99 protein-coding genes and 5 pseudogenes (2 of these 104 only partly in view) are annotated in these 115,343 nt (G+C 63.3%); 67 read left to right on the top strand and 37 right to left on the bottom strand.

Annotated elements, in window-relative coordinates:
* The 6 genes from BXE_RS27360 to BXE_RS27335 all read left to right on the top strand — a co-directional run.
* Window positions 1-530, top strand: the end of a protein-coding gene (locus BXE_RS27360; protein WP_148223010.1) for an ABC transporter substrate-binding protein. Its footprint begins 1,084 nt before the window's first position; 530 of the gene's 1,614 nt are visible here — the last part of the coding sequence; its start codon lies beyond the left edge, outside the window; it ends in the stop codon at window positions 528-530.
* A gap of 249 nt (window positions 531-779) precedes the next feature.
* Complete coding sequence (locus BXE_RS27355) at window positions 780-1,955, top strand: porin (protein WP_011491372.1); 1,176 nt, start codon at window positions 780-782, stop codon at window positions 1,953-1,955.
* A 146-nt stretch (window positions 1,956-2,101) separates the two neighbouring features.
* Window positions 2,102-3,856 (top strand): hypothetical protein, encoded by a 1,755-nt coding sequence (locus BXE_RS27350; RefSeq protein ID WP_148223009.1) that lies wholly within the window; start codon window positions 2,102-2,104, stop codon window positions 3,854-3,856.
* Between the two features lie 89 nt (window positions 3,857-3,945).
* Entirely contained in the window at window positions 3,946-4,686 is a 741-nt protein-coding gene (locus BXE_RS27345; protein WP_148223008.1) for a hypothetical protein, read from the top strand.
* A 39-nt stretch (window positions 4,687-4,725) separates the two neighbouring features.
* Window positions 4,726-5,139, top strand: coding sequence for a carboxymuconolactone decarboxylase family protein (locus BXE_RS27340; protein WP_011491369.1), 414 nt, complete (start codon window positions 4,726-4,728; stop codon window positions 5,137-5,139).
* On the top strand, window positions 5,139-5,732 hold the full coding sequence (locus BXE_RS27335; protein ID WP_011491368.1) for an amino acid synthesis family protein: 594 nt from the start codon (window positions 5,139-5,141) through the stop codon (window positions 5,730-5,732). The genes BXE_RS27340 and BXE_RS27335 overlap by 1 nt, the downstream gene beginning before the upstream one ends.
* 8 nt (window positions 5,733-5,740) lie before the next feature.
* On the opposite strand, the gene BXE_RS27330 is transcribed toward BXE_RS27335, so the two are convergent.
* Both BXE_RS27330 and BXE_RS27325 read right to left on the bottom strand, forming a co-directional pair.
* On the bottom strand, window positions 5,741-6,460 hold the full coding sequence (locus BXE_RS27330) for a GntR family transcriptional regulator (RefSeq protein WP_011491367.1): 720 nt from the start codon (window positions 6,458-6,460) through the stop codon (window positions 5,741-5,743).
* 111 nt (window positions 6,461-6,571) lie between these two features.
* Window positions 6,572-7,357: an alpha/beta fold hydrolase gene (locus tag BXE_RS27325; RefSeq protein ID WP_040124860.1), complete on the bottom strand. Its 786-nt coding sequence runs from the start codon at window positions 7,355-7,357 to the stop codon at window positions 6,572-6,574.
* Window positions 7,358-7,445: 88 nt separating this feature from the next.
* Here BXE_RS27325 and BXE_RS27320 point away from each other — a divergent pair, with 88 nt between their 5' ends.
* The 12 genes from BXE_RS27320 to BXE_RS27265 all read left to right on the top strand — a co-directional run bounded on the left by BXE_RS27320 (window position 7,446) and on the right by BXE_RS27265 (window position 19,494).
* Window positions 7,446-8,426, top strand: coding sequence for an aldo/keto reductase (locus BXE_RS27320; RefSeq protein ID WP_011491365.1), 981 nt, complete (start codon window positions 7,446-7,448; stop codon window positions 8,424-8,426).
* Between the two features lie 43 nt (window positions 8,427-8,469).
* Window positions 8,470-9,954 carry an aldehyde dehydrogenase gene (locus BXE_RS27315; RefSeq protein WP_011491364.1) on the top strand — a complete coding sequence of 495 codons (1,485 nt, stop codon included), beginning with the start codon at window positions 8,470-8,472 and terminating at the stop codon, window positions 9,952-9,954.
* 43 nt (window positions 9,955-9,997) lie between these two features.
* Window positions 9,998-10,936, top strand: a complete 939-nt coding sequence (locus BXE_RS27310) for an ABC transporter permease (protein WP_011491363.1) — start codon at window positions 9,998-10,000, stop codon at window positions 10,934-10,936.
* Between the two features lie 8 nt (window positions 10,937-10,944).
* Window positions 10,945-11,733, top strand: a complete 789-nt coding sequence (locus tag BXE_RS27305; RefSeq protein ID WP_011491362.1) for an ABC transporter permease — start codon at window positions 10,945-10,947, stop codon at window positions 11,731-11,733.
* Window positions 11,730-12,779, top strand: coding sequence for an ABC transporter ATP-binding protein (locus BXE_RS27300; protein ID WP_011491361.1), 1,050 nt, complete (start codon window positions 11,730-11,732; stop codon window positions 12,777-12,779). The genes BXE_RS27305 and BXE_RS27300 overlap by 4 nt, the downstream gene beginning before the upstream one ends.
* Entirely contained in the window at window positions 12,776-13,756 is a 981-nt protein-coding gene (locus tag BXE_RS27295) for an ABC transporter ATP-binding protein (RefSeq protein WP_011491360.1), read from the top strand. The genes BXE_RS27300 and BXE_RS27295 overlap by 4 nt, the downstream gene beginning before the upstream one ends.
* 25 nt (window positions 13,757-13,781) lie before the next feature.
* Window positions 13,782-14,024: a hypothetical protein gene (locus BXE_RS27290; RefSeq protein ID WP_011491359.1), complete on the top strand. Its 243-nt coding sequence runs from the start codon at window positions 13,782-13,784 to the stop codon at window positions 14,022-14,024.
* A gap of 64 nt (window positions 14,025-14,088) precedes the next feature.
* Window positions 14,089-15,558 (top strand): NAD-dependent succinate-semialdehyde dehydrogenase, encoded by a 1,470-nt coding sequence (locus BXE_RS27285; RefSeq protein WP_040125423.1) that lies wholly within the window; start codon window positions 14,089-14,091, stop codon window positions 15,556-15,558.
* 37 nt (window positions 15,559-15,595) lie between these two features.
* Window positions 15,596-16,381, top strand: a complete 786-nt coding sequence (locus tag BXE_RS27280; RefSeq protein WP_011491357.1) for a class II aldolase/adducin family protein — start codon at window positions 15,596-15,598, stop codon at window positions 16,379-16,381.
* Between the two features lie 95 nt (window positions 16,382-16,476).
* On the top strand, window positions 16,477-17,763 hold the full coding sequence (gene gabT, locus BXE_RS27275; protein ID WP_407668633.1) for a 4-aminobutyrate--2-oxoglutarate transaminase: 1,287 nt from the start codon (window positions 16,477-16,479) through the stop codon (window positions 17,761-17,763).
* A gap of 354 nt (window positions 17,764-18,117) precedes the next feature.
* Window positions 18,118-18,792, top strand: a complete 675-nt coding sequence (locus BXE_RS27270) for an NAD(P)-dependent oxidoreductase (protein WP_322787399.1) — start codon at window positions 18,118-18,120, stop codon at window positions 18,790-18,792.
* Window positions 18,793-19,164: 372 nt separating this feature from the next.
* Entirely contained in the window at window positions 19,165-19,494 is a 330-nt protein-coding gene (locus BXE_RS27265; RefSeq protein ID WP_322787400.1) for a hypothetical protein, read from the top strand.
* A 147-nt stretch (window positions 19,495-19,641) separates the two neighbouring features.
* On the opposite strand, the pseudogene BXE_RS27260 reads toward BXE_RS27265, so the two are convergent.
* Window positions 19,642-20,432 (bottom strand): annotated as a pseudogene (locus tag BXE_RS27260) (DNA adenine methylase).
* 15 nt (window positions 20,433-20,447) lie between these two features.
* Window positions 20,448-21,133: pseudogene (locus BXE_RS27255) on the bottom strand (relaxase/mobilization nuclease domain-containing protein); the annotation flags it as partial.
* Window positions 21,134-22,421: 1,288 nt separating this feature from the next.
* On the opposite strand from BXE_RS27255, the gene BXE_RS27250 reads away from it, so the two are divergent.
* Complete coding sequence (locus BXE_RS27250) at window positions 22,422-23,981, top strand: ABC1 kinase family protein (protein ID WP_011491351.1); 1,560 nt, start codon at window positions 22,422-22,424, stop codon at window positions 23,979-23,981.
* Window positions 23,982-24,138: 157 nt separating this feature from the next.
* Window positions 24,139-25,014 (top strand): DMT family transporter, encoded by an 876-nt coding sequence (locus tag BXE_RS27245; RefSeq protein ID WP_040125427.1) that lies wholly within the window; start codon window positions 24,139-24,141, stop codon window positions 25,012-25,014.
* Between the two features lie 50 nt (window positions 25,015-25,064).
* Here BXE_RS27245 and BXE_RS27240 read toward each other — a convergent pair whose 3' ends face one another.
* Entirely contained in the window at window positions 25,065-26,063 is a 999-nt protein-coding gene (locus tag BXE_RS27240) for a L,D-transpeptidase (protein ID WP_011491349.1), read from the bottom strand.
* 439 nt (window positions 26,064-26,502) lie between these two features.
* On the opposite strand from BXE_RS27240, the gene nadE reads away from it, so the two are divergent.
* A complete protein-coding gene (nadE, locus tag BXE_RS27235) occupies window positions 26,503-27,363 on the top strand; it encodes an ammonia-dependent NAD(+) synthetase (protein ID WP_011491348.1) in 861 nt (286 codons plus the stop codon).
* Window positions 27,364-27,480: 117 nt separating this feature from the next.
* Here the strand turns inward: nadE and BXE_RS27230 are convergent, their stop codons facing one another.
* The 6 genes from BXE_RS27230 to BXE_RS27210 form a co-directional block, all read right to left on the bottom strand.
* Entirely contained in the window at window positions 27,481-27,747 is a 267-nt protein-coding gene (locus tag BXE_RS27230) for a hypothetical protein (protein WP_011491347.1), read from the bottom strand.
* Between the two features lie 5 nt (window positions 27,748-27,752).
* The gene (locus tag BXE_RS46670; RefSeq protein ID WP_167540887.1) at window positions 27,753-27,911 is read right to left on the bottom strand and encodes a hypothetical protein; all 159 of its coding nucleotides are present in this window, start codon (window positions 27,909-27,911) and stop codon (window positions 27,753-27,755) included.
* A 280-nt stretch (window positions 27,912-28,191) separates the two neighbouring features.
* On the bottom strand, window positions 28,192-28,542 hold the full coding sequence (locus BXE_RS27225) for a hypothetical protein (protein WP_011491346.1): 351 nt from the start codon (window positions 28,540-28,542) through the stop codon (window positions 28,192-28,194).
* 112 nt (window positions 28,543-28,654) lie between these two features.
* Complete coding sequence (locus BXE_RS27220; RefSeq protein WP_011491345.1) at window positions 28,655-29,314, bottom strand: hypothetical protein; 660 nt, start codon at window positions 29,312-29,314, stop codon at window positions 28,655-28,657.
* 267 nt (window positions 29,315-29,581) lie between these two features.
* Window positions 29,582-31,237, bottom strand: coding sequence for a S10 family peptidase (locus tag BXE_RS27215; protein ID WP_011491344.1), 1,656 nt, complete (start codon window positions 31,235-31,237; stop codon window positions 29,582-29,584).
* Between the two features lie 95 nt (window positions 31,238-31,332).
* The gene (locus BXE_RS27210) at window positions 31,333-32,892 is read right to left on the bottom strand and encodes a S53 family peptidase (RefSeq protein ID WP_011491343.1); all 1,560 of its coding nucleotides are present in this window, start codon (window positions 32,890-32,892) and stop codon (window positions 31,333-31,335) included.
* A 303-nt stretch (window positions 32,893-33,195) separates the two neighbouring features.
* Between BXE_RS27210 and BXE_RS27205 the strand changes: the two genes are divergently transcribed.
* On the top strand, window positions 33,196-33,705 hold the full coding sequence (locus BXE_RS27205; protein ID WP_011491342.1) for a DUF1993 domain-containing protein: 510 nt from the start codon (window positions 33,196-33,198) through the stop codon (window positions 33,703-33,705).
* A gap of 113 nt (window positions 33,706-33,818) precedes the next feature.
* Here BXE_RS27205 and BXE_RS27200 read toward each other — a convergent pair whose 3' ends face one another.
* Window positions 33,819-34,139: a YnfA family protein gene (locus tag BXE_RS27200; protein WP_011491341.1), complete on the bottom strand. Its 321-nt coding sequence runs from the start codon at window positions 34,137-34,139 to the stop codon at window positions 33,819-33,821.
* A 135-nt stretch (window positions 34,140-34,274) separates the two neighbouring features.
* Between BXE_RS27200 and BXE_RS27195 the strand changes: the two genes are divergently transcribed.
* Complete coding sequence (locus tag BXE_RS27195; protein ID WP_040124866.1) at window positions 34,275-34,448, top strand: DUF1289 domain-containing protein; 174 nt, start codon at window positions 34,275-34,277, stop codon at window positions 34,446-34,448.
* Window positions 34,449-34,539: 91 nt separating this feature from the next.
* On the opposite strand, the gene BXE_RS27190 is transcribed toward BXE_RS27195, so the two are convergent.
* Complete coding sequence (locus BXE_RS27190) at window positions 34,540-35,181, bottom strand: LysE family translocator (protein ID WP_011491339.1); 642 nt, start codon at window positions 35,179-35,181, stop codon at window positions 34,540-34,542.
* A 156-nt stretch (window positions 35,182-35,337) separates the two neighbouring features.
* Between BXE_RS27190 and BXE_RS27185 the strand changes: the two genes are divergently transcribed.
* Together BXE_RS27185 and BXE_RS27180 are read left to right on the top strand one after the other, a co-directional pair.
* A complete protein-coding gene (locus BXE_RS27185; RefSeq protein ID WP_011491338.1) occupies window positions 35,338-35,805 on the top strand; it encodes an Lrp/AsnC family transcriptional regulator in 468 nt (155 codons plus the stop codon).
* A gap of 66 nt (window positions 35,806-35,871) precedes the next feature.
* Complete coding sequence (locus BXE_RS27180) at window positions 35,872-36,105, top strand: hypothetical protein (protein WP_011491337.1); 234 nt, start codon at window positions 35,872-35,874, stop codon at window positions 36,103-36,105.
* A 202-nt stretch (window positions 36,106-36,307) separates the two neighbouring features.
* Here BXE_RS27180 and BXE_RS27175 read toward each other — a convergent pair whose 3' ends face one another.
* Together BXE_RS27175 and BXE_RS27170 are read right to left on the bottom strand one after the other, a co-directional pair.
* Window positions 36,308-36,784, bottom strand: a complete 477-nt coding sequence (locus tag BXE_RS27175) for an OsmC family protein (RefSeq protein ID WP_011491336.1) — start codon at window positions 36,782-36,784, stop codon at window positions 36,308-36,310.
* Window positions 36,785-36,873: 89 nt separating this feature from the next.
* Window positions 36,874-37,191, bottom strand: a complete 318-nt coding sequence (locus BXE_RS27170; RefSeq protein WP_011491335.1) for a hypothetical protein — start codon at window positions 37,189-37,191, stop codon at window positions 36,874-36,876.
* Between the two features lie 262 nt (window positions 37,192-37,453).
* Here BXE_RS27170 and BXE_RS27165 point away from each other — a divergent pair, with 262 nt between their 5' ends.
* The 4 genes from BXE_RS27165 (at window position 37,454) to BXE_RS27150 (ending at window position 44,386) form a co-directional block, all read left to right on the top strand.
* On the top strand, window positions 37,454-39,460 hold the full coding sequence (locus BXE_RS27165) for a bifunctional DedA family/phosphatase PAP2 family protein (protein ID WP_040125432.1): 2,007 nt from the start codon (window positions 37,454-37,456) through the stop codon (window positions 39,458-39,460).
* 343 nt (window positions 39,461-39,803) lie between these two features.
* The gene (locus BXE_RS27160; protein WP_011491333.1) at window positions 39,804-40,352 is read left to right on the top strand and encodes a membrane protein; all 549 of its coding nucleotides are present in this window, start codon (window positions 39,804-39,806) and stop codon (window positions 40,350-40,352) included.
* A gap of 231 nt (window positions 40,353-40,583) precedes the next feature.
* Window positions 40,584-41,810 carry a hypothetical protein gene (locus BXE_RS27155; RefSeq protein WP_011491332.1) on the top strand — a complete coding sequence of 409 codons (1,227 nt, stop codon included), beginning with the start codon at window positions 40,584-40,586 and terminating at the stop codon, window positions 41,808-41,810.
* 17 nt (window positions 41,811-41,827) lie between these two features.
* Window positions 41,828-44,386 (top strand): ATP-binding response regulator, encoded by a 2,559-nt coding sequence (locus tag BXE_RS27150; protein ID WP_011491331.1) that lies wholly within the window; start codon window positions 41,828-41,830, stop codon window positions 44,384-44,386.
* Window positions 44,387-44,398: 12 nt separating this feature from the next.
* Here the strand turns inward: BXE_RS27150 and BXE_RS27145 are convergent, their stop codons facing one another.
* The gene (locus tag BXE_RS27145) at window positions 44,399-45,565 is read right to left on the bottom strand and encodes a hybrid sensor histidine kinase/response regulator (RefSeq protein WP_011491330.1); all 1,167 of its coding nucleotides are present in this window, start codon (window positions 45,563-45,565) and stop codon (window positions 44,399-44,401) included.
* A gap of 460 nt (window positions 45,566-46,025) precedes the next feature.
* On the opposite strand from BXE_RS27145, the gene BXE_RS27140 reads away from it, so the two are divergent.
* From BXE_RS27140 to BXE_RS27125, 4 genes are read left to right on the top strand one after another with little or no spacing between them, the layout of a single operon-like run.
* Window positions 46,026-47,366, top strand: coding sequence for an efflux RND transporter periplasmic adaptor subunit (locus BXE_RS27140; RefSeq protein WP_011491329.1), 1,341 nt, complete (start codon window positions 46,026-46,028; stop codon window positions 47,364-47,366).
* 15 nt (window positions 47,367-47,381) lie between these two features.
* Window positions 47,382-50,507, top strand: a complete 3,126-nt coding sequence (locus tag BXE_RS27135; protein WP_011491328.1) for an efflux RND transporter permease subunit — start codon at window positions 47,382-47,384, stop codon at window positions 50,505-50,507.
* Window positions 50,504-53,824, top strand: coding sequence for an efflux RND transporter permease subunit (locus BXE_RS27130; RefSeq protein WP_011491327.1), 3,321 nt, complete (start codon window positions 50,504-50,506; stop codon window positions 53,822-53,824). The genes BXE_RS27135 and BXE_RS27130 overlap by 4 nt, the downstream gene beginning before the upstream one ends.
* Window positions 53,821-55,317: an efflux transporter outer membrane subunit gene (locus BXE_RS27125; protein WP_040125436.1), complete on the top strand. Its 1,497-nt coding sequence runs from the start codon at window positions 53,821-53,823 to the stop codon at window positions 55,315-55,317. The genes BXE_RS27130 and BXE_RS27125 overlap by 4 nt, the downstream gene beginning before the upstream one ends.
* Here the strand turns inward: BXE_RS27125 and BXE_RS27120 are convergent.
* Window positions 55,314-55,790, bottom strand: coding sequence for a low affinity iron permease family protein (locus BXE_RS27120; RefSeq protein ID WP_011491325.1), 477 nt, complete (start codon window positions 55,788-55,790; stop codon window positions 55,314-55,316). The two genes, BXE_RS27125 and BXE_RS27120, sit on opposite strands and share 4 nt — an antisense overlap.
* 404 nt (window positions 55,791-56,194) lie before the next feature.
* On the opposite strand from BXE_RS27120, the gene BXE_RS27115 reads away from it, so the two are divergent.
* On the top strand, window positions 56,195-57,904 hold the full coding sequence (locus BXE_RS27115) for a hybrid sensor histidine kinase/response regulator (protein ID WP_011491324.1): 1,710 nt from the start codon (window positions 56,195-56,197) through the stop codon (window positions 57,902-57,904).
* A 26-nt stretch (window positions 57,905-57,930) separates the two neighbouring features.
* Here the strand turns inward: BXE_RS27115 and BXE_RS27110 are convergent, their stop codons facing one another.
* Window positions 57,931-58,338: a universal stress protein gene (locus BXE_RS27110; RefSeq protein WP_407668632.1), complete on the bottom strand. Its 408-nt coding sequence runs from the start codon at window positions 58,336-58,338 to the stop codon at window positions 57,931-57,933.
* Between the two features lie 383 nt (window positions 58,339-58,721).
* On the opposite strand from BXE_RS27110, the gene BXE_RS27100 reads away from it, so the two are divergent.
* From BXE_RS27100 to BXE_RS27085, 4 genes are all read left to right on the top strand, one after another.
* Window positions 58,722-60,305 (top strand): hypothetical protein, encoded by a 1,584-nt coding sequence (locus BXE_RS27100; protein ID WP_011491322.1) that lies wholly within the window; start codon window positions 58,722-58,724, stop codon window positions 60,303-60,305.
* 246 nt (window positions 60,306-60,551) lie between these two features.
* Window positions 60,552-61,244: a GntR family transcriptional regulator gene (locus BXE_RS27095; RefSeq protein ID WP_011491321.1), complete on the top strand. Its 693-nt coding sequence runs from the start codon at window positions 60,552-60,554 to the stop codon at window positions 61,242-61,244.
* Between the two features lie 237 nt (window positions 61,245-61,481).
* The gene (locus tag BXE_RS27090; RefSeq protein WP_011491320.1) at window positions 61,482-61,784 is read left to right on the top strand and encodes an ArsR/SmtB family transcription factor; all 303 of its coding nucleotides are present in this window, start codon (window positions 61,482-61,484) and stop codon (window positions 61,782-61,784) included.
* A gap of 86 nt (window positions 61,785-61,870) precedes the next feature.
* Window positions 61,871-62,932 (top strand): alkene reductase, encoded by a 1,062-nt coding sequence (locus tag BXE_RS27085; RefSeq protein WP_011491319.1) that lies wholly within the window; start codon window positions 61,871-61,873, stop codon window positions 62,930-62,932.
* Between the two features lie 220 nt (window positions 62,933-63,152).
* Here BXE_RS27085 and BXE_RS27080 read toward each other — a convergent pair whose 3' ends face one another.
* The gene (locus tag BXE_RS27080) at window positions 63,153-63,674 is read right to left on the bottom strand and encodes a GNAT family N-acetyltransferase (protein WP_011491318.1); all 522 of its coding nucleotides are present in this window, start codon (window positions 63,672-63,674) and stop codon (window positions 63,153-63,155) included.
* Window positions 63,675-63,863: 189 nt separating this feature from the next.
* On the opposite strand from BXE_RS27080, the gene BXE_RS27075 reads away from it, so the two are divergent.
* The 3 genes from BXE_RS27075 (at window position 63,864) to BXE_RS27065 (ending at window position 66,300) form a co-directional block, all read left to right on the top strand.
* The gene (locus BXE_RS27075; RefSeq protein ID WP_011491317.1) at window positions 63,864-64,316 is read left to right on the top strand and encodes a MarR family winged helix-turn-helix transcriptional regulator; all 453 of its coding nucleotides are present in this window, start codon (window positions 63,864-63,866) and stop codon (window positions 64,314-64,316) included.
* Between the two features lie 15 nt (window positions 64,317-64,331).
* Window positions 64,332-64,895: an isochorismatase family protein gene (locus BXE_RS27070; RefSeq protein ID WP_011491316.1), complete on the top strand. Its 564-nt coding sequence runs from the start codon at window positions 64,332-64,334 to the stop codon at window positions 64,893-64,895.
* A 64-nt stretch (window positions 64,896-64,959) separates the two neighbouring features.
* Window positions 64,960-66,300 (top strand): MFS transporter, encoded by a 1,341-nt coding sequence (locus BXE_RS27065; RefSeq protein WP_011491315.1) that lies wholly within the window; start codon window positions 64,960-64,962, stop codon window positions 66,298-66,300.
* An 82-nt stretch (window positions 66,301-66,382) separates the two neighbouring features.
* On the opposite strand, the gene BXE_RS27060 is transcribed toward BXE_RS27065, so the two are convergent.
* Both BXE_RS27060 and BXE_RS27055 read right to left on the bottom strand, forming a co-directional pair.
* Window positions 66,383-67,906: a CoA-acylating methylmalonate-semialdehyde dehydrogenase gene (locus tag BXE_RS27060; RefSeq protein WP_011491314.1), complete on the bottom strand. Its 1,524-nt coding sequence runs from the start codon at window positions 67,904-67,906 to the stop codon at window positions 66,383-66,385.
* Window positions 67,907-68,155: 249 nt separating this feature from the next.
* Window positions 68,156-69,244: a hypothetical protein gene (locus BXE_RS27055; protein ID WP_040124874.1), complete on the bottom strand. Its 1,089-nt coding sequence runs from the start codon at window positions 69,242-69,244 to the stop codon at window positions 68,156-68,158.
* 202 nt (window positions 69,245-69,446) lie between these two features.
* Here BXE_RS27055 and BXE_RS27050 point away from each other — a divergent pair, with 202 nt between their 5' ends.
* The 3 genes from BXE_RS27050 (at window position 69,447) to BXE_RS27040 (ending at window position 72,316) form a co-directional block, all read left to right on the top strand.
* Window positions 69,447-70,352: a LysR family transcriptional regulator gene (locus BXE_RS27050; protein ID WP_011491313.1), complete on the top strand. Its 906-nt coding sequence runs from the start codon at window positions 69,447-69,449 to the stop codon at window positions 70,350-70,352.
* 131 nt (window positions 70,353-70,483) lie between these two features.
* Complete coding sequence (locus BXE_RS27045) at window positions 70,484-71,155, top strand: HAD family hydrolase (RefSeq protein WP_011491312.1); 672 nt, start codon at window positions 70,484-70,486, stop codon at window positions 71,153-71,155.
* A 21-nt stretch (window positions 71,156-71,176) separates the two neighbouring features.
* Window positions 71,177-72,316, top strand: a complete 1,140-nt coding sequence (locus BXE_RS27040; RefSeq protein ID WP_011491311.1) for a DSD1 family PLP-dependent enzyme — start codon at window positions 71,177-71,179, stop codon at window positions 72,314-72,316.
* A 27-nt stretch (window positions 72,317-72,343) separates the two neighbouring features.
* On the opposite strand, the gene hpaR is transcribed toward BXE_RS27040, so the two are convergent.
* Window positions 72,344-72,751 carry a homoprotocatechuate degradation operon regulator HpaR gene (gene hpaR / locus BXE_RS27035; protein ID WP_040124876.1) on the bottom strand — a complete coding sequence of 136 codons (408 nt, stop codon included), beginning with the start codon at window positions 72,749-72,751 and terminating at the stop codon, window positions 72,344-72,346.
* Window positions 72,752-72,931: 180 nt separating this feature from the next.
* Between hpaR and BXE_RS27030 the strand changes: the two genes are divergently transcribed.
* From BXE_RS27030 to hpaI, 7 genes are all read left to right on the top strand, one after another.
* Window positions 72,932-73,705: a fumarylacetoacetate hydrolase family protein gene (locus BXE_RS27030; RefSeq protein ID WP_011491309.1), complete on the top strand. Its 774-nt coding sequence runs from the start codon at window positions 72,932-72,934 to the stop codon at window positions 73,703-73,705.
* Window positions 73,702-74,460 carry a fumarylacetoacetate hydrolase family protein gene (locus tag BXE_RS27025; protein ID WP_011491308.1) on the top strand — a complete coding sequence of 253 codons (759 nt, stop codon included), beginning with the start codon at window positions 73,702-73,704 and terminating at the stop codon, window positions 74,458-74,460. Before BXE_RS27030 ends, BXE_RS27025 begins: the two co-directional genes overlap by 4 nt.
* A 29-nt stretch (window positions 74,461-74,489) precedes the next feature.
* Entirely contained in the window at window positions 74,490-75,947 is a 1,458-nt protein-coding gene (gene hpaE / locus BXE_RS27020; protein WP_011491307.1) for a 5-carboxymethyl-2-hydroxymuconate semialdehyde dehydrogenase, read from the top strand.
* A gap of 106 nt (window positions 75,948-76,053) precedes the next feature.
* On the top strand, window positions 76,054-76,917 hold the full coding sequence (hpaD, locus tag BXE_RS27015; RefSeq protein WP_011491306.1) for a 3,4-dihydroxyphenylacetate 2,3-dioxygenase: 864 nt from the start codon (window positions 76,054-76,056) through the stop codon (window positions 76,915-76,917).
* 21 nt (window positions 76,918-76,938) lie between these two features.
* Entirely contained in the window at window positions 76,939-77,352 is a 414-nt protein-coding gene (locus tag BXE_RS27010; protein WP_011491305.1) for a 5-carboxymethyl-2-hydroxymuconate Delta-isomerase, read from the top strand.
* Between the two features lie 20 nt (window positions 77,353-77,372).
* The gene (gene hpaH / locus BXE_RS27005) at window positions 77,373-78,176 is read left to right on the top strand and encodes a 2-oxo-hept-4-ene-1,7-dioate hydratase (protein WP_011491304.1); all 804 of its coding nucleotides are present in this window, start codon (window positions 77,373-77,375) and stop codon (window positions 78,174-78,176) included.
* Between the two features lie 10 nt (window positions 78,177-78,186).
* Window positions 78,187-78,990, top strand: coding sequence for a 4-hydroxy-2-oxoheptanedioate aldolase (gene hpaI, locus BXE_RS27000; protein WP_011491303.1), 804 nt, complete (start codon window positions 78,187-78,189; stop codon window positions 78,988-78,990).
* 56 nt (window positions 78,991-79,046) lie between these two features.
* On the opposite strand, the gene BXE_RS26995 is transcribed toward hpaI, so the two are convergent.
* On the bottom strand, window positions 79,047-81,380 hold the full coding sequence (locus tag BXE_RS26995; RefSeq protein WP_040124879.1) for a bifunctional diguanylate cyclase/phosphodiesterase: 2,334 nt from the start codon (window positions 81,378-81,380) through the stop codon (window positions 79,047-79,049).
* Window positions 81,381-81,500: 120 nt separating this feature from the next.
* Entirely contained in the window at window positions 81,501-82,646 is a 1,146-nt protein-coding gene (locus BXE_RS26990; protein WP_011491301.1) for a GGDEF domain-containing protein, read from the bottom strand.
* 547 nt (window positions 82,647-83,193) lie between these two features.
* Here BXE_RS26990 and bcsD point away from each other — a divergent pair.
* The 7 genes from bcsD to BXE_RS26955 all read left to right on the top strand — a co-directional run bounded on the left by bcsD (window position 83,194) and on the right by BXE_RS26955 (window position 96,146).
* Window positions 83,194-83,649 (top strand): cellulose biosynthesis protein BcsD, encoded by a 456-nt coding sequence (gene bcsD / locus BXE_RS26985; RefSeq protein ID WP_011491300.1) that lies wholly within the window; start codon window positions 83,194-83,196, stop codon window positions 83,647-83,649.
* A gap of 166 nt (window positions 83,650-83,815) precedes the next feature.
* The gene (bcsP, locus tag BXE_RS26980; RefSeq protein ID WP_011491299.1) at window positions 83,816-84,664 is read left to right on the top strand and encodes a cellulose biosynthesis protein BcsP; all 849 of its coding nucleotides are present in this window, start codon (window positions 83,816-83,818) and stop codon (window positions 84,662-84,664) included.
* The gene (gene bcsQ, locus BXE_RS26975) at window positions 84,661-85,449 is read left to right on the top strand and encodes a cellulose biosynthesis protein BcsQ (RefSeq protein WP_011491298.1); all 789 of its coding nucleotides are present in this window, start codon (window positions 84,661-84,663) and stop codon (window positions 85,447-85,449) included. Before bcsP ends, bcsQ begins: the two co-directional genes overlap by 4 nt.
* Window positions 85,446-87,650, top strand: coding sequence for a UDP-forming cellulose synthase catalytic subunit (bcsA, locus tag BXE_RS26970; RefSeq protein WP_011491297.1), 2,205 nt, complete (start codon window positions 85,446-85,448; stop codon window positions 87,648-87,650). Before bcsQ ends, bcsA begins: the two co-directional genes overlap by 4 nt.
* A gap of 3 nt (window positions 87,651-87,653) precedes the next feature.
* Window positions 87,654-90,197: a cellulose biosynthesis cyclic di-GMP-binding regulatory protein BcsB gene (gene bcsB, locus BXE_RS26965; protein ID WP_011491296.1), complete on the top strand. Its 2,544-nt coding sequence runs from the start codon at window positions 87,654-87,656 to the stop codon at window positions 90,195-90,197.
* A 10-nt stretch (window positions 90,198-90,207) separates the two neighbouring features.
* Window positions 90,208-91,389 carry a cellulose synthase complex periplasmic endoglucanase BcsZ gene (gene bcsZ / locus BXE_RS26960; RefSeq protein ID WP_011491295.1) on the top strand — a complete coding sequence of 394 codons (1,182 nt, stop codon included), beginning with the start codon at window positions 90,208-90,210 and terminating at the stop codon, window positions 91,387-91,389.
* Window positions 91,380-96,146 (top strand): cellulose biosynthesis protein BcsC, encoded by a 4,767-nt coding sequence (locus tag BXE_RS26955; protein WP_011491294.1) that lies wholly within the window; start codon window positions 91,380-91,382, stop codon window positions 96,144-96,146. Before bcsZ ends, BXE_RS26955 begins: the two co-directional genes overlap by 10 nt.
* A gap of 66 nt (window positions 96,147-96,212) precedes the next feature.
* On the opposite strand, the gene BXE_RS26950 is transcribed toward BXE_RS26955, so the two are convergent.
* Window positions 96,213-97,445 (bottom strand): DUF2252 domain-containing protein, encoded by a 1,233-nt coding sequence (locus tag BXE_RS26950; RefSeq protein WP_011491293.1) that lies wholly within the window; start codon window positions 97,443-97,445, stop codon window positions 96,213-96,215.
* 252 nt (window positions 97,446-97,697) lie between these two features.
* On the opposite strand from BXE_RS26950, the gene BXE_RS26945 reads away from it, so the two are divergent.
* Window positions 97,698-98,618, top strand: a complete 921-nt coding sequence (locus BXE_RS26945) for a DUF72 domain-containing protein (protein WP_011491292.1) — start codon at window positions 97,698-97,700, stop codon at window positions 98,616-98,618.
* Window positions 98,619-98,695: 77 nt separating this feature from the next.
* On the opposite strand, the gene hutG is transcribed toward BXE_RS26945, so the two are convergent.
* The 5 genes and pseudogenes from hutG to BXE_RS26920 all read right to left on the bottom strand — a co-directional run bounded on the left by hutG (window position 98,696) and on the right by BXE_RS26920 (window position 102,708).
* Window positions 98,696-99,664 (bottom strand): formimidoylglutamase, encoded by a 969-nt coding sequence (gene hutG / locus BXE_RS26940; protein ID WP_011491291.1) that lies wholly within the window; start codon window positions 99,662-99,664, stop codon window positions 98,696-98,698.
* Window positions 99,661-100,436 (bottom strand): annotated as a pseudogene (locus BXE_RS26935) (amino acid ABC transporter ATP-binding protein). The gene hutG and the pseudogene BXE_RS26935 overlap by 4 nt, the downstream one beginning before the upstream one ends.
* A complete protein-coding gene (locus tag BXE_RS26930; RefSeq protein WP_011491290.1) occupies window positions 100,433-101,101 on the bottom strand; it encodes an amino acid ABC transporter permease in 669 nt (222 codons plus the stop codon). Before BXE_RS26930 ends, BXE_RS26935 begins: the two are co-directional and overlap by 4 nt.
* Before the next feature lie 17 nt (window positions 101,102-101,118).
* Window positions 101,119-101,874: a transporter substrate-binding domain-containing protein gene (locus BXE_RS26925; RefSeq protein WP_011491289.1), complete on the bottom strand. Its 756-nt coding sequence runs from the start codon at window positions 101,872-101,874 to the stop codon at window positions 101,119-101,121.
* 84 nt (window positions 101,875-101,958) lie between these two features.
* Window positions 101,959-102,708 (bottom strand): IclR family transcriptional regulator, encoded by a 750-nt coding sequence (locus BXE_RS26920; RefSeq protein WP_011491288.1) that lies wholly within the window; start codon window positions 102,706-102,708, stop codon window positions 101,959-101,961.
* Between the two features lie 274 nt (window positions 102,709-102,982).
* Here BXE_RS26920 and BXE_RS44555 point away from each other — a divergent pair.
* Window positions 102,983-103,195, top strand: a pseudogene (locus BXE_RS44555) (GNAT family N-acetyltransferase; N-acetyltransferase); the annotation flags it as partial.
* 112 nt (window positions 103,196-103,307) lie between these two features.
* Window positions 103,308-103,868 (top strand): annotated as a pseudogene (locus tag BXE_RS26915) (GNAT family N-acetyltransferase).
* Between the two features lie 433 nt (window positions 103,869-104,301).
* Here BXE_RS26915 and BXE_RS26910 read toward each other — a convergent pair.
* Window positions 104,302-105,699 carry an RNA-directed DNA polymerase gene (locus BXE_RS26910; RefSeq protein WP_011491286.1) on the bottom strand — a complete coding sequence of 466 codons (1,398 nt, stop codon included), beginning with the start codon at window positions 105,697-105,699 and terminating at the stop codon, window positions 104,302-104,304.
* 1 nt (window position 105,700) lies between these two features.
* Window positions 105,701-106,330, bottom strand: coding sequence for an SLATT domain-containing protein (locus tag BXE_RS26905; protein ID WP_011491285.1), 630 nt, complete (start codon window positions 106,328-106,330; stop codon window positions 105,701-105,703).
* Between the two features lie 670 nt (window positions 106,331-107,000).
* Here BXE_RS26905 and BXE_RS26900 point away from each other — a divergent pair.
* The 3 genes from BXE_RS26900 to BXE_RS26890 all read left to right on the top strand — a co-directional run bounded on the left by BXE_RS26900 (window position 107,001) and on the right by BXE_RS26890 (window position 108,434).
* Window positions 107,001-107,831, top strand: a complete 831-nt coding sequence (locus tag BXE_RS26900) for a phosphatase PAP2 family protein (RefSeq protein WP_233518970.1) — start codon at window positions 107,001-107,003, stop codon at window positions 107,829-107,831.
* 38 nt (window positions 107,832-107,869) lie between these two features.
* A complete protein-coding gene (locus BXE_RS26895) occupies window positions 107,870-108,091 on the top strand; it encodes a hypothetical protein (RefSeq protein ID WP_148223006.1) in 222 nt (73 codons plus the stop codon).
* A 76-nt stretch (window positions 108,092-108,167) separates the two neighbouring features.
* A complete protein-coding gene (locus tag BXE_RS26890) occupies window positions 108,168-108,434 on the top strand; it encodes a hypothetical protein (RefSeq protein ID WP_040124883.1) in 267 nt (88 codons plus the stop codon).
* Between the two features lie 100 nt (window positions 108,435-108,534).
* On the opposite strand, the gene BXE_RS26885 is transcribed toward BXE_RS26890, so the two are convergent.
* The 3 genes from BXE_RS26885 to BXE_RS26875 all read right to left on the bottom strand — a co-directional run bounded on the left by BXE_RS26885 (window position 108,535) and on the right by BXE_RS26875 (window position 111,019).
* Window positions 108,535-109,890: an ATP-binding protein gene (locus tag BXE_RS26885; RefSeq protein WP_011491281.1), complete on the bottom strand. Its 1,356-nt coding sequence runs from the start codon at window positions 109,888-109,890 to the stop codon at window positions 108,535-108,537.
* A complete protein-coding gene (locus BXE_RS26880) occupies window positions 109,890-110,600 on the bottom strand; it encodes a response regulator (protein WP_011491280.1) in 711 nt (236 codons plus the stop codon). The genes BXE_RS26885 and BXE_RS26880 overlap by 1 nt, the downstream gene beginning before the upstream one ends.
* A 101-nt stretch (window positions 110,601-110,701) precedes the next feature.
* Window positions 110,702-111,019: a hypothetical protein gene (locus BXE_RS26875; RefSeq protein ID WP_011491279.1), complete on the bottom strand. Its 318-nt coding sequence runs from the start codon at window positions 111,017-111,019 to the stop codon at window positions 110,702-110,704.
* A gap of 417 nt (window positions 111,020-111,436) precedes the next feature.
* Here BXE_RS26875 and BXE_RS26870 point away from each other — a divergent pair, with 417 nt between their 5' ends.
* Entirely contained in the window at window positions 111,437-111,682 is a 246-nt protein-coding gene (locus BXE_RS26870) for a hypothetical protein (RefSeq protein WP_011491278.1), read from the top strand.
* 49 nt (window positions 111,683-111,731) lie between these two features.
* Here the strand turns inward: BXE_RS26870 and BXE_RS26865 are convergent, their stop codons facing one another.
* The gene (locus BXE_RS26865) at window positions 111,732-112,982 is read right to left on the bottom strand and encodes an arsenic transporter (RefSeq protein ID WP_040125438.1); all 1,251 of its coding nucleotides are present in this window, start codon (window positions 112,980-112,982) and stop codon (window positions 111,732-111,734) included.
* A gap of 136 nt (window positions 112,983-113,118) precedes the next feature.
* A complete protein-coding gene (locus BXE_RS26860; protein ID WP_011491276.1) occupies window positions 113,119-114,135 on the bottom strand; it encodes a sensor domain-containing diguanylate cyclase in 1,017 nt (338 codons plus the stop codon).
* A 220-nt stretch (window positions 114,136-114,355) separates the two neighbouring features.
* Here BXE_RS26860 and BXE_RS26855 point away from each other — a divergent pair, with 220 nt between their 5' ends.
* Together BXE_RS26855 and BXE_RS26850 are read left to right on the top strand one after the other, a co-directional pair.
* The gene (locus BXE_RS26855; protein WP_011491275.1) at window positions 114,356-114,910 is read left to right on the top strand and encodes a cytochrome b; all 555 of its coding nucleotides are present in this window, start codon (window positions 114,356-114,358) and stop codon (window positions 114,908-114,910) included.
* Window positions 114,911-115,074: 164 nt separating this feature from the next.
* Window positions 115,075-115,343, top strand: partial view of a YceI family protein gene (locus tag BXE_RS26850; RefSeq protein ID WP_011491274.1) — the beginning only. Its footprint extends 307 nt past the window's final position; the window shows 269 of its 576 coding nt (coding positions 1-269); it begins with the start codon at window positions 115,075-115,077; the stop codon falls past the right edge of the window.

The following is a 115,343-nucleotide window of genomic DNA, read 5'->3' as shown; positions in this document are numbered from 1 at the left end:
ATCCGTACGATCCCGCCAAAGCCAAAGCGCTACTGGCACAGGCCGGCGTAACCAATCTGAGCGTCGGACTGTCTACGCCGCAGATCATGCTTCTGCAGCAGATAAACCAACTGGTGCAGGAGCAGTTGAAAGCGGTCGGGATCACCGTCCGACTGGACCCGATCGCACAGAGCGACTGGTATCCACGGGTTTCACAAGGATTGGTCAACTTCACCCCTATGCGTTGGGCACAGCGCCCCGATCCTGATGGCCTCTTTCCGTTGTTGTTCGGCAGCACAGGCGCCCAGAACAGCACGAAATACAAGAATCCGGAAGTCGACAGATTGCTGGAAGTCGCGCGCAACTCGGCAGACCAGTCTGAACGGAAAGCCGCGTACGGTCAGATCGAAGCGATCGTGACGCGTGATCTCCCTTACGTACCGCTCTTTTTCTCGCTCGAATATGCCGCGATGCGTACCAACGTTCACAACCACGTCTGGTTACCCGACGAGATACCGCGGTTCCGGAACATGTGGAAATCGGCGACCTGAATCCCCGACAGACCGCCCGGCAGATCCGTATGAAACACGGCGGCCCTCGTGGCCGCCGGAAAAATCATGTCGTTACGACAAATTTTTCCCTTTTAATAAGTATTACAAATCAATATCAAGTAGTTAGAAGTTGATGTTCCGCCGCACCGCCTCCAAAGAAAGTAGCGCATCTTACTTAGTTAGGTATACGTATCAATAAACTGCCGAAAAACCTTTAACCCAGATTCATCCCACTGAATGGTGTCAAAAATGAAGAAGACCGCCTTGGCCGCAATCGTTCTCGCAAGCTCCTCTGGCGCAGCGCTGGCGCAAAGCAGCGTCACGTTATACGGCATTGTTGACGAAGGCTTCATGATCAACACAAACGCTCACGGAGCCCGTCAGTACGGCCTTGTCAGCGGTAGCGAATCGGGCAGCCGCTGGGGCCTCAGGGGCTCCGAAGATCTCGGGGGCGGCCTGAGTGCGATATTCAACCTGGAAGGAGGCTTCAATTCCTCCACCGGAGCACTGGGGCAGAACGGCGATATCTTCGGACGACAGGTCTATGTCGGACTTGCCGCGCCGACATGGGGCCAGCTGACTTTCGGCCGGCAGTACCCGACCGGCTATGACTACGTCGGCAGCCTGACTGCTTCGCCGCAATGGGCGCTCGGCGGCGCTGGTTATGGCGCACATCCGGCAGATCTCGACAATCTGGACGGCACGTACCGCGTCAATAACGCGGTGAAATACAAATCGCCGTCTTTCAGCGGATTTTCATTCGGTGCGCTGTACTCGTTTGGCGGCGTGGCAGGCAGTTTCTCGCGCAATCAGATCTATTCAGTCGGCGCCGGCTACACCTACGGTCCGTTTGTGCTCGCCGCCGAGTACACCGATGTCAGGAATCCCAACTTCTCACTGTGGGGCAATAAGGCCAACGACAGCACGACAGCATCCAATATGTCCGGGCCCGTGATTTCCGGCCTCGCTACGGCAGGCTCGCAAGACGTGGCCGCGGTCGGAGCGAACTACAAGCTCGGCAGCGCGACGTTCGGCCTCGTCTACAGCCACACGTCGTTCAACGACCTCGGCACGACAACGGTAAGCGGGCTGACTGGCGCCCGCCTGCGCGGAACCGCTGTGTTCAACGTGATCGAAGCCAACGCGAAATACATGCTCACGCCGGCCTTGCAACTTGGCGCCGCCTACTCCTATACCGCTGGCGGAAGCCTGGGCGGACGATCTGGCGCCCGTTACAACCAGGTCGACCTCGGCCTCGATTACAACGTGTCCAAGCGTACGGATCTCTACCTCGTGGGCGTCTATCAGGTTGCGTCCGGCCACGACTCGACGGGCGCCGACGCGGTCGCGCAAATCGCATTTGCGACGGCATCCACGTCCAATCGCCAACTGGTGGCCGTTGGAGGCATCCGTCACAGGTTCTGAAGTCGCTGTCGAACGGCGACTGTCAGGCGGGAAGCTGCGGATCGTCCGCGGCTTCCCGCACAAAAACCGTTTTGGTCGCAGAGCATCAGATGGTATACTAGAAGACATAAACTTTGATCCGGAACACCAAGAGGATTGCAATGCCGATGGACTTACCTCCCTTCCTGAGGGACGCCGCGACGGAGTTGGCTGGCGCCGAAGCGGTCGAACGGATGGTCAGCTACATAAGGCCTGCGGAGCAGATCATGACGGCCCCTGTCATGGGCAGCATGAAAGCGTCACGCGTGAGCTTTGCGTATGTACTCGCGCGCCGCATGATCGAGGAGCGTTGGCGTATTACATTGGTATCGTGCGAATGCGATGCCAATGGCCAAGGGCGGCTTGAGTACCGCATCAATGCGAACGGAACCGAATTCACCTATATTGCGCGCGCCTATGAGTGGGACGGGAAGGAAAAGGTTGGACGTCGTTCTGATGGTGCGAATCGGGACATGTTCGGCGCCCTTTTCCTGGGCGTACCGGGTGCTGAACGGATCGAACAGGAATTCGCCACCTTCGACCTGAAGAACGTCGAAACGATGCGCACGGATTCGGCAGTGCTCGGCTGGACACCGGCGAACCGCAGCGCTCGCATTTTCGATCACGTCGTCGAAGCACTTGCAGCGGGACATCAGCCGGAACCCGGGCTTATCGGCAGCGCATCGGCTTATCTGCTGCGCAATGGCGGCTTTCAGGGCAGTGGCCGGAACGGTTCGATTTCGTATCCTGGCATTTCCGCGGGCCATCCCCTGCGTCATCCGTTCTTCGCCGATCTCTTTGGCCTGTACATGGTGCGGCAGGTGTCGATCGACCTCGTCAATGCGATTGCCAAAGCACGCAATCCGAACGCCGCGAGACTGTCCGACGAAATCGCCGGCTACCTCGCTGTCGGGAACTCCTCCGGCCAAGGCATGTGCGTTGCATTGCAGCGTTGGCCGCACTGGGTGTCGACCTGGCTCACCGTTCGCGAAGCAGCGCTCGCCTACGCTCGATCCATGCCGGTCGACGAAGCTACCACTGCACACCTGAAAGACCTGCTCAAGCGTGTTGCAGCGTATTGCGACACCGTGGCTGTACCAACCGAAGACTACGTGGTATCGAACAAGGTCATTGCCGCCAATCTGCGCGACATCTCGAAGTGGCTGGAACAGTCGCCAGGATTCGAACTGTGGGACGACCTGGCGCGCGCCGCCGTCCGCTTCGATCAGGAAACGCAGGAACAGCTGAATTCCCTGCTTATCGACCTCTATCCGGTGGTCGCCGATCGCTTCTCCGACTACCTTTTCGCCGGCGCGACTCGTGAACGCGACGTTCAGCCGGAAATGACGATCGCCGGTCTCAGGCGGCTTTTGCGCGAGCACTACAGTTGGGCGCTCCGCTACGACACACTGCAATCGCAGACACGGCAACACTTCTGGTATCACTCCGCCGACAACGGCGAACAACGGCGGGGCGAACGCATCATCGATCCCCACGAGGAATTCGAATCGTTCGTCGATCATATCGGCATCGTGCAGCGTCTTTGCTGCGTCGCGGCCAGTTACGCGGACGACGCATTGGTCGGCGAGTTGATGTTCGACCATCCGGATCTGGAAGTTGCCGTCTCGCGCGTTCAGTACCTGGCCGATCTACCGTATGCGGAAATCCGCGACAACCTGATCCACAAAGACTTCATCCCCGCTCAGTTGATTCGTTTCTTTCTTGCTTCGCTGGGTATTGAATGCTCGACGCCGCTCAGCATCCGCTACGTGCGAGGCGTGTTCTTCCAGGGCGCTCCATTGCCCGCGGAAATTGCACGAGGCACGACCCGCGACTGGCGATATCCGCTCGAACCCGAATTGCAGGCAGAGGTGCTCTCATGAAACAAACGTCGGCTGCCATGTCGGAAATCATTCGCGTGGCGTGGTGGAGTCTGCGCGCACTGGGTTGTCCCGCCGGCGCTGTCGAACGGATGGCCAAGGTGCTGGCCTTCTCCGAAGTGCTGGAAGGCGGATGCGTCTCGGCGCTGCGGCGCGATGAAGCGTCGCTGATCGCCACGTTCAAGGCCGCCGCGCCGCGATTCACCCCGGCAAATACCGGCGGCGGAATTATCGAAGCGTCCGGGAGATCGCTCCTTGACGTCGGCACTCGCGCGATCGACCTGTTGACCGGTCTGGCCAAACACGGCAATCAGCCCGTCCAGATCCGCATCAATGACGCCTCCGACCGCCTTGGCTTGTCCGGCGCCTGTACGCTCGCCGCCAGAAGGGGCGTCGGGGTGCTCGCGATCATGCCGGGCGAGTCCGGACACCGCGCCTGGCACTACTATGCAGGTACCGGATCCGGCCTGGAATCGGTCAGCGGTGTGGCGCACGGCGGCGATGACGCATGGTTCGACCTGCTTGGCCAATTGACAGGCACCGATATCGAACCGCCGCGCTCCGGCGCGTCACTCGATAACGACGGCGCATCGATCGATCTGCTCGGGGTCGTGCATCGGGCAGGAAATGAACTGCGCGGCTACGCGGGTCAGACAACGGGCGTCGTCTGGACGGACGTCGAGGGCGCGCTGCAGGCCGCTTACTCGAACGGCGTGATGATTGCGACCGGGGACCTGAAATTTCTGTACGAGCTCGAGACCCGTACGTGGGCACCATCGTCGGAACGCTCGCGCATGCAGGCGGGTTTCAGCGCGCCCAGCCCGGCCGCGTGACGCGCGCCATGATCCCGAACATCAAACAGGAGCAGATGCATGGACACTGAACGCTTCGCCGTCGGCGAGCAACGCAGACGGGACGTGCTCGGCAACGAGTATGTCGATCAATCCCTGCGCAACGCCGACGCTTTCAACCGTCCCTTCCAGGAACTCGTCACGGAGTACTGCTGGGGCGAATGCTGGGGCGACCCAACCCTCGTACCGCGCGAGCGCAGTCTGCTCAATCTGGGAATGATTGCGGCGCTGGGAAAAATGCATGAGTTCGAGTTGCATGTCCGCGGCGCCTTGAAAAACGGCGTGAGCCATGAACAGTTGCGGGCCGCGCTCATTCAGATAGCGGTGTATTGCGGCATTCCGGTCGGCGTCGATTGTTTCCGCGTCGCGCGGAAAGTTCTCGCCGAGCAGAATGCCGCGCCTTCCATCGATTCATCTTCAATCAGGGAACAATGATGCCGTTCAACATCCGGAAAATCGTAGTCTTCAAGGAGACCACGTTGGTAGAAGGTGACAAGGCGCTCGCGCGTCCGGTCACGCTTGTCGGCGTCGCAGCCGTGATTCGCAATCCGTGGTTTGGCCGCGGCTTCGTCGAAGACCTGTCGCCCGAGCAACGCGACGGGTGTGGCGAGCTCGGCAAGGTCATGGTGGCTCGCATGCTCGAAGAATGCGGCGGCCCGGAGGCGATCGAGGCATACGGGAAGAGCGCCGTCGTGGGCGGTGCGGGCGAGATCGAACACGCCTCGGCCGTCATCCACAATCTGCGTTTCGGCAACCACTACCGGAATGCCGTTTCGGCGGAAAGCTTCCTGTCCTTCACGAATAAACGCGGCGGCATGGGCACGTCGATTCAGGTGCCGATCAAACACATCCACAATGGCGCGGCGCGATCGCATTTCATCACGCTCGAATTTTCGATTCCTGATGCGCCGAATCCGGACGAAATCGTGATCGTGCTCGGTGCGTCGAGCGGCGGACGTCCGCACGCTCGCATCGGCGACCGCAATCAGGACATGGAAGAGATCGCCCGGGAAGAAGCCGCCGCCTGATCTGCGCCTTAGCCGCGAGGGGCGCCCGAGCCCGACTGCTCCTCGCGCAACAGCGCAGTGGCGGACTGCGCGGAGCGGTTGATCAGCGCCCGCACCACGAGCGCCGCCGCTTCGCCATCGCGTTTTTTAAGCGCGCGAAAGATTTTGCTCATCAGGTCTACGGTGCCATGCCGGCGCTCGACCGGAGAGCGGCGTGTCGTCGTGGCCCGCAAAAGCGTGATGCGCGCGCCGAGCAACTGCATGACGTGTTTCGCAGTCTCGTTTCGAGCGCCTTCGTAGATGATCGCGTAGAAGCGATTCGAGGCGTCGAGAAACGCTTCGTCGTGTTCCACCGGCATGCTCTTCAGCTTGTTGACCGTCTCTTCAAGCGCGCCAATCTCCGCTTCGGTAGCGCGCTCCGCAAAATGCAAGGCGGCTTCGGAGTCCAACGCCGCGCGAACCTCGTAGATCTCCAGTGCAATCTCCGGAGTGAGGGTCGCTACCACCACGCCTTTGGTGTCGAGACTTTCAACCAGGCGCTCGGATTCGAGGTTGCGTAGTGCTTCACGTATGCTGCTCCGGCTCACGCCGGTCTGTTCGCAAAGATCGCGTTCGATCAGCTTCTGACCGGGAGCAAGGCGTCCGGCAATGATCGCTTCGCGCAACACGTTAAGCGTCTTCATCCGGATCGTCTCGTTCTTGGTGACGCTCAGGCCCAGTTCCTGGGCGGCGATTGCGTCTTCTGTCATTGTTCCCACCTTGATTTAAAAAATTTAAGCGAATCAGTTTGCGTCTCTTACCACGCCGGGCCGTGCAGGGCTGTGGATCAGCCCTTGCATCAGCCCGTGCTTCAGCGCGTTCTACCGCAAGAATTCGAGGAGCATGTCGGCGATGGTATCCGGGGCTTCCATCAGCACGCTGTGCCGCAGTTCCGGAAGGATAGACAGCTTCGAATTCCGTATTTTCTCATGCAGCAGGCGTGACATTCGCGGAGAGGACCCCGAGTCGTTTTCCCCCGTCGTAACGAGCGTCGGCGCCTGGATGCGCTCGAAGGCCATGCCGCGGTCCGCCTCAGCGAAAACGCGGTAAGCGGCTGCATACGAGCGGTGGTCGTTCGCGATCAGCTGTTGCAACCGGAACGCTACCCGGTCCGGATTGGCGGCCTTGAAAGCCGGCGTGAACCAGCGGTCCTCCGCCGCGGAGACGACCGACGCAATCCCGTCCCGATCGATCTGATCCGCGCGTTTCAGTACCCGCTCCCGCTCCTGATCCGTACGCTCGGCCACCGAACTGATGAGGACCAGCCGGTTCAGCCTTTGCGCATGTTCGATTGCATATTTCTGGGAGATCAGGCCTCCCAGCGAAAAGCCGACCAGGTGCGTTTTGTCGATCTTCACCGCATCCAGCAAGCGGTCGATGTCGCTGACGAAATCGTCCAGCGAACAGCGGGTCATCCTGCTGGATTGACCATGTCCTCGCAGGTCCGGCCGCACCACCGTAAAGAACGGCTCGAGCGCCTGCGCGATCACATCCCAGCTCGAGTGATCCGCTCCAATGCCATGTACGAGGGTCACGTAGGGACCGGCTCCCTGAATTGTATAGCGCAGCTCCAGGCCGTCTGCCGAAACATATTTTTCCACTTGCATCGCTCCTTCATATCTGATGGTATACGAGATGTTATCGGACAAAAAACGTTTCGGCTAGATCGACGAAAGGAATCGGAGGAGTTGGCGAATGGAATACGTGCGATTTGGGCGTTCGAGCCTGCGTGTCTCGCGAATTGGATTGGGCGCAATGGGGTTCGGAGACCCCGCATGGAGAAAGTGGGTGCTGGCGGAGAATGACGCCTGGGACATCGTGCGCACGGCGGTGGACGCCGGCATCAACTTCGTGGACACCTGCGATTTTTATTCGGCCGGCGCGAGCGAGACCATTATTGGCAACACGTTGTGGGACTGCGCACCGCGTGATCAGATGGTGCTCGCAACCAAACTCGGCAATCCGATGGGCACGCATCCCAATGCACGCGGCTACTCACGCAAGCATATTTTTTCGGCCGTTGAAGCATCGCTTCGCCGCCTGAAAACGGATTACATCGACTTGCTTCAAACGCATATCTGGCAGCCTGAGACGGATCTCGAGGAACTGGTGATCGCGTTCGACGAACTGGTGCGTAGCGGCAAAGTCCGTTACGTCGGCGCGACGACCATGCCAGCCTGGGCGTTCGTGCAGTGCGTGAACATTGCGCAGCGTAGCGGACGCTCGGCGTTCGCGTCGATGCAGTGCGAGTACAACGTCTGCCACCGTGAGGCCGAACGCGAACTGATGCCTTTCTGCCGCGAATATGAAATCGCACTGATTCCGTTCAGCCCGCTTGCACGCGGATTTCTCAGCGCCGACCGGCGCGATCCGTCGATGTCCACCGTCCGCCACCAGACTGACGATTACACGCACAAGCACTATCACCGGCCGGCGGATTACGCGGTATTCGAATGCGTCGCCCGCATCGCCGCGAAGCACGACTGCGAACCGAGCCAGGTCGCGCTTGCCTGGGCGCTGCGCCAGCCGGGCATCACGTCGCCGATTTTCGGTGCGACGCAAACCGCTCACGTGAAAAGCGCTGTCGACGCACTGAAACTCAGGCTCGACGACGACGACGACACGGCGCTACGCGCCACGTACGAGACCCGACCGCTCGGCGCGAAGAGCCACTAACGCGATCCGCGCGGTTACCCGCACACCTTTACCGAGGCATCTCATGGCAGATCAAGTCGAAGTTTTCTCGATGTATATCGACGGCGAGTTCGTACAGGCCGAAGGCGGCCGCACGCTCGACAGCATCAACCCCTGGAGCGGGAGCGTCTGGGCGAAGGTTCCCGATGCGACGGCTGCCGACGTCAATCGCGCGGTCGAAGCCGCGCACCGCGCGTTCACGAGCGGTCCGTGGCCGAAGATGACGCCGACCGAGCGCGCGGTACTGCTGCAAAAGCTCGCCGACAAGCTCGTCGAACACAAGGAACGCCTCGGCTACGTCGAAACGCAGGACACCGGCAAGCTGCTGAAGGAGACCACCTGGCAGGCCGGACACACGGCCCGCGCGTACACGTATTTCGCGGGGCTGGCCGATAAGCTGCAAGGCGATATTCCACCGTCGGGCGCCAGCATGCTGAATCTGGTCCTGCACGAACCGGTCGGCGTCGTGGCAGCTATCATTCCGTGGAATTCACAACTGCAACTGTCGGCCTACAAGATTGCGCCGGCACTCGCCACGGGCAATACGATCGTCGTCAAAGCGTCCGAAGACGCATCTACACCGCTGCTCACGCTTGCAAAGCTCGTTCACGAAGTGGGCTTCCCGCCGGGCGTCATCAACTTCGTATCGGGCGGCGCCAATCCGTGCGCGATCACGCTGACGAGCCACCCTCTCGTCCGGCGCATCGCCTTTACGGGCGGCGCAGATACTGCGCGGCGCCTCATCCCCAACTCGGCGCACAACATCGCGAAGCTGTCGCTCGAACTCGGCGGCAAGTCGCCGGTCATCGTGTTCGACGACGCGGATCTCGACAGTTGTGTGAACGGTATCGTGGCGGGCATTTTCGGCGCCAGCGGACAGAGTTGTGCGGCGGGCTCGCGTCTGCTTGCACACGAATCGATTCACGACGTTCTCGTTGAACGGCTTGTCGAGCGTTGCAAAACGATCCGCGTTGGTGATCCGTTTGATGCGGCCACCAACATGGGGCCGCTTGCCACCGCACGCCAGGTGGACCGGATCGAGACGCTGCTGGCCAGCTCGGTGGAACAGGGTGCGCGTGTTGTCAGCGGCGGAAAGCGTATTGGCGGGTTACCGTTCAACCAATGCTTCGAGCCCACTATTGCATTGTGTGATCGTAGCGACTATCCGATCGTGCAGGAAGAACTGTTCGGCCCCGTGTTGAGCGTGCTCAAATTCCGCGACGACGACGAAGCGGTCGCCCTCGCCAACGACAGCAAGTACGCATTCGCCGGCGGCATTTTCAGCCGCGACTTTGCCCGCGCCATGCGCACGGCGCGCGTGGTCAACGCGGGGCGTCTCTGGATCAACACGTACCGCGTTACCGGCGTCAACGTTCCTTTCGGCGGATTCAAGCAAAGCGGCTACGGACGCGAAGCAGGTATCGATGCGCTCAAGGACTACACTGAGACGAAGGCCGTCATGATCGAGGTCGGCGGCGAAGCCGTTGCGGATCCGTTCGTGATGCGATGAACCCACGACTCGCGCCGTTGAGTCCTGAAAGAGGAAGCATTCGATGTTGACAGTAATCGGCCGCCGGCTGGTCTGGGCCGCCCCCAATCTTGTTTTCGTGACCGTACTGCTGTTTTTCAGCACTGCGGTATTTTTCGGCAATCCGGCCGCGCTGATGCTCGGACAGGATGCCACGCCGCAAGCCATTGCCGATCTGAGCCATCAGATGGGTTTCGATCGACCGGTGGTCGTGCAGTACCTCACCTGGGTCGGTCACGCGTTGACGGGCGACCTGGGGCGCTCTTACACCACGCATCAGACGGTGTCGGAAATGATGATCCGCTCGCTGCCCGTGACGGTTGAACTGGCCGTGCTGTCGATCCTGCTCGCGACCGTCGTTTCGGTGGGGCTGAACAGCCTTACGTGGGGCGAACGCGCGATTCGTCCGGTCGTGACGGTGCTCAGCATCATCGGCATGACCGTGCCGAACTTCATGCTTGGGATGGTGGCGATTTTCATCTTTTCCGTGCGGCTCGGCTGGCTGCCTTCGGTCGGCTGGGTGCCGTGGGATCGCGGTCTGTGGGACCACCTCGAACACCTGATACTGCCGACCGTCACGCTCGCCGCCTATTACTTCGGCGCATTCACACTCGTCTACCGTGCCGAGTATCAGGCCGTGCGTGAACGGCTATTTGTCCGCGTGGCGCGCGCGAAAGGACTTTCGGCTCACCAGGTCTCATTCCGCCATATCCTGCCCAACTCAGTGCTGCCGGTCATCACGTACATCGGCATTAGCCTGGGGCAGTTGATGGGCGGCGCTGTCGTGACCGAGACGCTTTTTTCGATGCCCGGCATCGGCAAGCTCTTCGTCACCGCGATCCTGTCACGCGATTACCCGGTGATGCTCGCGGTCGGCATGTTCATCATCGTCGCGGTCATTCTGATGAACCTGCTGGCCGACCTGCTTTACACGTTGATCAATCCGCAAATCCGGCTGAATTAGGAGTACCCGTGCGCGAAATTCTCATGCGTCCCAAAGTGCAGATCGGTATTGCGATCCTGCTCGTGATGATTGCTGTCTCGGTGTGCGCACCGCTGATTGCGCCCTACGATCCGACCGCCAGCAGCATCATGTTTCTCGCCCCGCCCGGCCACGAGAACTGGCTCGGCACCGACGAGCTCGGCCGCGATATCCTGTCCCGCCTGCTCTACGGCGGCCAGTCTTCGCTGATTGTCGGCATCGGCGCGGCGGTCATGGCGGCCATCATTGGCATTCCAGTCGGGCTGTGCGCCGGTTACCTCGGCGGCCGAGTGGATCTGCTTGCCACGCAGGTGATCGACATCTTCATCGCGCTGCCCGGTCTGATCCTGGCGCTCATCATCACGGCAATGATCGGCCCGACGCTATTCAATCTGGTGCTGGTGCTCGGCTTCGTGAGTTGGCCCCGCATCGCGCGTCTCGTCCGCGGCCAGACGCTCGCACTGCGTGAATCGGTGTTCGTCGAAGCGTCGAAAGCAGCCGGCGCGCGGGCCGACTGGATCATGCTCAAGCACGTATGGCCGAACACGATGCGTATCGTCGCGGCCCAGTTCGCCCTCACCGTGGCCTATTCGATTTTCACCTCTGCGAGCCTGAGCTTTCTCGGCCTCGGTATGCCTCCGCCCACACCGGACTGGGGTGCGATGGTTCGCGCGGGCTTCGACTATCTGGCAATGAATCCCGGCATGAGTCTGGCGCCCGGCGCCGCGGTGGCCGCGACGGTTTTCGGCTTCTATCTGATCGGAACGAGCATCAAATGACATCTACCGTGAAGGACAACGACGTTCTGTCAGTCGAGCAGCTGTCGGTTTCTTTTGGAAGAAGCCCGTCTGTGCAGGTGGTGCGCGACATCGCGTTCTCGGTGCGCAAGGGCGAGATCGTCGCAATCGTCGGTGAATCGGGATGCGGCAAGTCGACGACCGGCCTGGCGCTGCTGGGCCTGATCTCCGATGACGGCGCTGGCGTGCACGGAAGCATCCGCCTCGCGCGCAAGGACGGGCAGACGGTCGATATCGTCGGCATGGGCGAGCGCAAACTGCAGAAGATCCGCGGCAACGACGCCGCGATGATTTTTCAGGAACCGATGTCGTCGCTCAATCCGCTGTTCACGATCGGCACGCAGATTCAGGAGGCGCTCTCGGTACACAGGAAAATGTCGGCGTCGGAGCGCGCGGATGAAGCCCTGAAGCTGGTCTCGATGCTGGGTATTCCAAGCCCGCAGAAGTGCCTCCAGAGTTATCCGCATCAGCTTTCCGGCGGCATGCGTCAACGGGTCATGATCGCCATTGCGTTGTCGTGCAATCCCGCGCTGCTGATCGCCGACGAACCGACCACCGCGCTCGACGTGACCGTGCAGGCGCAGATAGTCGACCGCCTGAAGCGGTTGCAGCAGGACACTCATATGTCGATCCTGTTCATTACGCACGACCTCGCGCTGGTTGCTGAAATCGCGGACCGCGCGCTCGTCATGTACGCCGGGCAAATCGTCGAGGAAGGCCCCATCACCGAGCTGTTCGGCCGGCCGCTGATGCCCTATACGCAGGCATTGATGCGTTCGCGCCCGAGGCTTGGCGACGCCCGCCACCGTATCCAGCCGATTCGCGGCAGCGCGCCCAATCCTGCGGCACTGCCTGCCGGCTGCGCATTCCATCCGCGTTGCGAGCACGCCGTCGCGGGACTTTGCGACGTCACGGCGCCGACGCTGGAAACCACGGACGACGGCAAACGGCAGGTACGCTGCCTCAGATGGCGCGAACTCGAGCAGCAGGTCCATTGCACACCGGAAGTCGAGGGGCAACTCAAATGAACTCCGATCCGCTGATCCGCGTCAGCAATCTGCGCAAGCTGTACGACATTCGCAAAGGCATGTTCTCGAAACTCGTCGGACACGTGCACGCGGTCGACGACGTATCGTTCGACATCGCATCCGGCGAAACGCTGGGTCTGGCCGGCGAGTCCGGCTCGGGCAAAACGACGATCGGCCGATCGGTGCTGCGTCTGGTCGAGCCGACCGACGGCGACATTACATTCGACGGAAAGAATGTGATGAAGTTTAATGCCGCCGGCTTGCGCGACTACCGCCGCAGTGCGCAGATCATTTTTCAGGATCCGTTCGCGTCGATCAATCCGCGCATGAAGATCCGCGACGTCATCGCGGAGCCGCTGCGGGTGCAGAAGATCTTGCGCACCGAATCCGAAATCGACCGCCGCGTCGACGAACTTCTCGATCTGGTTTCGCTTCCGTCCAACTACAAGGACCGCAGCCCTACTGCACTGTCCGGCGGTCAGCGGCAGCGCATCGTGATTGCGCGGGCACTGGCGGTCAACCCGAAATTCATCGTCGCGGACGAGCCCATTTCCGCGCTCGACGTGTCGATTCAGGCCCAGATCGTCAGCCTGCTCGACGAGTTGAAAGAGCGGCTCGGTCTCGCGATGCTGTTCATTTCGCATGACCTTGCGGTGATGGAGTATCTGTCCGACCGCATCGCCGTCGTCTACCTCGGGCAGATCATGGAGATCGGACCTGCCCGCGCGGTGACGCAGACACCGAAGCACCCGTACACGGAAGCGCTGATCTCGGCAGTTCCGGACGACCGGCCGGATCGCCGGCGCAAGCGGGTGGTGCTGCAGGGCGATATCGCTGATCCGGTTTCACCGCCGAGCGGTTGCGTGTTCCGCACGCGCTGCATCTACGCCAAAGCGGAATGCGCACAGGCTCGGCCTGCGCTGCGCGAAGTCGCGCCGATGCATTTCAAGGCGTGCATTCGCGACGACGTGCTCTAACGGCTATGCGCGTCAGGAACACGCCATGAACACAGCGCCCAACGAACCCACCGGCCGCGCCGGCAATGTTGCCGGCCCGGTTACAGGCCGGCGCGGAGGTTGGCGCAGGTCCTCCCTGTCGCTGGTGGCCGAGCTTGCGGCGCTGCTGCATGCAACCCGTGCTCCGGCGCGCGGCAGCGTGTCCGCCCTCGATACGACTACCGGCTCGACTATCGACTGTTCGCTCGCCAGTTCGCTCTGGTCGGTCCTTATCGACCCGTGCGGCTGACCGGTTGGCCCAGAATTTTTTTCAACCTCATCTGGAGTAGGAAGTGACGAATCATCCGACGGCGATGCCGTCCTTGCAGGAGCCGTCCCTCTTTCGTCAGGAATGCTACATTGCCGGCGAATGGATTGAATCCGATCCGATGGCCCGGATCGACGTCGTCAATCCGGCCAACGGCTTGAAGATCGGTACAGTGCCGCGCGCCACGCTTGCCGATGTGCGAACCTGCATCGACGCCGCCGAACGCGCGCTGCCCGCGTGGTCCGGAAAGACGGGCAAGGAACGCGCAGCGATCCTGCGGCGCTGGTACGAACTGATGCTGCAACATCAGGAAGACCTTGCGGTCATCATGACCTGCGAGCAGGGCAAGCCTTTAGCCGAAAGCCGCGGCGAAATCGTGTACGCGGCGTCGTTCCTGGAATGGTTCGCCGAGGAAGCGAAGCGTGTGTACGGCGATACGATCCCGACGCCGGCATCCGACCGGCGCATTGTCGTGCTGAAACAGCCAATCGGTGTGTGCGCCGCCATTACGCCGTGGAATTTCCCCGCAGCCATGCTCACGCGGAAGATCGGCCCCGCACTCGCCGCCGGTTGCACGATGGTCCTCAAGCCCGCGAGCCAGACTCCCTTCTCCGCGCTGGCGCTGTGCGTGCTGGCCGAGCGTGCCGGCGTGCCCGCTGGTGTGCTGTCCTGTGTGACAGGAAAGGCCTCGATGATCGGCGACGAGTTCTGCCGGAACCCGGCAGTGCGCAAGCTCTCCTTCACCGGCTCGACCGAAATAGGCAAGCTGCTGCTTCAGCAATGCGCCAGCACGGTGAAAAAAACGTCCATGGAACTGGGCGGCAATGCGCCCTTCATCGTATTCGACGATGCCGATCTCGACGCAGCCGTCGTAGGCGCCATCGCGGCCAAGTTCCGCAATGCCGGGCAAACCTGCGTCTGCGTGAACCGCTTTCTTGTTCAGGACACTGTCCACGATGCTTTCGTCGAGAAGCTGTCCACGGCGATCGCGGCGCTGAAGGTGGGAGACGGCCTCGATGCCGGCACACGGATCGGTCCGCTCATCGACAGCAAAGCGGTTGAGAAGGCGCGCGAGCACGTCGATGACGCCATCGCAAGGGGCGCAACGGTGGTGACGGGAGGCTCGGGTCACGCGCTCGGAGGCAATTATTTTGAACCCACGTTGCTAACCGGCGCTTCGAAGGACATGAAGATCTTCCGCGAAGAGACCTTCGGCCCCGTGGCGCCCGTGTTCCGCTTCAGAACCGAGGAAGAAGCGATCCAGCTCGCCAACGATACCGAGTTCGGTCTCGCCTCCTATTTCTACGGACGCGACATCGGCAGAGTGTGGCGCGTGGCCGAGGCGCTCGAATACGGCATGGTCGGCATCAACGAAGGGCTGATCTCCACAGAAGTAGCGCCCTTTGGCGGCGTAAAGGAAAGCGGTCTTGGGCGGGAAGGTTCAAAGTACGGCATTGAAGACTATCTGGAAGTCAAATATCTCTGTATGGGCGGCCTGGCCGCGCGCCCAGTCTGATATCGGCCCTCTGCGTCCCAACCCGAAGGAGTCTCATATGACACCGAATAATGCGGCTACCGGCGGCGCCGCGCGCGAAGCAGAACGCCGCGCGCGCGAAGACCTTGCCGCCGCTTACCGTCTGCTTGCCCATTTCGGTCTTGACGACAGCATTGATACGCACATTTCCTTGCGCGTTCCCGGAACCCGGGATCAGTTCCTGATCAATCCCTATGGGTTGCTGTTCCAGGAAATCACGGCATCGTCGCTCGTCAAGGTCGATACCGCGGGCCGCCTCGTCGAGCCTTCGGACTACACCGTCAATCCGGCGGGCTTCGTGATTCACAGCGCCATCCACATGGCCCGGCACGATGCGACATGCGTTGCGCACACCCATACGACTGCGGGTGTTGCGATTTCATCTCTGGCGTGTGGGCTGCAACCGGTCAACCAGTGGGCGCTGCAGTTTTACAGACGGGTCGCATACCACGAGTTCGAAGGCATCGCCGTCGACGCAGCGGAGCGCGATCGTCTTGTCGCCGATCTCGGCCCCCGCGCCAAGGTGATGATCCTGCGCAACCACGGCCTGCTCACATGCGGCAGCTCGGTTGCCGAAGCCATGCTGCTGATGTTCAACCTCGATCGCGCCTGCCGTGTGCAGCTCGCAATCCAGTCGACTGGCGAGCCTGTCCATCATCTCTCGCATGACGTCTGCGAACGCACGGCGTCGCAATACGAGGTGTGGGAACAGACGTCCGGGGCGAGCGAGCGCGATCCCTTCGAGCGCGAATGGCAGGCCTACCTGCGCAGACTCGAACCCGTCAGGACTTCGTATCGCGACTGAAGCGCTGATCGCGCGATACCGCACAGCGAGTTCTAGTGCCGTCTTACCGGTCGCTGCCGTGCGCGACCCTATGCAAACCTGCCTGAAAGAAAGGAATGTTCACCGTGCAAAACGAAGCACTGTTGCAGCGAAAAAATAATGCGACTCCCCGCGGAGTCGGCGTGATGTGTCCGTTTTACGCCGATACGGCGCTGAACGCAGAGCTCTGGGACGTCGAGGGGCGCCGCTATATTGACTTTGCCGCGGGCATCGCCGTGCTCAATACGGGTCATCGTCACCCCAAGGTCATGGCTGCCGTGCGCGAACAGCTTGACCGCTTTACTCACACCTGCTGGCAGGTCGTACCCTACCCGTCGTACGTCGAACTCGCCGAACAACTGAACCGGCTTGCACCGGGCGATTTTCAGAAAAAGGCGTCGCTTTTCAGCACAGGTGCCGAAGCAGTCGAAAACGCCATCAAGATTGCGCGAGCGTTCACCGGCCGAGCTGCGGTGATCGCCTTCAGCGGCAGCTTTCACGGGCGCACCATGATGGGCATGGCGCTGACCGGCAAGGTTGCCCCGTACAAAGTCGGCTTCGGCCCGTTCCCCGGCGAGGTCTACCACGCGCCTTACCCGAACACGCTGCATGGGGTCACCACGACCAATGCGCTCGATTCGGTGCGGGCGCTGTTCAAAACCGACGTCGATCCGCTGCGCGTGGCGGCGATCATATTCGAACCTGTGCAGGGAGAAGGCGGCTTCTACGAAGCTCCGGCCGACTTCGTCAAAGGGCTTCGGGACATCTGTGACCAGCACGGCATTCTGTTGATCGCCGACGAGGTGCAGACCGGCTTTGCCCGCACCGGCAAGCTGTTCGCCATGCAGCACCATGCGGTCGCCGCGGATCTCACGACCGTCGCCAAAAGTCTGGCGGGCGGGCTCCCCTTGTCCGGCGTGATCGGCCGTGCCGATGTCATGGATGCGGCGGCGCCCGGTGGTCTCGGCGGTACCTATGCGGGCAACCCACTTTCCGTGGCCGCCGCGCTTGCCGTGCTCGACGTGATCGAAAGCGAGAATCTGTGCGAGCGGGCCACGCAACTCGGGAACCGGCTGAAAAGCCACCTGACGTCGATGCGCGAAAGTCTTCCGCACATCGCGGAAATCCGCGGACCGGGGGCCATGATTGCAGCGGAATTTTTCGAACCCGGCACGCTCATCCCCGATGCGGACTTCGCAAAGCGATTCCAGGCGCGAGCGCTGGAGCTCGGCTTGATTCTGCTGGTGTGCGGTGTCCATTCGAATGTGATTCGTTTCCTGTTTCCGCTCACGATCGAGGAAGCGGTTTTCGAAGAAGCGCTGGTGCTGATAGAAACGGCGATGAAAGACGCTGCGGCGGCCTGAGCCTTTCCGAGTTCAGATCAGAGGTGCCGTGCCGCCTCGCAGAGTGCGGCGGCCCCTCAAAACCTCAAAGATCCTGCCATGGGAAATTGCGAAACGCTCGTCGTCAAAAGCGGCGGATCCGGCGCCTTGACGGAGTGGCGCTGCGAATTCGACCGGCTGGCGCCTGAACTGGACGTACGCGACTGGGACGATCCCGATGTCGATCCCGACGCCGTCAGCTATGCCCTCGTGTGGCAACCCAGCCCCGGCCGGCTGGCCGCGTTCAGGCACCTCCGCCTGATAATCAGCGCTGTCGCGGGAGTCGATCACATTCTCGCGGATCCCGATTTGCCAAAGCACGTCCCGATCATGCGAATGGTCACGCCCGAGACAGCGGAGCGCATGGCAGACTTTGTCGCAATGGCCGCGCTCGCGCTGATACGCCAGTTGCCCGAACTGATGTCCGCCCAGCGCGATGGCCAGTGGCTCGCCGGTCTCACCGGACGGATCGCAGCCGATACCACTGTCGGCATCATGGGGCTCGGCAGATTAGGCCTGCACGCGGCGCTTCGCTTGCGCGCCGTCGGTTTCCGGGTCGCAGGCTGGAGCCGAGGCCGCAAAATCGTACAAGGCGTGACGACCTATGCTGGACCAGAAGATCTCCCGCGTTTCCTTGCCGAAAGTCAGGTGCTCGTCAACCTGCTTCCCGACACCAGTGAGACGGCAGGTATCGTGAATAGCAAGACTATCGCGCTACTGCCTGCGGGCGCGTCGCTTATCAATGTCGGCAGGGGATCGCATATCGTCGAAAACGCCCTTCTCGACGCACTGGACACCCATCGCCTTTCGAATGCCATCATCGACGTCCACGACGTCGAACCGCTCGCACCCAGCCACGCGTTCTGGCACCATCCACGGATCATCATGACGCCGCATATCGCTTCGATTGCAAGCCGCGCATCGCGTGCGCAATTGGCTGCCAGTGCAATCCGCGCCGTTCGTGAGGGCAAACCGGTTCCGTTCTTGTTCGAACCGACGCGCGGCTACTGATCAGGCTGTTGTTTACGGTTAATCAATTATCGGCGGCCGAATGGGACGGCTCAAGTTCCACTTTCCCATTCTGCCCTGCCGGAGCATCTGTTCGCATGAACCAACACCGAACCACGTCAACAGCAGGTTCATCATACCGGCCTGTCGTCGGTCGGGCCCTCGGCGCTGAACCGGGAACCTGTCTCGAATATGGAACATCCATGATCGCCGGGGCCGGCTCGGGGCATCATTGCCACATCCCCAACGCGCTCATGCTCGGGAAGATCAGCGCTACTCCACCGCCCTCAGGGCGTAACGCGTGCAGACGCGTTGGGTCAAAGAGTTGACGCGGTCCATGACGCCTCGTTGCATAGATGCTGGCTAGCCCGCCGCTTGCTTATCGTCGCTTTTCTCGTAGCTGTTGCGAAGGGGATCCAGCTGTTCAACCGCCACTGCCGGCGCCGCTTTGGCCATGCTTTTTTTACAATGCGCGGGTTCTGGCTCACTGCCATCGCTGTCAACCTGATCTGGTGGGGTCTGTATTTCTGGGCGAAAGCGATCCAGCAGCACGCTCCCACGTCCGATGGGCTGATTCTCATCGCCTTGGGCCTCGCTGCAACAGCATGGCTGCTCCATGAAAACGTCCGCGACACGGATCTGCATCATCCCTTCAGCTCGCGCTGTTCTTTCCGCTGGCCGTATGCAGCTTCCCCCTTCTTCTAGTCGCGATGGTCGTCATGGTCGTCGCCTCATACAAGGGTGGCCCCGGCCTGTTCATCGATCGCTGAGGCTGAAGCCTCTCTCTGTGCATTGCTGGCCCGACGCCGCGCGGAGAGACGGGAGGGGGCCAGTGGGTGGCGGGCCCCTTTGTCAAAACAACCCCACCGGGTCCTTCGCTCTGTCCCAGCTATAGATGATCAACTCGCCGCGCAAAGCGGTGTTGGCAGGACCGCCAACTGTATACGGCAGTTCAACACGCTCCCGTTCAAAGCCTGAGAACAGATCCTGAAATGCCGCATGATCATTGAGCGTGAGGATCGCGCGCCCCTGCAGCCCCCTCAGCGCCGCTGCCATGCGTTCATACTGCCGAATTCGAACGGCACGCCGTAGCCCTCTGTCTCGTAGTACGGGGGATCGAGGTAGAAGCACATGTGAGGCCGGTCATACCGGGCCATGCATGTCTGCCAGTCGAGTTTCTCAATGTACGCGCCCGAGAGTCGAAGATGTGCCGCGGACAGCGTCTCCTCGATACGTAGAAGATTGAGCCCAGGCGGCGAGGTCGTGGCCGTGCCGAAGGTGCGCCCTTCCACACGGCCGCCGAAGCAGTTCTGCTGCAGGTAATAAAACCGCGCGGCCCGCTGGATGTCAGTGAGCGTGTGTGGTGGCGTCTCGCTCAGCCACCGGAAAACCTCGCGGCTACTCAAAGCCCACTTGAATTGCCTCACGAACTCTTCGAGGTGGTGCTGCACTACGCGATACAAGTTGATGAGCTCGTCGTTCACATCGTTCAACACTTCGACCTCAGCCGGCGGCCGCATGAAGAAGAGTGCCGCTGCACCCGCAAACACCTCAACGTAACAGCTGTGCGAAGGAAAGCGCGGAATGAGCACGTCCGCGAGCCGCCGCTTGCCACCTATCCACGGAATAATCGGCATCACCATACCTGCCTCCTCCGCTCAACGTTCCACTCCGATCTCGGGGTCCTCTGGAACAGATCCCGTTGCGCTTCACCACGATGTGCGTGACGCAAATCCCGGACGTGAACGGGTTTGAGATCACGTTGCCGTACATCTCGACTATTGCGATCCATCTCAGGTCTGTCCTGCTGAACCGGCATCGTCCTCACGAAGTCGGTGATCACCGCTGCCAGTCTGCGATCGTCCGCGCTCTGTGAGCCTTCCATGACATGCAACACGCCCCGCCATGTTTCAAGCGGCGCGGCATGCGCGGCCCACAAGGTGCGACGAGTCAGCTCGTCCACCTCCGATCGCCAGTAACGCGGCATTTCACCTCGGGTCGTGATATGCACGACGGCCTGTTTCGGATAGCGTCGTGTCTCGCCCCTGGCGAGTCGGCGCGTCGCATTGGCTTCAACACCCTGCTCACGCAACTGAGCCGCGAACCGCTCACGCCAGCGCTGCAGGTCCTGTTTGCGCGGATTGAGCCGCTTTCCGTCCGGTCCGCGTACCTGAATGCTCATATGCACATGGGGATGCGCCTCGTCATCGTGCGCGGCAAACACGTACCGCCGGCCGTCGCCGAACTCCTCCGCCGCAAACGCGCGCGCAGCCTTGCGCACCGCCTGCCGGTCCGTGCCCGGTGGCATCGAGAGCAGCACGTTGAACACTTCCCGCCTGCGGCTTTCATGACGTTCCTTGCCTCAAATGCCCATGCTTGTACCGTGCCGGCTGCACTCCTTCCCGCGGTCCAGCGCGAATGCAATAGCCCCTGAAGTCTCCGCCACCGATCAATCGTGACGGTTAATCGCGGCGGAGTTATCGGGCTTCACCCACGTATCCTTTTTCGGTTTTCTCAGACGAAATATCAACTGCGAAAATCGGCAGGACGTGCCATATCTGAATCCGCACGGAGTTGAAGCAAGTACCGACAGTTTTGGTAACCACCGCTCCCCAGATCAACGGGGCCACCATCAGGCAGCGTGCATTGTCCTGCCACTAACCCGCGAATATGCAGAACCCGCTGTCGTAAGGCAGGCACAGTTTGCGGAAGATTGTTGCGAAGAAGACTTCTCCATGCTCGCAGGCCAAAGCGATCCACAAAGACCACCGAAGCGCGGCCACACACTGGGGGACGGCGCAATGCTTCTCCACGCCCGGCACCCGATCCAGTATCCCGCCTTCGTCGAGCAGCGCTCGGTAGCAGCCGCCAGCGCGTGCTGTTTCGCGCGCACGCTGAAGTTTTGGGAGGCCAAGCCTCGAATGCCCTTGCCAGTGCTGAGCCAATGCTTGCGCACGTGGAGCTTGACCAAGAGCAGCGGTCGGACGGGCACGGTAGTCAATGCCGACTCCAGCAGATCGGTCGCCCGATCGAGTCGATGCAGCTGCAATGCAAGCTGGATTCGGCCCAGCCACGGCGCGCTGAGCATCTCCGTCACGGGAATCCATGCTGGGTCGGGCGGCGGCGTGGTTCGACATGTGTGACAACAGCGCCACATTGCGTGCCGGTTCGCCGCGTCGCGCCGCGATGTAGAGGCGCTCCAGCGTGATCATCTCGCGGCCGCCCGACCATTAAGCGTGTCGAGCGTGTCCTAGGACTGGACAATGTGCACGCGCGCGATCGACCCCATCAACAGCGCGACGAATTCCGGTACCGCGGCGAGCGTGATGTCCTGTTCGAATTGCGCCGCGAGGCTTTCCGCTGTGTCCAATTCCTCCAACAAAGCCTGCGCGTAGGTTTCGCAACGGATGTCCGTCAACCAAGGGGCCGACGTTGTTCTGCGAGCATCGATGAAAGGCCGGAAGCCGGCACGCTTGGGTTTCGCCACGGTTGGAGAAGGCCGGCGTATTGTATTACGCGTCGCGCGGCGATGCTCCTGCCGGCGCCCTTACCTGCTAACCTGAACGCCCAGGCCGCGCGCGAATGTCCCCCGATAGCTGCGGACGCCACGCGGCCTACACACCGAACTACCAATGCCGCCACTGTTTCGCCGTCTACTGTTGCTGTTCCACGCGCTGCGTTACGGCGCGCGTCTCCTCTGGCTTGCCGCGCCGGCAGATCACAAACTGCACTGGATAATCGGGCTGGCCGGCCGCCTGCACGCGGCGGGACGCGGCGGCCAAAGCCTGAACCGCGTGCTGCCGGCGCTCGGGCCGCTGGCGGGACGATTCGCTCAAACCCTGGCCGAACGGCCCGAACTCGCGAGCGGCACCCTGCACGACGCGATCGACGCGATCGACCACATGGAAGCGCCGCTGCCGCCGCACGAATCCGAACAGGCGCTCGCGCGCGCGTTCGGCAGGCCGCTCGCCACGCTGTTCAGCGCCGTGGATCTGGTGCCGGTGCGCGGCGGCTTCGCCGAACAGACGCATCTTGCACGGCTGGTGGCGCCGGTGAACGGCCACTACGAAGTGGCGATCAAGCTGGTGCGCGCCGACCAGTTGCAGCAGATCGGCGACGAACTCGCGCTGCTACGCTGGGTCGCGCGCTGGCTGGAGAACCTTTCCGGCACCGCGCGCCGCCTGCACCTGCGCGCGCAGGCGCAGAGCTTCACGGACGACATCCTGCGCCGCTTCGATCTGCGCGCCGAAGCCGCCAATCTGAGCCAGACCGGCCATCATTTCGACGGCGACGCGCGCATCGTCGTGCCGGACGTGATCTGGGACCTTTGCACCACCTACACGCTGACGATGCAACGCGTCAGCACCTTGCCGGCGAGCGACCTGGCCGGTCTCCATGCGCATCACATCAAACTCGCGCCGCTCGCCGCGCATATCGTCGAAGTGGTCACCGAGCAGGCGTTCGAGCATGGCTTCTTCCACGCTACGCTCGACGCCCGCCGCGTGCGGGTGAGCATCGGACCGGACACGCTGGGGCGGCTCGTTCTGGCGGAATTTTCGATCATGTCGAGCCTCTCGACGGACGAACGCGAGTTCTTCGTGCACGGCGCGACCGCGCTATTCGACCAGGATTACGCCCGGCTCGCCGAGATGCATCGCGATGCCGGGCACGTGCCGCACGACACGCGCGCCGAGGTGCTCGAAGCCGAATTGCGCACGCGCGCCGAAGCGCATTTCGCCGCCGAGCCGGAAGACCGTTCGGCGGGTTCGCTGTTTCATCATCTGCTGCACGCGGTGCAGCCGTTCGAAGGCGCGGTGCCCGCGCGGCTCGCGACCGCGCAGCGCTCGTTTCAGCAGGCGGAAATGCTGGCGCGCGCGCTGCATCCTGGCGTCGACACGTGGAATATCACGCGCGGCGTGCTGGCGGATATCGCGCGGCGCGACATCGATCACCGCGGCTGGATCAAACGGATCGCCCGCGAGTTGCCGCACCTCGCGCATATGCTGCCGCGCATGCCGCAACTCGCGGTGCGATATCTGCAGCAGGAGCATGACCGCGCGCGCACGCCGCAGCAGAATGCGCGGCTCGTGGCGGAGATCGGCCGGGAGTACCGGCGCACGCGCGTGCTGTTGTGGGCGTGCGCGGTGTGCGGCGGCGCGCTCGGCGCAGGGACTGTGCTGCTGATGTGGTGACGGCGGTGGTGACGGCGGAATTGCGCCGTTCGAGCCACCCCGCGCCGATCCGCCTCGCCGGTTGCAGCTTCGAACAAGACGCGCATGGCGCTGTTCCGGCAGGATGGCGACTTTGCGGACCGACTTTGCGAACCTTTTCGCCCCACTCTTTTTCCCGATGCTCGCTTCCTTCATCGCCACCGTCTTCGTCGTGTCGTGGTCGACCGGTTTCGTGGTCGCCCGCGCGATCACGCCTTACGCTGATCCCAATCTCTTCCTGCTCGCGCGCTTCGGCGGCGCAGCGCTGATCTTCGCGCTGGCCGCGCTGGCTGCACGCGCCGCATGGCCGGGCGGCCGCGACATCGGCAAACATCTGCTGGCGGGCGCGCTATTGCAGGGTGTGTATCTCGGCGCCGGCTACTGGGCCGTCGCCCAGGGCCTGAGCGCGGGCGTGATGGCACTGCTCGGCGCGCTCCAACCGCTGGCGACGGCCGCCGTCGCGGCGCCGCTCTTCGGCGAACGGCTGTCGCGGCGCGGCTGGGCCGGCATGGCGCTCGGTCTCGCCGGCGTCGTGCTGGTGCTCGAACCGAAGCTGGCGTCGAGCGCGGCACCGGCACCGCACGGCAGCGCGCCCGGCTGGCTGGTCGTGCTGATCTCGATCGCCGCGGTCGGCGCGATTACAGCGGGCACGCTGTACCAGAAGACCTCGCTGGCGAAAGCCGACATCCGCAGCGCGAGCGCGGTGCAGAACTTCGGCGCGGCGCTGGTCGCGGGCGTGTTCGTGCTGGCGCTCGGCGAACATCGCTGGATTGCGTCGCCTACGCTGTGGGCGTCGCTCGCGTGGGGGATCGTGATGCTCTCCGGCATCAGCGTCACGCTGCTCGTGTGGATGGTCAGACGCGGCGACGCGGCACGTGCGACCGCGTTGATGTTTCTCGCTCCGCCGCTCGCCGCGCTCGAAGGTTATGCGGGCTTCGGCGAGACGCTGCTGCCGGTGCAGATCGCCGGTTTCGCCGTGGCGCTGGTCGGCGTGTTGCTGACGCGCTCACGCTGATTCACGCTGATTTACGCCGAATTACGCGGCCGCGAATCAGTCCACCAGAATCAGTCCGCCGTGTCCGCGCCGGCCGGCACATTCGCGCGCGCCTTGCTGCCGGGCGCGGGCGCCCACGCGGGACGGCTCTTGCGCTCCGAATCCACCACGACGATGTAACGTCCGGCCCACGGCGTCACCTGCCGATCGCTCTTCAACACCCACAGTGATCTACCGGATTCGACGAGCGCCGCATATTCGGCGTCGAGAATGCCGTAGTGATCGAGAAACGTATTGAGCGATGCGGGAATCCGCACGCAGCCCTTCGAATGACGGATGCCGAGCAGCGGTTCGAGCCGGTCGGGGTCGGTGGCGTGCATCTGGAAACGCATCTGCGACATGCCGCCTTTGCCCCAGCCGCGCTCGCCCTGCGCCCAGCCAAGGTCGAAGATCCGCATGTCGCGCTTGCCATAGCCGCGAATATGGTTTTCGTTCAGCGTGCCTTCCGAGCGGAAATCCATGTTGGCGGGCGTATGCTCGAACACACCGAGCGGCGTGATGAAGTGGTCGTACTCGCCCGGCCGTCCCGTCGAAACCGGCGACGCGCCGATCAGTTGCCAGGTGTCGGCCGGCGTGGCGCGAAAGTAGATGAAAAGCGCCTGCACGTTGGCGTTGCGATCGACCAGCACCACATACTCGCCCGACAGATCACCCAGCATGTGTGCGCCGAGCGCCGCTTGCAGCCGGTCGGCATAGGCTCGCTGATCCGCCGCCGGCACTTTCAGCTTGCGTGTGACGCTCTGCGCGAACACGTCCCGCAGCATGAACGCGCGACGCGGGTCGACCACGCCGGCGGCATCGGGCGCGGCGACAGCGGACGCATTGACGGCCGCCGGCGGACGACTCGCCGCGCCTGGCGCGGAGGTTGCAACGGGTGCCGAAGCCGCGATCGCCACGCCGCAGGACAACGCACAAAAAATGGCGCCCAGTCCAAGCCGCAGCGCCCCCGCCAGACGGCGGAAAGAAGGCAATACGCGCGCGCTGCTCCGCACGGAAGGTGGATACGACATACACGGCACATCGCGCGCATGATCCACCGACGCGAAGCTCACACGGTCCAGTGCAGACCGGCCAGGCCAATTGGAGTAGTTCATCGCGTAGTTGAGCAAAACCTGATTATTATTGTCTGCTCGCCGGCTTATGCGGCGCTCTCGGAACGAGGATGTTACTAAGCACTTCTCGATCTGTCGATAAAGATTCGACGATTAGCCATATAGCCGTAACAATCGGACATATTGGCCGGATCAGCGCAGCGAATTAAAAGCGGCGCAATGGCCAATTAAAGGCGATTAGCGGCGATAAACTGCAAAATACGGCTGCGTCGCAGCGCATGAACAGGAACTGCCTCATCACAACCCGCGCACTGCCCGGCCTGATACGGCCGTTGCGCGCGCAACGTTTTTTTAGCCGTTCGACCCGCGCGCGGGCGCGCAAGGAGTAAGGAAAATCATGACCCACCAGGATCCGGCCGCACGCCAGGCGAGCATTTCTGAAGAAATGCATATCGGCGCCACATTCGATGCGGAATATGAAATCGAACGCCGGGTAACTTTTCTCGTGAGTTATCTGCGCGGCAGCGGCCTGAAAACGTATGTGCTCGGGATTAGTGGCGGCGTGGATTCGACCACTGCCGGCCGGCTTGCGCAACTCGCGGTCGAGCAGTTGCGCGCCGAACATTACGAAGCGCAATTCGTTGCAATACGTCTGCCTTACGGTGAACAGAAAGACGAAGCCGACGCGCAACAGGCATTACGTTTCATTCGCGCGGATCAGAATCTCGCCATCGACATCAAACCCGCGGCCGATGCCATGCTCGCCGCGCTGGACAGGAGCGGCGTGCTATTCAACGACGAATCTCACCAGGATTTTGTGCACGGCAATATCAAGGCGCGCCAGCGCATGATCGCGCAATACGCGGTGGCCGGTGCGCGGGCCGGCGTGGTGATCGGCACGGATCACGCGGCCGAATCGGTGATGGGCTTCTTCACGAAGTTCGGCGATGGCGGCGCGGATGTGCTGCCGCTCGCCGGACTCAACAAGCGTCGCGTGCGCGCGGTGGCGAAGGCGCTCGGCGCACCGGAAGAGCTGGCGCACAAGGTTCCGACAGCCGACCTCGAAATGTTGCGTCCGCAACGGCCCGACGAGGATGCCTACGGCATTCCGTACGATGCTATCGATGATTTTCTGGAAGGCAAAGCCGTGAGCGATGCGGCGCGCGCGACTATCCTGCGCTATTACGACGTCACGCGTCACAAGCGGGCGTTGCCGTACACGCCGTTCGATTGGCCGATGCAGGCAAGCGAAGATTGAAAAAAGTGATGGGAGCGCAGGCAATGCGCCAATGTGCCCACGAAGTTGGCGCGCGCAATGCGCCCGCCGCGGCACGCTCGTCTCGCGCCACATGCAGATACGCGCGACTGCGCCTCTTCAATGAGACGCCGGCGGTTCGTCGGTGAACAGATCGGCGCTGGCGTCAAGCGTCAGCCCGCCCAACTGCTTGCCGTGAATCTGCCGGGCGATCACTTCGCCCACGTAGGGCACTTCGGCGTCCAGTTCGACCGTGGCGTACGCGCCCGGCTTGCCGGCGTCGACCACCTCGATGTTTTTCGCGTAATGCCCGAGTTCGTGCTTGAGGAATTCCCGCACTTCCTGCTCGCTGCACGACTCCGCGATATTGCGAACGGTCAGGTTCATGCAGCCTACCCTCGGCGCGCGTTGCGCCCTGTGCCGCGATCAGCGGCCTGCACGCGCACCGGACGCAATGCGGCACGCTGTTTTGCCTGCGCGACGGCGAGTTGGTGGATCAATGCGGCGCCGGCGGCGCCCAAAGCGGCCAATGACAAATAGAAGGCAACCATTTAATTCTCCCCTGCGAAATTCGTCCTGTTTTCAGGATAGCCACGATCGACAGCAAAAGCGATGTGAGACGGCGGTGTCAAAAACAGATCTAAACCGCCATTAATGCACTGTACCTGAATAAGCGGCGGCAAAAATAGCAATACAGCTGTTCATTTTCCGGTACTGGCCCGGCAAACGCGCCGAACGTCGTAGACGCCGGACGCAAAAACCGGGCTGCGCTCATGCATGGCTGCGGCATCCTGCGGGGGACGTGCGCAAAAGGCGGGCTGATCGTCGTGATCAGTCCGCCGCTTGCACATTGGCCGAACTCACCCACCACGCGTTCTTCCCCTGCGGCAACTGAACCAGCACCGCGGACGGATCGTCGACACCGTCGTCGGCAACTTCGCATACTGCGAGACCGTCAGGCAGGCGTTTCACCTCGCCGGCCGACTGGAACAGCGCAATACGTTGCGCGCTCAACGGTCGCAACTGACGATACACGTCAAAGCTGATTGCCGCCGGCACGTCGCCGCGAATGTGCAGCGTGTCGGCCTTGCCGCAGCGTACCGGCTCCGCGGCGAACACGGCGGTGCTGCCGAACAGGCAGCCCAAAGAAAGCGCCATGACGGCAAGACGTGAATGGATCATGATGATTCTCCGAAAACGGGATGGGGCCACGGCTTGCGAACCGCAAGCCGTGCGAATGAACGACCGCGCGCGACCGGGGCGAACCGGCTGTGCCAACCGGCCGCCTTCATCCTCATGGCGGGTTGTCGCGTCCGCCGCTGCGGCCATTGTCACCGCCGGTCGCGACGTCGAGCCGGCTGACGTCGCAAGAAGTCTGGCTGAAGCCCGAATAAACCACCGACCAGTTGCCGACAATCGCGGCCTGCGCTTCGGCGAGGCTCAATTTGCCTTCGCAGACGCAGCGCTTGAGCATGACCGCCGCGCGCGCCTTGCGGCGCTCGCCCTGCTGGCCCGCCCACGGCAGGAGATCGAGATTCGAAGGTGCGTCCGGCGAACCGCCGAGCACGATAGGCACACGCCGGTCGAGCGCAAAGGCAACGCCGTTATCCGCATCGATGCCGCGCGCGGCAAGCAGGCGGTCTTTGCGCGCCATCAGTTCGTCGAACGGCGGCGCAACCGTGTCGGCATAGCCAGGGCGGCAAATCGTCTCGCCCACCGATTGCTGTGTGACGCGTTCGTCGAGCATCGCGGCATCTTGTGCGCGGGCTTCGCCCATGCACAGCGCAAGCAATGCCGCCAAGCCGAGTGCGAGTCCGAGCGCAATGCGCGCGCCGCGCAGAGGGCGCGCATTGCCGCGCCGGCGGGGCAGCGCCGACGGAGCCGTTTCATGTGTACTGCCGGTCGGGTCGCGGAAGTGGTGAGTGCGACGCCTGTCTGCAATGCCTGCGTTCATTCGTCGGCGCACCGGGGGGCGGCGCGCAATAGTTCAATTCGCAGACCAATTAAAACACATTCAATATGAATAAGTAACAACGCGAGGCCATTTCCGCAACATGCAGGTGGATGTCGCGGACTTCAGAAGCTGTCGAAACCGGCGGCCCCACCACGCACGCGCCGCCAATCCGGATGGGCCGCCTGGCGCCGACCGCCTGCCAATCCCGCGACGTTCACCATCGCGCGCGTGATGCCCGCGACACCACGCGCCTACGTCAATATGCCGCTACCTCTGCACCCGTGCCTGCAGCGCGCGGATCCGGGTCAGCGCCTGCGTGTCCGACACCGTCGTGTCGTACATCTTCGCGAGGTCGGCCTTTAGCGCGGTGCGCGACCCGCCGTCGAGATAAACCATATGCCCCGACGGATAAAAGCGCGCCGACAGATTCTGCCGCACCTGCTGGCTCAGCAGCGGCATTTGCTGCAAATCGAGCACGGTCTGATAAAACGGCGTGACGTAGTCGAAGAAACCGTTCGCCGACAACACCTTCAGATCCGGATTGAGCGCCATCACCGCCGCCAGGTCGCCTGCCGTGTACAGGATAATGTTGCCCTTCGCGTCGAGGCCCTTCTGCGCGCCCGTCGGGTCGATGTGGCCGAAGTCCCAGTACTGGAAGGCCTGATCGTTCAGGTCGGTGAAAGACGAATTCGACGTGTACTTCAACTGCTCGTTCAGATACACGTTCCACATCGTCGTGTAGACGCCGGTGACCGCCGTCATGGTCGGGTCGTTGCCGCCCGAGTTCGGGTCGATCTTGCCGGCAATGCCCGTGCCGATCGCCGTCACCCGGCCGTCATACTCGCCGAGCGCGAGACCTTTGGACTTCAGCAGCGTAGTCAGGAAGAGCGAATTGCCCCGGCTGTCATACGACGCGATATCCAGACTCCAGGCAAGCAGCGTCGTTTTATCGATGCCGGTGTACTCGCTGAGTTTTTCGACCGTTGCCGCGTCCGTGGCCGGAAATTTGCGCAGCGCGGCCAGATAGTCGGTGCGCGCGAACTGCGCCACTTCTTCGGCGAAGGTGCCGAGATCGGTCGGCCGCGGGGCGATGCCGAGCTTCTTGTGATACCAGGCGTCCGCGGCCGCCGTGGGCAGCGCGCCGACCGGGTTGCCGGACTGCGTGTAATCGAGAATCGACGATTGCAGCGTAATGCCGTTCAGATCGACGCCGTCTTCGTGCAAGCGGTACGCCAGCACGCAACTGCGCGCCGTGCCGTACGACTCGCCGAACAGGTACTTCGGCGAATTCCAGCGGTTGTTCTTCGTCAGAAAGCGCTTGATGAACTGCTTGATCGAGTCGGCGTCCTGATCGACGCCCCAGAAGTCGCGGTTCTTCTTCGGCGCGATCGCCGCCGAATAGCCGGTGCCGACCGGGTTGATGAAGACGAGATCGCTCTTGTCCAGCAGGCTGTCCGGATTGTCTTCCATCGAATACGGCGCAGGCGGCGTGAAGCTCGGCATCGAAGTCTTGATGCGGCGCGGCGCGAACGAGCCCAGCAGCACGAACACCGACGAAGACCCCGGGCCGCCGTTGTAGAAGAACGTGACCGGGCGGGCCTCCTCCTTCTGGTTGTCCTGCGTGAACGCCACGTAGAACATCCGGGCTTCCGGCTGCGAACTGCTCGGGTCGACGATGACGAGATGACCCGCTGTCGCCGTGTAGTTGATCTTGCGGCCGCCGATGGTGATCGAATGATGCGTGATCGCGGCAGTCTCGGTCGTGTCGGTGACGGAATCGTCCGGCCCGTTGCCGTAGGCGACCGGATCGAAGAACGGCTGATCGCCGGCTTTGTGCGGCGTGCCGGCGGTAGCCGCTGCGGCCGAAGCGTGAGAATTGTGCGACGACTGCGGAGTAACGGAAGCTGACTCGGTGTTCGTCATGATCGCTCCAAGGGTTCGTTCACGTCTTGTACGCCGTTCGCAAAGCGGGCCCGCAGAATCTGCAAGCGGACCTGCTTCGGGGCGTGTGTTGCAGACTATAGTGCGGCCGCCACCTTCTGACCATTGGGACTGCCGAGGCCCGTGCAGGCATCCCAGCCCGCCGATGCCGCGAAGCTGCCGTTGTTGCCTTGCGTGATGTCGTTGCACACGCCCGGCGTTCTGTACAGCTTCGGATTGATGAAACCGGCCGGCTGCCCTTTCGCCGCATTGATGCGGGCGATCAGCGCGGCCCACAGCGGCGCGACCGCACTGGTGCCGCCGACCACCGTCTGCGTACCGTCGATCAGTACGCTGTAGCCGGTCACCGGAGAAGCGTCGCCTGCCACGTCCGGCACGCCGCGCCCGCTGAGCGCCGTCTTGCCGCCGCTCGACGCCGTGGCGGACAAGCCCTTCTGCCATGCCGGCACCGGAAAGGCACGGCTCACCCCGCCACCGCTCGCCCCGCCTTCCGCGCCGTCGTTCCACACCGCCTCATGCGAGATCGAGGTGCCCGACGCGGTGAGGTTCGTGCCGCCGCAAGCCAGTACATACGGGCTCGACGCCGGGAAGTCCACCTGGTCGCCGCCGCTCGCGCCGTCGCTCGAACCGCTGTCGCCCGACGCCGCGCACACTGTCACACCGAGCGCCGCCGCCGACTGCAGCACGCCATTGAAGGCCTGCAACGACTGGCTGGTCCAGTTGGACTCCGGCCCGCCCCAACTGATCGAAATCACCGTTGGCTTGTTGGTCGTGTCGTGCACCGCGCGGCTCACCGCGTCGATGAAACCGGCGTCGCTGTTCTGCGTGAAATACACCGCAATCTTCGCGCCGGGCGCGATCGCGCCGACGATCTCGATGTCGAGCGTGACCTCGCCGTCCGGCCCGTTCGGATCGCCGCTCGGCTGATTGCTGCCCTGATCGACGCCGACCGACTTCACCGTGGGCGACGCCACGCCGAGGCTCGCGAAGTACGACTTGAGATCAGCCGTGTCATACCCGCCGCCCAGTTCGATGATGCCGACGCATTCGCCGCCGCCGTCTCCTTGCGGAAAATGATAGAGCGACGCGAGTTGCGGCGGAGTGAACGAAACCTGATGGCCGCGGGCCGGCTGGAACGGCGGCCGGATGCGGAAGTGCGGCCGCGCCTGCGGGCGGTTGTCGAGGCCCATCACGGCCTCCACCACGCCGTGCAGATCGTCCGGCACGCTGATCGTGCCGGTGCGGCCACGAAACTGGCCGGCCGTATGATGTTCGTAATGCTCCAGCTTGACGGCGAACGCGTTCTGGAACTGCGCGATCGTGCCGCCCAGCACGACCGAGCGCGCGGCCGCATCTTCGCGCACCACCGTCAAGCCGTGTTGGGTGGCAAAGGCCTTGACCTTGGCGATGTCGTCCGGCGCGGCGCCGTAGTCTTTTGCGAGCGCCTCGCGCGAAATCGGCTTGACGCCAGGATCGCCGGCCTCGATCCTGCTCATCAGCGCGTCGAACTGCGCCTGCTGCTGACGGCGCAACATGACGAACACTTCGATCCGCTCCGCCGGATCGCATTGCCCCACGACTTTCGAACCCTGTTCCACGGTTCGTTCACTGCCCGGCAGCGGGTGCTTGTTGACCATGATGTCGACTCTCCAGTTAGCGCGACGGTACGCTCCACCCAGTGGACCAGCACGCCACGCGCCTGCACAACCTCATTGCCTGAAGCCGCAAGCAGGTTACTGTTTCAGGGACTGCGTCAAACCGTCCGACCAATCCATTCAAACACAGTTCCGGCCTGCGCGGCAGTTGTCCGGATGGCTAACGGCGAGTCGCATCCATGCGCGGACCTCGGCGCTCGCGCTATGATGCTGCAGCGGCAATCCAGCCGTTACATTGCCTCGCGCGCCAGCCGCGCGCACGATCAAAGAATCAGAGGAAGCCCCATGTCAATTTCGATGTATCAAGCATCATTGCCCGTGTTGATCCGCGGCCTGACGAACCTGCAGGTCGTTCTGGGCAAGGCCGAAGCGCACGCTGCCGCGAAACAGATCGAGCCCTCGGTGTTCACCAGCGGCCGGCTCGCGCCGGACATGCTGCCGCTGACACGCCAGGTCTATATCGCGAGCGACACCGCGAAGGGCTGCGCCGCGCGTCTGGCCGGCGTTGAAGCGCCGAAGTACGAAGACTTCGAACAGACTTTCGAAGAACTGCATGCCCGCCTTCAAAAGACGATCGATTATCTGAAGGAATTCAAGCCGGCCCAGATCGACGGCTCGGAAGAGCACGAAATCACGCTGAAAATGCGCACGGGCCCGATCGAGTTTACGGGCCTGTCGTATCTGCTCGGTTTTGTCCTGCCGAACTTCTTTTTTCACATCACGACGGCGTACGACATTCTGCGTCACAACGGCGTGGAACTCGGCAAGCTCGATTATCTCGGCGGTATCAAGTAAAAAGTAAAGCGCGCGCGTTGCATGAACTCACGGCTTGTGCATACGCGGTATGAGCGTTGAGGAGACGCGCTTGCGTAACGCGGCAAAGAGACGTGAGCCGCGCTCCGGCAAGCTCACACGCGCGGCTGGAACGCAATGATCGCCATGCCGGCCAGCGTAAAGACCACACCTGCCGCGTCCCACAGCGTGGGCCGCACCTTGTCGACGCACCACAGCCAGGCAATCGCCACCGCCACGTACACACCGCCGTAAGCCGCATACACGCGGCCTGCGGCGGTGCCATGCAGGGTCAGCAGCCAGGCGAACAATGCGAGGCTGAGCGCGCCCGGCACGAGCAGCCAGATCGAACCGCCCTCTTTCAGCCACCGCCACGGCAAATAGCAGCCGACAATTTCAGCAACGGCGGTCACGGCATAAAGCAGAAAAGTCTTCATCGATAGGTGCAGTAAGTGATGGCGATGCCACAGACAATGCGCGGCACTCTATCGGCTTTATTAACACAATCACTTTGCGTGCGGGCATGGCGCATGCGAGAGTCTGCGGGGTCCTCTCTTTAATTGCCCTTCGCCATGAGTATCGCGTCACCGTGCATCGACATCTGCAAGTTCGACAGCAAAACCGGTTTCTGCATCGGCTGTCTGCGTACCCGCGACGAATGCAAAAGCTGGAAGAAGATGAAAGACAAGCATCGCAGGAAAATCATCGAGGACCGCTCGCGGCGCGAGCATAAGCTGAGCCGGTGAACGGCCCCGGCGCTCTGCGTGCAGCGACGATCTGCGTCAGGCGCGTCGCGCCATATCGGCATCGGGCCAGCCGGTATCGGTCCGGTGCAAGTCAGTCCAGCGAAAGCCGCAAGGCGAAGCCGATCAGCGCCGCCGAGAAGGTCCAGCGCTGCAGCGTTTGTGCGAGCGGATGAGCCCGCATCCAGTTGGCGATGCGGGCGGCGCCGATCGCATACATCGCGTCGAAACACACGCCTACGGCGAGCAACACGAGGCCGAGTTCGACCATCTGCAAAGCCACCGGCCCCGCCTCCGGACGCACGAATTGCGGCAGCAGCACCGAACAGAACAATAGCGCTTTCGGATTCAGCAAATTGGTCAGCAGACCTTTGACAAAAGCAGCCCGCAGCGGACGCGACTCGCCGCCGGCGGCAGCGCCTGCAGTGTCCGCATCAGGCAACGCGAACACCGGCGAACGAAAAATCTGGATGCCCACCCACGCGAGATAAACGGCGCCGCCATAACGCACCACGTCGTATAGCCACGGTGCGCTGCGCAACAGCGCCGCCACGCCGCATGCCGAGAGCGTCACGTGGGTTGCGCGCGCGAGACCGAGTCCGCCGGCAGCCGCGAACCCGCTGCGCGCGCCGCGTCCGATACTGGTTTGCAGCAGCAGCGCCATGTCCGGCCCCGGCACGGCGTAGACGACGAAAAGCGCTGCGATATAGACGGCGAGCAGGTGTGCGGAAATCATCGAGGCCTCCTGTTTTTCAGGCCTCTATCTTGCTATTGCCGACGGAGGGTTTGTTGGCGATTTACCGGCCCGTCAGCTTTGCCTTTGGGGGAATGCGCTAACATTGCGGCTTACACCTATCTTTTCCTCCAATCCGCCGCCAGTATTGCCAAAGCCATGACAACCGAGCTCGATAAAACAGACCGCGCGATCCTCGCCGCGCTGCAGAAAGATGGCCGCATGTCGAACGCGCGGCTGGCCGAAACGGTCGGCCTGAGCGAAACGCCGTGCGCGCGCCGTCTCAAGCGCCTTGAAAACGACGGCTATATCGACCAGTACCGCGCGATGCTGTCGCGCTCCGCGCTCGGCTTCGGCGTGGTGGCCTTCGTCTATGTGCGCTTTGCCGTGCACGACCGCGCGGTGGCGACGCGCTTCGAGCGCGAAGTGCAGGCCATCCCGCGGATTCTGGCGTGTCACAACGTGTCGGGCAGCGCCGATTACATCCTGCAGGTAGTGGCACGCGACCTCGACGACTACGGCACGTTCATGCGCGACGAGATGCGCAGTCTGCCGGGCGTGACATCGGTGGAATCGGCGCTGTCGTTGCGGGAGGTGAAGGCCAACGGCGGCTTGCCGCTATCCTGAGCGCGAACATGGCATAGTCACGCCTTTGAAACGGCGCGAGCCGACCAGACGAATTCGGAGTTTTTCATGGATCACGAACAGGCACGAGCCGAAGAAACCGCCGCGATGGCGCGTGTATTGACCGCAACGCAGCGGGTGCAGTCGGCTTTCGCGTCGCTGCAATCGCAATTTCCGCCGGCCGGCAGCGGCAAGCCTTCGCAGTTTGCGCTGCAAACCTTCGACGCCGCGCTGCAGGAGCTCGAAGACGCGCAAGCGGCGTTTGACGAACTGCTTGGCGATCTGCTCGACGGCAATCGTTGAGAAGCCATCCAAAGCGACGCCGCCTACGTTTCACCGCTGCATGTGCGCGTGTTTCGAAAACACGCTGTGGCGTCGTGGCCGTTGAAACCGTTGCTCTTGCCCGCGCCAGTCTCGACTCACCGCCGAGCAGCCGGACGCCACGCAATTCCATGCTTCCGCGCATGCCCGATCGATCCAGAAGATCAAAACGAACGCGCCCGGCTCAATGCCCGTCCGTTTCGATCACCGGCTCGCAGAGAATCGGAAAGTTGACCGAGTTCGCGATATAGCACTTCTCGTGCGCAACATGATGCAGGTGCGCCGCGAGTTCGGCATCGCCGCCCGCCCGAATGACGACGTGCGGGCGCAGAACGATCTGCGAAAAACGGCCCTGCTCCGGATCGTCGAGCATGGTGCCTTCGGCGTTATCGCGATACGCGGTCACGACGATGCCCGCATCCGCGCACAGATGCAGATACCACAGTTGATGGCAGGCGCTGGCCGAGGCGACCAGCAGGTCCTCCGGATTCCAGCGCTTCGCGTCGCCGAGAAAGGCTGCGTCCGATGAACCGGGAAGCTCGGGTTTGTTGCCCGCGGCAATCACATGATCGCGCCCGTAGTCGCGGTATGCCGAAGTGCCGCTTCCGCGATTGCCGGTCCACTGCACCGATACCTTGTACTTGTGCTCGCCGTACGCCATGCCAACCTCCCTGTTTCGAACCGGTTCAGTTGCCTGAGGCGTGCATTTTATACGCCGCCATCACGCGAGGGACGCGCGCATCCTGCTGACTAATTCTGCGGCAACGCCTTGCCGGCGAGATTCGGCACACGCGGGTCCGGGTTCATGTTCAGGCTCGTGCCGTTTGCCCTCATGTTGCTGAGCGCGGGGCCGCTTCCCGCGCCGCCCACTCTTCCCACGGCCGGCGCCGGACTCGTGCCGAGGCCCGTTGCCGGCACGCCGCCCATGTTGTTGATCCCGTTGGACTGCAGGCCGCTCATGCCGCCGGCTCCCGCATTGCCCGGCCGGGCGACCAGCTGCGCGTGCGCCGCCGCGGCGAAGCCGAGTACCAGTGCCGACGCTACGATACCGCCCTTTACTGTCGTCATATTCCACTCCGTTACATCGTCGAATTGCGCAGCCGCGATCTCGACATTGCGGGCCACTCGAACAGTATGACGACGCCCGGCCCGCTTCGTTCAGCACCGAAAATCAGGGCTCGACGAACACGGCGCGATACCACCGGCGATTCGCTGGGCGCTTCGCGAACTCGCGACCGGTTTCACCCCATGCCGGTTTCCAAAAAGGAATAAGACGGCTGCCGTGCGCGTTATGATCAATCGTTATGCCAGAAACGGCCGATCGCGCACGATGGAGCACGCCTACGTTCACCTCCTGCATCTGCTGGCCGGCCACCCGGGCTGGACACTCACGGTCGTTTTCCTTGCGGCCTTCCTGGAGGCCATCGCCGTTATCGGCACCTTCATTCCGGGCAGCACCGCGATGTTCCTGGCCGGCGCGCTGACCGGCACCGGCTCGCTCAGCCTCGGCTGGGTATTCGTGTGGGCAATCGCGGGGGCGATCGCCGGCGACGGCATGAGCTTCTGGCTCGGCAGCCGCTACAAGCACCGGATCGTCCAGTTCTGGCCGTTCTGCAAACATCCCGAAGTGCTCGAAGCAGGCCACCGCTTCTTTCGCAAACATGGCGCCAAGAGCGTCGTGCTGGCGCGCTTCATCGGTCCGTTGCGCGCCATCGTGCCGGTAGTGGCGGGCATGCTCGGCATGCCGCCGCTGCGTTTCTACGGCATGAACGTGCTGTCGGCGCTGATCTGGGCGCCCGCCCATATCCTGCCGGGCATGATATTCGGCGCCTCGGTGCTGCTGGCGGGCGCGGTGTCGTTCCGGCTGGTCGTCATCATCGCGTTGCTGGTGGGGATTGTCTGGTTGAGCTTTCGTGCCGCGCGGGTTCTGCTCTCGCACGCCAATGTGTGGTCGACCGCCGCCGGCCGCCAGGTGGGAAGCTGGGCCTGCCGCCACCCTGGTCCGTTCGGCCGCTTCGCGCGCAAGATGCTCGACCCGCGGACGCCGGACGCCGGCAGCATCCTGCTGACGTCGCTGGTCGTGCTCGTATCCGGCGCGCTGTTTTTCGGCGTGCTCGACGACGTCATCAGCGGCGATCCGCTGACGCAAGTGGACCTCTCGGTCTATCACTTCCTGCGCTCGGTACGCACGCCCTGGAGCGATACGGTTCTCGCGGGTCTGTCGACGCTCGGCAGCAACATGACGCTCATGGCGCTGATCGTGACGGTCGTCGTGTGGATGCTGCTCGAACGGCGCTGGCGCACCATCGGTTACTGGCTCGCGGCCGTTGTGTTCTCCCAGTTGCTGATCTTCGTGCTGCAATTCGCGATGCACCGCGCGCCGCCCAACGAACTGATGGTCGGCGCCTATGTGTTTCCGAGCAATCACGTCGCCGCGACCGTCATCGTGTACGGCTTCCTTGCGTTTCTGCTGGCGCGCCGGGTCGGCATGCTCGAAGGGGTGCTGGTGGCGGCCGCGAGCACGATCGTGGTGATCGTGGTCGCGCTCGCGGGACTGTACTTCGGCAGGTACTGGGTGTCCGATGCGATCGGCGGCGCCGCGCTCGCGTACGTCTGGGTGGCGATCGTTGCGTTGACAGCGATGTGGCGGCACCCGGAGGCGCCGCCCGAGCGCACGTTCATGCCCGTGGTGGTGCTGCTGGTCATGCTGGTCAGCGTGGGCGTGCAACTCGGCGTCGCCATGCCCGCGCCGCCGCCGGACACCGCGCTGCTTCCGCCGCCCGTGCTGGTGACGCAGGCGCAATGGACGCTTTCCACGTGGAAGCATCTGCCCTGCTACCGCTCGGATATGGGCGGCGACCGCAAGGAGCCGCTCACGCTACAGTGGGCCTCGAACCTCGATTCGATCCGCGGCCGGTTGCGCGCCCAGGGCTGGGTCGAGGGAACGGACGTGTCGGCGCACAGCCTGCTCTCGCTCGCCTCGCCCAACGTCGCGGCGGTGTCGCTGCCGGTATTGCCGAAGCTGAACAACGGCGTGCCGTCGTCGCTGGTCTTCATGCGTCCGGGCAACACGCGCGACGAGCGCGACGTGCTGCGCTTCTGGCCCAGCGGTTACGCGGTGGCGACAGGCACCTCCACCCAACCGTTGTGGGTGGGCGCTTTCGCGCACGAACGGCTGTCCCGCGCATCCTGGCCGATCAACATTCTGCGGGTCGACCGGGAGATGACCTCGGTCGATGCACACGCCCGATCCAGCGCCGGTCTCGACGCGGCGATCGTCGCCCGGGTAAGTTGCCACGGTGTGCCGGTGTCGCTGCTTGCCTCGCCGGTGGAGTGAGCACATTCGCTGTTACGGCGCGGAAATCTCCCTGCGCTCAATCAGTTAGGCCGCCTGGCCAGGACTTGTCCACAAGGATATGAACAATTTCTGTGGATAAGCCGAGCCGGCGCGGCGGCCACTTATAGATCGGGACCGGGCCGCCGCGCGGATCACCGCACGCGCCGCCACGCAGACCCACTTCGATATTTCCGCTTGACTCGCGCCCAAAATTTAAGCACAATCTTTCCACTGTAAACATATTGACGTTTTCACCTCACACGAGCGCCTTCGTCTCCGCCTTTCGCGAAGCACGCGCTCAGCATCCAGCCGAGGCGAAGATCTCACTACCCTGGAGTTCACAATGAATTTCTTGCTGACATTTGCCCCGTTCATCGCCTTTGCAGTGATCGAACGCATTGCCGGTTCGCCGGCAGGACTGATTGCCGGTGCGCTCGTCGCCGCCGCACTGCTGCTGCGCGATTTCGTGAGCCCGACTCGCCACGTCAAGCTGCTGGAAGTCGGCACCGTTCTGCTCTTCGGAGCGTTGGCCGTCTACGCGCTGACGAGTGACGCGCAATGGTCCATCGCCGCAGTGCGCCTGCGTGTCGACGCGGGGCTCACGCTGATCGTTCTCGCGACGATCGCATTACGCCAGCCATTCACGCTGCAATACGCACGCGAAACCGTCGATCGCGAGCATTGGAACAGCGCGCATTTCCTCCACGTCAACTACGTGATCAGTGCGGCATGGGCCGGCGCATTCGCCATCCTGGTACTGGCCGATATCGCAATGGCCTATGCGCCGGCGCCGCTCCATTCAACGGGCGTCATTGCATCGGTGATCGCGCTGATCGCCGCGATCAGATTCACATCGTGGTATCCGGCGCAATACACCGCCAGGCAGGCATAACGCCGGCATCGAATTCCCGCAAATAACGCGGGAATTCCGCCATCAAATGATTCCACTGGAAAGATTTTAATTGGCTGACACGTTGGGCTAAAAAACGTCATTCCAGGCAATGCGAACCAACAGACGGGCACACAGCACCAGTTTTCTCTAGAGTTGAAGGGTTGGCCATCAATCGTGTCGGTCGACTGTCGCGCTGATTCTCCGGCGCGAGCTCAACCTAAGGGAAATCAAATGAGAACTTCAACTCACGCCGAAGTATTGACCTATTCCGACGAGCAAACCAGCGTTCGCCACCTTCAAAATAGTGCTCCTTTGGCACTGAAACACACAATCAGCCCGGCGGAGATCCGGGATAATCTGCCCGCCGGTCAAGGCGGAGTCGGGTTTTTATTTCACGCTACCGACTGGGATACACTTTCGTTTTCTTTTCATAATGTGAAGCATAGAAACGCGTCATTTGAAGAAGAGCTTTGGAGAACAAAGCCTTTCATTGCTTCGCCGATCTATTCGGGATCCCAGATCATCGGGGCCAATATTGCCTGTCCGGTTCCTCTCGAGTTGTGGCTTGGAAGCCCGCGCGGCATCAAGCGATTCCGCGAGACGCAATTTTTCCCGGCACTGGAACTGGCAAGGCAGGCGGGTTTGAACATGGTGGCGATGGGCGCTTCCACGCCTTATGCGTGCAACTACGGGGCGCTGCCGCGCGACACCAGGCCGCCGCATATCACCACGGGCCATGCCGCCACCGCCGCCATGCTGAAAGACTGGGCCATGCATTGCTGCAATGAACTCGACCTCGAATTCGGCAAGTCAAAGCTCGCTCTATTCGGCGCCGCCGGCCGGCTCGGCACGACGGTCGCCAAATACGCGCTCTACAAGGACGCACCGCGCGAGCTCGTGCTGATCGATCTGCCGGACAAGGTGAATCTGCTCACGGAGCAGGCCAAAGAGCTGATGGCGTCGGACCTGCTCGGTAAAACCCGGGTTTCGGTGCACACCTTCAGTCCGCACACCCCATTGCCGGACTTCGACGGCGCCATTCTGGCGAGCAGCACCAGCGTGCCCTACCTCACGGCGGCCGACCTCAGGCGCGCGCAGTTCTGGATCGACGACTCGCATCCCCGGGCCGCGAGCGTCGAGGCCGAACTCGCGTCGCGCGGTCATACGCTATATATTGAGTGCTTCGCCCGTGGCCCTGCCGGACTCAACACCACTTTCCCGTTCCGGCTGCCGACCACACGCGATTGCTACACCTGTTTTGCCGAGGGCTACTCCGCCTGGCAGGAAGGCATTGCGTCAGACTTCATCATTGGCAGTCCGCCCGTGTGGTCTGTCTCCTACACGCACAGTCTGCTGAAGAAGTACGGTTTTGCGGTCGGCCCGTTTCATGGGAAAAACGGCTCGCCGATCACGCTGGATACGCAACTTCGCGGCAAGCAGGAATTGATGAGTTCGTAGATGTCACTGGAGGCCTGATGGTAATGCCGCGCGAGAGCATGCGGGACGTGCTGGAACGGAGCCGGTTTGCAATACGTTGGGGCGGCGCACTGGGCCTCCTGTGCCACCCTATTTACTATGTCGTGTGGACCTATGTCCTGCCACAGCCTTACGACAACCTTTTCCTCCGGCTGAGCGCGGCGCTCGTCTGCATTCCATTGATTTTCCAGGCGCGCTGGCCAAAGCGGTTCAACCATTATCTGCTGATTTACTGGCATTGCTGCCTGATCTACGTATTGCCATTCGTTTGCACTTTCCTCGCGATCAGAAATTCATTCTCCACCATGTGGATGATGACCGAGGTCATGATGATTTTCATCCTGGCGCTGTGCATCGACAATCCGCTTTTGCTGATGGGCTGCATCGGCATTGGCGTGTTTTCAGGCGCACTGGCCGCGGTGCTCAGTTCCCCGGTTCCGATTGCCGTGACCGCGGCCGATCAGTCGAATCTGGCTTTGCTGCCGGTCGTCGTCCTGTGCAGCATGGCCTTCAGCCACGCGATCAGCAAAGGACGCATCTTCGTTGAAAAGAACCGCGCGTTGCAGGCGCTCGCGGGTTCGATCGCTCATGAAATGCGCAATCCGCTCAGCCAGTTGCGCTATGTGCTGGATCGCGTGGAAGAAGCGCTGCCTTCGACGGCGCAGCCCGGCCGCTCGCCGGCGTTGCCGCGCGAGAATGCCGGCGAGCTGTATCGCCATCTCGCGCATGGCCAGTTGTCGATCGAGCGCGGCCTGCGCATCATCGCCATGACACTGGACGAAGTGAGCGCAAAGCCCATTCGCCCGGACTGCCTGGCCTATCTGAGCGCGGCGACCACCACGCGCAAGGCGCTGGAAGAATACGGCTTCGGCGACGAAAAGGAACGCGACAAGGTCAGGCTCGTGGTGCGCGAAGACTTCACCTTCAAGGTGGATGAAACCGTCTATCTGTTCACCCTCTTCAACCTGATCAAGAACGCGCTGCATCACATCGCCACGCACCCGGCGGCCACGCTCACGCTGACGATCGAACAACAGTCGGTGGTGGTTCGCGACACCGGTCCCGGCATCGCGCCCGACATGCTGCCGCATCTGTTCGAGCCGTTCCGCACGGCGGGCAACTCAGCCGGCACAGGGCTCGGACTCGCCTACTGCCAGCGTGCGATGCAGGCCTTCGGCGGCAGCATCACCTGCCGCTCGGAACTCGCGAAATTCACGGAATTCACGCTGCAATTTCCCGTGGTCCCGAAGAGCGAAATCGTGGACTACGAGCGTCGGATCCTCGAACACGCCATGCCCTTTTTCGACGGCAAACGCATTCTCATCGTAGACGACGACGCCGGTCAGCGCGCCCGCGCCTCCCATGCGTTGTCGAAAGTAGGCGCGCACGTGAGCGAGGCGGAAAACGGCGCGATCGCGTTGACGGTGCTGCGCGAATCGGTTCCCTACGACCTCGTGTTGATGGACATCAACATGCCGGTTCTGGATGGCTACAGGACCACCGAGAGAATTCGCGCCGATCACGGCGACCCGAGCTGGAACGTGCTGATTGCCGCCTACACCGCGGAGCCCGGCACCGCGGTACGGTTGCTCGCCCGGCGAGCCGGCATGGATGAAATCATCAGCAAATCCTGCAGCGTGCTCGAATTGATCACGTCTTTGCAAACGCTCTTCGAAAGCGGCAACCGGCACCATCTGAACCAGAAATCCGACGCGTTCTCCGGCAAATCGATCCTGGTCGCGGACGACGACACCTACAGCCGACTGGTCGCCAAAGGCTATCTGGAGCGCTGCGGCGCGAGCGTGGTCGAAGCCGAGCACGGGCAGGCTGTTCTTGCGCACCTGCAGGGCGACGGCGTGATCGACGCCATCATCATGGATATGAATATGCCGGGCATGGGCGGCGTGGAAACGACCGCGTTGATTCGTGCCCGTGCCGATTCGTATGCCACCGTGCCGATCATTGCGTTGACCAGCCAGTCGGACATCAAGGCAGTGCAGACGTGTCTCGCCGCGGGCATGAACGAAGTGATGATAAAACCCCTGCAAGGCGGCTCGCTCTATGCGTGCCTGGCGAGACAGTTCGCACGGCAACGCGGCGGCGCCGTTCCGGCGCAGGCCGGTTCATTGCCGGCGCCGGCGCACACGCTGGCCGGCAAGCCTGCCGCCATGAGCGAAAGCGCACTGCTCGACGAGAAGCACCTCGAAGAACTGGCGTCGCTCGATCTGCTCGACGAATCCTTCCTCAAGGGCATCGAGCAGATTCGCCTGCTGGTGACGCGGCTCGGCGCCAGTGTCGCGGCCGTCGACCTTGAATCGACGCAAGGCGCGCTGCACCTGCTGCTCGGCGTCAGCGGCAATATCGGCGCAAGAGCGCTGCATCAGTTCGTGCGGCAGATCTATGCGCGGCTGGTGGAAGACGAATGGCCCGCGGAAGCCGACTGGCTCACGCGCGTCGGCGCGTTGAGCGAGCGTTCGACCGAGGCGCTGCAGGCGTATTTCGCTTCAGCGAGAGCACGCCGCGAACATCGCGATCTTCTGAGCGATGAATGGCCTTGACGGCCATTGGTCTTATCGGGAGGCCAGCTGGGTGTCGGACGGCTCTTCGTCGCCCGCGGTGTGCACGCGGCCGTTGAAACCGGGAAAGCCCATCGTCACCGTGGTGCCCGCGCCGACCGTCGATTCGATCCGCAGGCATCCACCGAAAGATTGCATGATGCGGTTGCAAAAGATCATGCCCATGCCATGCCCGCCGGCGCCGGAGTAAGTGGTAACCGGATCCTGCAGCAGGCGCGCTCTTATCTCCGGCGCGATCCCCGGTCCATTGTCGCGAATGCGGATCTCGGGCTCGGGGAACGCCACGACCTCGAGGCGCAACGAAGGCGCGCTTCTGCCGTCGAGCGCGCGCAGCGCGTTGGACAACAGCGAAGACAGCACGAGCGCCACGCAGTTGGGCATGGCGTGCACGATGAAATCCCCTTCCACCTCGACCTTGATCCAGTCGCGCTGCGACGCGACGAACGGATACGTGTCGAGCAGCGTGGCGATCAACCGGGTGGCTCTGACCGCGCGCGTGGCGCCGCCCGACGCGGATTGCTGGCCGCCGCTCTTGTGCACCGTCGCCCAGAAAGACGAGATGAGCGTCAGGCAATACTGCGCGTTGTTCAGCATTGAGGTGGCCGCGAGGCCGATCTCCCGCTGGCGCTCCGGATCGTATTGCGCGGCCACGTCGTTCTCGACGGAGCGCGCGAACAGCGAGATGGTTGCGAGCGGCGTGTTCAGTTCGTGGGCAAGGAAGGCCAGCGTTTCATCCATTGCCAGGAGGCGCTGCTGACGCGTTTCCCGCTCCGTGTAGCGCGCGCTCGCCAGTTGCAGGGCCTCGCGCACCATGTCTGTTCGCAGCGGCTTTTCGAGGATGCGGAACACGTCGCCCGTATTGACCGTTTGCAGCAGCATGTCCTTGTCGGCGTAGGCGGTCACGAGAATGCGCACGATCTGCGGATATTCCAGCGCCACCTGGCGCAGCAGTTCGTCGCCGTCGCCGCCCGGCATGCGAAAGTCCGTAACCAGTACCGCAATCTCCGCGCCGTGTTTGCCCAGCACCGTCATGGCCTCGTCCGCGCACTGGGCGACGTGCACGTTGTAATCGGCGTTCATGGCCCGCGCGAAGTGGTTGCGCGACATCTCGTCGTCGTCGACGAAGAGAATGGAAAACGGCGCCTGCATGGTGTCACTCATCGCATTCCCAGCGTGTCGAAATTGATTGGAGCCCACTTCGCAGAAGATAGGAAACGGCTTGCCGAGGCAACCGCCGGACCGATTGGAATCTGGAAGTATATGGTATCGCGCCGACGGAAGAACGGGGAGGCACCACCCGGCCTCGGCCGCTTATCCAATATGAATCAACGCCGGCCAGGCATTCAGGCCCGCGATTGTGTTGCGCCGGATTACGCCGTTACACCTGGGCACGGCGCGGCGGCCGGACCGGTTGGCCGTAACAAACCGAAACCGCCCTCCAGTCGATGTCGCGAGAATAAGCGCCAGACTCGGATAGACTCTGCTACTGATTGTCTGGATTCCTGTCGCCGGCAACGGCGATGCCCATCCTGGGAGTTCGCATGGCGCTCTTCGACAGCAGTTGGCCTGGCCGTTCATGGACGGCGTTCGCCGCACGCAACCGCTCCGGCGGGAGACCCTCATGAGCGAAGCGCCGTCAACCCCGGTCAAACGTCCGCGGCGAGGCCGTATCGTGCTTGCGGTCGTGGTGCTGGCGCTGATCGCGCTGGTGGCCTTCCATCTGTTGCGCTCCAAGGCGCCCAAGCCCGGCGTGGCGCCCCAGGTCGTGACCGTCTCCACCGCGACCACCGGACCCATGCCGGAAACGCTGAGCGAGTTGGGCACGGTGACGCCCGTCGCCACGGTAACTGTCCTGCCGCAGTTGAGCGGCTATCTGACCGCCGTCGGCTACCGCGAAGGGCAGGACGTCCAGAAAGGCCAGTTTCTCGCGCAGATCGACCCGCGCCAGTTTGAAATCAGCAAGCGCCAGGCCGAGGCGCAACTCGCCAAAGACAAGGCGGCGCTCGCCCAGGCGCGCGCCGATCTCGCGCGCTTTACGCAACTCAACGAACGCAAGTCGATCGCCGAGCAGACCTATGCGGATCAGCAGTTTCTCGTCCAGCAGAACGAAGCGGCGGTCAAGGCCGACGAAGCCAACGTCGCGCAGTTCGAGCTCGACCTGATCTATTGCCACATCACCGCGCCGGTGTCGGGGCGGGTCGGGCTGCGCCTCGTCGATCCGGGCAACTACGTCACGGCGTCGAGTCAGCCGGGCATTGCGGTGATCACGACGATGAAGCCGACCACGGTCGAATTCACGGTGCCGCAAACCGCGCTCGACAAAGTGCTCCGGCGCACCAACTCCGGCGCCCAACTGCCCGTCACGGTGTTCAGCAGCGACAATTCCCGGCAGCTCGCGACCGGCACGCTGTACGCGATCAACAACCAGATGGCGACCGCGACCGGCACGGTTACGCTGCGCGCCACGTTCGCCAATGAGGACGAGGCGCTCTTCCCCAACGAGTTCGTCAACGTCAGGCTGCTGGTCGACACGCTGCAGAACGCGGTGCTGGTGCCGACTCCCGCGGTGCAGAGCGGCGCGCCCGGCGACTACGTCTATCTGGTCAACGCCGACGATACGGTCTCGGTGCGCAAGGTCACGCTGGGACCGGGCGACGGCCAGCATACGGTGATCGCGTCGGGGCTCGCCGCCGGCAACGTGGTCGTCACCGACGGCATGGACCGCCTGAGCGACGGCGTGAAGATCAAGGCATCCGCCGCCCGGCCGGCTTCGGGCGCCGTGGGCACTTCAGGCACTTCAGGCACTTCAGGCACTTCAGGCACTTCAGGCACTTCAGGCACTTCAGGCACTTCAGGCACTTCAGGCACTTCGGCCGCCGCGCCGCTGGCGCCGCCGCCCGAGCCCGCCGCCAGCCCCACGCGTGCGGCGTCCGCGCCCGGCGCGGCTTCCGTGGCTTCGTAGTCCGCCGGATCGTCGATGAACTTCTCCCGTCTGTTCATCCTCAGACCCGTGGCGACGTCGCTGCTGATGGTCGCGCTCGTGCTCGTCGGGCTGGTCGCGATGCGCTTTCTGCCGGTGTCTTCGCTGCCCGACGTCGACTATCCCACTATCCAGGTCCAGACCTTCTATCCCGGCGCGAGCCCGAACGTGATGGCGACCACCGTCACGGCGCCGCTCGAGGTCCAGCTCGGCGAGATTCCGGGGCTGCAGCAGATGGTCTCGTACAGTTCGGAAGGCGCGTCGGTGATCACGCTGCAGTTCGATCTCTCGCTGAACCTGGACATTGCCGAGCAGAACGTGCAGCAGGCGATCAACGCCGCCAACAGCTTTCTGCCCACCGGCCTGCCCGCGCCGCCGACCTACGCGAAGGTGAACCCGGCCGATCAGCCGATCCTCACGCTCGCGGTCACGTCGAAGTCCATGTCGCTGACGCAGTTGCAGGACACCGCCAACAATCGTCTCGCCACCAAGATCTCGGAAGTGCCGGGCGTCGGTCTCGTGACGACGGCCGGCGGCAACGTGCCGGCCGTGCGCGTGGAAGCCGATCCGCAGAAGCTCGCCGCTTACGGCCTGAATCTCGACGATCTGCGCACCCTGCTCGCCAACGTCAACGTCAGCCAGCCGAAAGGCAATTTCGACGGTCCGGAGCTCGACTACACGATCAACGCCAACGATCAGATCGTGGACCCGCAAGACTATCTGGACTCCGTGATCGCCTATCAGAACGGTGCGCCGGTGTATCTGCGCGACGTCGCGCGCGTGAGCCAGGCGGCCCAGGACGTGGAACGCGGCGCGTGGTACAACCGCACGCCGGCCATCGTGCTGAACGTGCAGCGTCAGCCGGGCGCGAACGTGATCGCCACCGTGAACCAGATCATGAAGCAGTTGCCGGCGCTCGAATCGACGCTGCCCGCCGGCCTGCAGGTCACCGTGGTGGCGAACACCACCGGCGTGATCCGCTCGTCGGTCTCGGACGCCGCGTTCGAACTGGTGCTCGCCGTCGTGCTGGTGGTGCTGGTGATCTTCGTGTTCCTGCGCAACGTGCCCGCCACCATCATTCCGAGCATCTCCGTGCCGGTCTCGCTGATCGGCACGCTCGCGGTGATGTACCAGCTCAACTATTCGATCGACAATCTCTCGCTGATGGCGCTGATCATCGCAACGGGTTTCGTCGTCGACGATTCGATCGTGATGATCGAGAATATCGTGCGCTATCTGGAGGAAGGCAAGACGCCGCTCGAAGCCGCGCTCGAAGGCGCCGGCCAGATCGGCTTCACAATCCTCTCGCTGACGGTCTCGCTGATCGCGGTGCTGATCCCGCTGCTGTTCATGGGCGGCGTGATCGGCCGGCTCTTCAGCGAATTCGCGATCACGCTCGCGGTGACGATCGTGATTTCGGCGGTGGTCTCGCTGACCGTGGTGCCGATGCTGTGCGCGCGCCTGTTGCGCGCGCAGGCGCAGCGCCATCCGAGCCGCTTCGAGCGCTTCAGCGAAGGCCTGTTCGACAGGACGCTCGCCGCCTACGAGCGTGGTCTGAACTGGGTGCTCGATCACCAGATGCTGACACTGGCGGTCGCGCTCATCACCGTCGCGCTCACGGCGATCCTGTACATCGTGATTCCGAAGGGCCTGTTCCCGGTGCAGGACGTCGGCGTGATCCAGGGTATCAGCGTGGCCGACAACTCGGTTTCGTACACGGCGATGGTCCGTCGCCAAAGCGCCCTCGCCGACGCGATTCTGAAGGACCCCGACGTGGTGTCGCTCACCTCCTATGTCGGCATCGACGGGACCAATCCGACGCTGAACAACGGCCGCTTCCTGATCAATCTGCGCCCGCGCGACGACCGCTCGGTCACCGCCGAGGAAATCGGCCGGCGGATCCAGCAGGAAGTCGCGAACGTGCCCGGCATTCGCCTGTATCTGCAACCCGAGCAGGACCTGACGCTCGACACCTCGGTCTCGCGCAACCAGTACAACTTCGTGCTGCGCGGGCCGAACCAGCAGGCCTTCAACCAGTACGTGCCGGCCTTGATCGCGCGCATGAAGCAGATTTCGTCGATCACGGACGTGACGAGCGATCTGAACACCAACGGCCTGAGCGTGAACGTGGAAGTGAACCGCCAGCTTGCCGCGCGCTACGGCATCACCGCGGCCACGATCGACAACGCGCTGTACGATGCGCTCGGCCAGCGCATCGTCTCGACCATCTTCCAGCAGTCCGATCAGTACCGCGTGATTCTGGTGGCGAAGCCCGAGACGCTGCCTACCGTGCAGTCGATCGGCAATCTGTATCTGCCGAGTCAGACCAGCAGCAGCGGCCAGGTGCCGCTGTCGGGCATCGCGAAGATCAGCATCACGCAGTCGCCGCTGATGATCAGCCATCTCGCGCAGTTCCCCTCGGTGACGATCTCGTTCAACCTCGCGCAGGACGCGTCGCTCAGCGCCGCCGTGGCGCAAATCCGCGACGCCGAGCGCGCGGTGCAACTGCCGCCGTCCATCACGACCTCGTTCCAGGGCGCGGCGCAGGCATTCGAAGACTCGCTCTCCAGCGAGGTATATCTGCTGATCGCCGCGCTCGTCGCCGTGTATATCGTGCTCGGCGTGCTGTACGAGAGCTACATTCACCCGGTGACGATTCTTTCGACGCTGCCCTCGGCCGGCATCGGCGCCCTGCTCGCGCTGATGATCGCGGGCAGCGATCTCGACGTGATCGGCATTATCGGCATCGTGCTGCTGATCGGCATCGTCAAGAAGAACGCGATCATGATGGTCGACTTCGCGCTCGAAGCGGAGCGCGTGCACGGCAAGCCGGCGCGCGAAGCGATCTTCGAAGCGTCGCTGCTGCGCTTCCGGCCGATCCTGATGACCACGCTCGCGGCCATGCTCGGCGCGCTGCCCATGCTGCTCGGCACCGGCACCGGCTCCGAACTGCGCCGGCCGCTCGGTCTCGCGATCATCGGCGGGCTGATGGTGAGCCAGGTGCTGACGCTGTTCACCACGCCGGTGATCTATCTGTTCTTCGACCGCCTCGCGCAGCGCGTGAACAGCAGGCGGCGCGCCGCGAGTGAGGGCGCCGCCGCACCGCCGGAGAACACGCCGTGAACATCTCGGCGCTGTTCATCCGACGCCCGGTGGCGACCGCGCTGCTGGCGATCGCGATCCTGATTTCGGGCGCGCTCGCGTATTTCCGGCTGCCGGTTGCGCCGCTGCCGAACATCGCGTTTCCGGTGATCGCGCTGCAGGCGAACATGGCGGGCGCGAGCCCGGAAACGATGGCCGCGACCGTCGCCGAGCCGCTGGAACGGCGGCTCGCCACCATCGCCGACGTGAACCAGCTCACCTCGATCAGCTACGTGGGCTCCTCGATGATCATCGTCGTGTTCGGCCTGAACCGCGACATCAACGGCGCGGCGCGCGACGTGCAGGCCGCCATCCAGGCCGCGCGCGCCGATCTGCCGACCACGCTGCGCAGCAACCCGACGTATCGCCAGTACAACCCGGCCGGCGCGCCGATCATGGTGCTCGCGCTGACCTCCGACACGCTGACCAAAGCCCAGCTCTACGACTCGGCCGATTCGGTGATCCAGCAGCAGTTGTCGCAGGTCGACGGCGTCGGGCAGATCACGCTGGGCGGCGGCGCGTTGCCCTCGGTGCGCGTCGAGCTGGAACCGGGCAAGCTGAACAGCTACGGCATCGGCCTGGAAGACGTGCGCGCCGCGATCGGCGCGGCGAACGCGAATAGCGCGAAAGGCCACATCGACCAGGGCGAGCAGCGCTATGTGGTCACGTCGAACGATCAGATCAGCAAGGCCGCGCCGTATCGCGACGTGGTGATCGCCTATCGCGACGGCGCACCGGTCCTGCTGCGCGATGTCGCCCAGGTGCGCGATTCGAACGAGAACATCCGCAACGCCGGACTCTACAACGGCAAGTCGGCGGTGCTCGTGATCGTCTATCCGACGCCTGGCAGCAACGTGGTGCAGACGGTCGAGCAGATCCGCTCGCGCCTGCCGATCATCGAAGCCGCATTGCCGAGCGCGATCCACGTGAATGTCGCGATCGACCGCTCGGAGTCGGTGCGCGCTTCGGTGGCCGACACCGAGCGCACGCTGTTCATCGCGGTGCTGCTGGTGGTGGGCGTGGTGTTCGTGTTCCTGCTGTCGCCGCGCGCCACGCTGATTCCGGCGGTCGCGCTGCCGCTCTCGATCGTCGGCTCGTTCGGACCGATGTATCTGCTCGGCTATAGCATCGACAACCTCTCGCTGATGGCGCTGACGATCGGCACCGGCTTCGTGGTCGACGACGCCGTGGTGGTGCTGGAGAACATCGTGCGGCATCTCGAAGCCGGTCTCGATCCGAAGGAAGCCGCGCTGCGCGGCAGCGCCGAGGTCGGCTTCACGGTGATCTCGATGAGTCTCTCGCTGATCGCCGTGTTCCTGCCGATCCTGCTGATGCCGGGTATTGTCGGGCTGCTGTTCCATGAGTTCGCCGTCACGCTCTCGATTGCGATCCTGCTGTCGCTGCTCATTTCGCTGACCATCACGCCGGTCATGTGCGCCTATCTGCTCAGCCGCGAGCGCACGATGCATCTGCAGTCGCGCTGGGCGCACTGGGTCGAGGCCCAGTTCGAGCGCTTCAAGCAGGCTTATGCGCGCTCGCTCGCGGCGGCGCTCGATCACGCGCTCGCGGTCGTCCTGCTGCTGATCGGCCTGCTCGTGCTCAACGTGTTCCTGGTGCCGCTGCTGTCCGGCACGTTCTTTCCGGAGCAGGACACCGGCATCCTGATCGGCCAGATCATCGCCGACCAGAGCGTCTCGTTCAACGCAATGGAAAAGAAGCTCGCGCAATTGCAGGCGATCGTGAAGCAGGACCCGGCGGTGGCATCGGTGGCGGGCTTCACCGGCGGGCGCGCACTGAACACGGCCAATGTGTTCATCGAACTGAAACCGCTCGCGCAACGCCATCTGTCGGCGACCGAGGTGGTCAACCGGCTGCGTCCCAAACTCAATGCCGTATCGGGCGCCCGGCTGTTCCTGCAGGCGCAGCAGGATCTGCAGATCGGCGGGCGCCAGGCCGCGGCCGAATACCAGTACACCCTCTCCAGCGACGATGCGAACGCGCTCTTCACCTGGGTGCCGAAACTCGTCACCGAACTCGGCAAATACCGTGGAAAACTGGAAGACGTGAATTCGGATCTGCAGCAGAACGGCTTGCAGACCTACGTGAACTTCAACCGCGCGACCGCCACGCGCTACGGTTTCCAGCCGAACCAGATCGACAACGTGCTGTACGACGCGTTCGGGCAGCGCACCGTGTCGACCATCTACAACCCGCTCAATCAGTACTTTGTCGTGATGGAAGTCGCGCCCGCCTACTGGCAATATCCGCAAGCGCTCAACCAGATTTTCCTGAGCACCTCTGCCGGCAACCCGAGCGGCACGCAGCAGACGCAGATGTCGCGCGCCACCGTCAAAGCCGTGCAGCAGGCAATGGCTGTCGGCAGCGCGTCGAGCAGCAGCGCGAATACGAACACCCTGAACGCCGACGCCGAAGCGAACCAGCAGACCAACAGCATCTCGAACAGCAAGGGCGGCAATTCCAGCGGCAGCGCGGACAGCACGGCGGCGGAAACGATGGTCCCGCTTTCGGCGATGATGACCTTCTCGAACAGCCACACCGCGACCCAGGTGAACCATCAGAGCGGGCTCGTGGCTGGCACCATCTCGTTCAATCTGCCGGCCGGCGGATCGCTGAGCGAGGCCGGCCAGCTCATTGCGCAGGCCGAGCGCGACATCGGCATGCCCGCGTCGGTGCACGGCGCGTTCGCGGGCGCCGCGCAAGCCTATGCGCAGTCGATGGGCGCCGTGCCGCTGCTGATTCTCGCCGCGCTGGTGGTGGTCTATATCGTGCTCGGCATACTGTACGAGAATACGGTGCACCCGCTCACGATCCTGTCCACGCTGCCGTCGGCGGGCATCGGCGCGACACTCGCCTTGCTGATCTTCGGCACGCCCTTTTCGGTGATCGCGATGATCGGCATCATTCTGCTGATCGGTATCGTCAAGAAAAACGGCATCATGATGGTCGACGTCGCGATCCAGTTGCAACGCGAGGAAGGCATGAATGCGCGCGATGCGATTCACCAGGCCGCGGTGGTGCGGCTGCGCCCGATCATGATGACGACCGCGGCCGCCGTGCTGGGCGCGGTGCCGCTTGCGATCGGCATCGGCCAGGGTGCGTCGCTGCGCCAGCCGCTCGGCGTGACGGTCATGGGCGGCCTGCTCGTGAGTCAGGTTTTCACGTTATACACGACGCCGGTGATCTACCTGTACCTCGACCGGCTGCGCGCGCGGCTGGCGAGATGGTCAGCGCGCCTGCCGTGGAATCGCCGCGACGACGCACCGGACACGAGCGCATGATGAAAACGATCTACCCCACCAGACTGGCCGGCGCATTGCTGGCGTTATCGACCGTGTTGATGGGCGGCTGCATGGTCGGCCCCGACTACCATCGGCCGCCCGTCGCCACGCCCGCCATGTGGAAGGAACTGCCCGGCTGGATCGAGGCGCAGCCCGCCGCCGAGGTCCCGAAGGGAGACTGGTGGACGGCCTTCAACGACCCGCTCATCAACGAGCTCGAACCGCTCGTCTCGGTGTCGAACCAGACCGTGCGCCAGGACTATGCGAACTACCAGCAGGCGCTGGCCGAAGTGCGGCTCGCGCGCAGCGCGCTGTTCCCGACCATCGGCATTAACGGATCGGCCACCCGTGAACGTTCGTCCACGGGCAATCTGAGCAGCAGCGTGCTGGCCGGCGGCGCGGGCGTGGGCAACTTCCAGCGCATCAACAACGCCGGCTCGCTCGAAGCCAACGCGAGCTGGGCGCCCGACTTGTGGGGTCTCGTGCGCCGCAACATCGAGCAAAACGCCGCCACCGCGCAGGCCAGCCAGGCCACGCTCGCCAACGCCACGCTCTCCGAGCAGATCGCGCTGGCCAACGCGGTGATCGATCTGCGCGTGACGGATGCGAATATCGACCTGCTCACTCACACCGTGGATGCGTTCGAGCAATCGTTGCGCGTGGTCGCCGATCAGGACAAGGCCGGCACCGTGCCGCCTTCCGATCTGGTGAGCGCGCAGACGCAACTGGAGTCGGCCCAATCGAGTCTGATTGCACTGGGTGTCGCGCGGGCTCAATACGTTCATGCGATCGCCGTGCTGGTCGGCAGGAATCCGGAAGAACTGGACGTACCCACCAACACCACCCTGCCCACCTTGCCGTCCGTTCCGGTCAGCGTACCGTCCACGCTATTGCAGCGCCGGCCCGATATTGCCGCCGCCGAGCGCCAGATGGCCGCACAGAATGCCGCGATCGGCGTGGCCGTCGCGGCGTACTACCCGACGATTTCACTATCGGCGCTGGATGGCTTCACGCAGTCGCCGTTGGCGGGCCTGCTGCACATCGCCAATTATGTCTGGTCGTTGGGCGGCCAGGCGAGCGAGACGCTTTTCGACGGCGGGCAGCGCAGCGCGCAGGTCGACGCGGCAAAAGCGTCTTACGACGCAGCCCTCGCCAATTATCGCGGCACGGTTCTGACGGCCTTCCAGGGCGTGGAGAACGACCTCGCCGGCTTGCGGATCCTCGCGCAGCAAGCCGAGGTGCTGGAGCGCGCGGTGCGCGACGCGACGCGCGGCACCGAGATCGCGCGCAATGAATATCAGGCGGGCACGGTGGACTTCACCACCGTCGCGACCGCGCAAGCCACTCAGTTGAATCTTCAGCAGACGGCCTTGAACGTCCAGCAGACGCGGCTGCTCGACGCCGCGTCGCTGATCGGCGATCTGGGCGGCGGCTGGTCCGACAGCGAGCTTGGCGACCCCCGGAAGATGGGCCAACGGCAGGTGTCGCCCTAAGTCGGCATGCCTGAAGTAGTCTCGGAGTCAGGCTTCGTGGACAGCCGCAGGTATGCCGCCGCCAGCCTGCGCAGTTCTTCTTCCGACGCGTCCTCGATGCCGATGAGATGATTGTCCGCGGCCCGATGCGAGGAAAGCAGTTCGTTGAGCTTCAGGTGCAGCGCCACGCTGTCCTTGTTCTGGCTCTGCTGGATCAGGAACACCATCAGAAAAGTGACGATCGTGGTGCCGGTGTTGATGACCAGTTGCCATCCGTCGGAATAATGAAAAATGGGTCCCGTGACGATCCATGCGGCGACCGTCAACACGGCAAGGCAGAACGCCGCCGGCGAACCGGCCCACCGCGTGACGAGGCTCGCGAACCTGTCGAACAGCCGTGTTATCGGATGACGACCGGCATAGGCGGGGCTCGATGTGTCCGGAACGGTGTCGAGTTCGTCGGTTGTCGATGGTGCAACAGACTTGGTGGGCATGACCGGCTCCAGAAGGTTGGCCCGTTGCCTTCTGCAAAATCCATGCCCCGCGGGCCAGCCGATCGTTCCGCAAAGTCAACGCGGCTTTCAAAGCCGATTGCGCCGTCACGAAGTAGCCCGCGTAGCGCGGGATACCGGCAACTGATACCGGGTTTGCATTTTTTGCCAGTAAGAATGAATCTTTGCCGCTTATGCGTCACGCGGCCCGATGCGGGGAAGACGGACCCACGCGCACGCCCCGCTAAAGCCTCGTACAATCTTCAGGGCGTCGATCACGCAAACCTTCAGACCATACACGGCGAGGTTCTGTTAACGCGAGACATCTCCCGGCATTCCAACGGACTTTCCCCAGCCGCTCCCATTGCAACATTCATCTTCATTCTTTCTCAGCGCGACTCGATGTCATGGAAAGCAATAGCAAACCCGCCCACACGGACGAACTCGGCTCGCGTCCGGCGAGGCCTGCGGATCATGCCGCCGAAAACGGCATTCTGCTGAGGCTCGCGCGGGCGCAATCGGGATCGCGCGAACGGCTTTTGCAGGAAATCGCGGACGCCGCGCTGTCGCTTTGCAATGCGGGCAGTTCCGGCATCAGTCTCGTCGAAGGCACGGATCCGCACAGGCAGTTTCGCTGGCTGGCGGTGGCCGGTTTGTGCGTCGGCTTGCAAGGTAAAACAACCGCATGGAACGAATGTCCGTGCCGGCTGGCACTGGAATCCGCGGCGCCGCAATTATTTGTCCGGCCGCAGGACCACTTTCCCAGCTTGCGTTTTCCCGGCGTGGAGATTGCCGAACGGCTGGTCGTGCCGATCCCGACCGACAACGGCTTCGTGGGCGCGATCTGGGTGATGTCGCACACCTCGGCGCGCCGCTTCGACCTCGAAGACGTGCGTCTGCTCTCGAACCTCGCCGTCTCCGCGGGTGCTGCGCTGACCACCGTCAATGCCCGCGACACCGGCGAGGAAAGCGAGCGCCGGCATAGCGAATTTATCGCCATGCTCGGGCACGAGTTGCGAAACCCGATGGCGCCAATCGATAGCGCGGTCGGCGCCGCCAAGCAATTGTGCGCGGACAACGCCAGGGCGGTCGAGGTTCTGACCATCGCGCAGCGGCAGATGCGCCATCTGCGAACCCTCGTCGACGACCTGCTCGACGCCGCGCGGTTGCGGCACGGCAAGCTCGCCATCAAGCACAGCGATACCTCGCTCAACGAGATCGCGTTCGACGCCGTGACCGCGGTGAAGCATCACATACAGTCGCGGCGGCATTCGCTCACGCTGACCGGCCTCGAAACGCCGGTGCCGGTGCGGGCGGATCACGTCAGACTGAGCCAGGTGCTTGGCAACCTTCTTTCCAATGCCGCGAAGTACACGCCAGTCGGCGGCGCGATCGAACTCGCCGTCAGGGTCGCCGAAGACGGACAGGAACCGGAGCGCAAGGAGGTGGTCGTCATCGAGGTGAAGGACAACGGAATTGGCATCGACAATTCCATCCAGCCACGCGTCTTCGATCTCTTCGCCCAGTCGGCACGCGGTAATGCCCGTGCCGAAGGCAGACTGGGAATCGGTCTCGCTGTCGCCAAGCGAATGGTCGAACTGCACGACGGCACGATTTCCCTGCGCAGCGAAGGAACAGGCAAAGGCACGCTGGTTACGTTGAAGTTGCCGATCTTGCGCTCGGGCGACGAGTTGCAGGCAAGGGTCGAAACTCCGCCGTCTCCCGGTCTCGGGCCTGTGCGTCTGCTGTTGGTTGACGACAATGTGGACGCGTTGCAGTCCCTGGGTATCCTGATGGAACTCGAAGGACATCAGGTCACGATGTGCGACAGCGGGCGCGAAGCGGTCCGGCTGATCAGGGAGAATTTGCCCGAAGTCGCCATTATCGACGTCGGCATGCCGGATATGGACGGCTTCGACGTCGCCCATGCGGTGAGATCCGACAGCGGACTCGCCGACGTCATGCTGGTGGCGCTCACTGGCTATGCGGCGGAATCCGACAAGTCGCGAGCCCTGGCCGCGGGATTCGACTATCACCTCACCAAACCGTTATCGCTCGACAAGCTGCAATACATACTGGCGAACCGGGCGGGCGGGAAGCTCGGCGGCATTGTCTGATTCAGGGCGTTCGCCCATGATCCGTTTCAATGAACCATCGTCACCGGCGTGACCGTTCGCCTTGCCAGCGACGCCAGCACGGCCAGCCTGCGAAAAAAGCCCATATGGCTGGCGTCGATCACCATCACGTCGGGCCGGGTCGTGGCCGCGTAGTCGGCAACCGCTTTCGTACGGTGGCCGAAAACCCGTTTCCAGCGGTAGGGTACGCCGGCTTCTTCGAGAATCGTGCGCGCGTCGATCAACGCCTTCAGCATGGCCTGCTTCTCGTGGCGCACGAGGGAACTGCGCGAGTGGAAGGCAGCCGCCCGCCCCTCGCCAACCGGTTCGAGCACTTCCAGTAGTTCGACCTCCGTGACACCGCGCTCGAGGAACATGAACGCGGCGTAGCGCGCGGCCTCGACAGCGCCGCTATGGTCGAGGACAGGGATCAGCATTCGTATCATCGGGAAATCCTGGGTGTCGAGCAGTTGGTCCCTCGAGATTAGCCAAGGCCGCATTAACGCTGCGTAAAAAGTATCAGGCCGGCGCCTCGCGGCTATGCCTGGATCGCCGCAGGATTCAGTTTGATATGCAGGAGCACGAGCCGGCGCGTCGGACAGTCTTCAACGATCTGCAGATCCTGCCTGCCCGCGCCGCCCGTTTTCACACCACCCTTCTCACGCGCAAAGCCGGATGCGCACCGCCTGACAGGCCGCCGCGGCCGGGCTGATCTGCGCTCGCACCACAAAAAAAACGTCCTGCTTTTTTGACCTGCGTCAAGCTGCACATAGTATACCTGGCAACCACTCCATCCCTCTTACAAAGCGAGGGTCCGCCCATGCACCCCATGTCGTCACTTACGCCGGCCCATTACTGTTATTTGACAGGCGTGGTTGCCATCATCGCGACCATGATTTTCCGGGCCAACGTGGTCGTTCCTGCGATTCTTGCGACCTTCGCGGTGGCGCTCGCCTCGTCGGGCAAACTGCTGACGGGGCTCCAGGCCATTTTCCTGGGCAGCCTCACGGCCGCGCACGAACTGTTCAACATTTTTCTCGTGATCGCGCTGATGACCGCGCTGCTCAACGGCCTGCGCGAAATCGGCGCCGACGTGCGCATGGTCCGTCCGTTCAAGCGGATCATGGTCAATGGTCACGCGGCATTCTTTATCCTTGCGTTGATCACCTATCTCATCTCGCTGTTCTTCTGGCCGACGCCTGCCGTGCCGCTGGTCGGCGCCATCCTGATTCCCGCCGCGATCTACGCGGGCCTCTCGCCGCTGGGCGCGGCGGCCGCCATCGCGATTGCCGGCCAGGGCATGGCGCTTTCGTCGGACTACGTGATCAAGGTCGCGCCCGGCATCAGCGCGAAGGCGGCCGGCGCCGATATGCAGGCCGTCGCCAATATGGCCTTTCTGCTTTCGGTCGTGGCGGGCGTGGTCGCGCTCGGCATGACGTGGTGGCTGACCGTGCGGCGCACTGCACGCAAGCCCGGCACGGCCAATCTGGTCGCCTGGGAGGCGCAAGGCGCGCAAGGCGAACCGCGCGCGGCGGAAACCGGCGCGCAACTGCACCAGGGCAGCTTCGCCACGGCCGAACTGGCTCGCAGCACGAGCGGCGGACTTCTGAACGAGCCGCAACCGGCGCTTGCATCGGCAGGTGGCGGCGCGGCGCTGGCCATGCCCGGCATGATGAGCGGCAGCGCGATGTCGCGCCAGGACATGTGGTCCAGAATCTTCTCGATCGCCACGCCGCTTGCGTTTCTCGCCGTGGTGGTCGTGATGACCCATCCGCAGATCGTGGGTGCGAACGCGATCCGCGGCGGCGACGCAGCCGCGCTGATCGGCGGCATGGCCGCGATCCTGATGATGCTGACCACGCTGTCGAACGGACGCCGCGGCTTTCTCGACCGCACGGCGCAACACATCATCGACGGCCTCGTGTTCGCCTTCAAGGCAATGGGCGCGGTGCTGCCGATCGCGGGCTTCTTTTTCGTGGGCGACAGCAGCACGGCGGGCACGATTCTCGGCATTGCGCCGGGCCAGCATGTGCCCTCGCTGCTGTTCGAACTGGTCCAGGCATGCAGCCGGTTCATTCCGCAAAGCCCCGTGTTCGTGTCGTTCGGGGTACTGCTGACCGGCATGGTGACCGGCATCGACGGCTCGGGTTTCGCGGGACTGCCGCTCACGGGTTCGCTCGCGGGCGCGCTCGCGCCGATGGCGCACATGCCCGCGGCCACGCTCGCGGCGATCGGCCAGATGGGCGCGGTGTGGACGGGCGGCGGCACGCTCATCGCGTGGTCCTCGCTGATCGCGGTGACCGGTTTCGCCCGGGTTCCCGTGCTCGAAGCCGTGCGCGCGCTCTTCCTGCCGGTCGTTTGCGGGCTGATCGCGGCCACGGTCGTCGCGATTGCGATCAGCTGAGCGAGCCTGTTTCCCACGACGCCGGCAATTTGCCGGCCCTACCCGCGGCGCGGCCGCGGCGCCACATCCGGGCGGCCTCACGGGCACCGATCCGCGGCGGCCTTCCCCGCAAATTATCCGACGAATGGCACCCCGCACCATTTAAGTACGCAGTGGTATGACGTGTACTGTCTACAACGTTCCGTCACTGGGTTAAAATGCCTCGACCGCTGGCGCCGCCGGCGACGCCCAGTGCATGGAGAAACAATGAGTAGCCAACCGGATTCGCCGGCCCTCGCAGGCAAGCAGGCGCGATCTGCTCCGATTCAGCACCAGCAATTGTCTGAACTCGTGCTCGTCCGCATTCGTGAGTCCATCACGTCTGGCGTCTATGCGCCGGGCGACCGCCTCGTGGAAGGCCGCATTGCCGAAGACCTGAACGTGTCCCGCGTGCCGGTGCGCGAAGCGCTGCGGGCGCTGGCGGCGGAAGGCCTGGTCGAAGTGCGGCCGCGTCATGGCGCGGTGGTCGCGTCGCTCGAACCGTCGTCCGCGCGCGAGATGGTGCAGATCCGCGCCACACTGGAGGGCCTGAACGCCCGCCTCGCCGCGGAGCACTGCACGCCGGAACTGGCCGCGAAAATCGAGCAGGTGCTGGACGAGGGCAAAGCCCGGGTAAATAAAGGCGAAACCGCCGGACTGCTCGACCTCAATGCGCGCTTTCACGATCTGCTGTACGCGGCGGGTGCGAACTCCATGCTCACCGATCTGATGCGCTCGCTGCGCGATCGCACGCGCATGCTGTTCGTCAACTCGAATGACGAGGAAATTCGCATGACGTGGGAAGAGCACGCGGCCATTCTGCGCGCGGTGCAGTCGGGCGACGCGGCGTTGGCCGCCATGCTCGCGGAACGGCACGTGCTGCGGGCGGCGCAACTGTACCTGAGCAAGCTCGGCAAATAACCCCCGGGCCCTCCAGCGGGCGGCGCCGTGGAACGCGGCCCGCGCGACTACGCATGGGCGCCGGACGTGGCTGCGAAACTTCGAAATCGCGCGTCCGCACCTGTCACCCTCACGGGCCGCAGTGCCTTCATGCATATCGTAAAATTACGATATATAATTCGCCCTGTAACGATGCAGGCGTGCGCGCATTGACCAGCGCGACGCCTGCCTGTTGTTGAAGACCTTGAAAGCCACCCCATGACGCTCGATATCGACGCGATTCACAAAGCGCTTGCCAACCCGGTTCGCCGGGAGATTCTCGGCTGGCTGCGTGAGCCGTATGCGCATTTCGCCGACCAGGAGTTGCCGCTCGATCACGGCGTGTGCGCCGGCAAGATCGACGCGCACTGCGGCCTGTCGCAGTCCACCGTGTCGGCCCACCTTGCGGCCTTGCAGCGCGCGGGGCTCGTCACGTCGAAGCGGGTCGGTCAGTGGGTGTTTTTCAAACGCAATGAGCCGGTCATCCAGGCGTTCCTCGAGCACATGAATACCAGGCTTTAGACGCTTGATCCGCATCGCCGCGCTTCTTTCATCATGCAGTTTTTTTCAGGCTCGGGCCACGTGCCCGCCGTCAAAGGTGAACTCTTATGCCGACTCTTTTCGATCCGCTGCAAATTGGTGACATCACGCTGCCGAACCGCATCATCATGGCGCCGCTCACACGCCAGCGCGCCGGAGAAATCCGCGTGCCCAACGCGCTGATGGCGAAGTACTACGCTGAACGCGCAACGGCCGGTCTGATCATCAGCGAGGCGACCTCGGTGACGCCGCAAGGCGTGGGTTATGCCGACACGCCGGGCATCTGGTCGCAGGAACAGGTTGAAGGCTGGAAGCTCGTGACGAGCGCCGTGCATGCGGCCGGCGGCAGGATCTTTCTGCAACTGTGGCACGTGGGCCGTATTTCCGACCCGCTGTTCCTGAACGGCGAACTGCCGGTCGCGCCGAGCGCGATCGCCGCACAGGGCCACGTGAGCCTGGTGCGTCCGGAACGTGCCTACGTGACGCCGCGCGCACTGGAACTCGATGAAATCGCCGGCGTGGTCGAAGCATTCCGCAAAGGCGCGGAAAACGCCAAAGCGGCCGGTTTCGACGGCGTCGAAGTGCACGGCGCCAACGGCTATCTGCTCGACCAGTTCCTGCAGGACAGCACCAACAAACGTACCGACGCCTACGGCGGCCCGATCGAAAACCGCGCCCGTCTGCTGCTCGAAGTGACCGACGCGTGCATCGGCGTGTGGGGCGCGAACCGTGTCGGCGTACACCTCGCGCCGCGCCGCGATTCGCACACTATGGGTGACTCCGATCCGGCCGGCACCTTCGGCTATGTGGCTCGCGAGCTCGGCAAGCGCAAGATCGCATTCATTGCCGCACGTGAAGCGCTCGGCGACGACCGTCTCGGCCCGCAACTGAAGAAGGCATTCGGCGGCCCGTACATCGCCAACGAAAAGTTCACCACGGAAACCGCGCAACAGGTGCTCGACGCGGGTGAGGCAGATGCGGTGGCCTGGGGTCAGCTGTTCATCGCGAACCCGGATCTGGTGCGCCGCTTCGCCACGAATGCGCCGTTGAACAAGCCGAATCCGGCAACCTATTACGCGCGCGGCGAAACCGGCTATGTGGATTATCCGACGCTGGAAACCGTGGAATAAGCGCGTAGAGTCGGCGTGCGAGCAAGCTGAAAAGGCAAAGCCAGGCGGAGAGCCGGCGAGGGTCAGGTCGTCGGGTTAAAGCGGCAAATGCATGGCATGGCACGGCAGCACGCTGAAAAACCGCGCGGCAGCGCGTGAGCGGAATGATTCGTCCCGGTCACGCCTGCCGCGCTTTTTTACGCCAGCGGATAGTGCGACGCATCACGTCACGTTCCACCCGTCACGCCAGATCGCGCTGCATGAAAACGCGTTTCGATTCATCCAGTCCTTGCGCAATGTGCGCGTCGCGCCGCGCTCGCAACGCCGCGTCGAGTTCAGTTTCCTCGATATCGCGAAAACCGAGCCGCCGATAGTACGGCGCATTCCACGGCACCTCGCGAAACGTCGACAGGATGAGTTGCGTGAGCCGCGCCGCACGGGCGACCTGTGCGACCTGGCCGATGAGCGCCGCGCCGATACGCCGCCCGGCGTGCGACGTGAGCACGTCGAGTTCCTGCACGTAGATGGATGTGGCCTGCGGCTCGAACATCACGAAACCGGCGCACTTTTCATCACTATCCACGGCGACGATGACTTCCCGCGCCGCTATCTTGCGGGCGACGAGTTCCGGTTCCATCGGCGGCGCGTCGGCAATGCCCGCCATGCCGACGCTCGCAAAACGCTGACCCGCTTCGAATTCGATCGTGCGGATCGCGCTCGCATCGTGCGGCGCGGCAAACCGGAAAGTCGTGGCGTGCTGCATGGACGCTCGCAGGCTTGTGCTGATGGCTATTCTCCCAATGGCCGGTTCGACGGCATGCACCGATATTGACATCTGCGCCGGGCAATAGACAAGTGAGCGCGGCGGTCCCGCTGGCCCGCCGCAGCCCCGACTTGACGCCGACCAGATGCGAAGGTAACCTTCGCAGGTATCCTTCATATCCATTGCGACATGGCCAAGCCCGATCTACCGGTCGATCCCGACTCCCTGCACATCGTGGCCGAAGACTTGCGCGTGCTGGTCGGCAAACTGCGCCGCCGTTTGCGCGAGGAGTCGCATGTCGGCGATTTCACGCCCTCTCAGGTGCAGGTCCTCGGCTTGCTGGAACGCGAAGGTCCGGCAACCGTCACCGCGCTCGCGCGTGCTCATGGCATGCGTCCGCAGTCGATGGGCGAGACGCTTTCGGCACTGAAGGCCGCCGGGCTGGTAAATGGCACGCCCGATCCGAACGACGGCCGGCAAACGGTTCTCTCCCTCACGCCCGCCTTTCGCAAGAAGGTCAAGGCAAGCCGCGCGGCACGTGAAGACTGGCTGTTTCGCACCATCCAGACGCGCTTCTCGGCGGCCGAGCAGCAACAGCTCGTTATCGGCGTCGAACTGCTCAAACGCCTCATCGACTCGTAACTCCAGGAGTACTTCATGGCACTCACCACACTCGACGCAAAAACCGCACTCATCGTCGTCGATTTGCAGCGAGGCATTGTCGCGCTGCCCACCGCGCATCCCACCGGCGAAGTGGTCGAGCGCTCGGCCGTGCTCGCGGAGGCGTTTCGCCGCCACGGCCTACCCGTGGTGCTCGTCAACGTGACCGGCGGCGCGCCGGGCCGCACGCAGGAGGCGCGCAACACGGGCGACTTCCCCGCCGGATTCGCGGATCTGGTGCCCGAGCTGAACGCGCAACCGTCCGATCATCGGGTCACCAAGCGCACCTGGGGCGCATTCACCAATACCGATCTCGAAGCGTACCTGCGCGGGCAAGGCGTCACGCAAGTCGTGCTCGTGGGCGTGGCGACCAGCATCGGCGTCGAATCCACCGCGCGCTACGCACACGAACTCGGCCTGAACGTGACGCTCGTGGTCGACGCCATGACCGATCGCAATGCGGATGCTCACATCAACAGCATCACGCGCATCTTCCCGCGCCTTGGCGAAACCGGCACGACGCAGGAAGTCCTCGATCTGCTCGAACGCTCGCGCGCATGACCCTGAGTTTGAACATGCGCCGCAGCTCGCGCGCCGCGCGGACCCTTCGAGCGGGAATCGTCCGGTGATCGGCACTTTCCGTTCGCTGAGCAATTTCAACTACCGGGTCTGGGCGAGCGGCGCGATCGTCTCCAACGTCGGGACATGGATGCAGCGCACGGCGCAGGATTGGCTCGTGCTCACCGAGCTCACGCATCACAACGCGACCTCGGTGGGTATCGTCATGTCGTTGCAGTTCGGCCCGCAAATGCTGATGTTGCCGCTGACCGGCTATGCCGCCGATCACTTCGACCGTCGCAAGCTGCTCTTCGCGACTCAGGCGGGCATGGGTTCGCTCGCGCTGTGCCTCGGCATTCTCACCGTCACCGGGCTCGTGCAGTTGTGGCACGTCTATGTCTTTGCGGGACTGCTCGGCTGCGTCACCGCGTTTGATTCGCCGGCGCGTCAGACTTTCGTGTCGGACCTGGTCGGCGAGCACGATCTGTCGAACGCGGTCGCGCTGAACTCCACTTCGTTCAACGCGGCGCGCATGATCGGACCTGCGGTCGCGGGGCTGCTGATCGCCTCGGTGGGCACCGGTTGGGTGTTTCTCATCAACGCGCTTTCGTTCGTCGCGGTACTCGGTTCGCTGCGCATGCTGCGTGTGAGCGAACTGCATCTGAAGCCGCGGGCGGTGCGCACGCGCGGCAGCTTCGTCGAAGGTTTCAAGTACGTGTGGACGCGTCCCGATCTGAAGGCCGCGTTGCTGATGCTGTTCCTGATCGGCACGTTCGGCCTGAATTTCCCGATCTTCATCTCGACGATGTCGGTCACCGCGTTTCACGCGGGCGCGGGCGAATACGGTGTATTGAGCTCGACTATGGCGATCGGCTCCGTCACTGGCGCGCTGCTCGCCGCGCGCCGGGCGAAACCGCGCATGGCGCTGCTGCTCATCGCAGCGGCCGTGTTCGGGGTGGGCTGCACTGCGGCCTCGCTGATGCCGAACTCCGTGCTGTTCGGCATTGCGCTGATGGTGATCGGCGTGGCGACGCAAACCTTCAACACCTCGACCAACAGTCTCGTGCAGCTTTCCACCGAGCCCGTCATGCGCGGCCGGGTGATCGCGATTCTGCTGGCCATTGCGTTGGGCGGCACGCCGCTCGGCGCGCCGGTGGTGGGTTGGGTCGCAGACCGTTTCGGTCCGCGTTGGGCGCTGGGTGTGGGCGCGGCATCGGGGTTCGCGGCGGCGGTTGTCGGCGTGCTCTACCTCGTGAAATACCGCCGGTTGCGCGTGTATATCGAGGCGGGGCGTTTGCGCTACAGCATCGACGAGCCACGCCAGGCGCCGGCTTATGTCAGTCCTGCTGTCGCGGTGCAGAACGCTGTTCTCAGCGAAGTGGAAGAAGATTCCTCTTCGGGTGTTTAGAGAGGCGTTGCCCGGGGGATGTGGAAAAGCCGCGCCTGGTTCAGGCGCGGCTTTTCTGACTCCGACTGACTTGCTTGCCGACCTACTTCGCCACCGGCATCGTAAATTCAGCACCTTTGGCGATGCTATCCGGCCAGCGCTGCATGATGCTCTTGTAGCGCGTATAGAAGCGCACGCCCTCTTCGCCGTAAGCGTGATGGTCGCCGAACAGCGAACGCTTCCAGCCGCCGAACGAATGCCATGCCATCGGCACCGGAATCGGCACGTTGATGCCGACCATGCCCACCTGAATCTGCCGGCCGAACGCGCGCGCCACCCCGCCATCCGACGTGAAGAGCGACACGCCGTTACCGAATTCGTGCGCGTTGATCAACTCCACGGCGCTCGCGAAATCGGGCACCCGCACCACTGCCAGCACCGGGCCGAAGATCTCTTCCTTGTAGATCTTCATCTGCGTGCCGACATTGTCGAACAGCGTACCGCCGATAAAGAAGCCTTCTTCGCTTGCCACCGGATGCGCGCGGCCGTCGACGATCAGCTTCGCGCCTTCCGCCTCGCCCGACGCGATATAACCGGCCACCTTGGCCTTATGTTCGGCGGTAACCAGCGGACCCATTTCAGCGTCGAGATTTTCGCCGTTCCTGATCACGAGCGATTTGACGCGCGGCACCAGTTTCTCGATCAGTTGGTCGGCCACATTGCCGACCGCCACCGCGACCGAGATCGCCATGCAGCGCTCGCCCGCCGAACCGTAGGCTGCGCCGATCAGCGCGTCGACCGCCTGGTCCAGATCCGCGTCCGGCATCACCACCAGGTGATTTTTCGCGCCGCCGAGTGCCTGCACGCGTTTGCCGCGCTTCGACGCTTCCGTGTGAATGTATTCGGCGATCGGAGTGGAGCCCACGAACGACAGCGCCGCGACGTCCGGGTGATCGATCAGCGCATCGACGGCCACCTTGTCGCCGTTGACGACGTTGAACACACCGTCGGGCAGGCCGGCTTCCTTCAGCAGTTCGGCAATCCGCAGCGACGCCGACGGATCACGCTCCGACGGTTTCAGCACGAACGTATTGCCGCAGGCGAGCGCAACCGGGAACATCCACATCGGCACCATGACCGGGAAGTTGAACGGCGTGATGCCCGCGACCACACCGAGCGCCTGACGCAGATTCCAGTTGTCGATGCCGCCGCCGATCTGGTCGGTGAAATCGGTCTTGAGCAGGTTCGGAATGCCGCACGCGAATTCGACGACTTCGATGCCGCGCACCACTTCACCTTGTGCGTCCGTGAACACCTTGCCGTGTTCGCGCGTGATCAGCATCGCCAGTTCGTCGTGATGCTGGTTGAGCAACTCCTTGAACCTGAACAGAATGCGCGCGCGCTTGAGCGGCGCGGTTTCGCTCCAGGCGGGAAAGGCGGCCTTGGCGGCCTGCACTGCCGCGTCCACTTCCTCGACCGAAGCGAGGGCGACCGAACCGGTGACTTTGCCGGTGGCGGGATTGAACACGTCCTTGAAGCGGCCGCTGGTCGGCGCGGCCGGCGCGCCGCCGATATAGTGGCCCAACTGCTGCACCGACAGCTTTGCTTGTTCGTTCACTACATTCATGTCCTTACCTCGTGTTCGGGATCAAGCGCGGCGTGTCACCACCGGGCCATAGGCAAAAAATCAGGCTGCGTCGCACCGCGCCAGAGCGGCGAACCGCTGGTCGACGGGCTCCGTCGAGACTTGCCAACTGTATCGACGGCGCCGGTCATACTCCCGATACAGCCAGATAAAACCGCGCCTCACTGTATTGTTTTTTGCGCGGCAACTGTATTGGCGCGTGGGTCTTGCCCGATCTATCGCGGCGAATGCTCAGCGCCATGCGTCGGTCAATTCGTTGGCGAGCACCATCTTCTCGCGGATCACTTCCACAAAGGCAGCGTTGGCACCGCCATGCGCCTTGAGAAATTTGAGGGCGGCGGAATGCACCGTGCGCATCGCGCGTCCGTCGATTCCGCTCATGCGTGCCGCGCCGCCACGCGTCTCTTCGACCAGATCGCGCGCGTTGCTGAAGTCGGGCGACAAACCGCTTTGCGTTTCGAATGCGGTGCTCAACGCCAGCGCGTAATCGCGCGACGCGCCAAGCCGGTCGATGTCGATCAGCAGATCGACATCCTCCGCCATACGCAACGCGCAAAGAATCCACAACGCGACGAATGCCCGATACGCGTTATGGCCTTCCGCCGTGCGCGCGTACTGCTCGCACGCCATTGCGTACGCGTCTTCCGAAGCAGGTGCGGCAGGCGGCAAGCTCACGCCGCAAATCTCGATGGCCTGCCTGACCAGCGGATCCGCCTGATTCAGCCCCAGCACGCGAAACGGCGCGGCCACGAAAAACGGATTGCTCCACTGCCGGCTGAGCAGCCACCCGGAAGCAAACTGCGATGCCGGATTGCGCAGCACGCCCACATGCATCGCCTGCGGAAAAGCCGCCCGCAGCCACGGCAGCCGGCCCGATGAACGGCAAAATTTGAACACCGGCACGCTGCCCTGTGCGGTGGTGCGCTCGCACAGATTGCGTAAATAGGCCTGTAATTGCGGGAAATTCGCGTCCGGCACATTAGCGAAGCGATCGAGACTGAAACGCCTTTGATAGCCGGCCACACCGCGAGCACCTTCCTGCAGGAACGGCCGGTATTCTTCGAAGTACGGCGCGGCAAGCGGCGGGTGTCCGGACGTGAGCGTGGGACGCGACGCGGAAACATCCGCAAGACTCAGTTCCGCGAGCACATTGCTGAGCGGTTCATAGAAAGCGGTCACGGTATCGAGTTCACGCAGACGCGACCAGACCCACGTTCCCGCACTACGCCAGCCCGTGTGCAGAAACACCGCCTGTTTCAAGGCGCTGTGCTGCGCGGTATCGTTCGACAGACCATTCGACGGCCCATTAGACAACGGCATGTGGACTTCTCTTTCAAATGAAAAACAACAGGAATTCAGCGCAAGCGCACACTTTAGCGGACCGCGCTTCTGGTCGAGTAACAGAAGCATCACTTTACCTTGCCAGCCAGCCCGCGTTTGTCCGCACGCGCGCCGGACCGGACTGGAACCGCGCATCCAGACACTTTATGCTGCCGGAGTTCCTCACTCAAACGTTGCCGCCATGAACGATTCGGCCGATATCCGCTTCCTGTTGACGCTGCGCGAAAGCGGCAGCCTGATCGCCGCCGCGCGAAAGCTGGGGTTGTCGCCCTCCGCGGTCACACAGCGGCTTCAACAACTGGAAAGGAAACTGGGCGCGCAACTGGTGAACCGCACCGCGCGCCGCCTGCAATTCACCGAAGAAGGCACATTGCTGTGCGAACGGGGCGCCGAGCTCGTCCAGCAGTTCGACGCGCTGTTCGAGGATCTGCAGATGCGCCGTGGCGGACTCGTCGGTACGCTGAAAATCAACGCGCCGCTGGGGTTCGGGCGACGACATCTCGCGCCTGCGATTGCCGCGTTCCAACAGCAGAATCCGGATATCGACATCGCGCTCACGCTCTCCGACCGGCCTTTGACCGAGACAACCGATCGTTTCGATATCGTCGTGCATATCGGCGAGCTGCCGGTGTCGAACCTGGTTGGCTACACGATTGCACCGAACGCGCGCTTCGTCTGCGCAGCGCCTGCATTGATCAGGCGAACCGGCGTGCCGGGGTCTCCAGATGAGTTGAGCAAATTACCCTGCATCGTGCTGCGCGAGAATAACGAAGATGTCTCACTGTGGCAGTTCAGCAAAGGCCGCACGCGCCGCAGCGTGCGCGTGTCCGCCCACCTGAGCTGCAATGACGGCGACGTGATCCGCCAGTGGGCATGCGAAGGCCGCGGCGTGATCCTGCGTTCCGAATGGGACGTGGCCGACGACCTCGCGAAGGGCAAGCTCATCCGTTTGCTGCCGGAATGGAGAGCGCCCGCAGCCGACGTGATCGCCCTCACGCATCAGCGGACCGGGCTGCCGGCGCGCACCCGCCATTTCATGCAGTATTTGCAAAGCAGTTTCAGGCCTCAACCGCCCTGGCGGCGATAAGTGTCAATACGCAGTTGCATGCACTCACGAATGAATCATTCAGCCTGACTCAATCTATGAGTTAATCCATCTGAACGTCACCGCGCCAATCGAACTTTATAATCAGCTCACCGTCTACTGCCGGCCTGATCATGACTCTCGCCTCCGTGCCCGCCGCCTATCCCAAAGCGGTTCTGTTCGACCTGCTGACCGCCCTGCTCGACTCGTGGAGCGCATGGAACCGCGCAGCCGGTTCCGAGCAGGCGGGCCGCGCATGGCGCGCCGCTTATCTGCGCCTGACCTACGGCTGCGGCCAGTACATCGCGTACGAACAACTGGTGCGCGAAGCCGCCGCGCAAGTCGGCCTGCCCGAATCCGCGGCGCTTGCGCTCGAAGCGGAATGGCCGAACCTCGCGCCGTGGAGCGGTGCCGTCGATGCGTTGCAAACGCTCGCGCCGCATTGCAAGCTGGCCGTCGTCACCAACTGCTCGGCGCGCCTCGGCACACAGGCCGCGAATCTCCTCCCGGTTCGCTGGGACGCGATCGTCACCGCCGAAGAAGCCGGCATGTACAAACCAGACCCGCTACCCTACCGTCTCGCGCTGCAAAAACTCGGCGTAGCGGCCCATGAAGCCGCGTTCGTGGCGGGCTCCAGCTACGATATGTTCGGCACGGCCGCCGTCGGCTTGCGGACCTACTGGCACAATCGCGTCGGCCTGCCGCTCGTAAGCGGCGCGCAGCCGCCCGAGATCGAAGCGCCGACGCTCGACCCGCTCGCTGCATGGCTCGCCCGCTTCGGCGCGAACCGGCACGAGCGCGCATGACTCCATTTTCCCGGTGAAAGCATGAAACTCGACCAGATCGAAACCCCAGCCGCGTTGATCGATATCGCCCGCATGCAGAAGAACATCGCGCGAATGCAGGGGCATATGAACACGCTCGGCGTCGCGTTTCGTCCGCATGTGAAGACCACCAAATGCATCGACGTGGTCCGCGCGCAGATCGCCGCGGGCGCGCGCGGCATTACCGTTTCGACGTTGAAGGAGGCGGAGGCATTCTTTGCCGCGGGCGTCGAAGACATTCTTTACGCCGTCAGCATGGCTCCGTCGAAGCTGCCGAGAGCGCTCGCGCTGCGCCGCCAGGGCTGCGATCTGAAGCTCGTGGTGGACAACCCGAACGCCGCAGCCGCGATTGCCGCATTCAGCGACCAGCACGGCCAAACCTTCGAGGTATGCATCGAAGTGGACACGGACGGGCACCGCTCAGGCATCACACCGGAACAGGACACCTTGCTCGAAGTCGGCCGGATTCTGCACGAGAACGGCGTGAAGGTGGGCGGCGTGATGACCCATGCCGGCTCCAGCTACGAACTGGATACGCCCGAGGCGCTCGCCGCGCTCGCGGAACAGGAACGCGCGGGCTGCGTACGCGCGGCACAGCGGCTACGCGAGGCCGGCATTGCGTGCCCGGCGGTCAGCGTCGGCTCCACGCCGACCGCGCTTGCGGCCACGCAACTGGAAGGCGTCACGGAAGTGCGCGCCGGTGTGTACGTGCTGTTCGATCTCGTCATGCATAACGTCGGCGTATGTGCGCTCGACGACATCGCGCTCAGCGTGCTCGCCACGGTGATCGGCCATCAGGCGGACAAGGGCTGGGCCATTCTCGACGCGGGCTGGATGGCCATGAGCCGCGATCGCGGCACCGCGAAGCAGTCGCACGATTTCGGCTACGGCCAGCCATGTCTGCTGAACGGCACGCCGCTGCCCGGCTACGTAGTAAGCGCCGCCAATCAGGAACACGGCATTCTCTCTGCGACAGCAGAACACGCACACACCGGCGAAGACATCACGCAGCGCTTCCCGATCGGCATGAAACTGCGCATCCTGCCGAATCACGCATGCGCCACCGGCGCGCAGTTTCCCGAATACCACGCGGTGACGCCGGACGGCGACAGCGTGGAATGGAGACGCTTTCACGGTTGGTGATCCGGCGCGCAAACGCCAGGCCTTACCTCACTCCTCTTCTTCCTCCAGACCGGCCAGCAGATCGTCCACCGCGCGATACACGCGCTCGACGATCTCCGGCCCCACCTTGCGCTCCAACTCGCGGTAATGCGCCTCGAGGTCTTTGGAAATCACGCGCACCAATTCCAGGCTCGTGTCCGTGAGCGACACCAGCACGCGCCGCTGATCTTCGGCGAACCGCTCCTTGGTCACCAGTTCCATGCTCTCCATGCGCGCGAGCACGCCGGCCATGCTCGGGCTCGAAATCGTGCAGATATCGGAGATATGGCGCGGCTCCATCGGGCCGTGTTCGTTCAGCGCGCGAATCACGCGCCACTGCTGCTCGGTCAATCCATGCGCGGTAATCAACGGACGAAACCGCTCCATCATTTTTTCTCTGGCGCGCAGCAACAACATCGGCAGGTTGCGGTGCAAAACTCGGGTCGAAGCGGAAGCAGACATAGTGGAAGTTGAATTGAAACCAGCCGTGAAAGCTTAAGGGAAAACCCGCGATCAGCCGGCAGACTATTGACCGTGGATGATATCAAGCGCAATACTACTAACATGTTAGTGTTTTTGACAAGAGACAGGTCATTTATGTTTGCACTTGCCGATCATCTGCTGCATCCCGAAGGCGAGGCGCTGCCCCGCGACGTGGATGCGGGCAGCGCGGCCGCGCTGCTCGCACGTGGCATGGCGTGCCGCGCGCCGGTCAGCGGCGCGGTCTACGGCACCTTGCTGAACGACCGCGCCGCGCTCGCGGCGTTGGGCGATGCAATGCACGCCGCGCCTTATAAAGCGCCGCCGAAAGCGCCGGTGCTCTATCTGAAGCCGCGCAATACGCTCGCCGGACATCGCGCGCGTGTCGCGGTGCCGGACAACGCGTTGGGCGTGGAAGTCGGCGCGTCGCTCGGCATCGTGATTGGCCGCACTGCAACACGTGTCAGCGTGGAGCAGGCGTTGCACTACATTGCCGGCTATACGCTGGTCGCCGATCTCAGCGTGCCGCATGCGAGCGTGTACCGGCCGTCTGTGCGATTCCGGGCACGCGACGGTTTCTGCGTCATCGGACCGGCCGTGGTTGCAGCGCGTCATATTCCCGCGCCGGACGATCTGCAAATCAGGGTTTCGCTTGCCGCAGGCGCGACTTTCAACGCAAGCACCGCGTCGTCGGTACGCAATGTGGCGCAACTGCTCGCGGACGTGACCGACTTCATGACGCTCAGCGCGGGCGACGTCATCACGCTCGGCGTGCCGCATGGTTCGCCTGTCGCGCATATCGGCGACTCGGCCACGTTGTCGATCGGCGCAATGCCGCCGCTTACGGTGTCGTTCGTCGGTGCCGAGGAACAAGTGGGAGAACAGCCATGATGCGCGGCCGTATTGCGTATGCAGGCGCGATTCACGAAGCCTGTCCCGACGCCAATGGCGTGCGTCTCGCCGACGGCCGCGTGCGTGGCGAACATGAAGTGGTCTGGCTTGCCCCGATCGAAGTCGGCACGATCTTCGCGCTCGGCCTGAACTACGCCGAGCATGCGAAGGAGTTGCAGTTCGGCAAACAGGAAGAGCCGCTCGTGTTTCTCAAGGGACCGGGCACGGTGCTGGGTCATCGCGGCGTGACGCGCCGCCCCGCCGACGTCACCTTCATGCACTACGAGTGCGAACTCGCGGTCGTGATCGGGCAAACCGCGCGCAACGTCACCCGCGAAAACGCCATGCAGCATGTAGCCGGCTATATGATCGCCAACGACTACGCGATTCGCGACTACCTCGAAAACTACTACCGCCCCAACCTGCGCGTGAAGAATCGCGACGGCGGCACGGTGCTCGGCCCCTGGTTCGTCGACGCAGCGGATATCGAAGACGTCACGCAACTGGAGTTGCGCACGTTCGTGAACGGCACGCGTCAGCAACACGGCAATACGCGCGACCTCGTCACCGATATCCCGGCGCTGATCGAATACCTGAGCAGCTTCATGACCCTCGCGCCCGGCGACGTAATCCTGACCGGTACGCCCGAGGGCATCGTCAATGTCAATGCGGGCGACGAAGTGGTCTGCGAAATCGACGGTCTTGGCCGTCTCGTCAATACGATTGGATCGGACGCGGACTTCGGCCGCGCCTGATCGACTGCCTTACAGGGGACAACAAGCCAATGCGAATCGACCATCTGATCAACGGCAAATCGGGCGCCGCGAAAGACTACTTCGAAACCGTCAATCCGGCCACGCAAGAGGTGCTCGCTGAAGTAGCCCGCGGCGGCGCCGAAGAAGTGGACGCCGCCGTGCGCGCCGCCAAAGACGCGTTTCCCGCATGGGCCGCCAGGCCCGCCGCGGAACGCGCGAAGCTGGTCCGCAAGCTCGGCGAATTGATCGCGAAGAATGTGCCGGAAATCTCGGAGACCGAAACGAAGGACACCGGGCAGACGATCTCGCAGACGCGCAAGCAACTCGTGCCGCGCGCCGCCGACAACTTCAGCTACTTCGCCGAAATGTGCACGCGTGTCGACGGCCATACGTATCCGACCGATACGCACCTGAACTACACGCTGTTTCATCCGGTCGGCGTCTGCGCGCTGATCTCGCCGTGGAACGTGCCGTTCATGACGGCGACCTGGAAGGTGGCGCCCTGTCTCGCGTTCGGCAATACGGCCGTGCTGAAGATGAGCGAACTGTCGCCGCTCACGGCCGCGATGCTCGGCAATCTCGCGCTCGAAGCCGGCATTCCCGCCGGCGTGCTGAACGTGGTGCATGGCTTCGGCAAGGAAACCGGCGAACCGCTGGTCGCGCATCCGGACGTGCATGCCGTATCGTTCACCGGATCGACGGCGACTGGCAACCGTATCGTGCAAACCGCAGGGCTGAAGAAGTTTTCGATGGAACTTGGCGGCAAGTCGCCGTTCGTGATTTTCGACGACGCCGACTTCGAGCGCGCGCTCGACGCCGCCGTGTTCATGATCTTCTCGAACAACGGCGAACGCTGCACGGCGGGTTCGCGCATTCTCGTGCAACGGGGCATTTACGCGCGTTTCGCCGAGCGTTTCATCGAGCGTGCGAAGCGTTTGAGCGTGGGCGATCCGCTGTCCGACAGCACCATTGTCGGCCCCATGATCAGCCAGGGCCATCTGGCGAAAGTGCGCAGCTATATCGAACTGGGTCCGAAAGAAGGCGCGACGCTCGCGTGCGGCGGTCTCGATCTGCCCGAGTTGCCCGACGCGCTGCGCAAAGGCAACTTCGTCCAGCCTACCGTGTTCGTCGATGTCGACAACCGCATGCGTATCGCGCAGGAAGAAATCTTCGGCCCGGTCGCCTGCCTGATTCCGTTCGACGACGAAGCCGACGCGATCGAGCTCGCCAACGACATCTCCTACGGCCTGTCGAGCTACATCTGGACCGAGAACACGGGCCGCGCGCTGCGCGTCGCCGCCGCCGTCGCAGCGGGCATGTGCTTCGTCAACAGCCAGAACGTGCGTGATCTGCGCCAGCCGTTCGGTGGCACCAAGGCATCCGGCGTGGGTCGCGAAGGCGGTACATGGAGCTACGAAGTGTTCCTCGAACCGAAGAACGTTTGTGTGTCGCTCGGCTCGCATCACATTCCGCGCTGGGGCGTTTGAGGCGCGGATGTCTTGCGCGCATGTCTTGCGCACGTGGGCGCCATGCATCATGCGTCGCGCGGAACAGGCCTTACGAAATAGCAGTTATCTTGCATGGGAGACCGCGATGGGCAAACTCGCGTTGGCAGCAAAAGTGACTCACGTCCCGTCGTTATATCTGTCCGAACTCGACGGTCCGCACAAGGGCTGCCGTCAACCCGCGATAGACGGTCATCATGAAATCGGCCGGCGTTGCCGCGAACTGGGCGTGGATACGATCGTCGTGTTCGACGTGCATTGGCTGGTGAACAGCGAATACCATATCAATTGCGCGCCGAAGTTCGAAGGCATCTATACGAGCAACGAGTTGCCGCATTTCATCAGGAACATGCCGTACGCGTATCCGGGCAATGTGGAACTCGGCAATCTGATCGCGGAAGTCGCCAGCGAAATGGGCGTGAAGAGCCGCGCGCACAGCGAGACCACGCTCGAACTCGAATACGGCACGCTGGTACCGATGCGCTACATGAATGCGGATCAGCACTTCAAGGCCGTCTCGGTAGCAGGCTGGTGCGTGTGGCATGACCTCGACACGAGCGTGCGCTTCGGCCTCGCGGTGCGCAAGGCGATCGAGGAACGTTACGAGGGCACTGTCGCGATTCTGGCGAGCGGGTCGCTGAGCCACCACTTCGCCAACAACGGCACGGCCGAGCAGTTCATGCATAAGGTGTGGAATCCGTTTCTCGAACAGATGGACCGCAAGGTGGTCGAGTTGTGGGAAGCCGGCGACTGGAAGACCTTCTGCGAGATGCTGCCGCTCTACAACGAGAAATGCTGGGGCGAAGGCGGCATGCACGACACCGCCATGCTGCTCGGCGCGCTCGGCTGGGATCGTTACGAAGGCAAGGTGGAAGTCGTCACGCCATATTTCGGCAGTTCGGGCACCGGCCAGATCAACGCGATCTTTCCGGTTACGCCTCTGCCCGTTTGAGTTGCAACGAAGGAGTTCACCGTGCCGCATCTGACAATCGAATACAGCGCCAATCTCGCCGGCGCGCAAAGCATCGGACACCTGTGCAACGCGCTCGCGCACTGCCTCGACGCGCAGCGCGAAACCGGCAACGAAGGCGAACGGCGCGTCTATCCGCTCGGCGGCATCCGTGTGCGCGCGTTGCGCTGCGAGCAGTACTGCATCGCCGACGGACGCGCCGACGCCGCGTTCCTGCATGCGAACCTGAAGATCGGCGCAGGCCGCTCGGAAGCCGCAAAAAAGGCCACCGGCGACGCGTTGTTCGCGCTGATCAAACAGCACTTCGCGGCTGAATTCGAACAGCACGGCCTGGCGTTGTCGCTGGAGATCAATGAATTCAGCGAAGCCGGTACGTGGAAACACAACAACCTGCACGCGCGCCTGAAGGCCGAATAGCGGCTCATCGAGAATCCACCATGCTAGACGAACAGACTATCCGCGACCTTGCGGCGCAACTCGACCATGCGGAGAAAACGCGTACCCAATTGCGCCACTTCTCCGCCGCCTATCCGCAGATGACCGTGCAGGACGGTTACGCGATCCAGCGCGAGTGGGTGAAACTCAAACTCGCCGAAGGCCACGTGATAAAAGGCCGCAAGATCGGCCTCACCTCGCGCGCCATGCAGCGCTCGTCGCAGATCGACGAACCCGACTATGCACCGCTGCTCGACAGCATGTTTATCGAAAACGGCCAGGACATCCGCGCGGACCGCTTCATTGCGCCGCGCGTGGAAGTGGAACTGGCGTTCGTGCTGAGCAGGCCGTTAAAGGGCCCGGGCGTGACGCTGTTCGACGTGCTGGACGCGACCGCCTACGTGACGCCGGCCGTGGAAATCATCGACGCGCGCATCGAACAGTTCGACCGCGAGACCAGAGCGCCGCGCAAGGTCTACGACACGATCTCGGACTTTGCGGCGAATGCGGGCATCGTGCTGGGCGGCCGGCCGGTGCGTCCGCTGGACGTCGATCTGCGCTGGGTCGGCGCGCTGCTTTACAGGAACGGCGCGGTGGAAGAAAGCGGACTCGCGGCGGCAGTGTTGAATCATCCGGCCACCGGCGTGGCCTGGCTCGCCAATAAGATCGCTCCGTACGACGAAATGCTCAACGCGAGCGACGTGATCCTGAGCGGTTCGTTCACCAGCCCCATTCCCGCGCGGGCGGGCGACACTTTTCATGTCGACTATGGTCCGCTCGGCGGAATCGGCCTGAACTTCATTTGAGTGGACCAACATGTCTCTACCGCAAAACCATTTCAAACGCGCGCTGGCCGAAGGCAAACCGCAATTCGGCCTGTGGGCCGCGCTCGCCGACGCCTACGTGACCGAGTTGCTGGCTACCGCCGGTTTCGACTGGCTGCTGATCGACAACGAACATGCGCCGAACGACGTGCGCAGCACGCTGGCCCAATTGCAGGCCGTGGCCGCGTATGCATCGCATCCGGTGGTGCGGCCGGTGCGCAGCGACGCCGCGTTGATCAAGCAATTGCTCGACATCGGCGCCCAAACCCTCTTGCTGCCGATGATCGACACGCCCGAACAGGCGGCCGATGCGGTTGCCGCCACCCGCTATCCGCCCCAAGGCATTCGCGGCGTGGGCAGTGCGTTGGCGCGCGCATCGCGCTGGAACCGCATAGCGGATTATCTGGGCACGGCGGCAGATGAGTTGTGCGTGCTGGTGCAGGTGGAATCCGTGCAGGGCATGCAGAACTTGCCGGCGATTGCGGCAGTGGATGGCGTCGACGGCGTGTTCTTCGGTCCGGCGGATCTGAGCGCCTCGATGGGCCTGCTGGGCAAACCCGGCGATGCCAGCGTGCGCGAAGCGATTCGCAACGGCATCCGGATCGCGCGAAGCGCGGGCAAAGCCGCAGGCGTGCTCGCGCCCGATTCGGCGATTGCCGCCGATTATCTCGCAGCGGGCGCCACCTTTGTCGCGGTCGGCACGGACACGGGTCTGCTGAGCCGTGCGGCGGCAGATCTGGCGGCGTCGTATAAACAGAGCGCGGCGATGGCGACCTCGCCCACAGGCGGCTATTAAACGATCAAGCGAGTCCGCTCATCATTCACGCCGTAAGGCTGCGGCGTGAAAAAAACCTACTCCCCCGCGGGCCACGGCAGCCCCAACGCCGACCAGTCCAGTTCCACCCCGATCACGCAGCGCCCGGCGGCAAACTGCACCGCCAGCGTCACTGCGATACAAGGCCTGCCGCTCGCCAGCGAAAGATAAGGATTACTCGCCACCGCCACGCCCGGCAACAGCACCGCATTGCGGAAATACGGACGATGATCCCAGCGCGCATCGCGTGGATTCGCCACGGGTTGCAGCGAGGCCCCGTCGCTACTCCAGGCCGGCCCCGGCACTTCCTGGCCGATCTGCCTGCCCGAGTCGTCGAGAATGAAACAGCTGATGCAGCGATCGAACCTTGCGAGAGGCACAAACGCCACTTCCTTGGCGACGCCGGCCAGCAACGCGTCGGCGGCGAGCCGCAAGGCTGCGCGGTAAGGCTCCACTTCGGATTCGAACAGCGCATGCTGATGCGCGCGGCCATGCGCGATGACATCGAAAGCATCGTCGATGCGCCGATGCACCGACTCCGGCGGCGCAATCTCCGCAGCCGGCCGGCCCAGCAGATAACCCTGCGCGAAATCCACATTCGATTCCACGGCGAGAATCAGTTCCTCGGTGGTCTCCACGCCTTCGACCACCACCAGCATGCCCGCCTGATGCAGCAGCGAAACGAGCTTCGGCAGAATGGGCTGCTCGGTGCCGTGACTCGTCGCGCGAATCAGTTCGCCGTCGAGCTTGACGAGGTCCGGGCGAATCCGGAACAACCGGTCGAGATTCGACTGACCCGCGCCGAAATCGTCGACGGCGATCAGGAAGCCGTGCTCGCGGTACAACGCCGCCGCCCGCGACATGTCGTCGACACTGCCGCCGTGCGATTCGAGAATCTCCAGAATCACCCGTTCCGGTTCGAGTCCCACGGCCCGCACGAGCTTTGCCAGTTGATCCGCATAACCTTCGGCGATGAACGTGGCCGGCAGAATGTTGAGGAAGAGCCACGCGCCGTCCGGCAGCGACCCGCGCGCATTGGCCAGATGCACGGCGTGACTCGCGCGGTCGAGCGCGCCTTCGTCGCTGGAGGGCTTCGGCGCGAACAGAACCGCGGGCGGCACCAGCGTGCCGTCGCCCTGCTCGCCGCGCAGCAAGGCCTCGAATCCCACCTGCTTCTGATGCGACAGGCTGTAGAGCGGCTGGAAATGCGAGGTCAGGTAGTAATCCTCCCATCGGTGCCGCCGCACCGCCGCGCCATCCTCGCCGGCGGCGTCGTCGACCAGCAGTTGCAACGCGTCGCGCGGCAGCGGGCGCTCGGCGCACACGCGGTTTCTGCCGGAGTGCTTGGCGCGCAGCAAGGCTTCGTCGGCGCGGTCGAGCAGCATCATGATGCTTTCGCCGCTGCGGTGCTCGGCCACGCCGAAGCTCGCGGTCAACTGGCCGTCCGGCCGTTCGATCGCGGCGATCGCGAGGCGCAGCCGTTCGGCCAGATGAAGCGCGCCGGTGAGCCCATCGCACAGCAGCAGCGCGAATTCCTCGCCGCCGATGCGGCTCACGCTGTCGTCCGCGGAGGCTTCTTCCATCAACGCGTGGGCCACCTCGTAGAGCGCGTGGTCGCCGACCGCATGGCCGAAGCGGTCGTTCAGGGATTTGAAGTTGTCGATGTCGAGAAAGATCGCGCTGATCCGCGTCTCCGGCGCGAGCGTGTCGAGACGGCGCTCAGCCTGCTTGACGAACGAACGGCGGTTTTGCAGGCCGGTTAGCGGGTCGGTGGCCGCGAGTTGCGCGAGTTGGCTTTCGAGCAGAAAGTGGTTGCGGCGAAACCGGTAGAAGCCGAAATGGAACACGGCGGAAGTCGGCACGCCGATTGCCGCGATCCACATCCACACCACGATCTCGACATCGCGCGTCAACGGCGCGCCGAACAGCAGCGCGTACGCCGTGGCGTAAAGCAGCGCGCTGCCGGCAACGAAATGCGTGGGCGTAAGCCACAGCGGCGCGGCGCAGACCGGTATCACGACCATCGCGGGCAGCACCCACAACAGCGGTTGCGCGACGCCGGCAACGTTCAGCGCAAGGCCCGCCACCAGTACCTGCGAGTAAGCCACGCCGATCAGCCCGAATACCCACGTCGACTTTGCGCGCGGGATCGCCAGCACGAGCAGCGCGAGCACCAGTGCACATCCGAGCCGGTAGGCGAGCGGCGCAGCGGGGCCATCGACCAGGTTGCGCGCCCCGATGAAACACAGGAACGCGACCACGGTAAACGCCATCGTTACCGTGGAAAGCGGACGCTGGTGTTCGAGCGAGCGCACGTGAAAGCGATCGCGCAAACCGGAATCGGACGGGTGCTGCATTGAGTTGGAAAGCATATCGATAGATACCAGGCGGGTTCCGGTCACTCTGCCCATGTTTATCGGCCAGTATCCGACAAATATTTATGCCTTCCGTACAAATAGAACAGAGAATCTTTCTTGACAGGCCGGTTTGCGTCAAGCCGCCATCACCCGATTGCGGCCCGACGCCTTGGCCACATAGAGCGCGCCATCGGCACGCGCCATCAGTTGGGCCAGCGATTCGTCGCGCCGAAGCTGGTCCACGCCGACGCTGAAGGTGTAGCGCAGCCCGCGCGGCAGGCCGTTCGGCGCGGTTGCCGCGAGGCGGATCCGCAGACGGTCGAGCAGGCTCACCGCCTCGGCGGTGGTGGTGGCCGGACACAGCACGCCGAATTCCTCGCCGCCCAGCCGGCCGAACACGTCGCCGGTCCGCAGGTTGCGTGCGACGAACGTGGCGAAGTGGCTCAGCACCTGGTCGCCCGCGGCGTGACCGTGGTTGTCGTTGACCGCCTTGAACGAGTCGATGTCGATGATCGCCATCGCCAGCGGCGAACGGGTTCGCCGCGACGCGTTCAGCAGCGCGTCGCCGACCGCCAGAAACGCGCGGCGCGACAGCGCGCCCGTGAGGTCGTCGATATTGGCAAGCCGTTCGAGCCGTTCGGCGAGGCGGTCGTGGGCCAGCATCACCACGCCGATCGACAGACACAGCGGCGCAAGAATGCCGAGCGCGAGAAATATGACGTTGGACGGCGAGACCTGCAGCAACCCGGTCTGCACCAGCCAGCCAAAGCCGTACATGACCCCGCGCGAGGTGTGCCCTGCGAACAGCAGCAGCGCCGCCACCGCGAGAAAGTAATAGCTGTAGCGCGGCCGGTTCGAAGGACGCCCGCGCAGCATGAGTACCGCGAGCACGACATACAGGCTCGCGTGAAACGCCGACACCAGCGCGACCCGCGCGTTGAAGTCCGGCGCGGCGAAGGTCCAGTACGAAATGCCCACCAGCACCGCGACAAGGCCCGCGTAGGCCGGCCAGGGCCGCGCGCGGCGCCCGAGAAAGCGGAAACAGCCTTCGACCACCAGCAGCAGCGAAGCGGCCATCAGCACATTGGACGCCACCAAGGTCAGCCACTGCGATGCATGGCCTTGCAGCGAGAAAGCGAGCAATGCGACGATCGCCACGGCGTTGGCCGACACCCAGTAGCCGACGCCGGGAATCGCCGCGCGCCACAACGAGCCGAGCACGGCGATTGCCATGACGCTCGACAGAATGGTGACCAGAAGAATGCTGAGTGGATTGAACATTGGGGCGAATTATCGAACGGCATCATACCAATGTGCCACGCGCGCGTTTCGCGCGCGACCCGAAGCAAGTGCGCAAGCTTAACGGGCGCGAGCGAAAGTTGGGATGCGCAAGGCAATCGAAAGACTCGGAAAGAATGCCTGCCCGGGAAAATGCGCGCCCGCCACGCGGTCGCGCAACGTTGCGTTTATCACGAAACGAAAGAGTTAAATCAACGACCAAACCGGCCGTTAATGCAACCATGACGGCCGCATTGTTAGGGGTGCATCCACGATAGCAGGGCGAACAGCCGATTCAAGCGGCAAAAGTTACGTAATCGATCTGCCTTCACCACCGCGGACTCCGCGTATACGCAGGCGAATCGAGAGTGGTTAAATCTTAATGTCTTAAGTAGACTCCTTCGAAGCGTGGTGAACAGACTAGACAACCCGATAAAAGTAGTTCCGGCGGAACGCAATACTCCATTTCCCGAAAGCTCTTTTTCTTTGCGCCTGGTCGTAGGCGTCGGATTGTCAAGCGGCTCGAAACAACGACCATCTCCCGGAAAACATGGTCCCTATTCTTGATTACCTGCTGGAACATCAAATCTCGCCACAGTGGCGCGGCATGCTCACCGCTTTGGCAAGCGAATTCGAAGCGCAGATCGGTCGCGACGAACTGCGCCAACTGATGCACCGCGTGGGCAGCCGCTTTGCCGCGGCGCATCCGCTGCCCGCGTGCGAGTCGACCGCCGAGCTCGCACGCACCTTGAACCTCTACTGGCATGACATGGATTGGGGCTACGTCGAATTGGCGGACGAAGCCGAGTCGCTGCGCATCGTTCACTATTGCGCGCCGTTGCAGGCATTCGGCGGCACGGCGCTTGCCTGGACGCCGGCGTTTCTCGAAGGCGTGTATCAGACCTGGTTGAGCGCATTGGGCGCGCAAGGTTTGTCGGTGGCGCAAACGAGCGGGTATAGCGAGGACACTGCCATCGAGTTTCGTCTGGGCCGTCATCCTGTTTGAGGGGGACGCACTGCGCATGGAAGCAGCAGCACAGGCAGCAACACGAAGTGCAGAACGCGCCAGACCGGTGCGCGTGAAGTAGCGGGACGAACAGTACCCGTGTTTTAGCGCCGCGAACACAAGTTGGGATCGGGGCAAGGCTAGTCATGAACGAGACGGCGGCACAATGAGTTCATCGAGCGACATCGAAAAACTTTTCGATCACTTTGGCGGCGACGCCAACGCGTACCAGGAAATCGGCCGTGAAAACGAGGCGCGTTCGGCGCGCACCCGTTGGCCACTATTAGTCACGCTCGATCTGACCCAGCCCACGATTCCCGCGATCGGGCAGCGTCGCGAGGCCAGACCTCAGGCGCCGATGGCGGCGGGGTCGCCGGTGGCCGTCGATCGCCAGGACTCCACGTCGAAAGACGCAGCCTCCGTGACGCGCGCGAAGGCGCCGTTGTTCACCCGCTCGCATCGGCGGGACATTCCGCCCGTGGCCGTGGCCGCGCCGGCTACGGTGCCGAGGGGCGCTTCGCGCTTTAGCGCGCTCGAATCGAAAGCCGAAGCGGCGCCGCAAGCCGCAAGCGCCGTTGCGGAAGCGGACGCCGCGGCGCCAGCGACCGTGCAAGCCGCGCCGGCTGCTTCCGTGCCGCCCGCCATTGCCTTGCGCACGCCCGTCACTCCTGTCACCCAAACGATCCCGGCCGCCGCGCCCAATTGGGCACAAGCCCCGGCACTCACACGCGCTTATACGACAGCGCCCTCGGCGATTTCAATGCCGCCGGTGCCGAGCACACCCGCCGCGCCATCGCAACCCGCTTCGATCCTCGGCAAGCTGTTCGCGCCGCAGCCCGAAGCCGCACCGCCGCAACCCGCTGCAACCGGCAGCGAACCGGCGCCGTTGCGAACCATCTTCGACCGTCTGCGCGGCACGCCCGCCCAAACGGCCGCCGCACCAGCCGGTATTGCGCCCGCCGCCGCGCCCCGCACCTCCAACTCGTGGCTGATCAACGGCCCTCGTCGCTCATGAAAGTCATCGCGGTGGTGTCCGCCAAAGGCGGGGTCGGCAAGACCACCCTCGCCGCCAATCTCGCTTCCGTGCTCGCCGCGAGCGGCCGGCGTGTGATCGCGCTCGACCTCGACCCGCAGAACGCGCTGCGTCTGCACTTCGGTGTGCCGCTCGACAGCATCGACGGTTTGTCGCGCGCCACGCTGACGGGCGACCCGTGGCAGACCGTGATGTTCGACGGCGTGGACGGCGTGACCGTGCTGCCCTATGGCGCGTTGCTCGAAGACGACCGCCGCCGCTTCGAAGCGTATATCGACCAGGAGCCGCGCTGGCTCGCGCAGTCGTTGCAGAATCTGCGCCTCGACGCGGCCGACATCGTGATCATCGACACGCCGCCGGGTTCGTCCGCCTACGTGCGCACGGCCTTGTGCGCGGCCACCTTCGCGCTGAACGTGGTGCTCGCCGACGCCGCCTCGTACGCCGCGATTCCGCAGATGGAGCGGCTGATCGACGCGTACGCGGCGCCGCGCGCCGAGTTCGGCGGCGAAGGCTACGTGGTCAACCAGATCGACCAGTCGCGCCAGCTGACCAAAGACGTCCTCAAGGTGCTGCGCCAGATGCTCGGCGCGAAACTGTTTCCGGGCGTGATCCATCTGGACGAAGGCGTGAGCGAGGCGCTCGCCTGCGACACGACGCTGATCCACTACGATCCGCTCAGCCAGGCGGCCGCCGATTTCCGCGCATGCGGCACATGGCTCATGACGACGGTCGACGCCATCGCCGTCTCGCCGAGGAACGTCGCATGAGCACGACTTCAACGCCCGGGCTCGAGCCCGCGGAGCCGTCGCGGCTCGAACGCTTCGTCGACGCGCGCTTCTGGAACAGCCGCATCATCACCGGCCTCGTCACGCTGTTCGCACTGGTGATGCTGTACTTCGTCTTCACGGTGCCGCTCGCGTTCTACCAACAGTTGACGTTCGCGACCTGCTGCTTCGTTACCGCGCTCATGTTCCGCCGCCTGCAAGGCCGGTACGCGACAATGGTGATGATCATGCTGTCCGTGCTCACCTCGGGCCGCTACATGTACTGGCGGCTGACCGCGACGACTTACTGGGAGCATCCGCTCGACGCCTGGTGGGGTTTGCTGCTGGTATCCGCCGAACTCTATTCGACCGTCGTGCTGATGCTCGGCTACTTCCAGACCGCGTGGCCGCTCAAGCGCACGCCGATGCCGCTGCCCGTCTCGCGCGACGAATGGCCGACCGTCGACGTGTTCATTCCGACCTACAACGAACCGCTCTCGGTGGTGAAGCCGACCATCTACGCCGCGCTCGCGCTCGACTATCCGGCCGAGAAGATCTCGATCCACGTGCTCGACGACGGCCGCCGCCCCGAGTTCAAGGCGTTCTGCGAAGAGGTCGGCGTCAACTGGACGATCCGCACGCACAACCGCCACGCGAAAGCCGGCAACATCAACGAAGCGCTGAAGATCACCAGCGGCGAATACCTCGCGATTTTCGACTGCGATCACATTCCGACCCGCTCGTTCCTGCAGATCGGCCTCGGCTGGTTCCTGCGCGACAAGCTGCTGTCGATGCTGCAAACGCCGCACCATTTCTTTTCCGCCGATCCGTTCGAACGCAACCTCGGCACGTTCCGCAAGGTGCCGAACGAAGGCGAACTGTTCTACGGGCTCGTGCAGGACGGCAACGATCTGTGGAACGCCACGTTCTTCTGCGGCTCGTGCGCGTTGCTGCGCCGGACCATGGTCGAGGAGATCGGCGGCATTGCGGTCGAAACCGTGACCGAAGACGCGCACACCGCGTTGAAGCTGCACCGTCTCGGCTACACCACCGCGTATCTGGCGATTCCGCAAGCCGCGGGACTCGCCACGGAAAGTCTCTCCGGCCACATCGGCCAGCGGATTCGCTGGGCGCGCGGCATGACGCAGATTTTCCGGATCGACAATCCGCTCACCGGCAAGGGTCTGAAAATCGGTCAGCGGCTGTGCTATCTGAACGCGATGATGCACTTCTTCTACGGCATTCCGCGTCTGGTGTTCCTGACCGCGCCGCTGTCGTATCTGTTCTTCGGCGCGCACGTGATCGAAGCCGCCGCCAGCACCATCGCGATCTACGCGCTGCCGCACATGATGCACGCGAGCATCACCAACTCGCGCATGCAGCGCTCGTTCCGCCATTCGTTCTGGGCCGAAGTGTATGAGTCCGTGCTGGCCTCGTACATCACCGCGCCCACCCTGCTCGCGCTGATCAACCCGAAGCTCGGCAAGTTCAACGTGACGGCCAAGGGCGGCCAGATCGAAAAGAACTACTTCGACTGGGCCATCTCGCGGCCGTATCTGTTCCTGCTGTTGCTGAACCTGATCGGCTTCTGCGTGGGCGTCGTGCACATCTATTTCAACTGGCACATTCGCAGTGTGGTGCAGACCACCATCCTCAATCTCGGCTGGACCACCTACAACATGCTGATTCTCGGCGCGAGCGTGGCCGCCGCGAGCGAGCGCCGGCAGATTCGCGCGGTGCACCGCGTGGCGATGCAGATGCCCGTGATGCTCAAATTCTCGACCGGCCGCACGCTCGCCTGCGAAACCATCGACTACTCGGAAGGCGGCGTCGGCGTGGCGCTGCCCGCCTCGATCCAGGTGCCGATGCACGAACGCGTGAGCGTCTCCCTCTTTCGCGGCGACGAGGAATACGCGTTCCCGGCAATGGTCAGCTTCACCGCACCGGGTCGCGTGGGTCTGCGCTTCTCCACCATGACGCGCGAGCAGGAGTACGAGTTCGTCAAGACCACCTTTGCACGCGCCGACGCCTGGACCGGCTGGGCGGAAGGACGCCAGCAGGACACGCCGCTGCGCGGCCTGTCGCATGTGCTGACGGTCGGCGTACGCGGCATCGCGGGTCTGTTCGAGCATCTCTATGCCGACCTTCGCAGTTCGATGAAAAGCCGTCCGATGGACGTCAAGAAGCTAAAAACGAAAGACTGATCTATGCGCAACCGGATGGGGAAGGACAACATCGAACGCTCGAATCACGAGCGCAGTGGGACCGGATTGCAAGGGCGCCGCATTGGCCGCCGCGGCTCGCAACGGCTGATGCGCGGCCTCGCATGCTGGCTCGCGTTGCAGACGGCGTTGGCTGCGCCGCTGGCCTCGGCGGCTGAAGTCGTGGCAACGGTCAGCGGCGCCGGTGCGGCGGGCGCTGCCCAAAGCGCGGCAACCACCCAGGTGGCGACCGGCGTGGGCAGCGTGCCCGCGCCGGGCCCGGCCGTGCCCTACGACCCGAACGCGATAGCGCAGCCGCAACTGGCAACGCCGACGCCGGCGCTCGCCGCGTCGTCGGTGAAAGCGCTGGGCATCAGGACGCCGACCACCGCCGAGCCGGGCACGCTGGTGCCGGGCGGCCGCCGTCAGACGCTGACCTTCGCCGACCTCGGCGCGCTCGACCCGCTGCAATTGCGCGGCACCGACGGCCAGAACGGCGTGGCCTTCTCCGTGCGCGGCGACGAAGTGGTGACGGGCGCGGTCCTGCACCTCGTGTACAGCTACTCGCCCGCGCTGCTTTCGAATATCTCGCAGCTCAAGGTGCTGGTGAACGGTGAAGTGGCCGCCACCCTGCCCGTGCCGCACGAACAGGCCGGCATGCTGGTGGCGCGCGACGTCTCGATCGATCCGCGCTTCATCACCGAGTTCAACCATCTGAACGTGCAGTTGATCGGCCATTACACGACGAGTTGCGAAGACCCGGCGAACTCCACGCTGTGGGCCACCGTCAGCAATGCCAGTTCGCTCGATCTGACTTATGCGTCGCTCGCCAGCAAGCCGGATCTGGCCGCGTTGCCGGCGCCTTTCTTCGACCGCCGCGACGTGCGCCGTCTCGAGTTGCCGTTCGTGTTCCCGCAAAAGCCGGGCAACGGCATGCTCGAAGCGGGCGGCATCGTGGCGTCGTGGTTCGGCGCGCTCGCCGGTTATCGCGGCGCGGTGTTTCCCGCGCAACTGGACAACGCGCCGCTGTCGGGCAATGCCGTCGTGTTCGCGACTTCCGATCAGCGCCCGGACGGCGTCAACATTCCGGCGATCTCCGGGCCGACCATCGCGGTGGTCGATCGCGACGCGCCGGCGCGCGGCAAGCTGCTGCTCGTGCTCGGGCGCACCGAGGCCGAACTGAAAACCGCCGCGAAGTCGCTCGGCATCGGCCAGAACACGCTGACGGGCCAGAGCGCGACGATCACGCAACTGAACGAACTCGCGCCGCGCGCGCCATACGACGCACCGAACTGGCTGCCCACCAACCGCCCGGTGCGTTTCGGCGAGCTCGCCGATCCGCGCGATCTGACCGTGTCCGGTTACGACGCCGACGCCGTGCACGTGAATCTGCGCGTGCCGCCCGATCTGTTCATGTGGCACACCAAGGGCGCGCCGATCGATCTGCGCTACCGCTATACGGTGCGTCCGCTGCGCGACCGTTCCTCGCTCAACGTGAGCGTGAACAACGGCTTCGTGCAGGCGCTGCCGATTCCTGCCGAGTCCGCTTCGGTGTTCGAACTGAGCCATTACTTCGCCACCGTTCTGCCGGACAAGACCGCCGAAGCGCGCCGCACCTTGCACATTCCGCCGCTGCTGCTGACGCCGCGCACCCAGCTGCGCCTGCACTTCTATTACGACATTCCGAACACCGGCGAATGTCATGGGCGTCTGCTCGACAATGTGGTCGGCGCGATCGATCCGAACTCGACGATCGACCTCTCGTCGTTCCCGCACTACATGGCGTTGCCCGACCTGGCCGCGTTCGCCAATAGCGGCTTCCCGTTCACGCGCATGGCGGACCTCTCCGAGACCGCCGTGATCCTGCCGAACGACGCCGATTCGAGCGACTACAGCCTGTATCTGCTGACGATGGGCCGCATGGGCACCTCCACCGGCTATCCGGTGACAGGCGTGACGCTCGGCACCGCCGACGACGCCGACAAGTTCGCCGACAAGGACCTGCTGATTTTCGGCGCGCCGGGCAAGCAACCGCTGCTGCAGCGCTGGGCCAAGTCGATGCCGTTCTCCAGCGACGGCGATTCGCGCACCTTCCAGCTCTCCGACATCGTCTTCAAGCTCCAGGACTGGTGGCATGGCGAACGCGGCGTCGAGCGCACGCCCGCACGCGCCGATCTCACGCTGGTCAGTTCGAACGGTGACGCGCTGCTGACCGGTTTCGAATCGCCGCTGCACAAGAACCGCAGCGCTGTGGCGCTGGTGAGCGCGGCCGGCCAGTCGGACGCCGACCTGTCCGCCGCACTCCTCGACGCGGACGTGCTGCCGCAGATTCAAGGCGCGATGGCCGTGATCCACGGCCGCACCGTGACCATCACCTCGAACGGCGATGCGTATTACGTCGGCCACCTGTCGCCGCAGGAGTATCTGCGCTGGGCGCTGTCGTCGCATCCGCTGCTGTTGATGCTGGGTGGCGTGCTCGCCGCGCTGATCATCGCGGGGCTGTTCTACCGGACGCTGCGCTCGATCGCCGCGCGCCGCCTGAAGGACTGACAGGACTGATATGCGGGTTCGAATCAACAAGACAATCGGCGTGGCGCTGACGCTCGGGCTGGCGGCGTCGGCAAGTTTCGGCAATCTCGTCAAAGTGGCGCAGAGCACCGCCGCGCCCGGCGCCTGCGGCGACTGGAGCGGCTACCGCGCATTCGTCGAACGCTTCGTGCAGGCCGACGGCCGCGTGATCGACTACTCCACGCCGACGCAGCAAACCACCTCCGAAGGCCAATCGTACGGGCTCTTCTTCGCACTGGTCGCGAACGACCGCGCCACCTTCGACCGGCTGCTCGGCTGGACCCGCACCAATCTCGCGGGCAATCAGTTCGACGCGCGGAACATGCGGCTGCCGTCGTGGCAATGGGGCAAAAAAGCGGACGGCTCATACGGTGTGCTCGATCCGAATTCCGCGTCCGACTCCGACCTGTGGATCGCCTACGATCTGCTGCAAGCGGGCCGCCTGTGGCACGAAGCGGGTTATACCCAGATGGGCGAAGCGCTGGCCGCGCAGATCGCACGGCAGGAAATGACCACGCTGCCGGGCATCGGACCGATGCTGCTGCCCGGACCGCAAGGCTTCAAAAACGGCGGCGTGACGCGCCTGAATCCGAGCTATCTGCCGCTGCCGGTGCTGCGCGCGCTCGCACACGAGATGCCGGACGGTCCGTGGGGCAAGCTCGCCGACAGCGCCTACAAGCTGATCAGGACCACCGCGCCGCAAGGCTTCGCGCCCGACTGGGCAGCCTGGCAAAACGGCCAGTTCGTGGTCGATCCGAAAAACGGCGACACCGGCAGCTACGACGCGATCCGCGTCTATCTGTGGGCCGGTCTCGCCTCGCCCGCCGATCCGCTCGCCAAACCGTGGCTCGCGGCGCTCGGCGGCATGCGCGCGCGCGTCGCGCAAACCGGCATTCCGCCGGAGAAGGTCTCGTCGACCACCGGCGCGGCCAGCGGCGAAGGGCCGCTCAGCTATTGGGGCGCGCTCGCGCCGTATTTCAAGGCGCTCGGCGACGAGCACGGCCTCGGCCTCGCGCGCACGCATCTGGCCGCGCTCGACGCCGCCGTGCCGGGCCGCGAACCGGTTTACTACGATCGTGTGCTGGGCTTGTTCGGCACGGGTTTCATCGACGGCCGCTATCGTTTCGACGAAGCCGGACGTCTCGTGCCGAGCTGGAGAAATGCATGCGATTGAGCGCCCTCGCGTTGTCATTGCGCCTCGCGCTGAGTCTCACGGCGGTCTGTTGCGTGGCGACGGTGTCGCCCGATGCGTTGGCACAGGCCTCGAAAGATCCGCTGAACGTGCTGATCGATCAGGGCAAGTACTGGCAATCGCATCAGCGCGGCGACCTCGCCGAACAGGCGTGGCAGAAAGTGCTGCGGATCGATCCCAAACAACCGGATGCGCTCTTCGGCATGGGCATGGTGCTCGCCGACCGTAAAGACGGCGCCGGCGCGCAGCAATATCTGGCACGCCTGAAGGCGGTCGCGCCGAACTATCCGAATCTGGATGAACTCGGCCGGCGCCTCGGCGAATCGAGCCTGCGCGACCAGAGCGTGAACGACGCGCGGCGGCTCGCGCAAAGCGGCCAGAGCGCGAGCGCGGTGCAGGAATATCAGCGCGCGCTGACCGGCAAACCGGCCACGCCCGAATTGCAGCTCGAGTACTACCAGGCGCTCTCGGCCACGCCGCAAGGCTGGGATCAGGCGCGCCGCGGACTGGAGCAACTCGCGCGCGACAACCCCGACGACCCGCGCTATGCCCTCGCTTACGCACAGCATCTGACCTATCGCGACGTGACGCGCCGCGACGGCATCGCGCGGCTGCAAAAACTCGCGGGTGACAGCACGGTGGGCGCGTCGGCGAAAAAGAGCTGGCGTCAGGCGCTCCTGTGGCTGGACGCGCGGCCCTCCGACGCCGCGCTCTATCAGGCCTATCTGCAAACCGCGACGGACGACGCCGCGGTCAAGGCGCGCTTCGATTCGATGGTCCAGCAGGACAGCACGGCCCGCGCGCGCGCGCAGGAAAACGCCGCCGTCGATGCGCGCGGCCGCGCCATCGCCGACGGCTTCGCCGCGCTCGATCGCAACGACGTGGCAACGGCGCGCGCGAAGTTTTCCTCCGTGCTGGCCACCAGCCCGAACGACACCGACGCGCTCGGCGGCATGGGCATCGCCGCATTGAAGCAGGAGCGTTTCGCCGAAGCCCGCAACGATCTGGAGCGCGCGTCGCGCAACGGCAATCCGGCGCGCTGGAAAACCGCGCTCGACAGCGCGACCTACTGGACCTATACGAGCGACGCGATCGGCGCGCGCAGCAACGGCGAGTTCGCGAAGGCGAAGTCGCTGTTCGAGCGCGCGATCGCGCTGAATCCGTCCGACGTCACCGCCCAGGTCCTGCTCGGCGAAATGCTGCTCGCCAATGGCGACCCGGTCGGCGCCGAGCAGGCGTACCGGATGGCGCTGCGCCGTCAGGCCGACAATCCCGACGCGGTGCGCGGCCTGGTCGGCGCGCTCGCCGCGCAAGGCCGCGGCGACGAGGCGCTGCAGTTCGCCAATCAGCTGAATGCCGAACAGCAGTCGAAGGCCGGCGGCATCAACCGTCTGCGTGGCGAAGCACAGGCGGCGCAGGCGCGCGCGGCCGAAGCGCGCGGCGATCTCGGCAGTGCGCGCAGCCTCTTCGAAGACGCGCTGCTGAACACGCCCGACGACCCGTGGCTGCGTCTGGACCTCGCGCGCATCTACGTGCGCCAGGGCGCGGTGGCCAACGCGCGCAGCATGATGGACGGCCTGCTCGCCGCGCATCCCGACATGACCGACGCGCTGTACGCGAGCGCGTTGCTGTCGGCGGAAACGCAGGACTGGTCGACGGGTCTCGCGCAACTGGACCGCATTCCGCTCGCGCAGCGCACCGACGCGATGACGACCCTGCAACACCGCTTGTGGGTCCACCAGCAAGCCGACCTCGCCACGCGGATGGCGCGCAGCGGCCAGACCCAACAGGCGCTCGCCACGCTGCACGCGGCGGAGCCGGTTGCGGGCAACAGTCCCGAACTGATCGGCGTGATCGCCGCCGCCTACCAGCAGGCCGGCGACCCGAACCGCGCGCTCGGACTCGTGCGCGCCGCCATGAACGCGGCGCCCGGCAACACCGATCTGCTGCTGCAATACGCGGGCATTCTGTCCGCCACTCAGCAGGAAGCCGAACTCGGCATGGTGATGCGCCGGCTCGCGTCGATGCAATTGACGCCGCAGCAGCGCACCGACTTCGGCAATCTGAATCTCGGCATCGTCATCAAGCAGTGCGACGCGGTGCGTCAGCGCGGCGACCTCGCCGGCGCCTACGACGTGATCGCGCCGTGGCTCGCGGCCATGCCCGACAATCCCGATCTGCAAGCGGCGCTCGGCCGCCTCTATTCGACCGCCGGCGACGATCGCAACGCGGTGGCCAGCTATCGCGTCGCGCTGCAACGCAAGCCCGACGACCTGAGCCTGCTGCAGGCGACGATTTCCGCCGCGGCCGGCGCGAAGCAGTTCAGCTACGCCGAGTCGCTCGCCACGCAGGCCTTGAACGCGGCTCCAGGCGATCCGGGCGTGCTCGCCACGGTTGGCCGCATGTATCGCGCGGAAGGCAAGCTGTCGCTCGCGTCGACTTTTCTGCAACGCTCGCTCGTGGCCGCCAACACGCCGCTGATGGCCAACGCCCCGCGCAACCCGGCGAGCAACGTGCCGCGCGGCTGGGAAGTGGCGATGCGCCGGATCGGCGCGACACCGCTGCCGGGCACCAATCCTTTCGAGGGCAAGACCGCGACGGTCACGCCGACCGACGCCGACAACGCCGCGCTTGCGGGCGGCAGCTACAATGCCGCGCGCGCCTCGCTTCCGTATTCGCAGTCTTCCTTGCCGACACAGACCGTGCCGAACTATCCGCCGCCTACGCAACCCGCGCCTTACGTCGCGCCTTATACGGCGCCCGCGCAGCCTTACGCGCCGAACCGGGCGCCCGCCGCTCTTCCATACAACGCGCCGCGTCAGGGCGCCGATTCGGGCGGCTATGGTCAGGAAGCCTACGGATCGAGCCAGTCGGGCGCGCCGTTGCAGCCTTATCCCGGCCAGGGCCAGCCGCCGATGCAACCGCAGGCGCAGATGCCACCGATGCAGCAGGCTCCGCAATACAACCCGGCTTATCCGCAGCAGGCGCCTTATCCGCAAGCGCAAGCGCCCTATCCGCAGCAGGCGCAATACGGCGCGCCGGATGGCTATGCCGCCACGCCCTGGCCGATGTCGCCGGCCGCGCGCGAAGCGCAGACCAACGCCGGCTCGATGCAACAGCAGCCGTACGGCGCACCGGGCGCGAGCACCAAACGTCCGGCCGGCAGAAAGCAAAGCGCGTCGAAGAACAGCCGCAACGCGCCCGCCTATGCGCAGGCGCCGTATGGGCAGCAGCAAGGCTATCCGCAGCAACAGCAGGCTTACTACGGCCAGCCGGCGTATGCGCAGCAGCAACAGCAGGGCTACCCGCAGCAACCTTATCAACCCTATCAACCGTATCCGCCGCAGCAGCAAGGCTACGAGAATCAAGGCTCGTATCAGGGCTATTACGCACAACAGCAGCCGTACATTCCGCAGCCGCCCACCGGTTATGCGCAACCGTACTATCCGGCGCAACCCGGCGCGAACGGCGGCGGCAACACGTATGCGCCGTCGAACGTGGCAAGCGCGCAAACGCTCGGCGTCGCCGAAGAACTGGCGCAGGTCAACCGCGAGCAGTCGAGCTCGATCTCCGGCGGCATCGTATTCCGCAACCGCAGCGGCGAGGACGGCCTGTCCAACCTCACCGATATCGAAGCGCCGATCCAGGGGCGCATCAGGGCGGGCAACGGCCACGTCGTCGTCACGGCAACGCCTGTCACGCTCGATGCCGGCAGTGCCGCCGGCAACGTCTCCACGCTCGCGCGCTTCGGCTCGGGTCTGTCGAACAGCACGTCGGAAACCGCGGCTATCGCGGGCAACAACACCTATGGCAGCCAGACGGCGAGCGGCGTGGGCCTCTCAGTCGGCTATGAAGGCCGCCAGCTCAGCGGCGATATCGGCGTGACGCCGATCGGTTTCCGCGAGACCAATATCGTGGGCGGCGCGCAGTACAACGGTGGCATCACCGACAAGGTGTCGTATTCGCTCGCCATTGCACGGCGCGCGGTGACCGACAGTCTGCTGTCCTACGCCGGCGCGCGCGACGCCGGCTCCGGCCTCGAATGGGGCGGCGTCACCTCGAACGGCGGCCTCGGCAGCCTCGCATGGGACGACGGCACGAGCGGCCTGTATGTGAACGCGGCGTTCCAGTATTTCGACGGCACCAACGTGCCGGGCAATACCGCCGTCAAGGGCGGCGGCGGAGTCTATACGCGCCTGCTGAAAGACGCCGACCAGACGCTCACCGTCGGCGTGAATACCACGCTGATGCGCTACGACAAGAACCTGTCGTACTTCACGTATGGCCAGGGCGGCTATTTCAGCCCGCAACAATACGTGATCCTGAACCTGCCGGTCGAATGGACCGGCCGCAACGGGGCGTTCACGTACGACGTGAAGGGCTCGATCGGCGTGCAGCACTACCGCCAGGATTCGTCGAACTACTTCCCGCTCAACGACGGTTCCAACCGCCAGAGTTCGGCGGCGGCGAATGCGGGTTTCGTCGGCACCGGCGTGGATAGCGGCGCGGTATATCCGGGGCAGAGCAAAACGGGCGTGTCGTATTCGCTCAGCGCGGTGGGCGAATATCAACTGGCGCCGCAACTCGCGTTCGGCGCGACCGCTTCGCTCGGCAATGCTTATGAATATCGGGAGTGGCTCGCGGCGGTTTATGTGAGGTATAGCTTCAGCAAGCAGACAGGCTTGCAGCCGTTCCCGCCCGCGCCGCTCACTTCGCCTTACCTGTCGTTGTCGAACTGACGTTCGCGTGCGGGGCACCGGCGGCGGCCTGGGTCAGGTGAGCGCCGCCGGCAGAAGCACAACGCGTCAGCCGCTGTCGCGCCCGGTCGCGTATCGCCGGCAATGTTCCAGATAGCCGGCGGCGTGGCTGCTCACCAGTTCCACGATGCCTTTCCATAGCCACCCTGGCGCGTCGAGGGTCTTCGAACGGTTTCTGCGCAGTTCGGTGAGCCAGGCCTTGCGCTCGCCGCTATCCATTTGCCGCGCATGCGCCCGGCCAACCACCATCGCCAGGAAGCGCGCCGCCCTGGTCGCCTCGTCGCGGGTCAGTTGCTCGATGGTCAGCTTCATGTCCTGCGGCAGCAGTTCACGAATCACGACGGCGCGATCCGCGAGCCGCGCCGCCCGCATGCGCTCGCCGAGCGACGGCGACAGATGCCGCGCACCCTCCACCACCCGTTCGGCGTTATCGCGCGGCATCCGCACGCCGGCATAGCGCGGCGCGGCGGCCTGCACGGCTTCCTTGATATCCATCAGGCACAGGTCATCGCCTTCCGCCGCGGCGCCGTCGATGTCAAGCAGTACCGCATAGCGCAACCGGCCGAGCGAGCTGCATCCTTTCACCCAGTAAGCGGCGTCGAGCACTTCCACGTCGGCCTCGTCGCCGACGCCGCGCAGCACCGTGGCGAGCCGCGCCAGCGAGCCCTTCTCGAACAGCGATTCGATCTCGCGCCGCTCGCTCTTCGCCAGCGGCCAGAAGCGCGGGCCGAGCGGAATGCTCGGCTCGAGATCCTCGATACGCTCCTCGGCCAGATGACGCCACGACCGGCGCACCGCTTCCTTCATGACCACCCGCACCGCCTCGGGCTTTTCTGCGCGGATGTCGGCGTTGCCCGCCGCTTCGTCGAAGGCGAGTTCGTAGCCCTCCGCCAGCGCTTCCATCATGCTGACTGTCGTCACGCCCGGCAGGTCCGACCCGCGCGCGGCTGTCGCCAGCGACAGGCCGAGGCGAATCAGGTCATGGGCCGGATTGCCGATCACGGTCTGATCGAGATCGCGGATCTGGATCTCGACGCGCCCTTGCGCGTCGGCCACGGGTCCGAGATTGCCGGTGTGGCAATCGCCGCAGATCCAGATGGCCGGCCCCTCCGGTAACGCATGGCCTTCAATGCCGTCCAGCCATTCGTAGAACTTGCTGGTATTGCCGCGTACATACGCATGCGCCGAGCGCGCCATTCTGGCATTGCGGCGCGTGACCAGAAGCGCCTGGCGCGCGTCCGGTTTGGGCAGCTTGTTTCGTGTGAGGTTTTTCTTCGCCATTGTGTGGTCCGCGTTGATCGACGTTCGAATTGTGCGTGGTGCCGAGCCCCACGATGCGCCCCGTGGCGCACGCGAACAAGCGATATGAGCAGGATTCGGGCCTGCGGTGATCCGTCCACCGGGCCGGCGTTGTGCCCTACAATTGTCGCTGCCCTGAGCGGGCGACGCATGTCCGCGTTGCCGGACCTTCACCGGCGTAACCGAAGTGGCGTCCTGGCCCGCCGACGCGACACCTTCCACCCGAGCTCGCCGATGGACATTCGATGCGGCACCGCAGGCTGGACCGACAGAACGCTGATTGCCTGCAAGCGTTTTTATCCGCGCGGCAGCAGCAGCGCCGAAGCACGCCTGCGCTTTTACGCGTCGCAGTTCCCGCTGGTCGAAGTCGACTCGGCTTACTACGCGATGCCTTCGGCGAGCAATGCGCAGTTGTGGTCCGAACGCACGCCCGAGGGCTTCACGTTCAACTTCAAGGCGTTCCGTCTATTTACCGGCCATCAGACCTCGCCCGACGCGCTGCCGAAAGACATTGCGATGGCGCTGCCGGAAGGCATTACCGGCCCGCGCAAGAAGAACGTCTACTACCGCGACATGCCCGCCGAGATCCGCGATGAACTATGGCGGCGCTACCGGGAGGCGCTCGAACCGCTGCGCCTGAGCGGGCGCCTCGGCGCCGTGCTGTTCCAGTTCGCGCCGTGGATCACGCGCGCGCCGGACGGCCTCGCGCTGGTCGACGAATGCAGGGCGCGGATGGCGGGCTACATGATGGCGGCTGAATTTCGCAACCAGTCCTGGTTCGACGAGGCGCATGCGGCCTGGTCGATCGACTTTCTGCGCGAGCGCGGCATCGTGCATGTGATCGTCGACGCCCCGCCGGACGTGACCAACCGCGTGCATACAGTATGGGAAGTAACCCATCCCGCGCTGGCGATGGTGCGTCTGCATGGGCGCAACACAGAGACATGGAGCGCGACGGGCGCGGCGAGCGCCTCGGACCGCTTCGACTACGACTATGACGAAGCGGAATTGACCGAACTGGCTGTGCCGATCCGCGCGATCGCGACGCGCGCGGGACGCACGCATGTCATTTTCAACAACTGCTTTGAAGACCAGGGACAACGCAACGCCCGGACTTTGATGACGATTCTTCGCACCGACGCGATCCGGCCTTGAGAACGGTGTGAGGCAAGAGTCGGCCAAGGGCCGATTGATGTCTTCCGCATGCGCCCCGCGGTTCGAGAGTCCCGGATTTAAAGCAACCGGTACGCCAGTCGCGCGGCAACTCTCGCGGTGCGTCTGTCCTGATCGAGCGTTGGGTTGTACTCCGCGATATCCGCCACGCGCAGCTTGCCCGAAGCCCGCACGCGCAGCACCATCGCTTCGATCACGGATAGCGGTACGCCCAGCGCAGCGGGCGCCGAGACACCCGGCGCCGTGGCGGCCGGCAACACGTCGAGATCGATCGTCAGATAGACGTCGTCCGCCGCGTCCAGCAACTTCTGAAGCTCATTCAGACGCTGCGGCAATTGCGTTTCCTGCATATCGACGTCGAACACGTAGTGCACGCCAAGTCGCTCCGCATGGGCGAACAGCGAGGCTGTATTGCTGAGATCGCTGATGCCGAAGCACGCATAATTGAACGGCACCCCTCGCTCCGCACAGTCAAGCGCGATCTGATCGAACGGCGTGCCGGAATTCGCGGGGCGCTTCTGACGCAAATCGAAGTGAGCGTCGAAGTTGATGATCAGCAGCTTGCGCGATATGAGCAGCGTGGCTTCATTCTCGGCTTCACGCTGCTGGTGCAGCCGCAAACCGCTATATGTGCCCCACGCGACTTCATGACCGCCGCCCAACACCAGCGGGCGTCCGCCACCCGCCAGCACCTCGCTGACCACGTCGGCCAGTTCCGCCTGCGCGGCTTCGAGGTCGCCGTCGTCGCACACCACATCGCCGGCGTCGGCCAGCGCCACCATTGCCGTTTTGGCCGGCAAGCCTGCCAGCACGCGGCGCAATTCCATCGGTGCATGCGCCGCGCCGATCCGGCCTTGATTGCGGCGCACGCCTTCATCGGAGCTGAAACCCACGATCACCGGCGCATCGTGCTGCACCCGCACCGCGCTACCGAACGGCGTCACCTGATTGAAAACACGCCGCGTGTCGCCGGCCTCGCCGTCGTCGGAACGGCCTGCCCACACCTTGTCATTGAATGGGACTCTCATGCGCGTGACAGCACCGCCTGCAGGAATGCGCGTGTGCGCGGCTGTGATGGCGCAGAGAAAATCTCCGCGGGCGGCCCCGCTTCGACGATCACACCGCCGTCCATCACGACCACCACATCGGCGACTTCCTTCGCGAAGCCCATTTCGTGTGTGACTACCACCATCGTCATGCCTTCGCTCGCGAGCAGTTTCATCACTTGCAGCACTTCGCCGACCAGTTCGGGATCGAGGGCGGATGTGGGCTCATCGAACAGCATCACCCGCGGCTGCATCGCTAGCGCGCGAGCAATCGCAACCCGCTGCTTCTGACCGCCCGACAGACTCGCCGGCATCACATGCGCCTTGTGTGCGAGTCCGACTTCTCCAGCAACGCGATCGCAGTCGCTTCGGCCTGCGCCTTGCTGGCGCCACGCAACATGCGCGGCCCCACGGTGATGTTATGCAGCACCGACAGGTGCGGAAATAGATTGAACGACTGAAACACCATGCCGACTTCGGTGCGCAGCGCGTTCAGCGAACGCTCTTTGAGCATCTCGCCCTGGTCGACTAGCCGATGCCCACAAATGTCGATCGTGCCGCCTTCTGCTTGTTCGAGTCCATTACAGCAGCGTAGAAATGTACTCTTGCCCGAGCCGCTCGGCCCGATCACCACCACGACCTGCTGCGGCTGGATATCGAAATCGATGCCGTTGAGCACGGTATGCGAGCCGAACGATTTGGTCAGCCCGCGAATGCTGACGATAGGCTCACTGACTTTGGCCACGGTATTCATTGCACCATTCCTCCAGCACGCAAACGACGTTCGACGCGATGCAGCGCGTAATTGGTCGCTTGCGTCAACACGAGATACACCAGCGCGATAGCGAGATACACTTCGAGCGAACGATACGACACGCTGATGATCTTCTGGCCTTCATGCATCAGATCGTCGATTGTCAGCAGCGACACCAGCGCCGAGTTCTTGATCAGCGCGATGAATTCGTTGCCGAGCGGCGGGATCATCCGCACGATGGCCTGCGGAAGAATGATCGCGCGCATCGCCTGCCCCGCCGACATGCCGATCGAACGCGCCGCTTCCATCTGCCCGCGATCGACCGACTGAATCGCGCCGCGCACGATCTCCGATACATAAGCCGCCGAATACAGACCGAGCCCGAGCATGCCGCACACAAACGCCGGTAGCAGAATGCCGAATTGCGGGAGGCCGAAGAACAGCAGGAAGAGTTGCACCAGCAATGGCGTGCCGCGGAAGAAGGTCAGGTACGCGGTGCAGAAGCCGTACACCATGCGCCGCTTCGGCGTCAGCCGGCCGATGCCGATCAACAGGCCAAGCACGCAACTGAGCGCGAGCGACGCGGCGGTCACTTCGACCGTCACCAACGTGCCTCGCATGATGTCTGGCCAGCCGGCAATCACCGGCGAGAAATCAAGTTCCATTTCGTTTGCCCGGCCGTTTATTGCGCACTCGCGCCGAACCACTTCCTGGCGATCGCCGCATACGTGCCGTCAGCCTTGATCCTGGCGAGCGCGGTATTGAAAGCTGCCTTCAACTGCGGCTCGTCTTTGCGCACCGCGATGCCGTAGGCTTCGGTTGTCAGCGTTTTGTCGAGTACGCGGAAGCCGGTGCGCGTTTTCGCAACCTGATACGCAGCCGGCTTGCCCGTCACAGCAGCGTCGGCACGGCCGATGCCCACCAGATCGAACATTTCCTGGTTCTTCTCGACCTCGACGCGATTGATCTGCGGGAAGTTATCGCGCAGGAAGTTCACCGACTTCGTGCCCACCTGGACCGAGACTTTCTTGCCGTTCAGATCGGCCACCGTCTTGATCGGCGAATCGCTTTTGACCAGCACGGCCAGCCCCCCCGCGTAGTACGAATCGGTGAAGTCGACCACTTTCGCGCGCTCGTCGGTAATGTAGATGGCAGAGATCGCAGCGTCGAAACGATGCGCGATCAGGCCGGGAATCAGCCCTTTGAAGTCAATGTCGGTCCATTGCACGCGTTTGCCCATCGCTTTCGCGAGCGCATTCATGAGGTCGACGTCAAAGCCGGTGCGCGCGCCGTTCTCGGTGTACTCCATCGGCGGGAAAGTGGCGTCGGTGGCGACGTTCAGCACATCCGGCGTTTGTGCTGACGCCGCGCCGGAAAATCCGCCAAACGTCACGGCGAACGTGACACATGCAAGGGACAACAGTCGTTGCAGCTTCATGGGGTAGGCTCCTTGTGGTTCTATCAAGTCATGCGGTTGATTCGGGAACCGAATTGAAGGATGAAATCGAAAAGCTTCGTCCCGCTAATCGGTTTGCATATGCTCGGAAATGGCGCGGGCCGTACGTAGCGTCCCGTCGATGAATTGGCTTTCTCGTCCGATGGCGCGCGTCGATGGCGCCATCAACGTGATCGACGCGCTGCTGCCGGCGCCGCGTCCACTGTGATGAAAGATCGGGGCGCTGACGCCCCACACGCCCGGGTCGACTTCACTGTCGCTAACGGCGTAGCCTTGGGTTCGAATCTGTTGAAGTTCTGCTTCAATCGCGGCACGGCCGGCGGGGTCGTTGTCGAACAGGCCGTCGAGCACTTCGACGCGCGCCCTGTCTGCCATGAATGCCAATAGGGACTTCGCCGAGGCGCCCGCCTTGAGCGGGACGGCGCGGCCTTTTTCGAACGAGCAGCGCAACGAATGCTGGCTCTCGACCATCTCGAGGCACATCACCTGGTGCCTGACCGCGACCACGAGGCCAATGCTTTCCTGCGACGCGCGCGCGAGCTGCTGCATCTCACTGCGGCTCGCTTCGACGAGCAGCGAATTCACATCGAAGCCAAGCGCGAGTTGCAAGCTGATCGGACCGGGCGCGTAATACCCAGCGTTTTCGGCGACAAAACCCCAACGCTTGAGCAGCGCAATCTGACGGTACAGTGTGCTTTGCGCGAGCCCGGTCACGGCTAGCAGATCCTTGACTGACATCGCCTTGCCATGACTGGCGAGCGCGGCCAGCACCAGCAACACCCGTTCGGCCCCTGTCACACCCTGTTCCACGTTCACGATCACGCCACCCAAGATCCAACAAGAACTCAGAATGCCAGATCATTCTCGAATTTCAAAAATACAATTCCCATTCAGCGGGAATCATAAGGGAGGGATTTCCCGAGGAAGGGACACCGGCAGCATGGATAGCCGTGGTACTGGATTGCTCGATGCGTTGAAAAGGAAACGATATCCAGAATGGACCGGGGCACTGCCCGAATTTTTTCGACTGAAGTAACTATCAGGCGCGCTTAAGGGTCCGGCTGTCGCGAACGGCCGTCGTCATCGAAATGGTTTTGGTCGTGAGGCCGTCACCCTGGTTGCACACTGGGCCACGCGAACCATTGGCTGTGCCAGTTTCACCTATCCGGTTGCCGAAGAGAACCGCGCCAGCCGGCGCATCGCCGAATCGTTGGGCGGCGTCATTGTGGAAGGCCGCGTGACACCAAAGTGCATATCCGTCGCTTACCGAATTCCTCGCCGGCCAGTCGTGAGTGAGGTATAAGCGGTTCGGCCCACAAACTGACATGCGCCGGCCATGAAGGGACGTTCGACACAGGAGCGTAGATTGTGGACAATCCAAGGGCGCCGGCAGACAAAAAGGGAGAAAAATGGTAATGCGCATGGACGAAATCCACATTGAATCAGAGCGGCTTTCGATTCGACCATTCTCGGCTGACGACGCTGACGTGACGTTTCGCTGCATTACTCCCTCACTTACGCGGTTCATGTCATGGAATCCACCCGCTAGCAGGGAGGACTTTGATCGCATCTGGCAGGGATGGTTGCTGACGATATCTGATGGGACGGACTTCGTATTTGCAATTCGCCAACGGGAAGACGGGAGCTTCTTGGGGCTTGTCGGACTCCATCGTGTTCGGAGCACGACGCCGGAATTGGGCATTTGGATTCGGGACGACTTCCACAAACAAGGCCTTGGTCGTGAGGCCGTGAGGCCGTGAGGCCGTGAGGCCGTGAGGCTTGTGGCGAGATGGGCAAGCCTGGTACTTGGCGTCGCGAGGTTCACCTACCCGGTAGCCGAAGAAAACTACCCGAGCCGTCGCATCGCCGAATCTCTCGGCGGCGTTATCGTGGAACGGCGTGAGACGCCGAAATACATGTCCGTCATCTATCACATACCCAACCAATCGACGCTCGGTGAGGCACGACAGATATAGAGCAGTCACGACGAGGTTCGGCCAACTACCACCATTCGAGGGCCATTGTTGGCGGACGCTCGAACGTCTCCTCTGCCTTCGAATGCTGTCCATTGCCGTGTGACGACCGAAGAGCGGTGAAGAGTCAAACGCAATTCATACCAATGCAGTCCCGCGGGAGCCAATAGTCTTCGCGATCAAGCGCGTTGAAAATCACTTTGTAACTGGAACTTGCCATGGCCTAGCCGGACGGGTGCCCCCTTTGGGAATTACTTTGGGAATTAGTCATACCCCGCGGGCGTACGGCTCGACCGCTTACCGCTATACGAGGGTGTCGTGCGACTCACTGCCGCCGAGTCGCAGCGCCTGAAGCGTTAGCCCGACAATTGGGATAACTCGCCCCATTCCCCGACGCTAAAAGCGTCTGTTGCCAATCAGGTCCAGAGCACGCATTTCATGAGATGTCTTGGATATCTTGTTCCAGCTCTCTAGTAGCTCGCCTGATCCGGAAGGAAAACGTCGATCGCACCGTCGCGTCTGACAGCCCTTTCACGCTTTGTCCAAAATAGCTTTCCAAAATGCGTCGCATACTTGCCACAGACGTTGTATCGAAATTCGGTATGTATCCGCGCTCCGTCGGATCACGTCGTCGGCATTCAAAATAGACTCGGACGAAAGACCGCAGTTTTTTAGTTGTCGAAACGTTAAATCGCGCCATCAGGCTTTCAACTGTCTTGTCCAGTTTGTGAAGCTGCTCGACACTCGAATCATCAATCTGCGAAAAATAAAAAACCCATCCCTTCCTGGTGTTTTCGAAGATGCAACCAGTGATACGGAGATTGACTCGCCATAGCAATACGTTCTTCGCAAAAGTCAAATTTTGCCTCCTTAGTTTTTTGTTTTTTTGCTTTCGCTTTATCTCTTGACATCGGTATTTGTATGTTGTGAATGCGTCAGCCAGCGAACTTTCCAGTCTCTGGATAGACTGTTCTTTGACGCGCGCCTTACCATTTACAAAGAGATATCCGAGAAATGAAAACTCTTCCCCAATGGGACCGAAAACGGACTTCGAGCCAGGAAGCGAGATATCGTGAACTTTCAGGCTAAAATCGCCTTCCAGTGTGCGGCTCATCTCAGAAAAAAAAGGTGCGGGATCAGATGTGCAAAGGGCAAATACGTCATCCACGTACCTGAAATATTTAACCCCCAGCTTTTTTTCCATCCAAATATCGAACCGATGGAGAAAAATCTCCGCAAGAATGTTAGATATTGACAACCCCTGCGGCACACCCACCGGTTCGGCTCGTCTGCCTTTATCTGCTACAGCGACGGTAGGCGTCTCCAACGCACTGTCTAGCAGCGATATCACATTCGCACTTTTTATCCGCTTCTTCACAGTTTCCCGAAGAATCGCGTGGGAAATTGAAGGATAAAAATTTTGTACGTCGAGCTTAATGAAATAGTTATACTTTCCGGAAGCAACTTCACGCTTCAGATCATGAATTACAATTTGTGGTATTTTTAGTTCAAGCAGCCCTTCAAATCGAGCTTTCAAAATATCGCACATAGCGCGAAGTGTAATTCTATCGCGAAACGTCGCAATAGAAATCACACGCGGAAATCTGTTGGCTCCTTTTGATATTAGTTTTTCTTTGAATTGCGAGAAATGATAAGAACGATTCCCCGCCTTCCTTCTAATGAGAGCAATCTCCGCGTTTAAATTCCTTTCGAACGTGGACCGATTAATTCGGTCAATTCCGATCGCGCTTGTCTTCGCTATATGCTCTTCATATATTTTTTTAAGATTCGAGCTTGCGAATATTGCTTTATACGATTTTTCTGAGGGGCGCATATCACTTGAAAACGATAGGGTACGCGAAAAAGAACACAGGCGGCACAATGTACCCGCCAAGCCAGATAGCCCAACGCCTCGAAAAAAATAGAAACACGCTTACGCACTCGCGTTTCGACAAAGGGCGACTTATGTCTCTCGCACCATATCGGCTCACTGCGTCATCTATTTCAAGGTGATTTTCACTGCTTGCCAACGTCCGCGCGTACTCCTTCTCTACCACGCCATACGCAGCGTGTGCCTCTTGAACAGACGTCATCCACTCAATTCGATTTAAATCATCCAACAAAGTTTGAAGCTTCACGTAGACTGCCTTAAATTCCTCTGCACGACCCTTAAAATTTCGCGCACTGACGTATGGAGCAATTCCAAATAGCAAAACAGATACGACAATTAATGTCACGTTAGCCGCATCGTCTGACAGACCGACCGCATGAAATTTCAAGAGATAAATCGACAGTCCGATGCTATAAGCGGAAAAAAGTTGAAGCATTAGTTGCGCGTGAAAGTCATTCTCCAACAACCGTTTTTCAGATTGAATGCGAGCCTTACGTGTAAACCAAATCCGGTTGTATAACGCTTCGCGCGCTTTTTGAAACGGGTCAACAGGGGGCGTGGGAATCGTTGTCATAGTTATCAGAGGTGAGGGTATGCGAAGATTTAAGGATAGTTTAACTCCCCCGCAGGGGACTGGCCGAAGCCCGCGACCCGAAGATCGCTCTTTAATAGGGTCACCTCAATGAGGTCCTAGGCCGAAGCCTAGCGCATACCCTCGCGGCAAATATAAGGTATCTGAACACGCAAATCAATTTTCTGTCCCACCGCCTCAAGCATCGCCTAAGACCGACAACTTGCCGGCGAGGACCCCGCGCGAATGCCCGCTCCAGTTTGCAACCTGCCACAGCTCTCGCATATCGGCGAAAGGCAGTTGTGGCTCGACTACGGTCCTTCACAGCTACCGGCAACAATCGTCGGTGTATAGATGAACTGCCTGGAAGACCGGGCCGCAACCTGACGCGCTGAGCTCGATGAAGATTCTCGGCAATGACGCGCGGGCAACATGGAATGCCGCAAATCCGGCCTGATAATCGACTTCCCCCCCGCTTCGGGTTTGCGGCGGCGAACCACGCATCCTTGCATTAATATCGCAGGCATAATGCGAAAAAAAGAAATGCGGGGGACTTATGCCAAAACAGATACGCGCACTTTACGGGGCAGCCTGGCGGTTCACATTCCTCCTGATGCTGATCGACTGCATATGGGCGGTCCGCATCGGCTTTCGGCTCGCCCGCGGCGGCGTCATGCTGACCATCGCACTCACTGGCGGGCTGGTCGCGATCAGCGGCGTGCTGTGGGTACTCTCACGCATACCGTACAAAGACGCTAGCCGATCGGTCTTCTACCGGAACGTGGTCGACGTGTTCCTGTGGATCACCGTGCTGGCCACGTTCAGCAAGGTCTGTGTCGTGTTTCAGTACCTGTGTGTGACGACGAATTTCCCGCTGGCGAGCCATGCGTTCATCGCCGCCGACGCCGCGCTCGGATTCCATTGGCCCGACACCTACCGGTGGGTTCTGGCGCACCCGTGGCTGCACCGGGCACTCGGCTGGGCGTACGCATCCGGCGCCTGCCAGCTGTTCGTCGTGCCGGTCATTCTCGCGATCACCCGTAATACGCGGGACTATGCGGAGTTCGTCGTACAGTTCATGGTGTCGGCTACGCTGGTGATATTGATTTCCGTGCCTTTTCCAGCTGAAAGCGCATTCGTGCATTTCGGCATTCACGATCCCGGCACGGCCTCGACCGTGTCCGACTTCGGCCTTTTCAGAACCGGCCAGGCGCGAGAGCTGAATCTGTCATTCGTGCAGGGACTGGTTTCTTTCCCGTCGCTGCATACGATTCTTGCGCTCTGCTTCGCGTATGCATTGCGTCACGCCGGTTATGTTTTTCCCGTCGCGATCGTGCTGAACGCTTTCATGATCGTTTCGACGCTCACACAAGGCGGCCACTATCTTGCCGACGTGTTGTCGGGACTGGTGGCCGGCGCGCTGGTGATCGGCCTGGTTCGCCGGTTCGCTTTCCAGGCGGCCAGTCCTGTTGCCGGGCGGATTCCTTCGGCGCTGACCTCGTAAGGAACGCCTGCTCCGCCTGCTTGCTGCGCGGCGAGATCGTGACCGTCGTGACCGCCGCGACTGTCGTAACTCTCCTGACCGTCGCCATCGCGCTTTTTATCCTGCTGCCGGTAATGCGGTTTATATTGATGTCAGGCGTGTTCCTGCATCAACGAGACTCCCGGTTCAACGCGATCGCCGCACTCCTGCCGGCGATCGCGACGCGCGGATTGGTGGCCGGCGCGGCCGGAAATGCGCGGAACGCACGCGCCCTGGTATGATGCCCATCGCGCATCTTCGGCTCAGCCGTTCACCGTTGCCGCTCATGCTGCTTTTCCTATCGTCACGAGACCCATCATGCCCGCCCAACACGACAAAGTCCCCGCTGCCAGCACCGCGCCGGGCAAGGCCCAGCGCAAGGCGATGCCCATTGCTGCGCGCAATCTTCTGATGGTGGCCGTCGGCGCGGTGGTCTTCGCGATCGTGGCGACTGTCGTGCTGTACGGCCCGCTCACCTATGGCGACCAGATTCCGAACTTCGGCATCATCCTCATGCTGACGGTGCCGGTGATCGCAGGCGTTGCGTTCCGGGTCGGGCTGGACGCCTGGCTGGACCGGAAATGAACGAACGGCGCCCGGCGGCGGCGAGACCGTGTAAGCCTTTTGACGACCCGACGCCCTGCAGATTGCATTAGCCGAACCCTGCACGGCACGCCGCCCTCCTCTAGCGCATCGAGCCATTGAGCGGCAACACCACCCACACCTCCAGCCCGCCTCCCTCGCGCGCATGAAACTGCAGGCCGCCGCCATGCAGCCGCGCGATCCGCTCGACGATCGCCAGCCCCAAGCCGGTGCCGCCGCTATGCGAGCGCGCATTGCGGCCGCGCTGGAACGGCGCCTTCAGTTGCTCCAGCTCCTGCGCCGAAAGGCCTTTACCACGATCGCCGACGGCGACGATCACCGAATCGGGCGTCGCCCAGCTTCGCACGGCCAGCCCCGTGCCGCCGTACACGATCGCGTTCTGCATCAGGTTCATCAGCAGCCGCATCATGCTGATAGGCCGGTACGGCACGGCCGGCAGGCTCGCGAGAGAGAGCTCGAACTCGTGCCCGAGTCCCGCGAAATCGCCCGCGAGCCGTTCGATCAGCGCATTCAGATCGCCCGGTTCCCGTTGCTCGCGCTCGCCGCTGCCGGCGTAATCCATGAACTGCTGCAGGATCGTTTCGATCTGATCCAGATACGACTCGGCGGCGACCACGAAGCTGCTGTCGCTGCCGTCCGGCATTGCCATTGCCATAGAAAGCCGCAGCTTGGTGAGCGGCGTGCGGATGTCGTGCGAGATGCCGGCCAGCATCAATGCACGCGACGCCTCGGCCTGCTGTAACGCCTGTGTCATCTGATTGAAAGCGCCGCTCACGGCGGCGATTTCGGTGGGACCGTCGGTTGGCAGCGGCGCGGGCATTTCTCCGGCGCTCACGCGGCGCGCCGCGCGCGTCAACTCCTGAAGCGGCTGGTTCAGGTGGCGCTGGATCAGATAGCCAGTCAACGCCGCCAACGCGCCCAGTCCGAGCGAGAGCAGGATGGCGGCGTCGAGTCCGCTGCCCTGCGCGTCCTCGGGAACCGGCAGCGCGATCCAGTACGGCGCGTTCGGTGCATCGGCCGGCGCGTGCATCCGGATCCACAGGCGCTGGCCGTCCACGGCTTGCCATAGCGCGGGCATGTCGGCGGGCAGGTGCGCGCGCAGGCTGTCGAGAAACATGCTGCGTTGATAGAGGCGATAGCCGCGCATGAAGGTCCGCGGCGGCGTCTCGAAGGCTTCGGCCGGGACCTGCGCGCGCGCGTCGAGGCGCGCCGTCAATTGGCTGCGTGCATTGAGCGGCGTAGCCGCGAGCAGGTTGTCGAGCGTGCTCACATAGGTGGCGAAGACGGCCGCGGCGCGCTCCACGCGAGGCCGCTGCACATAGTGCAGCAGCACGCCGAGCACGCACACCTGGCTCAGCATCACGAGCACGATCAGCAGCGCGATATTGCGCGCCAGCAGTGTTCTCGGCAGCGCTCTTTGCAGCAGCGAGCGCGTCATCAGTCGACGTCCGCGGCCAGCATGTAGCCCACGCCCCACACGGTCTTGATGAAGCGCGGCTTGGACGGATCGTCCTCGATTATCTGTCTGAGCCGCAGCACCTGCACGTCGATGCTGCGATCGAGCGCATCGTGATCGCGGCCCCGCGCGCGCGCCAGCAGATTGTCGCGGCTCACCGGCCGGTTCGGCGACGACGCAAGCGCGACCAGCAGCAACATCTGCGCCGAGTGAATGTCCAGCAACTCGCCCGCGCGCGATAGCTGCTGCTTGCCGACATCCAGCGAAAAATCGCCGAAGCGCACGCTCTGCGAGGTCACGGTGACGTCGCCCGAAGCCATCTTCTGGCGGCGCAGCAACGCGTTGATGCGCGCCACCAGTTCACGCGGCAGGAACGGTTTGGCGAGATAGTCGTCGGCGCCGGTTTCGAGGCCCACCACTTTGTCGAGCGGATCGCCCTTCGCGGTCAGCATCAGGATCGGCAAGGTCTGGCCCTGCTCGCGCAGGCGGGCGCAAATGGCGAGGCCATCCTCTTCGCCGATCATCAGATCGAGCACCAGCAGGTCGAAGGGCTCGCGTTCCAGATAGCGGTCGAGACGTTTGCTGTCCTCGGCGACCCTCACGTCGAAACCGTGACCGCGCAGGAAACGCTGCAGCATGTTGCGCAATTCGACTTCGTCGTCGAGCACGATGATTTTCGCGGGACGGTCCATGCGAAAGCTCCTTGAAACGGCGATGGGTGCGGCCGGACGGCTCGCGCGCCGGCGGCACACGCCGCGCCGCGGCTCCATGCTCGCGCCAATGCCCGCGCGGCTCAGTGTGCCGCCGCGCGTTGCTGCATGAATGCCTCGATCTGCGGCAAGGTGATGTAGCCCGCCTTCTGCGTATCGATCTCGTCGAAATGTCTGGCCACCATCGGCATGCCGGCGGCGGCCTGATCCTTTGTGAGCTTGCCGTCGTGCGTGGTATTGGCATTCGCAAAGCGCGTTTGCAACTGCTGCACCATGCGCGCCATGCGCTGCGGATTGCCGCTTTGGCCTTGAGCGCCCTGAGTAGCCTGAGCGGCGGCGGTTTGGGCGAGCGCGACGGTGGCTGCGCAACTCAGCAGCACGATAGCGAGCAACTTCTTCATGATTGACTCCTTCGTTCGAGCCACCGTGCGTCGCCTGCCGTTCGCCGCGATCCGTTCCGATGACAGGCCGAATTCTTGGCGAAGCGCCGCCGCAAGGCAACGCCAGAATCATGTCGAGCCATGTCACGCGTCTCATCCACGCGGCGTCGTGCGTGCCGGCCGTACGTGCATCCGATGGATTGATTACGGCCCGATTACAGAAAAAACGTGTGGAACCAGCATAGAACATGCTGCCGCCGGCAATGCCTGGTGAATTCCCGTTGTTGTGAGGAATGTGGAATCGCCGGGAATAAAGCGGACGACCGCCCGGTTATCGAGGAATGGAACGAGGAAAAAGAAACGCCCGCGATTCGTCCCGACGAATGCGGAACGGCCCTTGCTCGACGTTGTTCGTGACGACCCTTCGGAAAACATCAGATGAACCATCAGGAAATAGACAGGGAGATCGCCCACCTCGAACGCGTATTCGTGGCGATCTCCAGCACCGATCACATTCCGCTGTCCTATTGGCACGATCGCCTGCGCGGTCTCGCGCGGCCCTCGTTGATGCCGACACAACGCGCACGCGTCGCACGGCTCGCGGAGATATTGCGCCTGCTGAAAGAAGCGGAAGAAGCGTTGCGCGCCCAGGCGACACTACGTGCCGGCGGCACGCGGCCATGACGCCGCGTGTCCAGCCTGCGGCGCCGCGCTCAAACCCCGCGTGTGCTTTTCAGCCGGTCAGAATCCGCGCGCCGAGCGCAAGCACGAGCGCCGGCAGCATGACCACAGACCCTACCTTCAGAAACTTCATGAAGCTCACGTCTTCGCCCTCGCGGCGGATCGCGCTAAGCCAGAGGATCGTTGCCAGTGAACCGGTAATCGAAAGGTTCGGACCCAGATCCACGCCGATCAGAAGCGCGTCGATCACGCGCTCCGGACTGTGTGCCTGCAACACGGTCGAACTGGCAATCAAACCGGCCGGCAGGTTGTTCATCAGATTGCTGCCGATCGCGATGATGCTGCCGGCCCAGCCCGCCGCGGCCAGTTCGTTATGTTGCGCGGCGCGCTGCGCCAGTTGGGCCAGCGCCGCGATGACGCCGGTGTGATCGAGCATCTCGACGAGCACGAACAGCGCGGCAACCAGCGGCAGCACGCTCCATGAAATTTCGCGGATCATCGGCAGCGGCGATTTGCGCTCCAGAATCAGCACGATCAGCGCGGTCAGTGCGCCGAGTATCGCGGTGGGCAGGCCGAGCGCGATGTCGAATGCGGAGACCGTCAGCAGCACGGCAGCCGTGACCGCGATGCCCGCGAGCGCCACACGCCCGCTCGACGACAGTTCGAGCGCTTCGAGATTCGCCTCGCAGGTGCCGGCCAGCGCCTCGCGCTGGGTCCAGCGCAGCATCACGTAAGTGGCGATGATCGACAGCAGCGACGGTAGCGTGAAGCGCAGCAGCCAGGCGCCGAGCGCGGGCGTGTGATTGCCGTACAGCACGATGTTCGCCGGATTCGAGATCGGCAGCACGAAGCTCGCCGCATTGGCAATGAACGCGCAGACGAACAGCAGCGGCAACGGATCCGTCTTCGCCTTTCTGGCGGCGGCGAATACGGCCGGCGTGAGAACCACGGCGGTGGCGTCGTTCGACAGAAAAGCGGTGATCACCACGCCGACCAGATAGACGAGCAGGAAGAGCTTGCGCGGCGAGCCTTGAGCGTGATTCACCGCGAGCACGGCCACCCAGTCGAACAGGCCTTCGCGGCGCGCCACTTCCGACAGCAGCATCATGCCGAACAGAAACAGATAGACGTCGGTGCCCTTGCCGATCGCCTCGATCGCCAGATGAACGGGCAACAGGCCGAGCGACACCAGCAGCACCGCGCCGGCCACGGCCCAGACGGCCTCGGGCCATTTGAACGGCCGGGTGATGACGCCCGCGGTGGCGACCGCGGCGATACCCCACGACAGAAAAATCGAATTCACAAACTTGACCCAGGATTTTTTGATTAGTGTGAGCACGAGGCTCCGTGCCGCGCCTCGCGCGCCGTGACATGCACCACCGGCAGCAGGCGCTCGATCAGCAAATTGCGCGCCTGAAACCCCCGCCGTGGTTCGCGCTTCATGCTGCCCGGTTGACCGCCGCAATGCAATCGCGCCCGTTGTCCTTCGCGCGATAGAGCTGCGTATCCACCAGGTTGACGAAGGCCACCGGATCGTCCGCCTCCGCCGGAATCGTCGTGCCGACGCCGAAGCTGGCGGTCACCGTCTGCCGGAACGGCGAGCGTTCATGCGCGATCTCCTCGGCCGCAATCCGGTCGCGGCAACGCTCGGCCACCTGCCGGGCCGCATCGGCGCCGGTGTTCGGCAGGATCAGCGCGAACTCTTCGCCGCCGAACCGGCCCACGAAGTCGCCCGGCCGCACGGCGCTGCCCAGCACGCCGGCAACCCGCTTCAGGCACTCGTCGCCTTGCACGTGCCCGTAGTAATCGTTGTAGGACTTGAAAAAGTCGATATCGACCATGATCAGCGAGAGCGGCGCCGCGTGACGCAAGGCTCCGGCCCATTCCCGTTGCAAGGTGGTGTCGAACGCGCGGCGATTGCCGACGCCCGTCAGGCCGTCCTTGAACGACAGCGCCTCGAGTTCGCGTTGCAGCGCGGCCACTTTTTCCTCGGCCTTCTTGCGTTCGCTGATATCGAACATGAAACCGACCAGCGATTGCACGTCGCCATTCGCGTCGCGCACCACATGCACCACGTCGCGCAGCCATACGTATTCGCCGCGGCTCGTCAACGCGCGATAGTCCGCTTCGTGATCGGTGCCCGCCTTCGACTGTGCGACGCAGAATTCGACCACCTTGTCGCGGTCGTCCGGATGCATGCGCGCCGCCCAGTCCTGCACGGTTTTCCAGCTCGACGGCGCCCAGCCCAGCAGGGTTTCGATCTGCGGACCGATATAGGCGAACTCCATGCTCGCCCATTCGATCTTCCACGGAATCGCTTTGGTCGATTCGAGCAAGGTGCGGTAGACCGCCGCGTCATGCTCCATGTAGCTTTCCACTCCGGCTGCGGCAGGCGCCGTGTCGTGCCGCAGGAAATCGGCGCCGAGCGCGATGTGGTTATTGTCGATTCTGTTCATGGTTCCCAACTCTCCTCGCGGTTCAGGCGGCAAATTACCACAGTGGATGACCTCCCGGCTCCATTACGGCCGCCACGCCGTTCTATTCCAGCGACATTAGCGTCACCGATACAACAATGTGTTCTCTTCTGCACGCCTATTCAGTTTTCATTGGCATCCCTACTATCCGCATTTGATCTGCATTCGCCGGCAATGGCCGGCGACCCACGAGCACGAGACCATGACATCCCGCCCTGCCCGTTCCGACCGCTATCACGGCGCCGCGATTACCCTGCACTGGCTGATCGCCGCGTTGATGATCTGCGGCTTCTATATCGGCTGGATCATGACCGATATTCCCGGCTTCACGCCCACCAAGCTGAAGTATTTCTCCTGGCACAAGTGGATCGGCGTGACCGTGTTCGTGCTCGCCGTGGCCCGCGTGCTGTGGCGCGCCACTCACCGCGCGCCGCCGCTCGACAGCGCCACGCCCGCGTGGCAGAAGGCCGCGGCGCATCTCGTACACGCCGTGCTATACGTGCTGATGCTGGCGATTCCGCTGTCCGGCTACTTCTATAGCTCCGCGGCCGGCATTCAGGTGGTGTATCTCGGCATCCTGCCGCTGCCCACCTTCATCGGCCCGGATCAGGCGCTCAAGGCAAGTCTGCGCACCGTTCACGTACTGCTCAACTACACGTTGCTCGCGCTCGTGGCGATGCACGTGGCGGCGGCGCTGAAGCACCAGTTTCTCGACCGCGATGGCCTGCTCGCGCGGATGGTTCCATTCATCAGGTAACACGCGTGAAGCGCGGGTCAGGGGCGGGTGACGGAAGGGTCACGCAAGCAAGGGGCACCCATGCATAGCAGACGGACAGCAGGCGATTGGCAACAGCCTGTTGGCAATCTAATTCCCCGCGGTGCGCAATCAACGCGCGCGGGTTCGATAGGATGCGTATCACCATGAAATCAAACTTTTACCTCTCAGCTCACCGTGCGACGCTTGCCGGCATCGCGGCCTTCTCGCTGTTCGGCGCAAGCTTCGCACACGCCGATGTCGATACCAGCAAAAGCACCGTCATCGCCACCACGAAGCAGATGAACGTGCCCGTGGACGGCCAGTTCAGGAAGTTCTCCGCGCAACTGAATTTCGATCCGGCCAAACCGACCGCCGGCAGCGCCAATGTTTCGATCGACACCGGCAGCTACGACCTCGGTTCCGACGACTACAA

It is taken from the genome of Paraburkholderia xenovorans LB400 (assembly GCF_000013645.1).
In the GTDB taxonomy this organism is placed as follows: Bacteria; Pseudomonadota; Gammaproteobacteria; order Burkholderiales; family Burkholderiaceae; genus Paraburkholderia; species Paraburkholderia xenovorans.
This window is presented reverse-complemented; position numbering and strand designations above follow the sequence as displayed.

Coding starts and splice junctions, on each gene's coding strand:
- BXE_RS26875 (WP_011491279.1), bottom strand. CDS start 111,019: ATGAAGAAGTTGCTCGCTATCGTGCTGCTGAGTTGCGCAGCCACCGTC.
- BXE_RS26885 (WP_011491281.1), bottom strand. CDS start 109,890: ATGACGCGCTCGCTGCTGCAAAGAGCGCTGCCGAGAACACTGCTGGCG.
- BXE_RS26945 (WP_011491292.1), top strand. CDS start 97,698: ATGGACATTCGATGCGGCACCGCAGGCTGGACCGACAGAACGCTGATT.
- BXE_RS27310 (WP_011491363.1), top strand. CDS start 9,998: ATGTTGACAGTAATCGGCCGCCGGCTGGTCTGGGCCGCCCCCAATCTT.
- BXE_RS26930 (WP_011491290.1), bottom strand. CDS start 101,101: ATGGAACTTGATTTCTCGCCGGTGATTGCCGGCTGGCCAGACATCATG.
- gabT (WP_407668633.1), top strand. CDS start 16,477: ATGTTCACCGTGCAAAACGAAGCACTGTTGCAGCGAAAAAATAATGCG.
- BXE_RS27125 (WP_040125436.1), top strand. CDS start 53,821: ATGATGAAAACGATCTACCCCACCAGACTGGCCGGCGCATTGCTGGCG.
- BXE_RS27200 (WP_011491341.1), bottom strand. CDS start 34,139: ATGAAGACTTTTCTGCTTTATGCCGTGACCGCCGTTGCTGAAATTGTC.
- BXE_RS27330 (WP_011491367.1), bottom strand. CDS start 6,460: ATGACAGAAGACGCAATCGCCGCCCAGGAACTGGGCCTGAGCGTCACC.
- BXE_RS27325 (WP_040124860.1), bottom strand. CDS start 7,357: ATGCAAGTGGAAAAATATGTTTCGGCAGACGGCCTGGAGCTGCGCTAT.
- BXE_RS27165 (WP_040125432.1), top strand. CDS start 37,454: ATGGAGCACGCCTACGTTCACCTCCTGCATCTGCTGGCCGGCCACCCG.
- BXE_RS27030 (WP_011491309.1), top strand. CDS start 72,932: ATGTTTGCACTTGCCGATCATCTGCTGCATCCCGAAGGCGAGGCGCTG.
- BXE_RS26925 (WP_011491289.1), bottom strand. CDS start 101,874: ATGAAGCTGCAACGACTGTTGTCCCTTGCATGTGTCACGTTCGCCGTG.
- BXE_RS26855 (WP_011491275.1), top strand. CDS start 114,356: ATGACATCCCGCCCTGCCCGTTCCGACCGCTATCACGGCGCCGCGATT.
- BXE_RS27075 (WP_011491317.1), top strand. CDS start 63,864: ATGGCCAAGCCCGATCTACCGGTCGATCCCGACTCCCTGCACATCGTG.
- BXE_RS27335 (WP_011491368.1), top strand. CDS start 5,139: ATGCCGTTCAACATCCGGAAAATCGTAGTCTTCAAGGAGACCACGTTG.
- BXE_RS27280 (WP_011491357.1), top strand. CDS start 15,596: ATGACACCGAATAATGCGGCTACCGGCGGCGCCGCGCGCGAAGCAGAA.
- BXE_RS27355 (WP_011491372.1), top strand. CDS start 780: ATGAAGAAGACCGCCTTGGCCGCAATCGTTCTCGCAAGCTCCTCTGGC.
- BXE_RS27240 (WP_011491349.1), bottom strand. CDS start 26,063: ATGTCGTATCCACCTTCCGTGCGGAGCAGCGCGCGCGTATTGCCTTCT.
- BXE_RS27135 (WP_011491328.1), top strand. CDS start 47,382: ATGAACTTCTCCCGTCTGTTCATCCTCAGACCCGTGGCGACGTCGCTG.
- BXE_RS26870 (WP_011491278.1), top strand. CDS start 111,437: ATGAACCATCAGGAAATAGACAGGGAGATCGCCCACCTCGAACGCGTA.
- BXE_RS26955 (WP_011491294.1), top strand. CDS start 91,380: ATGCGATTGAGCGCCCTCGCGTTGTCATTGCGCCTCGCGCTGAGTCTC.
- BXE_RS27315 (WP_011491364.1), top strand. CDS start 8,470: ATGGCAGATCAAGTCGAAGTTTTCTCGATGTATATCGACGGCGAGTTC.
- BXE_RS27350 (WP_148223009.1), top strand. CDS start 2,102: ATGGACTTACCTCCCTTCCTGAGGGACGCCGCGACGGAGTTGGCTGGC.
- BXE_RS27090 (WP_011491320.1), top strand. CDS start 61,482: ATGACGCTCGATATCGACGCGATTCACAAAGCGCTTGCCAACCCGGTT.
- BXE_RS27070 (WP_011491316.1), top strand. CDS start 64,332: ATGGCACTCACCACACTCGACGCAAAAACCGCACTCATCGTCGTCGAT.
- BXE_RS27150 (WP_011491331.1), top strand. CDS start 41,828: ATGGTAATGCCGCGCGAGAGCATGCGGGACGTGCTGGAACGGAGCCGG.
- BXE_RS27290 (WP_011491359.1), top strand. CDS start 13,782: ATGAACACAGCGCCCAACGAACCCACCGGCCGCGCCGGCAATGTTGCC.
- BXE_RS27220 (WP_011491345.1), bottom strand. CDS start 29,314: ATGAACGCAGGCATTGCAGACAGGCGTCGCACTCACCACTTCCGCGAC.
- BXE_RS27340 (WP_011491369.1), top strand. CDS start 4,726: ATGGACACTGAACGCTTCGCCGTCGGCGAGCAACGCAGACGGGACGTG.
- BXE_RS27045 (WP_011491312.1), top strand. CDS start 70,484: ATGACTCTCGCCTCCGTGCCCGCCGCCTATCCCAAAGCGGTTCTGTTC.
- hpaD (WP_011491306.1), top strand. CDS start 76,054: ATGGGCAAACTCGCGTTGGCAGCAAAAGTGACTCACGTCCCGTCGTTA.
- BXE_RS27190 (WP_011491339.1), bottom strand. CDS start 35,181: ATGATTTCCGCACACCTGCTCGCCGTCTATATCGCAGCGCTTTTCGTC.
- BXE_RS27145 (WP_011491330.1), bottom strand. CDS start 45,565: ATGAGTGACACCATGCAGGCGCCGTTTTCCATTCTCTTCGTCGACGAC.
- BXE_RS27085 (WP_011491319.1), top strand. CDS start 61,871: ATGCCGACTCTTTTCGATCCGCTGCAAATTGGTGACATCACGCTGCCG.
- BXE_RS46670 (WP_167540887.1), bottom strand. CDS start 27,911: ATGGTTGCCTTCTATTTGTCATTGGCCGCTTTGGGCGCCGCCGGCGCC.
- bcsP (WP_011491299.1), top strand. CDS start 83,816: ATGAGTTCATCGAGCGACATCGAAAAACTTTTCGATCACTTTGGCGGC.
- hpaE (WP_011491307.1), top strand. CDS start 74,490: ATGCGAATCGACCATCTGATCAACGGCAAATCGGGCGCCGCGAAAGAC.
- bcsD (WP_011491300.1), top strand. CDS start 83,194: ATGGTCCCTATTCTTGATTACCTGCTGGAACATCAAATCTCGCCACAG.
- BXE_RS26900 (WP_233518970.1), top strand. CDS start 107,001: ATGCTGACCATCGCACTCACTGGCGGGCTGGTCGCGATCAGCGGCGTG.
- BXE_RS27270 (WP_322787399.1), top strand. CDS start 18,118: ATGGTCACGCCCGAGACAGCGGAGCGCATGGCAGACTTTGTCGCAATG.
- BXE_RS27170 (WP_011491335.1), bottom strand. CDS start 37,191: ATGACGACAGTAAAGGGCGGTATCGTAGCGTCGGCACTGGTACTCGGC.
- BXE_RS27205 (WP_011491342.1), top strand. CDS start 33,196: ATGTCAATTTCGATGTATCAAGCATCATTGCCCGTGTTGATCCGCGGC.
- BXE_RS27210 (WP_011491343.1), bottom strand. CDS start 32,892: ATGGTCAACAAGCACCCGCTGCCGGGCAGTGAACGAACCGTGGAACAG.
- bcsQ (WP_011491298.1), top strand. CDS start 84,661: ATGAAAGTCATCGCGGTGGTGTCCGCCAAAGGCGGGGTCGGCAAGACC.
- BXE_RS27300 (WP_011491361.1), top strand. CDS start 11,730: ATGACATCTACCGTGAAGGACAACGACGTTCTGTCAGTCGAGCAGCTG.
- BXE_RS27025 (WP_011491308.1), top strand. CDS start 73,702: ATGATGCGCGGCCGTATTGCGTATGCAGGCGCGATTCACGAAGCCTGT.
- BXE_RS26910 (WP_011491286.1), bottom strand. CDS start 105,699: ATGCGCCCCTCAGAAAAATCGTATAAAGCAATATTCGCAAGCTCGAAT.
- hpaH (WP_011491304.1), top strand. CDS start 77,373: ATGCTAGACGAACAGACTATCCGCGACCTTGCGGCGCAACTCGACCAT.
- BXE_RS27180 (WP_011491337.1), top strand. CDS start 35,872: ATGGATCACGAACAGGCACGAGCCGAAGAAACCGCCGCGATGGCGCGT.
- BXE_RS27345 (WP_148223008.1), top strand. CDS start 3,946: ATGGCCAAGGTGCTGGCCTTCTCCGAAGTGCTGGAAGGCGGATGCGTC.
- bcsZ (WP_011491295.1), top strand. CDS start 90,208: ATGCGGGTTCGAATCAACAAGACAATCGGCGTGGCGCTGACGCTCGGG.
- hpaR (WP_040124876.1), bottom strand. CDS start 72,751: ATGTTGTTGCTGCGCGCCAGAGAAAAAATGATGGAGCGGTTTCGTCCG.
- BXE_RS27320 (WP_011491365.1), top strand. CDS start 7,446: ATGGAATACGTGCGATTTGGGCGTTCGAGCCTGCGTGTCTCGCGAATT.
- BXE_RS27225 (WP_011491346.1), bottom strand. CDS start 28,542: ATGATCCATTCACGTCTTGCCGTCATGGCGCTTTCTTTGGGCTGCCTG.
- BXE_RS26880 (WP_011491280.1), bottom strand. CDS start 110,600: ATGGACCGTCCCGCGAAAATCATCGTGCTCGACGACGAAGTCGAATTG.
- BXE_RS27155 (WP_011491332.1), top strand. CDS start 40,584: ATGAGAACTTCAACTCACGCCGAAGTATTGACCTATTCCGACGAGCAA.
- BXE_RS26890 (WP_040124883.1), top strand. CDS start 108,168: ATGCCCGCCCAACACGACAAAGTCCCCGCTGCCAGCACCGCGCCGGGC.
- bcsB (WP_011491296.1), top strand. CDS start 87,654: ATGCGCAACCGGATGGGGAAGGACAACATCGAACGCTCGAATCACGAG.
- BXE_RS27120 (WP_011491325.1), bottom strand. CDS start 55,790: ATGCCCACCAAGTCTGTTGCACCATCGACAACCGACGAACTCGACACC.
- BXE_RS27230 (WP_011491347.1), bottom strand. CDS start 27,747: ATGAACCTGACCGTTCGCAATATCGCGGAGTCGTGCAGCGAGCAGGAA.
- BXE_RS27245 (WP_040125427.1), top strand. CDS start 24,139: ATGCTCGCTTCCTTCATCGCCACCGTCTTCGTCGTGTCGTGGTCGACC.
- BXE_RS27185 (WP_011491338.1), top strand. CDS start 35,338: ATGACAACCGAGCTCGATAAAACAGACCGCGCGATCCTCGCCGCGCTG.
- BXE_RS27040 (WP_011491311.1), top strand. CDS start 71,177: ATGAAACTCGACCAGATCGAAACCCCAGCCGCGTTGATCGATATCGCC.
- BXE_RS27100 (WP_011491322.1), top strand. CDS start 58,722: ATGCACCCCATGTCGTCACTTACGCCGGCCCATTACTGTTATTTGACA.
- BXE_RS26950 (WP_011491293.1), bottom strand. CDS start 97,445: ATGGCGAAGAAAAACCTCACACGAAACAAGCTGCCCAAACCGGACGCG.
- BXE_RS27055 (WP_040124874.1), bottom strand. CDS start 69,244: ATGCCGTTGTCTAATGGGCCGTCGAATGGTCTGTCGAACGATACCGCG.
- BXE_RS27160 (WP_011491333.1), top strand. CDS start 39,804: ATGAATTTCTTGCTGACATTTGCCCCGTTCATCGCCTTTGCAGTGATC.
- bcsA (WP_011491297.1), top strand. CDS start 85,446: ATGAGCACGACTTCAACGCCCGGGCTCGAGCCCGCGGAGCCGTCGCGG.
- BXE_RS27195 (WP_040124866.1), top strand. CDS start 34,275: ATGAGTATCGCGTCACCGTGCATCGACATCTGCAAGTTCGACAGCAAA.
- BXE_RS27250 (WP_011491351.1), top strand. CDS start 22,422: ATGCCGCCACTGTTTCGCCGTCTACTGTTGCTGTTCCACGCGCTGCGT.
- BXE_RS26995 (WP_040124879.1), bottom strand. CDS start 81,380: ATGCTTTCCAACTCAATGCAGCACCCGTCCGATTCCGGTTTGCGCGAT.
- BXE_RS27060 (WP_011491314.1), bottom strand. CDS start 67,906: ATGAATGTAGTGAACGAACAAGCAAAGCTGTCGGTGCAGCAGTTGGGC.
- BXE_RS27215 (WP_011491344.1), bottom strand. CDS start 31,237: ATGACGAACACCGAGTCAGCTTCCGTTACTCCGCAGTCGTCGCACAAT.
- hutG (WP_011491291.1), bottom strand. CDS start 99,664: ATGAGAGTCCCATTCAATGACAAGGTGTGGGCAGGCCGTTCCGACGAC.
- BXE_RS27050 (WP_011491313.1), top strand. CDS start 69,447: ATGAACGATTCGGCCGATATCCGCTTCCTGTTGACGCTGCGCGAAAGC.
- BXE_RS27295 (WP_011491360.1), top strand. CDS start 12,776: ATGAACTCCGATCCGCTGATCCGCGTCAGCAATCTGCGCAAGCTGTAC.
- BXE_RS27285 (WP_040125423.1), top strand. CDS start 14,089: ATGCCGTCCTTGCAGGAGCCGTCCCTCTTTCGTCAGGAATGCTACATT.
- BXE_RS27095 (WP_011491321.1), top strand. CDS start 60,552: ATGAGTAGCCAACCGGATTCGCCGGCCCTCGCAGGCAAGCAGGCGCGA.
- BXE_RS27110 (WP_407668632.1), bottom strand. CDS start 58,338: ATGCTGATCCCTGTCCTCGACCATAGCGGCGCTGTCGAGGCCGCGCGC.
- nadE (WP_011491348.1), top strand. CDS start 26,503: ATGACCCACCAGGATCCGGCCGCACGCCAGGCGAGCATTTCTGAAGAA.
- BXE_RS26860 (WP_011491276.1), bottom strand. CDS start 114,135: ATGAACAGAATCGACAATAACCACATCGCGCTCGGCGCCGATTTCCTG.
- BXE_RS27115 (WP_011491324.1), top strand. CDS start 56,195: ATGGAAAGCAATAGCAAACCCGCCCACACGGACGAACTCGGCTCGCGT.
- hpaI (WP_011491303.1), top strand. CDS start 78,187: ATGTCTCTACCGCAAAACCATTTCAAACGCGCGCTGGCCGAAGGCAAA.
- BXE_RS27080 (WP_011491318.1), bottom strand. CDS start 63,674: ATGCAGCACGCCACGACTTTCCGGTTTGCCGCGCCGCACGATGCGAGC.
- BXE_RS26990 (WP_011491301.1), bottom strand. CDS start 82,646: ATGTTCAATCCACTCAGCATTCTTCTGGTCACCATTCTGTCGAGCGTC.
- BXE_RS27140 (WP_011491329.1), top strand. CDS start 46,026: ATGAGCGAAGCGCCGTCAACCCCGGTCAAACGTCCGCGGCGAGGCCGT.
- BXE_RS26905 (WP_011491285.1), bottom strand. CDS start 106,330: ATGACAACGATTCCCACGCCCCCTGTTGACCCGTTTCAAAAAGCGCGC.
- BXE_RS27175 (WP_011491336.1), bottom strand. CDS start 36,784: ATGGCGTACGGCGAGCACAAGTACAAGGTATCGGTGCAGTGGACCGGC.